This window comes from Clavibacter zhangzhiyongii (assembly GCF_014775655.1).
GTDB lineage: Bacteria > Actinomycetota > Actinomycetes > Actinomycetales > Microbacteriaceae > Clavibacter > Clavibacter zhangzhiyongii.
Genome location: NZ_CP061274.1, coordinates 1349244 through 1462538 on the forward strand (window position 1 = coordinate 1349244; position 113295 = coordinate 1462538).

At 74.3% G+C, this 113295-nt stretch carries 103 protein-coding genes, 4 tRNA genes and 1 riboswitch (2 of these 108 running past the window's edge); of the genes, 72 read left to right on the forward strand and 35 right to left on the reverse strand.

What is annotated here, in order from left to right; genetic code table 11:
* Positions 1 to 1323, forward strand: the 3' portion of a protein-coding gene (gene ffh / locus H9X71_RS06470; protein WP_191148849.1) for a signal recognition particle protein. Its footprint begins 249 nt before the window's first position; only the last 1323 of its 1572 coding nucleotides appear in the window; its start codon lies off the left edge, out of view; the stop codon is at positions 1321 to 1323.
* A 144-nt stretch (positions 1324 to 1467) separates the two neighbouring features.
* Positions 1468 to 1848: a VOC family protein gene (locus tag H9X71_RS06475; protein WP_191148850.1), complete on the forward strand. Its 381-nt coding sequence runs from the start codon at positions 1468 to 1470 to the stop codon at positions 1846 to 1848.
* A gap of 27 nt (positions 1849 to 1875) precedes the next feature.
* Here the strand turns inward: H9X71_RS06475 and H9X71_RS06480 are convergent, their stop codons facing one another.
* Positions 1876 to 3069 (reverse strand): MarP family serine protease, encoded by a 1194-nt coding sequence (locus tag H9X71_RS06480; RefSeq protein ID WP_191148851.1) that lies wholly within the window; start codon positions 3067 to 3069, stop codon positions 1876 to 1878.
* 19 nt (positions 3070 to 3088) lie between these two features.
* Entirely contained in the window at positions 3089 to 4222 is a 1134-nt protein-coding gene (locus H9X71_RS06485; RefSeq protein ID WP_191148852.1) for a glutamate--cysteine ligase, read from the reverse strand.
* Positions 4223 to 4494: 272 nt separating this feature from the next.
* Between H9X71_RS06485 and rpsP the strand changes: the two genes are divergently transcribed.
* From rpsP to trmD, 4 genes are read left to right on the forward strand one after another with little or no spacing between them, the layout of a single operon-like run.
* Positions 4495 to 4908 carry a 30S ribosomal protein S16 gene (rpsP, locus tag H9X71_RS06490; RefSeq protein WP_094115626.1) on the forward strand — a complete coding sequence of 138 codons (414 nt, stop codon included), beginning with the start codon at positions 4495 to 4497 and terminating at the stop codon, positions 4906 to 4908.
* A gap of 3 nt (positions 4909 to 4911) precedes the next feature.
* Complete coding sequence (locus H9X71_RS06495) at positions 4912 to 5148, forward strand: RNA-binding protein (protein WP_012038054.1); 237 nt, start codon at positions 4912 to 4914, stop codon at positions 5146 to 5148.
* Positions 5126 to 5782 carry a ribosome maturation factor RimM gene (rimM, locus tag H9X71_RS06500; RefSeq protein ID WP_191148853.1) on the forward strand — a complete coding sequence of 219 codons (657 nt, stop codon included), beginning with the start codon at positions 5126 to 5128 and terminating at the stop codon, positions 5780 to 5782. The genes H9X71_RS06495 and rimM overlap by 23 nt, the downstream gene beginning before the upstream one ends.
* A gap of 1 nt (position 5783) precedes the next feature.
* Positions 5784 to 6470, forward strand: a complete 687-nt coding sequence (gene trmD, locus H9X71_RS06505; protein WP_191148854.1) for a tRNA (guanosine(37)-N1)-methyltransferase TrmD — start codon at positions 5784 to 5786, stop codon at positions 6468 to 6470.
* A gap of 27 nt (positions 6471 to 6497) precedes the next feature.
* Here trmD and map read toward each other — a convergent pair whose 3' ends face one another.
* Positions 6498 to 7265 (reverse strand): type I methionyl aminopeptidase, encoded by a 768-nt coding sequence (gene map / locus H9X71_RS06510; protein WP_191148855.1) that lies wholly within the window; start codon positions 7263 to 7265, stop codon positions 6498 to 6500.
* 70 nt (positions 7266 to 7335) lie between these two features.
* Between map and H9X71_RS06515 the strand changes: the two genes are divergently transcribed.
* The 9 genes from H9X71_RS06515 (at position 7336) to H9X71_RS06555 (ending at position 14830) form a co-directional block, all read left to right on the forward strand.
* Positions 7336 to 7827 carry a hypothetical protein gene (locus H9X71_RS06515; protein ID WP_191148856.1) on the forward strand — a complete coding sequence of 164 codons (492 nt, stop codon included), beginning with the start codon at positions 7336 to 7338 and terminating at the stop codon, positions 7825 to 7827.
* A 174-nt stretch (positions 7828 to 8001) separates the two neighbouring features.
* Positions 8002 to 8346, forward strand: a complete 345-nt coding sequence (gene rplS / locus H9X71_RS06520) for a 50S ribosomal protein L19 (protein WP_063072667.1) — start codon at positions 8002 to 8004, stop codon at positions 8344 to 8346.
* 66 nt (positions 8347 to 8412) lie between these two features.
* Positions 8413 to 9165: a signal peptidase I gene (gene lepB, locus H9X71_RS06525; RefSeq protein ID WP_191148857.1), complete on the forward strand. Its 753-nt coding sequence runs from the start codon at positions 8413 to 8415 to the stop codon at positions 9163 to 9165.
* Complete coding sequence (locus tag H9X71_RS06530; protein WP_191148858.1) at positions 9165 to 9824, forward strand: ribonuclease HII; 660 nt, start codon at positions 9165 to 9167, stop codon at positions 9822 to 9824. Before lepB ends, H9X71_RS06530 begins: the two co-directional genes overlap by 1 nt.
* A gap of 114 nt (positions 9825 to 9938) precedes the next feature.
* Positions 9939 to 10262, forward strand: a complete 324-nt coding sequence (locus H9X71_RS06535; RefSeq protein WP_012298192.1) for a DUF2469 family protein — start codon at positions 9939 to 9941, stop codon at positions 10260 to 10262.
* 110 nt (positions 10263 to 10372) lie between these two features.
* Positions 10373 to 10729, forward strand: a complete 357-nt coding sequence (locus H9X71_RS06540; RefSeq protein ID WP_191148859.1) for a YraN family protein — start codon at positions 10373 to 10375, stop codon at positions 10727 to 10729.
* Positions 10729 to 12276: a YifB family Mg chelatase-like AAA ATPase gene (locus H9X71_RS06545; protein ID WP_191148860.1), complete on the forward strand. Its 1548-nt coding sequence runs from the start codon at positions 10729 to 10731 to the stop codon at positions 12274 to 12276. Before H9X71_RS06540 ends, H9X71_RS06545 begins: the two co-directional genes overlap by 1 nt.
* A 134-nt stretch (positions 12277 to 12410) precedes the next feature.
* Positions 12411 to 13727, forward strand: a complete 1317-nt coding sequence (dprA, locus tag H9X71_RS06550) for a DNA-processing protein DprA (protein ID WP_244961857.1) — start codon at positions 12411 to 12413, stop codon at positions 13725 to 13727.
* Positions 13728 to 13843: 116 nt separating this feature from the next.
* Complete coding sequence (locus H9X71_RS06555) at positions 13844 to 14830, forward strand: tyrosine recombinase XerC (protein ID WP_280527984.1); 987 nt, start codon at positions 13844 to 13846, stop codon at positions 14828 to 14830.
* Between the two features lie 57 nt (positions 14831 to 14887).
* On the opposite strand, the gene H9X71_RS06560 is transcribed toward H9X71_RS06555, so the two are convergent.
* Positions 14888 to 15421 (reverse strand): murein hydrolase activator EnvC family protein, encoded by a 534-nt coding sequence (locus H9X71_RS06560; RefSeq protein ID WP_191148862.1) that lies wholly within the window; start codon positions 15419 to 15421, stop codon positions 14888 to 14890.
* A gap of 229 nt (positions 15422 to 15650) precedes the next feature.
* Here H9X71_RS06560 and H9X71_RS06565 point away from each other — a divergent pair, with 229 nt between their 5' ends.
* The 11 genes from H9X71_RS06565 to H9X71_RS06615 all read left to right on the forward strand — a co-directional run bounded on the left by H9X71_RS06565 (position 15651) and on the right by H9X71_RS06615 (position 26074).
* Positions 15651 to 17126, forward strand: coding sequence for a sugar porter family MFS transporter (locus H9X71_RS06565; RefSeq protein ID WP_191148863.1), 1476 nt, complete (start codon positions 15651 to 15653; stop codon positions 17124 to 17126).
* 226 nt (positions 17127 to 17352) lie between these two features.
* Positions 17353 to 18300, forward strand: coding sequence for a 30S ribosomal protein S2 (rpsB, locus tag H9X71_RS06570; protein ID WP_191148864.1), 948 nt, complete (start codon positions 17353 to 17355; stop codon positions 18298 to 18300).
* 110 nt (positions 18301 to 18410) lie between these two features.
* The gene (gene tsf / locus H9X71_RS06575; protein WP_191148865.1) at positions 18411 to 19238 is read left to right on the forward strand and encodes a translation elongation factor Ts; all 828 of its coding nucleotides are present in this window, start codon (positions 18411 to 18413) and stop codon (positions 19236 to 19238) included.
* Positions 19239 to 19394: 156 nt separating this feature from the next.
* Positions 19395 to 20111: a UMP kinase gene (pyrH, locus tag H9X71_RS06580; RefSeq protein ID WP_191148866.1), complete on the forward strand. Its 717-nt coding sequence runs from the start codon at positions 19395 to 19397 to the stop codon at positions 20109 to 20111.
* Positions 20112 to 20257: 146 nt separating this feature from the next.
* Positions 20258 to 20776: a ribosome recycling factor gene (gene frr / locus H9X71_RS06585; RefSeq protein WP_052129175.1), complete on the forward strand. Its 519-nt coding sequence runs from the start codon at positions 20258 to 20260 to the stop codon at positions 20774 to 20776.
* Complete coding sequence (locus tag H9X71_RS06590; RefSeq protein WP_191148867.1) at positions 20777 to 21817, forward strand: phosphatidate cytidylyltransferase; 1041 nt, start codon at positions 20777 to 20779, stop codon at positions 21815 to 21817. It abuts the gene before it with no gap.
* 10 nt (positions 21818 to 21827) lie between these two features.
* Positions 21828 to 22373 (forward strand): DivIVA domain-containing protein, encoded by a 546-nt coding sequence (locus H9X71_RS06595; RefSeq protein WP_191148868.1) that lies wholly within the window; start codon positions 21828 to 21830, stop codon positions 22371 to 22373.
* A 207-nt stretch (positions 22374 to 22580) separates the two neighbouring features.
* Entirely contained in the window at positions 22581 to 23216 is a 636-nt protein-coding gene (locus H9X71_RS14920; RefSeq protein WP_280527985.1) for an aggregation-promoting factor C-terminal-like domain-containing protein, read from the forward strand.
* Between the two features lie 64 nt (positions 23217 to 23280).
* The gene (locus tag H9X71_RS06605; RefSeq protein WP_191148870.1) at positions 23281 to 25011 is read left to right on the forward strand and encodes a cation:proton antiporter; all 1731 of its coding nucleotides are present in this window, start codon (positions 23281 to 23283) and stop codon (positions 25009 to 25011) included.
* Positions 25012 to 25046: 35 nt separating this feature from the next.
* On the forward strand, positions 25047 to 25343 hold the full coding sequence (locus tag H9X71_RS06610; RefSeq protein ID WP_191148871.1) for a hypothetical protein: 297 nt from the start codon (positions 25047 to 25049) through the stop codon (positions 25341 to 25343).
* The gene (locus H9X71_RS06615) at positions 25340 to 26074 is read left to right on the forward strand and encodes an alpha/beta hydrolase (RefSeq protein ID WP_191148872.1); all 735 of its coding nucleotides are present in this window, start codon (positions 25340 to 25342) and stop codon (positions 26072 to 26074) included. Before H9X71_RS06610 ends, H9X71_RS06615 begins: the two co-directional genes overlap by 4 nt.
* Positions 26075 to 26125: 51 nt before the next feature.
* Here H9X71_RS06615 and H9X71_RS06620 read toward each other — a convergent pair whose 3' ends face one another.
* Together H9X71_RS06620 and H9X71_RS06625 are read right to left on the reverse strand one after the other, a co-directional pair.
* Positions 26126 to 27184, reverse strand: a complete 1059-nt coding sequence (locus tag H9X71_RS06620; protein WP_191148873.1) for an AI-2E family transporter — start codon at positions 27182 to 27184, stop codon at positions 26126 to 26128.
* Between the two features lie 27 nt (positions 27185 to 27211).
* The gene (locus H9X71_RS06625) at positions 27212 to 28987 is read right to left on the reverse strand and encodes a coiled-coil domain-containing protein (protein WP_191148874.1); all 1776 of its coding nucleotides are present in this window, start codon (positions 28985 to 28987) and stop codon (positions 27212 to 27214) included.
* Between the two features lie 294 nt (positions 28988 to 29281).
* On the opposite strand from H9X71_RS06625, the gene H9X71_RS06630 reads away from it, so the two are divergent.
* A complete protein-coding gene (locus tag H9X71_RS06630; RefSeq protein ID WP_191148875.1) occupies positions 29282 to 31135 on the forward strand; it encodes a DUF8094 domain-containing protein in 1854 nt (617 codons plus the stop codon).
* On the forward strand, positions 31132 to 32115 hold the full coding sequence (locus tag H9X71_RS06635) for a tetratricopeptide repeat protein (protein WP_191148876.1): 984 nt from the start codon (positions 31132 to 31134) through the stop codon (positions 32113 to 32115). Before H9X71_RS06630 ends, H9X71_RS06635 begins: the two co-directional genes overlap by 4 nt.
* Before the next feature lie 73 nt (positions 32116 to 32188).
* Here the strand turns inward: H9X71_RS06635 and glgB are convergent, their stop codons facing one another.
* On the reverse strand, positions 32189 to 34801 hold the full coding sequence (gene glgB / locus H9X71_RS06640; protein ID WP_191148877.1) for a 1,4-alpha-glucan branching protein GlgB: 2613 nt from the start codon (positions 34799 to 34801) through the stop codon (positions 32189 to 32191).
* On the reverse strand, positions 34798 to 37011 hold the full coding sequence (locus H9X71_RS06645; protein WP_425321412.1) for an alpha-1,4-glucan--maltose-1-phosphate maltosyltransferase: 2214 nt from the start codon (positions 37009 to 37011) through the stop codon (positions 34798 to 34800). Before H9X71_RS06645 ends, glgB begins: the two co-directional genes overlap by 4 nt.
* Positions 37012 to 37410: 399 nt before the next feature.
* Here H9X71_RS06645 and glgP point away from each other — a divergent pair, with 399 nt between their 5' ends.
* Positions 37411 to 39966 carry an alpha-glucan family phosphorylase gene (gene glgP, locus H9X71_RS06650; RefSeq protein WP_191148878.1) on the forward strand — a complete coding sequence of 852 codons (2556 nt, stop codon included), beginning with the start codon at positions 37411 to 37413 and terminating at the stop codon, positions 39964 to 39966.
* 48 nt (positions 39967 to 40014) lie between these two features.
* Here the strand turns inward: glgP and H9X71_RS06655 are convergent, their stop codons facing one another.
* Positions 40015 to 41358 (reverse strand): SGNH/GDSL hydrolase family protein, encoded by a 1344-nt coding sequence (locus H9X71_RS06655; protein WP_244961859.1) that lies wholly within the window; start codon positions 41356 to 41358, stop codon positions 40015 to 40017.
* 119 nt (positions 41359 to 41477) lie between these two features.
* Positions 41478 to 43535 (reverse strand): glycogen debranching protein, encoded by a 2058-nt coding sequence (locus H9X71_RS06660; protein ID WP_244961861.1) that lies wholly within the window; start codon positions 43533 to 43535, stop codon positions 41478 to 41480.
* A gap of 19 nt (positions 43536 to 43554) precedes the next feature.
* On the opposite strand from H9X71_RS06660, the gene H9X71_RS06665 reads away from it, so the two are divergent.
* The 4 genes from H9X71_RS06665 (at position 43555) to H9X71_RS06680 (ending at position 49915) form a co-directional block, all read left to right on the forward strand.
* Positions 43555 to 44760 (forward strand): cysteine desulfurase family protein, encoded by a 1206-nt coding sequence (locus H9X71_RS06665; RefSeq protein WP_191148880.1) that lies wholly within the window; start codon positions 43555 to 43557, stop codon positions 44758 to 44760.
* Positions 44757 to 45917 (forward strand): tRNA 2-thiouridine(34) synthase MnmA, encoded by a 1161-nt coding sequence (mnmA, locus tag H9X71_RS06670; protein ID WP_191148881.1) that lies wholly within the window; start codon positions 44757 to 44759, stop codon positions 45915 to 45917. The genes H9X71_RS06665 and mnmA overlap by 4 nt, the downstream gene beginning before the upstream one ends.
* Before the next feature lie 7 nt (positions 45918 to 45924).
* A complete protein-coding gene (ligA, locus tag H9X71_RS06675) occupies positions 45925 to 48429 on the forward strand; it encodes an NAD-dependent DNA ligase LigA (RefSeq protein ID WP_191148882.1) in 2505 nt (834 codons plus the stop codon).
* A 136-nt stretch (positions 48430 to 48565) separates the two neighbouring features.
* A complete protein-coding gene (locus H9X71_RS06680; protein WP_244961866.1) occupies positions 48566 to 49915 on the forward strand; it encodes an alpha/beta hydrolase in 1350 nt (449 codons plus the stop codon).
* Positions 49916 to 49930: 15 nt separating this feature from the next.
* On the opposite strand, the gene H9X71_RS06685 is transcribed toward H9X71_RS06680, so the two are convergent.
* Complete coding sequence (locus tag H9X71_RS06685; protein WP_244961868.1) at positions 49931 to 50377, reverse strand: META domain-containing protein; 447 nt, start codon at positions 50375 to 50377, stop codon at positions 49931 to 49933.
* A 56-nt stretch (positions 50378 to 50433) separates the two neighbouring features.
* Between H9X71_RS06685 and gatC the strand changes: the two genes are divergently transcribed.
* The 4 genes from gatC to H9X71_RS06705 are packed head-to-tail and all read left to right on the forward strand — an operon-like array spanning position 50434 to position 55493.
* Positions 50434 to 50802, forward strand: a complete 369-nt coding sequence (gene gatC, locus H9X71_RS06690) for an Asp-tRNA(Asn)/Glu-tRNA(Gln) amidotransferase subunit GatC (protein ID WP_191148885.1) — start codon at positions 50434 to 50436, stop codon at positions 50800 to 50802.
* Positions 50803 to 50809: 7 nt separating this feature from the next.
* A complete protein-coding gene (gatA, locus tag H9X71_RS06695) occupies positions 50810 to 52357 on the forward strand; it encodes an Asp-tRNA(Asn)/Glu-tRNA(Gln) amidotransferase subunit GatA (protein ID WP_191148886.1) in 1548 nt (515 codons plus the stop codon).
* Complete coding sequence (gene gatB, locus H9X71_RS06700) at positions 52357 to 53859, forward strand: Asp-tRNA(Asn)/Glu-tRNA(Gln) amidotransferase subunit GatB (protein WP_191148887.1); 1503 nt, start codon at positions 52357 to 52359, stop codon at positions 53857 to 53859. The genes gatA and gatB overlap by 1 nt, the downstream gene beginning before the upstream one ends.
* Positions 53856 to 55493, forward strand: a complete 1638-nt coding sequence (locus H9X71_RS06705) for an ABC-F family ATP-binding cassette domain-containing protein (RefSeq protein ID WP_191148888.1) — start codon at positions 53856 to 53858, stop codon at positions 55491 to 55493. The genes gatB and H9X71_RS06705 overlap by 4 nt, the downstream gene beginning before the upstream one ends.
* A gap of 21 nt (positions 55494 to 55514) precedes the next feature.
* Here the strand turns inward: H9X71_RS06705 and H9X71_RS06710 are convergent, their stop codons facing one another.
* Positions 55515 to 57176: a hypothetical protein gene (locus H9X71_RS06710; RefSeq protein ID WP_191148889.1), complete on the reverse strand. Its 1662-nt coding sequence runs from the start codon at positions 57174 to 57176 to the stop codon at positions 55515 to 55517.
* 127 nt (positions 57177 to 57303) lie between these two features.
* Here H9X71_RS06710 and H9X71_RS06715 point away from each other — a divergent pair, with 127 nt between their 5' ends.
* Both H9X71_RS06715 and H9X71_RS06720 read left to right on the forward strand, forming a co-directional pair.
* Complete coding sequence (locus H9X71_RS06715) at positions 57304 to 58002, forward strand: DedA family protein (protein WP_191149113.1); 699 nt, start codon at positions 57304 to 57306, stop codon at positions 58000 to 58002.
* A 163-nt stretch (positions 58003 to 58165) separates the two neighbouring features.
* On the forward strand, positions 58166 to 58831 hold the full coding sequence (locus H9X71_RS06720; protein WP_191148890.1) for a hypothetical protein: 666 nt from the start codon (positions 58166 to 58168) through the stop codon (positions 58829 to 58831).
* Positions 58832 to 58894: 63 nt separating this feature from the next.
* Here the strand turns inward: H9X71_RS06720 and H9X71_RS06725 are convergent, their stop codons facing one another.
* From H9X71_RS06725 to H9X71_RS06750, 6 genes are all read right to left on the reverse strand, one after another.
* Positions 58895 to 60583 carry a long-chain-fatty-acid--CoA ligase gene (locus H9X71_RS06725; RefSeq protein ID WP_191148891.1) on the reverse strand — a complete coding sequence of 563 codons (1689 nt, stop codon included), beginning with the start codon at positions 60581 to 60583 and terminating at the stop codon, positions 58895 to 58897.
* A gap of 68 nt (positions 60584 to 60651) precedes the next feature.
* Positions 60652 to 61095, reverse strand: a complete 444-nt coding sequence (locus H9X71_RS06730) for an SRPBCC family protein (protein ID WP_191148892.1) — start codon at positions 61093 to 61095, stop codon at positions 60652 to 60654.
* Positions 61096 to 61166: 71 nt separating this feature from the next.
* Positions 61167 to 62615, reverse strand: a complete 1449-nt coding sequence (locus H9X71_RS06735) for a phytoene desaturase family protein (protein ID WP_191148893.1) — start codon at positions 62613 to 62615, stop codon at positions 61167 to 61169.
* Positions 62616 to 62624: 9 nt separating this feature from the next.
* Complete coding sequence (locus tag H9X71_RS06740) at positions 62625 to 63623, reverse strand: SDR family oxidoreductase (protein ID WP_191148894.1); 999 nt, start codon at positions 63621 to 63623, stop codon at positions 62625 to 62627.
* A 98-nt stretch (positions 63624 to 63721) separates the two neighbouring features.
* On the reverse strand, positions 63722 to 65410 hold the full coding sequence (locus H9X71_RS06745) for a long-chain-fatty-acid--CoA ligase (protein ID WP_191148895.1): 1689 nt from the start codon (positions 65408 to 65410) through the stop codon (positions 63722 to 63724).
* A gap of 64 nt (positions 65411 to 65474) precedes the next feature.
* Positions 65475 to 66404: an oxidoreductase gene (locus tag H9X71_RS06750; protein ID WP_191148896.1), complete on the reverse strand. Its 930-nt coding sequence runs from the start codon at positions 66402 to 66404 to the stop codon at positions 65475 to 65477.
* Positions 66405 to 66544: 140 nt separating this feature from the next.
* Here H9X71_RS06750 and H9X71_RS06755 point away from each other — a divergent pair, with 140 nt between their 5' ends.
* Together H9X71_RS06755 and H9X71_RS06760 are read left to right on the forward strand one after the other, a co-directional pair.
* Entirely contained in the window at positions 66545 to 66907 is a 363-nt protein-coding gene (locus tag H9X71_RS06755) for a hypothetical protein (RefSeq protein WP_191148897.1), read from the forward strand.
* The gene (locus H9X71_RS06760) at positions 66904 to 68112 is read left to right on the forward strand and encodes a M20/M25/M40 family metallo-hydrolase (protein ID WP_213003963.1); all 1209 of its coding nucleotides are present in this window, start codon (positions 66904 to 66906) and stop codon (positions 68110 to 68112) included. Before H9X71_RS06755 ends, H9X71_RS06760 begins: the two co-directional genes overlap by 4 nt.
* Positions 68113 to 68141: 29 nt before the next feature.
* On the opposite strand, the gene H9X71_RS06765 is transcribed toward H9X71_RS06760, so the two are convergent.
* Positions 68142 to 68648: a metallophosphoesterase family protein gene (locus tag H9X71_RS06765; protein ID WP_191148898.1), complete on the reverse strand. Its 507-nt coding sequence runs from the start codon at positions 68646 to 68648 to the stop codon at positions 68142 to 68144.
* Positions 68649 to 68800: 152 nt separating this feature from the next.
* Between H9X71_RS06765 and H9X71_RS06770 the strand changes: the two genes are divergently transcribed.
* The 6 genes from H9X71_RS06770 to H9X71_RS06795 all read left to right on the forward strand — a co-directional run bounded on the left by H9X71_RS06770 (position 68801) and on the right by H9X71_RS06795 (position 73711).
* A complete protein-coding gene (locus H9X71_RS06770; protein ID WP_191148899.1) occupies positions 68801 to 69415 on the forward strand; it encodes a sulfite oxidase-like oxidoreductase in 615 nt (204 codons plus the stop codon).
* Positions 69416 to 69429: 14 nt separating this feature from the next.
* Entirely contained in the window at positions 69430 to 70140 is a 711-nt protein-coding gene (locus tag H9X71_RS06775; RefSeq protein ID WP_244961873.1) for an FAD-binding oxidoreductase, read from the forward strand.
* A 103-nt stretch (positions 70141 to 70243) separates the two neighbouring features.
* Positions 70244 to 70777, forward strand: a complete 534-nt coding sequence (locus H9X71_RS06780; protein WP_191148901.1) for a DUF1697 domain-containing protein — start codon at positions 70244 to 70246, stop codon at positions 70775 to 70777.
* 113 nt (positions 70778 to 70890) lie between these two features.
* Positions 70891 to 71874 carry an oxygenase MpaB family protein gene (locus tag H9X71_RS06785; protein WP_191148902.1) on the forward strand — a complete coding sequence of 328 codons (984 nt, stop codon included), beginning with the start codon at positions 70891 to 70893 and terminating at the stop codon, positions 71872 to 71874.
* Positions 71875 to 71949: 75 nt separating this feature from the next.
* A complete protein-coding gene (locus H9X71_RS06790; RefSeq protein ID WP_191148903.1) occupies positions 71950 to 73242 on the forward strand; it encodes a DNA polymerase IV in 1293 nt (430 codons plus the stop codon).
* A gap of 10 nt (positions 73243 to 73252) precedes the next feature.
* Entirely contained in the window at positions 73253 to 73711 is a 459-nt protein-coding gene (locus H9X71_RS06795; protein WP_191148904.1) for a hypothetical protein, read from the forward strand.
* A gap of 37 nt (positions 73712 to 73748) precedes the next feature.
* Here the strand turns inward: H9X71_RS06795 and H9X71_RS06800 are convergent, their stop codons facing one another.
* The 4 genes from H9X71_RS06800 to glgX all read right to left on the reverse strand — a co-directional run bounded on the left by H9X71_RS06800 (position 73749) and on the right by glgX (position 81581).
* Positions 73749 to 75062, reverse strand: coding sequence for a UDP-glucose dehydrogenase family protein (locus tag H9X71_RS06800; protein WP_191148905.1), 1314 nt, complete (start codon positions 75060 to 75062; stop codon positions 73749 to 73751).
* Between the two features lie 167 nt (positions 75063 to 75229).
* Entirely contained in the window at positions 75230 to 77032 is a 1803-nt protein-coding gene (gene treZ, locus H9X71_RS06805) for a malto-oligosyltrehalose trehalohydrolase (protein ID WP_191148906.1), read from the reverse strand.
* Positions 77033 to 77034: 2 nt separating this feature from the next.
* A complete protein-coding gene (gene treY / locus H9X71_RS06810; RefSeq protein ID WP_191148907.1) occupies positions 77035 to 79380 on the reverse strand; it encodes a malto-oligosyltrehalose synthase in 2346 nt (781 codons plus the stop codon).
* Positions 79377 to 81581 (reverse strand): glycogen debranching protein GlgX, encoded by a 2205-nt coding sequence (gene glgX, locus H9X71_RS06815; protein ID WP_191148908.1) that lies wholly within the window; start codon positions 81579 to 81581, stop codon positions 79377 to 79379. The genes treY and glgX overlap by 4 nt, the downstream gene beginning before the upstream one ends.
* A gap of 200 nt (positions 81582 to 81781) precedes the next feature.
* Here glgX and H9X71_RS06820 point away from each other — a divergent pair, with 200 nt between their 5' ends.
* The 6 genes from H9X71_RS06820 to H9X71_RS06845 all read left to right on the forward strand — a co-directional run bounded on the left by H9X71_RS06820 (position 81782) and on the right by H9X71_RS06845 (position 86179).
* On the forward strand, positions 81782 to 82114 hold the full coding sequence (locus tag H9X71_RS06820; protein WP_012038119.1) for a hypothetical protein: 333 nt from the start codon (positions 81782 to 81784) through the stop codon (positions 82112 to 82114).
* 108 nt (positions 82115 to 82222) lie between these two features.
* A riboswitch (TPP riboswitch) is annotated at positions 82223 to 82333 on the forward strand.
* Positions 82334 to 82367: 34 nt separating this feature from the next.
* On the forward strand, positions 82368 to 83018 hold the full coding sequence (locus H9X71_RS06825; protein ID WP_191148909.1) for an ECF transporter S component: 651 nt from the start codon (positions 82368 to 82370) through the stop codon (positions 83016 to 83018).
* A 2-nt stretch (positions 83019 to 83020) separates the two neighbouring features.
* Complete coding sequence (locus H9X71_RS06830) at positions 83021 to 84568, forward strand: ABC transporter ATP-binding protein (RefSeq protein ID WP_191148910.1); 1548 nt, start codon at positions 83021 to 83023, stop codon at positions 84566 to 84568.
* Positions 84565 to 85359 carry an energy-coupling factor transporter transmembrane component T family protein gene (locus tag H9X71_RS06835; RefSeq protein WP_191148911.1) on the forward strand — a complete coding sequence of 265 codons (795 nt, stop codon included), beginning with the start codon at positions 84565 to 84567 and terminating at the stop codon, positions 85357 to 85359. Before H9X71_RS06830 ends, H9X71_RS06835 begins: the two co-directional genes overlap by 4 nt.
* Entirely contained in the window at positions 85349 to 85897 is a 549-nt protein-coding gene (locus H9X71_RS06840; RefSeq protein WP_191148912.1) for a nucleoside/nucleotide kinase family protein, read from the forward strand. The genes H9X71_RS06835 and H9X71_RS06840 overlap by 11 nt, the downstream gene beginning before the upstream one ends.
* A gap of 9 nt (positions 85898 to 85906) precedes the next feature.
* Positions 85907 to 86179 (forward strand): hypothetical protein, encoded by a 273-nt coding sequence (locus tag H9X71_RS06845; protein WP_191148913.1) that lies wholly within the window; start codon positions 85907 to 85909, stop codon positions 86177 to 86179.
* A gap of 138 nt (positions 86180 to 86317) precedes the next feature.
* Here H9X71_RS06845 and H9X71_RS06850 read toward each other — a convergent pair whose 3' ends face one another.
* The 3 genes from H9X71_RS06850 to orn form a co-directional block, all read right to left on the reverse strand.
* Positions 86318 to 86668: a metallopeptidase family protein gene (locus H9X71_RS06850; protein ID WP_191148914.1), complete on the reverse strand. Its 351-nt coding sequence runs from the start codon at positions 86666 to 86668 to the stop codon at positions 86318 to 86320.
* Between the two features lie 103 nt (positions 86669 to 86771).
* A tRNA-His gene (locus H9X71_RS06855) sits at positions 86772 to 86847 on the reverse strand.
* 44 nt (positions 86848 to 86891) lie between these two features.
* Positions 86892 to 87512 (reverse strand): oligoribonuclease, encoded by a 621-nt coding sequence (gene orn / locus H9X71_RS06860; RefSeq protein ID WP_094130539.1) that lies wholly within the window; start codon positions 87510 to 87512, stop codon positions 86892 to 86894.
* Positions 87513 to 87568: 56 nt separating this feature from the next.
* Between orn and H9X71_RS06865 the strand changes: the two genes are divergently transcribed.
* The 4 genes from H9X71_RS06865 (at position 87569) to nadE (ending at position 89107) form a co-directional block, all read left to right on the forward strand.
* Positions 87569 to 87784, forward strand: coding sequence for an SCO4848 family membrane protein (locus tag H9X71_RS06865; RefSeq protein WP_191148915.1), 216 nt, complete (start codon positions 87569 to 87571; stop codon positions 87782 to 87784).
* A gap of 59 nt (positions 87785 to 87843) precedes the next feature.
* Positions 87844 to 88158, forward strand: a complete 315-nt coding sequence (locus tag H9X71_RS06870) for a thioredoxin family protein (protein ID WP_191148916.1) — start codon at positions 87844 to 87846, stop codon at positions 88156 to 88158.
* Positions 88159 to 88172: 14 nt separating this feature from the next.
* Positions 88173 to 88245 (forward strand) — tRNA-Arg (locus H9X71_RS06875).
* Positions 88246 to 88285: 40 nt separating this feature from the next.
* A complete protein-coding gene (gene nadE / locus H9X71_RS06880) occupies positions 88286 to 89107 on the forward strand; it encodes an ammonia-dependent NAD(+) synthetase (RefSeq protein ID WP_191148917.1) in 822 nt (273 codons plus the stop codon).
* Positions 89108 to 89179: 72 nt separating this feature from the next.
* Here nadE and H9X71_RS06885 read toward each other — a convergent pair whose 3' ends face one another.
* Both H9X71_RS06885 and H9X71_RS06890 read right to left on the reverse strand, forming a co-directional pair.
* Positions 89180 to 89887: a hypothetical protein gene (locus H9X71_RS06885; RefSeq protein WP_191148918.1), complete on the reverse strand. Its 708-nt coding sequence runs from the start codon at positions 89885 to 89887 to the stop codon at positions 89180 to 89182.
* A gap of 82 nt (positions 89888 to 89969) precedes the next feature.
* The gene (locus tag H9X71_RS06890; protein ID WP_191148919.1) at positions 89970 to 90206 is read right to left on the reverse strand and encodes a hypothetical protein; all 237 of its coding nucleotides are present in this window, start codon (positions 90204 to 90206) and stop codon (positions 89970 to 89972) included.
* A 170-nt stretch (positions 90207 to 90376) separates the two neighbouring features.
* Between H9X71_RS06890 and msrA the strand changes: the two genes are divergently transcribed.
* From msrA to H9X71_RS06925, 7 genes are all read left to right on the forward strand, one after another.
* A complete protein-coding gene (msrA, locus tag H9X71_RS06895; protein ID WP_191148920.1) occupies positions 90377 to 90904 on the forward strand; it encodes a peptide-methionine (S)-S-oxide reductase MsrA in 528 nt (175 codons plus the stop codon).
* Between the two features lie 106 nt (positions 90905 to 91010).
* The gene (locus tag H9X71_RS06900; protein WP_244961875.1) at positions 91011 to 91235 is read left to right on the forward strand and encodes a hypothetical protein; all 225 of its coding nucleotides are present in this window, start codon (positions 91011 to 91013) and stop codon (positions 91233 to 91235) included.
* 131 nt (positions 91236 to 91366) lie between these two features.
* Complete coding sequence (locus H9X71_RS06905; RefSeq protein ID WP_191148922.1) at positions 91367 to 91747, forward strand: hypothetical protein; 381 nt, start codon at positions 91367 to 91369, stop codon at positions 91745 to 91747.
* Positions 91744 to 92301 carry a MarR family winged helix-turn-helix transcriptional regulator gene (locus tag H9X71_RS06910; RefSeq protein ID WP_191148923.1) on the forward strand — a complete coding sequence of 186 codons (558 nt, stop codon included), beginning with the start codon at positions 91744 to 91746 and terminating at the stop codon, positions 92299 to 92301. The genes H9X71_RS06905 and H9X71_RS06910 overlap by 4 nt, the downstream gene beginning before the upstream one ends.
* Positions 92298 to 92771 (forward strand): DUF6993 domain-containing protein, encoded by a 474-nt coding sequence (locus H9X71_RS06915; RefSeq protein ID WP_191148924.1) that lies wholly within the window; start codon positions 92298 to 92300, stop codon positions 92769 to 92771. The genes H9X71_RS06910 and H9X71_RS06915 overlap by 4 nt, the downstream gene beginning before the upstream one ends.
* A gap of 63 nt (positions 92772 to 92834) precedes the next feature.
* On the forward strand, positions 92835 to 94517 hold the full coding sequence (gene ettA / locus H9X71_RS06920; protein ID WP_191148925.1) for an energy-dependent translational throttle protein EttA: 1683 nt from the start codon (positions 92835 to 92837) through the stop codon (positions 94515 to 94517).
* 4 nt (positions 94518 to 94521) lie between these two features.
* A complete protein-coding gene (locus tag H9X71_RS06925; protein WP_191148926.1) occupies positions 94522 to 95001 on the forward strand; it encodes an acyl-CoA thioesterase in 480 nt (159 codons plus the stop codon).
* A 21-nt stretch (positions 95002 to 95022) separates the two neighbouring features.
* Here the strand turns inward: H9X71_RS06925 and H9X71_RS06930 are convergent, their stop codons facing one another.
* Positions 95023 to 95928: an acyl-CoA thioesterase gene (locus H9X71_RS06930; protein WP_191148927.1), complete on the reverse strand. Its 906-nt coding sequence runs from the start codon at positions 95926 to 95928 to the stop codon at positions 95023 to 95025.
* 82 nt (positions 95929 to 96010) lie between these two features.
* Here H9X71_RS06930 and H9X71_RS06935 point away from each other — a divergent pair, with 82 nt between their 5' ends.
* A complete protein-coding gene (locus H9X71_RS06935; RefSeq protein WP_191148928.1) occupies positions 96011 to 96706 on the forward strand; it encodes a DUF8185 domain-containing protein in 696 nt (231 codons plus the stop codon).
* 49 nt (positions 96707 to 96755) lie between these two features.
* On the opposite strand, the gene H9X71_RS06940 is transcribed toward H9X71_RS06935, so the two are convergent.
* From H9X71_RS06940 to pepN, 3 genes are all read right to left on the reverse strand, one after another.
* Positions 96756 to 97151: a globin gene (locus tag H9X71_RS06940; RefSeq protein ID WP_191148929.1), complete on the reverse strand. Its 396-nt coding sequence runs from the start codon at positions 97149 to 97151 to the stop codon at positions 96756 to 96758.
* Entirely contained in the window at positions 97151 to 98458 is a 1308-nt protein-coding gene (locus tag H9X71_RS06945; RefSeq protein WP_191148930.1) for a mechanosensitive ion channel family protein, read from the reverse strand. The genes H9X71_RS06940 and H9X71_RS06945 overlap by 1 nt, the downstream gene beginning before the upstream one ends.
* Before the next feature lie 217 nt (positions 98459 to 98675).
* On the reverse strand, positions 98676 to 101219 hold the full coding sequence (gene pepN, locus H9X71_RS06950) for an aminopeptidase N (protein ID WP_191148931.1): 2544 nt from the start codon (positions 101217 to 101219) through the stop codon (positions 98676 to 98678).
* 153 nt (positions 101220 to 101372) lie between these two features.
* Between pepN and H9X71_RS06955 the strand changes: the two genes are divergently transcribed.
* From H9X71_RS06955 to H9X71_RS06965, 3 genes are all read left to right on the forward strand, one after another.
* Positions 101373 to 101999 carry a mycothiol-dependent nitroreductase Rv2466c family protein gene (locus tag H9X71_RS06955; RefSeq protein ID WP_191148932.1) on the forward strand — a complete coding sequence of 209 codons (627 nt, stop codon included), beginning with the start codon at positions 101373 to 101375 and terminating at the stop codon, positions 101997 to 101999.
* A 115-nt stretch (positions 102000 to 102114) separates the two neighbouring features.
* Positions 102115 to 102603 (forward strand): ribose-5-phosphate isomerase, encoded by a 489-nt coding sequence (locus H9X71_RS06960; RefSeq protein ID WP_191148933.1) that lies wholly within the window; start codon positions 102115 to 102117, stop codon positions 102601 to 102603.
* A gap of 6 nt (positions 102604 to 102609) precedes the next feature.
* Positions 102610 to 103599: an Fpg/Nei family DNA glycosylase gene (locus H9X71_RS06965; protein WP_191148934.1), complete on the forward strand. Its 990-nt coding sequence runs from the start codon at positions 102610 to 102612 to the stop codon at positions 103597 to 103599.
* 134 nt (positions 103600 to 103733) lie between these two features.
* Here H9X71_RS06965 and H9X71_RS06970 read toward each other — a convergent pair whose 3' ends face one another.
* The 3 genes from H9X71_RS06970 to H9X71_RS06980 all read right to left on the reverse strand — a co-directional run bounded on the left by H9X71_RS06970 (position 103734) and on the right by H9X71_RS06980 (position 110047).
* The gene (locus tag H9X71_RS06970; RefSeq protein WP_191148935.1) at positions 103734 to 104219 is read right to left on the reverse strand and encodes a Dps family protein; all 486 of its coding nucleotides are present in this window, start codon (positions 104217 to 104219) and stop codon (positions 103734 to 103736) included.
* 131 nt (positions 104220 to 104350) lie between these two features.
* Positions 104351 to 109825, reverse strand: a complete 5475-nt coding sequence (locus H9X71_RS06975; RefSeq protein ID WP_191148936.1) for an SCO7613 C-terminal domain-containing membrane protein — start codon at positions 109823 to 109825, stop codon at positions 104351 to 104353.
* Positions 109826 to 109973: 148 nt separating this feature from the next.
* Positions 109974 to 110047 (reverse strand) — tRNA-Gly (locus H9X71_RS06980).
* 192 nt (positions 110048 to 110239) lie between these two features.
* Between H9X71_RS06980 and H9X71_RS06985 the strand changes: the two genes are divergently transcribed.
* The 4 genes from H9X71_RS06985 to H9X71_RS07000 all read left to right on the forward strand — a co-directional run.
* Positions 110240 to 110315 (forward strand) — tRNA-Pro (locus H9X71_RS06985).
* A 65-nt stretch (positions 110316 to 110380) separates the two neighbouring features.
* Complete coding sequence (gene tig, locus H9X71_RS06990; protein WP_191148937.1) at positions 110381 to 111835, forward strand: trigger factor; 1455 nt, start codon at positions 110381 to 110383, stop codon at positions 111833 to 111835.
* 244 nt (positions 111836 to 112079) lie between these two features.
* Positions 112080 to 112667 (forward strand): ATP-dependent Clp protease proteolytic subunit, encoded by a 588-nt coding sequence (locus H9X71_RS06995; protein ID WP_012038150.1) that lies wholly within the window; start codon positions 112080 to 112082, stop codon positions 112665 to 112667.
* Positions 112668 to 112703: 36 nt separating this feature from the next.
* A protein-coding gene (locus H9X71_RS07000; RefSeq protein WP_191148938.1) for an ATP-dependent Clp protease proteolytic subunit crosses the window boundary here: on the forward strand, positions 112704 to 113295 show its 5' portion. The gene runs 89 nt beyond the window's last position; 592 of the gene's 681 nt are visible here — the first part of the coding sequence; the start codon lies at positions 112704 to 112706; the stop codon falls past the right edge of the window.

Sequence of the window (113295 nt, forward strand, 5' to 3'; positions counted from 1 at the left end):
CTCGTCGCGATCCTCGGCGGCGAGCAGCGCCGCATCCAGTTCGCCAAGCGCCCGCCGACCGTCATCATGCTCGCCGGCCTCCAGGGCGCGGGCAAGACGACCCTCGCGGGCAAGCTCGGCAAGTGGCTCGCCAAGGACGGCCACACGCCCATGCTCGTCGCGGCCGACCTCCAGCGCCCCAACGCCGTGCAGCAGCTGCAGGTCGTCGGCGAGCAGGCGGGCGTCCCCGTGTTCGCGCCCGAGCCCGGCAACGGCCGCGGCAACCCGGTGCGCGTCGCCAAGGACGCGATGAAGCACGCGACCGACAAGCAGTACAGCGTCGTCATCATCGACACCGCGGGACGCCTCGGCGTCGATCAGGAGCTGATGAAGCAGGCCGCGGACATCCGCAAGGCCACCGACCCCGACGAGGTCCTCTTCGTCATCGACGCCATGATCGGCCAGGACGCGGTCGCGACCGCCAAGGCCTTCCAGGACGGCGTCGACTTCACGGGCGTCGTGCTCTCCAAGCTCGACGGCGACGCGCGGGGAGGAGCGGCCCTCTCGGTCGCCTCCGTCACCGGTCGCCCCATCATGTTCGCCTCCACGGGCGAGGGCCTCGACGACTTCGAGCCCTTCCACCCCGACCGCATGGCGAGCCGCATCCTCGACCTCGGCGACATCCTCACCCTCATCGAGCAGGCCCAGCAGGCCTTCGACGAGGAGGAGGCGATGGAGGTCGCGCAGAAGCTCGCGAGCGACAGCTTCACGCTCGACGACTTCCTCAAGCAGATGCAGCAGCTGCGCGGCAAGGGCTCCCTCAAGAAGATGATGGGCATGCTCCCCGGCATGGGCGCCATGAAGGAGCAGCTCGAGAACTTCGACGAGAAGGAGATCGTCCGCACCGAGGCGATCATCCAGTCGATGACCAAGGCCGAGCGCCAGAACCCGAAGCTCCTCAACGGCTCGCGCCGCCTCCGCATCGCGCGCGGATCGGGCATGACCGTCACCGACGTCAACGGCCTCGTCCAGCGCTTCGAGCAGGCGTCGAAGATGATGCGCACGGTCGCCCGCGGCGGCATGCCGCAGATCCCCGGCATGGGCCCGATGCCCGGCGCCCACTCGAGCCGCAAGCCCGTGCAGCAGAAGAAGAAGGGCTCGAAGTCGGGCAACCCGGCCAAGCGCGCCCAGGAGAACGCGGCCCTCGCGTCCGGCCAGCGCATCGGCGGCCCCGCGGCTCCCGCGGGCTCCGGCTTCGGCCTCGCCGGCACGGCCGCGGGCGGTGCGAACGGCGCCCCGAGCGAGGAGGAGCTCGCCTCGCTGCAGAAGTTCCTCGGGCGCTGACCGGTCCGGCCCGCACGTGCCGCGACGGCGTCCTCCCCCTCGGGAGGGCGCCGTCGTCGCATCCCTCGACGTGCGCGCCGCGGCGTGCCAGCGTGGGGGCAGCATCGCGGCGCCCGTCGCGGTCCCGCGCGTCAGGAGCTCCCCGTGTTCGCACCCGTCACCGCCTTCAGCGGATTCAGCGTGGACGACGTCCCCGCCGCCCTCGCCTTCTACCGCGGCACGCTCGGCCTCGAGGTCGAGGAGGTGCCGGAGATGGGCATGCTCCGGCTCGTGCTGCCCGGATCCGGCGCGCGCGTCCTCGTCTACCCGAAGCCGGACCACGTGCCGGCGGCCCACACCGTGCTCAACTTCGCGGTGGACGACGTGGAGGCCGCGGTCGTCGAGCTGGGCAGCCGGGGCGTCGCGATGGCGGTCTTCGAGGGGATGCCCGCGGACGCGCGCGGCATCATGCGCGGGCACGGACCGGACATCGCGTGGTTCCGTGACCCCGCGGGCAACGTGCTCTCGGTCCTCGCCGCGGACTGAGCCGCCGAGCGGCACCGCGCCCGCCGGTCAGACTGCGCAGCGCCCCGAGTCGACGGGCGCGCTCGCCCCGGCCTGCTGCAGGACGGGGGCGATCTCGTCGAGCGTCATGGCGTATCCCGTCTGGGAGTCGACGGTCGAGGTGGCGAACACGAGGCCGACCACGCGCCCCTGCGGGTCGAACAGCGCGCCGCCCGAGTCGCCGGGCCGCACGGTGCCGCGCACGGAGTAGACCTCGCGCGTGACGGGCTGCTCGTGCTGGATGTCGGTGCCGAGCGCCTCGACCACCTCGCGGATCCGCGCGCCCGTCGCCTGGTAGGGCCCGCCGCCCGGGTACCCGGCGACGACGGCCTGGTCGGCCGCGGCCAGCTCGTCGCCGAGCGGGAGCGGCGCGGCCGTGAGCCCCGGGACGGCCAGGATCGCGACGTCACGGGCGGGGTCGAACACGACGAGGTCCGCGCGGAGCAGCTCGCCCGTGCCGCCCTGCTGCACGTAGACCTCGTCGGATCCCGTCACGACGTGCGCGTTGGTGACGACGCGGTCGCCCTGCACGACCCAGCCGCTGCCGGACGACGACGTGCCGCACGCGGGCGCGGACGAGAGCACCTTGACGACGCTGGCCGCGGACCGCCGCACGGCCTCGGGCACGTCGGCGTCCGGCGCGGCCGTGTCGGCGATCGCCTCCTCGCCGTTGGCGAAGACGCGCGGGTAGCCCACGTCGTGCAGGGCGTCGTCGAGCGCCGAGAGCGCGGTGCCGCTGGAGATCGGGCTGACCCGGTCGAGCGTCTCGAGGATGCGGGACGAGGACGCGAGCTGCACCGCCGGGATCACGCCGCTGGAGCCGAGGAAGCCGCCGATGAACCAGACCGAGACGGCCCACGCCGCGAGGCCGGCCACGGCGCCGACGCCGCGGTCGAGGCCGCGCGCCGCGCCGCGCGGCCGCAGCAGCCGCGTGAGGACGCTCGCGACCTGCGCGAACACGCCACTCACGAGCGAGGTCGTGACGAGCATGAGCACGGCCGCCGCGACGGTCCGCATGATCCCGGTGGCCACGCCGAAGCTGTCGAGCAGCGCCAGGAAGGCCGGTGTGATCCAGAGGGCGAGCAGCACCCCGAGGACGATGCCGGCGAGCCCGGCCACCGTGACGATGGCCCCGCGGCGCCATCCGGCGAGGGCTGCGACGACGGCGACGACGAGGATGACGATGTCGACGGCGGGGTTCACCTCCTCATCCTGCCCCGCGTCACCGGCCCAATCCTGAGCGCAGCTCCTCCACGAGGTGCGTGACGACCGGCGCGAGCGCCCCGTCGTTCTCCTCCGCGACCCGCAGCTGCCGCTGGTAGCTCGCGCCGCCGTCGACGATGTCGAGGATCCCCCGCAGCTCGGCCTCGCAGCCGAGCGCGTCGGCCGTGGGGGAGAGGCGCTCGACGAGCGCGCGCGTGTCGTCGCCCACGAGCGCCTCGTCGCCGGCGGCGTCCCGGATGATGATCGCGTCCATGCCGTAGCGGGCCGCGCGCCACTTGTTCTCCCGCACGAACCACGGCTGCATCCGCGGCAGCTCCTCGCCGCGGTCGAGCGCGGCCGACATGTCGTGCACGAGGCACTGCACGAGGGCGGCCAGCGACGCGATCTCGCGGAGGGTCGAGACGCCGTCGAACACGCGCGTCTCGAGCGTGCCCCACTTCGGCGCCGGCCGGATGTCCCAGCGCAGCTCGCTGTGGTGGTCGATGACGCCGACGTGCGTCATGTCGCCGACGAGCCGCTCGTAGTCGGCCCACGTCGTGAGGTCGGGCGGCAGCCCCGCGGTCGGCAGCTGCTGGAACATGAGCGCGCGGTTCGACGCGTACCCCGTCTCCTGCCCGGACCAGTACGGGCTCGACGCGCTGAGCGCCTGGAAGCGGGGGAGGTGCACGAGGAGCCCGTTGAGGATCGGGAGCGCCTTGGCGTCGTCGTCGATGCCCACGTGCACGTGCACGCCCCAGATCATCATCTGCCGACCCCACCACCTGGTGCGGTCGAGCAGCGTCGCGTACCGCTCGTTGTCGGGCGTCACGTCCTGGTCGGGCCAGGAGCTGAAGGGGTGCGTGCCGGCGCACATCAGGTCGATCCCGAGGGGATCCGCCACGTCGACCACCCGCTCGATCAGGCCGGCGAGGTCGTCGACGGCGTGGCCCACGCGCGCGTGCGGCGCGCTCACCACCTCGACCGTGTTCGTGAGGAACTCCCCGGTCACGTGCGGGTGCGCGTCGTCGTGCGGGAACGAGCGGAGGATCTCGGGGGCCGCGCCCGCGAGCTCCCCGGTGCCGCGGTCGACGCACGCGAGCTCCCACTCGATCCCGACGCGGGAGGGCGGCTGCCGGGCGAAGTCGATCTGCATGCGGGTCCTGCCGTCCACGGGGTCTCGGGGCGCATGCGCCGGGTGTCGTCCGATCATGCCACGCAGGCCGTCGCGCGGGCCGGGTGCGACGCCGTGCGGCGCGCCGGGGCGAGGGGTCCCGGCGCCGCCCGGCGTCTGCCATAATGATCTGTCGAGTCCGCGATCGTCCGACCCTCTAATCAGGCGCCGCGAGACCCCATCGAACCTATGCCGAGTGTGCCCCCACGCTCACGGCCGTCAGTTCACCCCACACAAAGAAATTCAGGAGAATTGTGGCTGTCAAGATCCGTCTGAAGCGCCTGGGCAAGATCCGCGCGCCGTACTACCGCATCGTCGTCGCCGACTCGCGCACCAAGCGCGACGGCCGCGTAATCGAGGAGATCGGCAAGTACCACCCCACCGAGGAGCCCTCGTTCATCGAGGTCCAGTCGGACCGGGCGCAGTACTGGCTCTCCGTGGGCGCCCAGCCCACCGAGCAGGTCGAGGCCCTCCTCAAGCTCACGGGCGACTGGGGTCGCTTCAAGGGCGACAAGGACGCCGTCTCCACCGTCCGCACCCGCGAGGCGAAGCCCGCCTACGTCGCGGACGAGAAGAAGAAGCCGGTCCTGAAGCCCAAGACCGAGAAGGCCGCCCCCGCGCCCGAGGCCGCCGAGGCCCCGGCCGAGGCGACCGAGGAGCAGGCCTAGCCCATGCTCGCTCCCGCGCTCGCGCACCTGGTCAAGGGCATCGTCGAGCACCCGGATGATGTCTCCGTGACGAGCAAGGGATCCCCCCGCGGCGAGGTCCTCGAGGTGCGCGTGCACCCCGAGGACCTCGGTCGGGTCATCGGCCGCGCGGGTCGCACCGCGAAGGCCCTCCGGACGCTCGTCTCGGCTCTCGCCGACGGCCAGCGTGTCCGCGTCGATGTGGTGGACACCGATTCCTGAGGACGAGGCCAGGGACCCCGCGGCCTTCCGCGTGGGCCGGCTGACCAAGGCGCACGGGCTCAAGGGAGCCGTCAAGCTCGAGCTGTTCACGGACGACCCCGACCGGCGGTTCGTCCCCGGCGCCGAGTTCTCGCTGCAGGTCCCCGAGTCGTCCCCCTGGCACGGCCGCACCCTCACGCTCACCGAGCTCCGCTGGTACAACAGCCACCCCGTCGGCTTCTTCGAGGGGGTCGCCGACCGCACGGCCGCCGAGTCGCTCGCGAAGGCCATCCTCTGGATGACGCCGCCGGCCGACGAGCCCGCCGAGCCCGACGCCTGGTACGACCACCAGCTGGTGGGACTGAAGGTCCTCCGCGACGGCGTCGAGGTCGGCACCGTCGCGCTCGTCGACCACTTCCCGGCGCAGGACCTGCTGCACGTCGACACCCCGAGCGGCACGGTGCTCGTGCCCTTCGTGCAGGCCATCGTCCCGTCGGTCGACGTGGAGGCGGGCACCCTCGTGGTCACGCCGCCGTACGGCCTCTTCGAGGAGATCCCGGACGACCGGCCCGAGACCCACCAGCGTCCCGAGGCTCCCGAGGCACCTGCCTCCGCCGACGACGGTCCCGCCCCCGAGGGCGACGACGCCCGCTGACATGCGGATCGACATCGTCTCGATCTTCCCCGAGTTCTTCGGGGTGCTCGACATCTCACTCCTCGGCCGTGCGCGCCAGTCCGGGCTCATCGACCTCCGCGTGCACGACCTGCGGTCCTACGCGCACGACCGGCACCGCACCGTGGACGACACGCCCTACGGCGGCGGCGCCGGCATGGTGATGAAGCCCGAGCCGTGGGGCGAGGCCATGGACGAGGTGCTGGCCGACGACACGGATCCGGTCGTCATCTTCCCGTCGCCCGCCGGCGACGTCTTCACGCAGGCCATGGCGCAGGAGCTCTCCGCGGAGCCCCACCTCGCGTTCGGCTGCGGCCGCTACGAGGGCATCGACCAGCGCGTCGTCGACCACACGGCCGCTCGCGCGCGGGTCCGGCTCGTCAGCCTCGGCGACTACGTGCTGAACGGCGGCGAGGTCGCCGTGATGGCCTTGATCGAGGCCATCGGGCGGCTGGTGCCCGGCGTCGTCGGCAACCCCGCGAGCCTGGTGGAGGAGAGCCACTCCGACGGGCTCCTCGAGCACCCCAGCTACACGAAGCCCCCGGAGTGGCGCGGCCTCGCCGTGCCCGACGTGCTGCGGAGCGGCAACCACGGCGCCATCGCCGCATGGCGGCGCGAGCAGCAGCTCGAGCGCACGCGGCGCGTCCGTCCCGACCTGTTCCCCGACTAGGGGCGCGGAGCCGGGTGGCGTCCGGGGTCAGGAGCGCGCGGTGAGGATCAGCGGTCCGGACTCCGTGATGGCGACGGTGTGCTCCATGTGCGCCCCGCGCGAGCCGTCGGCGCTGCGCAGCGTCCAGCCGTCCTTGTCGGTGTAGATCTCGTCGGTGCTCTGCAGGAACCACGGCTCGATCGCGATGACGAGGCCCGGTCGCAGCGGCACGCCGCGGTTCGGGCGGCCCTGGTTCGCGATGTGGGGGTCGCCGTGCATGGTGCGGCCGACGCCGTGGCCGCCGAAGTCCGTGTTGACCGAGTAGCCGGCCTCCGTGGCGACGGCGCCGATGGCGGCCGAGATGTCACCCGTGCGCCCGCCGGGCTGCGCCGCGCGGATGCCCGCCTCGAGCGCCGCGGTCGTGACCTCGATGAGGCGCACGTCCTCCGCGCGGGGCGTGCCGACGATGACGCTCACCGCCGAGTCGCTGACCCAGCCGTCGACGGACGCCGCGAAGTCGAGGCTCAGGAGGTCGCCGTCCTGCAGTCGGTAGTCGTGGGGGAGGCCGTGCAGCACGCCGTCGTTCACGGAGGTGCAGAGGACCTTGCCGAACGGCATCGCGCCGAAGGAGGGGTGGTAGTCGATGTAGCAGGACTCGGCGCCGCGCTCGCGGATCAGCCGGTGGGCCGTGCGGTCGAGCTCCAGCAGGTTGACGCCGACGTCGGCCTGCGCGGCCAGGGTGGTCAGCACGTGGGCCACGAACTCCCCGGCGGGTCGCATCTGGTCCATCTCGGCGGGCGTTCGCAGTTCCATCACCCGATGGATCCTACGCGAGGGGCGTCCGGCCGCCTCGGCGCCGCCCAGGATCCGCTCGTAGCATGGGCCCATGCAGCAGTCCCCGGCCCTCGGCCTCCGCCGCGCGCTCTACCGCTGGCACTTCGCCGCGGTCGTCGTGCTCCCCGCCTGGCTCCTCGTGGGATGGGCCGCCTTCGGCTCCGGGGGGTGGGAGCTCCTCCTCGTGATGCTCGCCGCGGGCGCGCTCGGTCTCGCGCTGCTCGTCGCGCTGGGCGTCGTCGTCGCCCGCCGGTCCGTCCGCACCACCCGCGCCGTGTCGCCGACCGACGCGGTCGTCCTGGGCGTCCTGACCCTCGCGGTCGTCGGCGCGGGCACCTACTCGGTCGTCAGCACCTGGTGCGCGGTCGTGGCGGCCCTCGCGGCCGTGGCTCTCGTCGCGCTGGCCGTGCGCCAGCTCCTCGCGGAGACCCGGCAGCGCATGCAGGAGGTCATCTCCGTCATCGAGCGCGACGCCCAGCCGCGTCCGCCCGAGTGGAAGGCCGCGGAGGGCCCGGACGCCGGGCGCACCATCCGCCTGGAGTGATCCGCGGGGCACGTGCCCGCCCGTGCTTTGCGCTCGACGCGCCCGAGGTGACAGAATGGGCGATCGTGCCTGCCGCCGACCCTGCCACGGGGGAGTCGGCCACCATCGCGGGCCGTTCCCCTTCCAGAAATTGATGCGCAGTCGACCCGTGGCGGTTGCAGAGAGCGGTACACCATGCACATCCTCGATTCCGTCGACCAGGCGTCGCTGCGGTCGGACATCCCCGACTTCCGCGCCGGCGACACCGTCAAGGTCCACGTCAACATCGTCGAGGGCAGCCGCTCGCGCATCCAGGTGTTCCAGGGCATCGTCATCGGCCGTCAGGGCGAGGGCGTCCGCGAGACGTTCTGCGTCCGCAAGGTCAGCTTCCAGGTCGGCGTCGAGCGCACCTTCCCGGTCCACTCCCCGGTCATCGACCACATCGAGGTCGTGACGCGCGGCGACGTGCGCCGCGCCAAGCTCTACTTCCTGCGCGACCTGCGCGGCAAGAAGGCGAAGATCAAGGAGAAGCGCTCCTAGCGCATCCCCACCTGTCATCCCACCGAGCTCCCGGCATCTACACTTGCCGGGAGCTCAGGCGGTTAAATGACAGACAGCACGGCGCCCGCGGACACCAGGTCCTCGGGCAGGCACAGCGGCAGCGGGTCGCGCGGATGGAAGACGTTCCTCCGGGACGTCCTCGTCATCTTCGTGGTGGCCCTCCTCGTATCGGTCCTGATCAAGGCGTTCCTGATCCGGTCGTTCTTCATCCCCTCCGCCTCCATGGAGGACACGCTGCAGATCGACGACCGCATCGTGGTGAACCAGCTGACGCCGCGGTTCGTGCCCCTGCAGCACGGGGACGTCGTCGTGTTCCGCGATCCGGGCGGCTGGCTCACGCCGTCACCCGAGGTCGCGAAGCCGCCGATCCCGGCGGCGGTCGACTGGGCGCTCACCACCGTCGGCCTGTCCGCGTCGGACAGCAACGACCACCTCATCAAACGCCTCATCGGGCTGCCGGGCGACCACGTCGTCTGCTGCAACTCCCTCGGCCAGATGAGCGTCAACGACGTGCCGCTCGACGAGCCGTACATCAAGCTCGTGCCCGGAGACGCGCGCGCGTCGGACGTCGACTTCGACGTCACGGTGCCCGCGGACTCGCTCTGGGTCATGGGCGACAACCGCGGCAACTCCGCCGACTCCCGCTACAACCAGGACGGCCCCACCAGGGGCTTCGTGCCGATCGACCACGTCGTCGGCCGCGCCTTCGTGATCACCTGGCCCATCGACCGCTGGTCGATCCTCAGCGACCACCCCGAGACGTTCGGCGACGTGCCGGACGCGGTCCCCGCCGGCTGATGCCGGTCGCCGATCCGACCCTCGACCTCGAGCGCGAGCTGCTGAGCGCCGGCGCGGCCTTCGTCATCGGCTGCGACGAGGTCGGCCGGGGGGCGCTGGCCGGGCCCGTGGCCGTCGGGATGGCGGCGCTCGGAGTCGGCCACGTCGAGTTCCCCGCGGGCCTCCGCGACTCGAAGATGCTCAGCGAGAAGCGACGGGAGGCCCTGCATCCGGCCGTCGCGGGCTGGGTCCCGCACTCGGCCGTCGGCATGGCCTCGGCCGAGGAGGTGGACTCCCTCGGGATCACGGCGTGCCTCGGCCTCGCAGGGCGGCGCGCGCTCGTCGAACTGCACCACCGGGGGGTGCCGCTCCTCGAGAGCGTCGTCCTGCTCGACGGGTCCCACGACTGGCTGACCCCCGCCCTGGCGCATCCCGTCCCCATCCGCACGCGCGTCAAGGCCGACCGCGACTGCGCCTCCGTGGCCGCGGCGTCCGTGCTCGCGAAGGTGCACCGCGATCGCCTCATGGCGGCATGGCACGACGAGTCGCCCGAGTACGGCTGGGCCGGCAACAAGGGCTACGGCAGCCCGGCGCACCTGGAGGCGATCCGCGCGCGCGGCGCCTCGGCGATCCACCGGCGGACGTGGCTCACGGGCGTCCTGGCGGCGCCGGGCGCCTGAGGACCTGCCCCTGCCGTCGTCGCGGCGTCCAGCTCGCGTCGTCCCGGGGACGCGCGCCCGGCGGCCGCCCGGCCGGACGGCGGCGGCCTCGAGGGCGGATAGGATCGACGGACCATGGATGACGACGAGTTCGAGGACTACGACCGCGAGGTGGAGCTCGCGCTCTACCGCGAGTACCGGGACATCGTGTCCCAGTTCAAGTACGTGGTCGAGACCGAGCGGCGCTTCTACCTCGCCAACGAGGTCGAGCTGGTGCGGCGCGACACGGAGCACGACTTCTACTTCGAGCTGAGCATGACCGACGTGTGGGTGTGGGACGTCTACCGCTCCGACCGCTTCGTGAAGTCCGTGCGCGTGCTCACCTTCAAGGACGTGAACGTCGAGGAGCTGTCGGCCAAGGAGTTCGAGCTCCCCAAGGAGCTCGCGATCGACGAGTAGGGCCCCCGCGGGAGTCCTCCCCAGGCGGCTGCGTCCGGTTCAGCGCACCAGCTGGTCGTCGGCGCGAGCCGCTGGCTCGGGTCGCACGCATCCTCCTCGTGGAGGTGCGCATGACACGCGGACAGGATCTGGGACGACGCGGCGAGGAGCTCGCCGCACGGCATCTGATGGCACGGGGCTACGCCCTCGTCGAGCGCAACTGGCGGTGCCGCGAAGGCGAGATCGACCTCGTCATGCGCGAGGCGGGCACGACCGTGCTCGTCGAGGTGAAGACGCGGGCGGGCCTCGGCTACGGACATCCGCTCGAGGCGGTGACGAGGGCCAAGGCGGCCCGGTTGCGCGTGCTCGCCGGGCTGTGGTGCCAGGAGCACCCGGACCACCGAGGACCCGTGCGCATCGACGTCGTGGGCGTCGTCTGGCCGCGCGACGCGCAGCCGACCGTCGACGTGATCCGGAGCGCGTGCTGATGGCCGTCGGACGCACGCTCGCCGTCGCCCTCTCCGGCCTCGACGGGTCCCTGGTCGACGTCGAGGCCGACATCACGAGCCAGCTCCCCGGCTTCGTGCTCATCGGCCTCCCCGATGCCGCCCTCAGCCAGGCGCGGGAGCGCGTGCGAGCCGCCACCGGCAACGCGGGCTGCGAGTTCCCGGTCCGGCGGGTCACCGTCAACCTGTCGCCCGCCGTCCTGCCCAAGCACGGCTCGGGGTTCGACCTCGCCATCGCGCTGGCCGTGCTCGCGGCGGGCGGCTCGGTGTCGGCCGAGTCCGTCGCCGGCACGGTGCACCTCGGCGAGCTCGGCCTCGACGGGCGGCTGCGGCCGACCCACGGGATCCTGCCCTCCGTCCTCGCCGCGCGTCGAGCCGGGGTCCGGCGCGTGATGGTGCCGCGCTGCCACGCCGACGAGGCGTCGCTCGTGCCGGACATGCGCGTGATCGCGGTGTCGGGGCTCCGGGAGGCGGCCATCCACCACGGAGCCGAGCTCGAGCCGGAGCCCGACGAGCACGAGGGCGCGCGGGCACCGGGAGGGGATCCGGCGCCGGCCACGTCGTCGGCGGATCCCGAGCCGTGCCTCGGAGACGTGGTCGGCAACGAGGAGGCCGTCGAGGCGCTCGTCGTGGCCGCCGCCGGCGGGCACCACATGTTCCTGCTGGGGCCGCCGGGAGCGGGCAAGACCATGCTCGCGCAACGGCTCCCCGGCCTCCTGCCCGACCTCGACGAGGAGTCGGCGCTGGAGGTCGGCTGCATCCGGTCGCTGTGCGGAGAGCGGCTGGGGCCCGACCTGCCGGTCCGGCCGCCGCTCGAGGCGCCGCATCACACGGCCAGCGCGGCGGGCATCGTCGGGGGCGGCAGCGGCCGCATCCGCCCCGGCGCCGCCGTGCGGGCGAGCGGTGGCGTGCTCTTCCTCGACGAGGCCCCGGAGTTCGCCGGAGCCGTGCTCGACTGCCTGCGGCAGCCGCTCGAGTCCGGCGTCGTCAGCATCCATCGCGCCAACGGAGTCGCGCACTTCCCCGGGAAGTTCCAGCTCATCATGGCGGCCAACCCATGCCCGTGCGGCGCCTTCGGGGTGCCCGGTCCGGACTGCAGCTGCCCGCCCCAGGCTCGTCGCCGCTACCTGGCGCGCTTGTCGGGTCCGCTGATGGACCGGATGGACATCCGCCTCAGCGTCCGCCGCGTCACGACGGCGGTGCATCGGGGTGCGGAGGACACGCCCCGCGCGACCACCGCGATGGCCCGGGCACGGGTCGCCGCCGCACGCGCTGCCGCCGCCGACCGGTGGGCCGCGACGCCGTGGCGGACCAACGCTCACGTCTCCGGCGCGTGGCTCCGGCGGGAGGCCCGGGTCGCCCGCGGTGCCACGGCCGCGCTCGATCGCGCGCTCGACCGGGGGCTGCTCACCATGCGCGGCTACGACCGGGTCCTGCGGATCGGATGGACGCTCGCCGACCTGGAGGGCGCGCCGAGCCCCGACGCCGACCACCTCGGGCGCGCGCTGCTCCTGCGGGGCGCCGCGTGATCGCGTCGGCGCCGGCGGGCGCCGGGATCGGTCCGGGGGATGAGACGGATGCACCGCCGCCGAGCTCGCGCGGGAGGCACGCGCACCCGGGGGAGCGGGCCCTTGCGGCTCCCGACTCCGCGCGCGCCCGTTCGGTGTCCCGCCTCGGGCTCCCCGCGGAGGAGCTGCGCGAGATCGTGGCCGCGCTCCATCCCTCCTCCGGCGCGGGGCGCGAGCCCGAGCGCCCGCGGGAGGTCGACCTCGACGCCGACGTCGACGAGCTGCTGGCGCGGTGCACCTGGTCGGGCATCGCGGAGCCGGGCGATCGCGTCGCCGGAGCCGTCCTCGACGTCCTCGGAGCGTGCGCGGCCCTCACCGCGGTGGTCGACGACCGCGCCGCGGATGCCGTGGTCGGGGCGATGGTCGACGCCGGCCTGGACCTCGGGTCGGACGGACGCGACGCCCTCGTCCGCGAGGTCGCTGCGGCGCTGGAGCGGTGGCGTCCGCGCGTCATCCGTGCGGAGGCGGCGGCGCGACTCCGCGCAGCGCGCGCGGTGGGCGCGCGGGTGCTCGTGCCCGGGGATCCGCTCTGGCCGTCGGGTGTCGACGACCTGGGCCCGCACGCACCGCTCGTCCTCTGGTGGACGGGAGCCGAGGGCGCCCTCCCGGCTCTCGCCCGGTCGGTGGCCGTCGTCGGAGCCCGGGCCGCGACCGGCTACGGGGAGCACGTGACGGCCGAGCTCGCGGCGGGACTCGTCGAGCGCGACGTCGCCGTGGTCTCCGGAGGTGCCTACGGCGTCGACGGGGCGGCCCATCGGTCGGCGGTGGGATCCGCGGGGCGCACGGTCGCCTTCCTCGCCGGCGGCGTGGATCGGCTCTACCCGTCGGGTCACACGGAGCTGTTCCGTCGCATGCGGGTCGACGGCGCCGTCCTCTCCGAGCTGCCGTGCGGCGCATCTCCCACCCGATGGAGGTTCCTGCTCCGGAACAGGCTCATCGCGGCGGTCAGCACGGCCACGGTGGTCGTGGAGGCCGGCGCACGCAGCGGATCGCTCAACACGGCGAACCACGCCATCGCGCTCGAGCGCCCCCTCGGGGCGGTCCCCGGTCCCGTCACGAGTCCCTCGTCGTCCGGCTGTCATCGTCTCCTGCGGGAGTCGGGGGCCGCGTGCATCACCTCGGCCGACGACGTCATGGAGCTGGTGCCGGGGCGGGCCGGCATCGCGCCGGCCACGGCCCCGGAGCCGTCGTCGAGGGCCGCCGACCCGTCCGGCGGTCGGACCGCGGGCGATCCCCGGGTCACCCGGGTGCTCGACGCCCTGGCCGTGCGACGCGGGCGGGACACCGCGGACGTGGCCGCGCGCGCCGGGCTCGGGGTCGCCGAGGCCTCCTCCGTGCTCGGGCTGCTGGAGCTCGAAGGTGCCGTCGCCCGGCCGGACGGGGGCTGGGTGCGCCGTCCGTCGAGCCGGTGACCGCGGGCGGCCGGGGTCGGACGGGTCCGCTCGTCGCCCCGGCGTGGGCACGCGGCGCACGAGGCCGCGCCATCGGGTCTGCGACAGGCGGTGCGCCGGGGCCGTAGCCTGCCGGGATGGACATGGCAGCGACGTCCCCGGACCCGGCGGCGGCCCGCCTCCGGCCCGGGGGCACCGAGGGCGCGCGGACCCGCGCCCCCGGGCTGGAGTCGGACATCGCCGACTTCGCCGCGTCGATGGGACTCGAGCGGGGGAGCGCGGCGCACACCCTGCGCGCCTACTCGTCCGACCTGCGGGACCTCGCGGCTCACGCCGCACGTCGGGGGATCACCACCTCCACCGGGCTGGACCTCGAGGTGCTGCGGGACTGGATGTGGCGCGGATCGCAGGCGCGGCTCGCGCCCGCCACGCTCGCGCGACGATCCGCCGCCGCCCGGGGCTTCGGCGCGTGGCTGGCCCGCACGGGCCGTGTGGACGCGGATCCGGCCGCCCGCCTCAAGGCCCCGCGCGCCGGCGCGCACCTGCCCCGGGTCCTCGCGCGCGAGCAGATGTCGACGCTCCTCAGCGGCCTGGCGGCACGCGCCGCGGAGGACGACCCCTCCGCGCTCCGCGACCTCGCCGTCGTGGAGCTGCTCTACGCGTCCGCCCTGCGGGTCTCCGAGCTCACGGGGTTGGACGTCGGCGACGTGGACGCGTCCCGGCTGACCGTGCGCGTCATCGGCAAGGGCGACCGCGAGCGGGTCGTCCCCTTCGGCGTCCCCGCCGCGGAGGCGCTGGAGGCGTACGCGTCCCGCGGTCGTCCGCGCCTGGTGTCGCCGAGGACCGGCACGGCGCTCCTCCTCGGCGCGCGGGGCGGACGGATGGGGTCGCGCCAGGTGTACGGCCTCGTCGCGAGGCTCCTCGCGGACATCCCCGGCTCCGGGCCGCAGGGCCCGCACGCGCTCCGGCACACGGCCGCCACGCACCTGCTCGACGGCGGCGCGGACCTCCGGACGGTGCAGGAGATGCTCGGCCACGCGAGCCTCGGCACGACGCAGATCTACACCCACGTCTCCGTCGACCGACTGCGGCGCAGCTACGAGGGCGCGCACCCCCGGGCCTGACGCCAGCCGCCGGGGACCGCGTGCCCGACGGGAGCGCATCCGCCGCGAGAGCGGCCGTCACGGATCGAGGGGCAGCAGCACAGCGTGCCGCAGGGCCGCGAGCAGCGGGGCCGGATCCACGTACTCACCGTGCAGCCGCGCCCCGAGGTGGACGCCGCCGGACGGCTCGTGCCGCGGCTCCGCGGCGACGGTCCCGATGACCTGCCCGGCGCGGACGACGTCACCCGCGGAGACCGAGGGCACGACCGGCTCGACGGACGACACGAACCCGCCCGCATGCTGCAGGCTCACCACCGGACGATCGACCACCACCCCTGCGAAGGAGACGGTGCCGTCCGCGACCGCGCGCACGTCGGCGCCCGGATCCGCCGCGACGTCGATGCCGCGATGGCCGGGACCGTAGGCGGTCGTCGGCGCCTCGAAGTGCCGGGTGACGACGTGGGGCGGGTCGACGGGCCAGGACCAGCGGGGCGTCGCGGTGACGACGCCCCGCCCGGGGACCGGCCGCACGACCTCCGCGGCCGGGCCCTCCGCGACCCGGCCCTCCGAGACCCGGCCCGCCTGGACCTGACCCGCCGCGACCGGTCCCACCGCAGCGGGGGAGCGCGGGATCCCGATCGCGCCGATCGCGCCCGTCGCGCCCGGCCCGCACCCCGCGGCGAGCCCGACCGCCACCACCGCGGCGCACCCCCGCCGCGTCCACCGACCGCCCGCCATCCTCGCCTCCCCCTCCCGGAGCGGCACACGCGTGCCCTCCCGTTTGGCGCATGATGCACCCGCGGGGAAGGGCAGCCGGACCGTCGACCGGAGCCGCGCGGAAGTGGCAGAGTGGACCGTTGTGAACGAGACGACGACCCCCCGGGATGACAAGAAGCTCCAGCGACGCGCGATCGGGTTGGCGGTCTCGGCCGCGGTGGGGGGCTTCCTCTTCGGGTTCGACTCCTCCGTCATCAACGGCGCCGTCTCCGCCATCCAGGGCCGCTTCGAGCTGAGCGAGACGCTCATCGGCTTTGCCGTCGCCTCCGCCCTCCTCGGCTGTGCGCTCGGCGCCTACCTGGCCGGCCGCATCGCCGACCGCTTCGGCCGTCGATGGACGATGATCGCCGGCGCCTTCTTCTTCTTCATCAGCGCCTTCGGATCCGGCTTCGCGTTCAGCGTCTGGGACCTCACCATCTGGCGCGTGGTCGGCGGCCTCGGCATCGGCATCGCCTCCGTCGTGGCACCGGCGTACATCGCGGAGATCTCGCCCAAGCTGCTCCGCGGCCGGCTGGCGTCGCTGCAGCAGCTCGCCATCACGCTCGGCATCTTCACCGCCCTGCTCTCGGACGCCGTCTTCGCCGGTGCCGCCGGCGGCGCGTCCGAGGGCTTCTGGTTCGGCCTCGAGGCGTGGCGCTGGATGCTCCTCGTCTGCGCGATCCCCGCGGTCGTCTACGGCTTCCTCGCGTACCGCCTGCCCGAGTCGCCCCGCTTCCTCGTCGAGAAGGGCCGCAAGGACGAGGCGCAGGAGATCCTCGCGAGCGTCTGGAAGCAGGAGGACATCGACCGCGCCAGCCGCGACCTCGAGCGCCAGATCGAGGAGGATCGCGTCGCCAAGCGCACCGGCACCCTCCGCGGGAACAAGCTGGGCCTCCAGGGGATCGTCTGGATCGGCATCATCCTGTCGGTGTTCCAGCAGTTCGTCGGCATCAACGTGATCTTCTACTACTCCACGACCCTCTGGCAGGCGGTCGGCTTCGACGAGTCGCAGTCGCTCACCACCTCGGTCATCACGGCCGTCACGAACGTGGCCGTCACCTTCATCGCCATCGCGCTCGTCGACCGCATCGGCCGCCGCCCGATCCTCCTGTCCGGCTCGCTCGCCATGGCCGTGTCCCTCGCGGTGATGGCCGTCTGCTTCAGCCAGTCGTCCACCGTCGACGGCGAGGTCGCCCTCCCGCAGCCGTTCGGCGTCATCGCGATCATCGCGGCCAACGTCTTCGTCATCGGCTTCGGCGCCTCGTGGGGCCCGCTCGTGTGGGTGCTGCTCGGCGAGATCTTCCCGAACCGGATCCGCGCCAAGGCCCTCGGCGTCGCCGCCATGGCGCAGTGGATCGCGAACTTCGCCATCACGGTCTCGTTCCCCGCGCTGTCCGCCTTCTCGCTGCCCTTCACCTACGGCATGTACGCGGCCTTCGCCGCGCTGTCCTTCGTCTTCGTGCTCACGAAGATCCCGGAGACGAACGGCATGTCGCTCGAGGAGGCCGAGACGCTCTTCGTCGACAAGCCCAAGAAGCGCAAGGACGGCGCGCGCGCCTGATCCGGCGGGCCGCCCGCCGGGTGGTACCATCGACCAGCACCCGATCCAGGTCGGGTGACTACGCGTGCCCATCAGGCCTCCGCATCCACTCGGTCTCCTTCCCGCGACGAACCATGTCGCACGAGGAGCGGATGCGCGCCGGGCACCAGGATCAGCGGTCGTCCCGACCGCCGAGCGAACCGACGAGGCGCGCCGCGTGAGCGCGCGCCGGAACAGGAGTACGGCCATGGCCGTCGTCACCATCCGCCAGCTGCTCGACTGCGGCGTCCACTTCGGTCACCCGAAGACGCGCTGGAACCCGAAGATGAAGCGCTTCATCTTCACCGAGCGCTCCGGCATCTACATCATCGACCTCCAGCAGTCGCTGGCCCTCATCGACAAGGCCTACGACTTCGTCAAGGAGACCGTCGCCCACGGCGGCACCATCCTCTTCGTCGGCACGAAGAAGCAGGCGCAGGAGTCCATCGCCGAGCAGGCGCAGCGCGTCGGCCAGCCCTACGTGAACCAGCGCTGGCTGGGCGGTCTGCTGACCAACTTCCAGACCGTGCACAAGCGCCTCAACCGGCTCAAGGAGCTCGACCTCGTCGACTTCGACGACACGACGCGCGGCTTCACCAAGAAGGAGCTCCTCATCCAGCGTCGCGAGCGCGACAAGCTGGAGAAGAGCCTCGGCGGCATCCGGAACCTCACCAAGACGCCGTCGGCGATGTGGGTCGTGGACACCAAGAAGGAGCACCTGGCGATCGACGAGGCGCGCAAGCTCGGCATCCCCGTCATCGGCATCCTCGACACCAACTGCGACCCGGACGAGGTCCAGTACCCGATCCCGGGCAACGACGACGCGATCCGCTCCGTCGCGCTGCTGACGCGCATCATCGCCGACGCCGCCGCCGAGGGCCTCATCCAGCGCCACCAGAAGCCCGACGCCGAGGGCTCCGCGCCCGCCGAGCCGCTGGCCGACTGGGAGCGCGAGCTCCTCGAGCAGGGCGACGCCGCGAAGGCCGCGCTGCCCGTCGAGGAGAACGACGTCGACGCCGAGGTCTCCGCCAAGAACGAGGCGAAGTCCGAGGACGAGGTCCCCGCCCCCGTGCACGCCCCCGAGTCCGACGACGCCACCGAGGCGAAGATCGAGGCCGAGGCGACCGAGGCCGAGAAGGCTCCCGCCTCCGAGTAGTCCGAGCACACGCACCATCCCGACGGGCGGGCGCGGGGAACCGCGTCCGCCCGTCGGGCACTCACCTCCGGGAGACCCCGGATCATCACCTACAGAAGGAGTCCACGAGCATGGCGAACTTCACCGCCGCTGACGTCAAGGAGCTGCGCGACCGCCTCGGCGCCGGCATGATGGACAGCAAGAACGCGCTGGTCGAGGCCGACGGCGACATCGAGAAGGCCATCGAGATCCTGCGTCTCAAGGGCCAGAAGGGCAACGCCAAGCGCGGCGACCGCTCCACGGCCGAGGGCCTCGTCGCCGCGTCCGAGAAGGACGGCGCTGCCACCCTCATCGAGCTCGCGTGCGAGACCGACTTCGTCGCCAAGAACGACAAGTTCATCGCGCTGTCCGAGTCCGTCCTCGCCGCGGTCGTCGCGGCCGGCGCGTCCACCGTCGAGGAGGCCCTCCAGGCCCCCGCCGGCGAGCAGACCGTCGACCAGCTGATCAGCGACCAGGCCGCCATCCTCGGCGAGAAGATCGCCCTCCGCCGCGTCGCGCGCCTCACCGGCGAGCACCAGGAGATCTACCTCCACCGCACGTCGAAGGACCTCCCGCCCCAGGTCGGCGTCGTCGTCGACTACTCGGGCTCGGACGCCGAGACGGCCCGCAGCATCGCGCAGCACATCGCGTTCGCCAACCCGGAGTACCTCGCCCGCGAGGACGTCCCGGCGGACAAGGTCGAGGCCGAGCGCGCCATCGTCAGCGAGATCTCGCGCAACGAGGGCAAGCCCGAGGCCGCCCTGCCGAAGATCATCGAGGGTCGCCTCACGGGCTTCTTCAAGCAGGTCGCGCTCCTCGAGCAGGACTACGCGAAGGACAACAAGCAGTCCGTGAAGAAGGTCGTCGAGGCCGCCGGCCTCACGGTCACGGGCTTCGCCCGCTTCAAGGTCGGCGCCTAGCACCACCACGGGGAGCCCGGGTCATCGCGACCCGGGCTCCCTTCTCCATGTCCGGGCCCGGACGGCGTCGCGATCCGCCGCCGTCCCCGCCGGGCGTCACAGTAGATTGGACCGGGGCCGGATCCGGCGACCGGAACGAGGGACGGGAACAGCACCATGACCGATCAGACCACCACCCGCCGCGTCCTCCTCAAGCTCTCGGGGGAGTCGTTCGGCGGCGGCCAGATGGGCGTGGACCCGGACGTCGTCAGCGCGCTGGCACGTGAGATCGCCGAGGCCGCCAAGACCGTCGAGGTCGCCATCGTCGTCGGCGGCGGCAACTTCTTCCGCGGCGCCCAGCTCTCGCAGCGCGGCATGGACCGCGGCCGTGCCGACTACATGGGGATGCTCGGCACCGTCATGAACGCCCTCGCCCTGCAGGACTTCCTCGAGCAGGCGGGCGCCGCCACGCGCGTCCAGTCGGCCATCTCGATGACGCAGGTCGCCGAGCCGTACATCCCGCGCCGCGCCGAGCGCCACCTCGAGAAGGGCCGCATCGTCATCTTCGGCGCCGGGGCCGGACTGCCGTACTTCTCGACCGACACGGTCGCCGCGCAGCGCGCGCTCGAGATCCAGGCCACCGAGGTCCTCGTCGCCAAGAACGGCGTCGACGGCGTCTACACGGGCGATCCCCGCACGGACCCGAGCGCCACGCTGCTCTCGACGGTCACGTACCAGGACGCGCTGCAGCGCGGGCTCAAGGTCGTCGACTCGACCGCCTTCAGCCTCTGCATGGACAACGACATGCGCATGGTCGTCTTCGGCATGGAGCCCGGGGGCAACGTCACCCGCGCCATCCGGGGCGAGCGCATCGGCACCATCGTCTCCAACTGACGACCGGCGACCGGCCCGCCCCACCATGCGGGGCGGGCCGCTCGCCGCCCCATCCGCGTTAAGATCGACCGGGCGCCCACCGCGCCCGCGCTACCGAAGGAGATCCCGTGACCGTCGCCGAAGTCCTCGCAGATGCCCGAGACCGGATGGGCAAGGCCGTCGAGTCGGTGAAGGAGGACTTCGGCACCGTGCGCACGGGCCGAGCCAACCCCGCTCTGTTCCAGAAGGTCATGGTCGAGTACTACGGCAGCCCCACGCCGCTCGGCCAGCTCGCGAGCATGAACAACCCCGAGGCGCGCACCCTCATCGTCACGCCCTACGACAAGACGGCCCTCAAGGAGATCGAGAAGGCCCTCGTCAACGTCCCGAACCTCAGCGCCACGGTCGGCAACGACGGCGAGATGGTCCGCCTCACGCTCCCGGAGCTCACGGAGGACCGCCGCAAGGAGTTCGTGAAGATCGTCCGCGGCAAGGCGGAGGAGGGCCGCGTCAGCGTCCGCAACGTCCGCCGTCGCTCCAAGGACGAGCTCGACGCCCTGAAGGGCGAGGTCGGCGACGACGAGGTCGCGCGCGGCGAGAAGGAGCTCGAGGCGCTCACCAAGACCCACACCGACCAGGTCGACGACGCGCTGAAGCGCAAAGAGACCGAACTCCTCGAGGTCTAGGTGGCCCGCCCCGAGGATCCCGCCGAGCGGGCGCCCGTCGTCCCGCCCGCCGCGGGCCCCGACGGCGCCCCTCGCATACGCCGCCATCGCGGCCGCGTGACGCGCGCCGACTTCGAGGCCCAGGTGCAGGCGACCCGCGCCGACCTCACCGCGCAGGTCCGCGCGACCCGGGCGTCCCTCGAGGCGACGAACGACCGCATCAACGCGCGCACGGGCCGCAACCTGCTCTTCGCGGTCTCGGTCGGCCTGCTGCTCGGCGGCGTCGTGCTCGTGAGCCTCGTCGTGGTGAAGGAGCTCTTCCTGCTCATCGCCGCGGCGCTCATCGCGTTCACGGCGTACGAGCTGGCCACGGCGCTCCGCCAGGCCGGCCGGCGGGTGCCGCGCGTCGGCTCCGTCATCGCGTGCGTCGTGCTCCTGCCCGTCACCTACTTCGGCCGGCCCGACGGGCAGTGGCTGGGGCTGCTCGGGGCGATGGCGTTCGTCGCGCTCTGGCGGGTCGTCGAGCAGGCGGTGCCCGCGCGGCGCACGTCGCGGCGCGCGCTCGTCGGCGACGTCGGCTCCAGCCTGTTCCTGCTCGCGTACGTCGGCCTCCTCGGCTCGTTCGCCGTGCTGCTCACCGCGGGCGACGACGGGGAGTGGTGGACGCTGGCGTTCCTGATCCTCGTGATCTGCTGCGACACGGGCGCGTACGTCGCCGGGCTCAACTTCGGCAAGCACCCCATGGCGCCCACCATCAGCCCGAAGAAGACGTGGGAGGGGTTCGCCGGCGCGGTCGTCGCGGCGGTGGTGGCCGGCATCCTGCTCTCGGTCTTCATGATCCGGCAGGAGTGGTGGTTCGGCATCGTGCTCGGCCTCGTCATCGTGGTGACCGCGACGCTGGGCGACCTCGCCGAGTCGCTGATGAAGCGCGACCTCGGGGTGAAGGACATCAGCTCCTGGCTGCCCGGCCACGGCGGGTTCCTCGACCGGCTCGACTCGGTCCTCCCGTCGGCGGCGGTGGCCTATGCGCTGTTCCTGATCGTCACGGGCGGCACCTCGTAGGATGTCCCGGATGACCACCACCTTCCCGACCGCGGGCCGCCGCGAGCGCGGCTACGACCCCGAACAGGTAGACGCCTTCCTCCGCGACGCACGGCGCTGCTACGACGACGAGGCCGACCGGTCGCTCACCTCCGAGACCATCCGGCGGGTGTCCTTCGACATGCGCCGCGGCGGCTACTCGGCGGCCGCGGTCGACCGGGTGCTCGAGCGCCTCGAGGACGCCTTCGCCGTCCGGGAGCGCGACCGCACCGTGGCGCGGGTCGGGGCCGAGGCCTGGAACGCGGAGGCGCGGCGCGCGGCCCAGGAGATCCTCGACCGCGTCAGCCGTCCGGCGGGGGAGCGCTTCGACCGCGCAGGCCTCCTGACGACCGGGTACGACCGGCGCGAGGTCGATCGGTTCGCCGACCGCATCGCGAAGTACTTCCGCGGTACGAAGCCCATGAGCGTCGACGACGTGCGCACGACGGCGTTCCATCCCCGCCGCGGCGGGTACCGGGAGGCGCAGGTCGACCTGCTGCTCGACGCGGTCGTCGACGTCATGAACGCCGTCCGCTGATCCGGTCCTCCGCGTCCGCGCGGACCTCCCGCACAGCGACGCCCGCCTGGCAGGACGCCCCCGATCCGGCGCGGGAGTCGCGCTCCGGGTAACGGTTGGGTAAAGTCGTCCGGAGTTATGGGTAGACACGCGCACGATCTCGCTCCTCGCCAGCCGCTCACCGCCGCTCCGAGGCCCGTTCCCCGTCGGCGCTCCGCGTTCTCGCGCGTGGCCGCGCCCACCATCGCGTTCGGCGCCGCCGCGGCGTTCATGCTGGTCAACGTCGTCGATCCCACCTCGGGCGCCGTCGCGAACCCCCAGTACCAGGAGTACCAGGCCACGGTCGCGCAGCTCGCGCGCGCCGACGCCCAGTCGCTCACGGTCGCGTCGGCCGACACGGTCGTGGAGATCGAGCCCGGATTCCAGTCCGTCGCGCCGCCGCCGCCCCCGCCGCCGCCGCCCGTCGAGACCCCCGCCCCGTCCACGGGCTCCGGCTCCGGCTCCGGTTCGGCGGGCAAGCCCTCCGGTGCGACCGGAGGCGGTGGGCCCGTCGCCATCCCGGATCCCGGCAGCGCCAAGGGCATCGCCCGCAGCATCCTCGCCTCGCAGGGCATGGGCGACGACCAGTACGCGTGCCTCGACTACCTCTGGACCAAGGAGTCCGGCTGGCGCGTCAACGCGTACAACCCGAGCGGCGCCTACGGCATCCCGCAGGCCCTGCCCGGGAGCAAGATGGCCTCCGCCGGCGCCGACTGGCAGACCAACCCGGCCACGCAGATCACGTGGGGCCTCGGGTACATCGACTCGCGCTACGGCTCGCCGTGCGGCGCGAAGGCGCACAGCGTCCTCAAGAACTGGTACTGAGCCCGCGCCGGCCGCGGGTCGCCGGCGCGCCGTCGCCGTGCCCGCGCCGGGCTAGCCTCGGGGGATGGACTACGCGGCTCTCGGCGTCGCTGGGATCGCGACCCTCGTCGCCGTCACGGTGCTGTCCCGGCGCATCCGCGTCGCGACACCGCTCATGCTGGTGCTCGTCGGCGTCGCGGTCTCGTTCCTGCCCGGGGTCCCTCCCGTCGAGGTGCCGCCCGAGCTGATCCTGGCCGGCGTGCTGCCGCCGCTGCTCTACGGAGCGGCCGTGACGGTCCCGCTGGTGGATCTGCGGCGGAACCTGCGCTCCATCGTGAGCCTGTCCGTCAGTCTCGTCCTGGTGTCGGCGTTCGGCATCGGCCTGCTGATGTACGCGCTGTTCCCCGGCCTCTCCTTCGCGGGCGCGCTCGCGCTGGGGGCGGTGGTGAGCCCGCCGGACGCCGTGGCCGCCACGAGCATCGCGCGGAGGCTCGGCCTGCCGCCGCGGCTCGTCACCGTGCTCGAGGGCGAGGGCCTCGTGAACGACGCGACGGCGCTCGTGCTGCTGCGGACGTCCATCGCCGCGGTGGGCGCGACCGTCGACGTGTGGCAGGCAGCCGGCGGCTTCGTGCTGTCCGCGGTCGTCGCCCTGGTGATCGGGATCGCGGTCGGCTTCCTGACGACCGAGGTCCGACGCCGCCTCGACGACCCCGTGCTCGACACCGCGATCTCGTTCGCCGTGCCGTTCGTCGCGTTCATCCCCGCCGAGGAGCTGGGCGCCTCGGGCGTGCTCGCCGTCGTGGCGGCCGGGATCTGGTCCGGCCACCGCAGCGCGTCGACGCTGTCGGCGCGGTCGCGGATCAACGAGCGGCTCAACTGGCGCACGGTGCTGTTCCTGCTGGAGAACGGCGTCTTCCTCGTGATGGGGCTCGAGCTGCGCGACATCGTCGACGAGGTGCACGAGGCGGACCTCGGGGTCGGCACGGCGGTGGGGTACGGGGTCCTCACGCTCGTCGCCCTGACGCTCATCCGCTTCGGCTTCCTCGTGCCGCTGCTGCTCGGCCTCCGCCGCCACGAGCAGCACGCCGCCGAGCGCACCCGGCGGGTGCGGCGCGGGCTCGAGCGGCTCCGCCGGGCGCGCGGGGACGACCGGCCGTCCCGGCGCGAGCGGGCGGCGGCCCGCCTGCTCCGCCGCCGCAGCGCGGACCTGCACGCGCTCCGTTCGCAGGGCCTCGGCTGGCGCGGCGGCCTCGTCCTCGGCTGGGCGGGCATGCGCGGCGTGGTGACGCTCGCGGCGGCGCAGTCGCTGCCGTCGGGGACGCCCTACCGCGTGCAGCTCGTGCTCATCGCCTTCACCGTCGCGATCGTCTCGCTGCTCGTGAACGGCGGGACGCTCCCGGCCGTCATCCGGCTGAGCGGGATCCGCGGGAGCGACGCCGTCGAGGACCAGCGGCAGCTCGCGACGCTGGTGTCGGACCTGGCCGACGCGGGCGTCCGCGCGCTCGACGAGGGCGTCCGGCGGCTGCCCGCCGGCACCGTGGTCGACGACGAGGTGGTCGCCCGCGTGCGCCGCGACACGGAGCTCCGCGCCGAGCGGGTGAGCGACCGCGCCGAGGCCATGGCCGCGGACGACGACGCGCCCCTCACGCCGCGCGACACGTACCTGCAGCTGCGGCGGCACGTCCTCGACGCGGAGCGGGAGGCGCTGCTCGAGGCGCGCGGATCCGGCGCGCACCCCTCCCGCGTCCTCGCCCGCGCGCAGCGGATGCTCGACCAGGAGGAGGCGCGGTTGGGCCGGCAGGGCGAGACCGGCTGACCGGGGCGCGTCATCGCGCGGCCTAGGATCGGATCATGCCGCGCAGCAATCGACCCCGGGGGAAGCGGCGCCCGGGAGACGAGGACGAGGACGTCCTCACGCGCCTCCTCAGCGGCTCGCAGCACACGGAGACGCGACGGGGACGGGTCTGGAACGTGCAGCCCGTCTCAGCGGCTCGCGCCCTGAAGGTCTACCGCTGCCCCGGCTGCACGCTCGACATCGAGCCCGGCCACGCCCACGTCGTCGCCTGGCGCGCCGACGGGATGATGGGCGAGGAGAGCGACCTGGCCGCGCGCCGCCACTGGCACACCCACTGCTGGAAGGTCTCATGACGGACACCGCCCCCCGCCCCATCACGAGCTCCACCGAGCTGCCCGCCCGGCGCGAGGACGTCGAGCTGACGACCGCGGACGGCCTGCGCCTCGTGGGCGAGCTCGCGCTGCCCGCCGACCGGGATCCCGTCGCCACGCTCGTGACGCTGCACCCGCTGCCGACCGCGGGCGGCTTCATGGACTCGCACGTCCTGCGCAAGGCCGCGCTCCGTCTGCCGGCGCTGGCGGACCTCGCCGTGCTGCGGTTCAACACGCGCGGGACGACGTCGGCGCGCGGCACGAGCGAGGGCGCGTTCGACGGCGGCGACGCGGAGCGGCACGACCTCGCGGCGGCCATGGACCTCATCGCGTCGCGCGGCCTCCCCGCGCCGTGGATCGTCGGCTGGTCCTTCGGCACGGAGATCGCGCTGCGGCACGGCCGCGCGCACCCGGTCGAGGGCGCGATCCTGCTCTCGCCGCCCCTGCACCGCGCGACCGCCGAGGAGGTGGCCGCCTGGCACGGCGACCCGCGCCGCCTCGTGATCCTGGTGCCCGAGCACGACGACTTCCTGCGGCCCGCCGAGGCGCGCGAGCGGTTCGCGTCCGTGCCCGAGGCCGAGCTCATCGCCGTCGACGGGGCCAAGCACCTGTGGGTGGGGGAGTCGCAGGTCGCGCGCGTCCTCACCGAGATCGTGCGAACGGTCAACCCGTCGGCGCTGCCGCTCGCGACGGAGTGGCCGCGCGCGGTCTGACCGTCCGACGTCCCCGCGGGCCGCGGGGATCCGCGCGCCGTCGCCCCCGGGTCAGCGCTCGTTCTGCAGCGGGATCGCGACCTGCCGGATGATGAGCAGCACCGCCGCCGCGACCGGCACCGCGATGAGGGCGCCGAGCACGCCGAGGAGCGTGCCGCCCGTGAGCGCCGCGATGACCACGACGACGCCGGGCACCTTCACGGCGCGGTTCATGATGTTCGGGCTGAGCACGTACGCCTCGATCTGCATGTAGACGAGGTAGTAGACGGCCACGGCGATCCACGTGTTGATGGACTCGGGCAGCAGCACGATCTGGCCGAGCACGATGAGCGCCGAGCCCGTGATCGTGCCGACGAGCGGGAGCAGCGAGAACAGGAACGCGATGAACGCCCACACGGCGGGCAGCGCGGCGCCGACGATGCTGAGGTAGACGAAGCTGAGGACGCCGTTGCACAGCGCGAGCCCCACCTGGCCGGTGACGTAGCGCCCGACCGACTGCGTGATCTGCTCGGCGATGTCGGCGAAGCGCGCGCGGCGCGTGGCCGGGACGAGCTTGTAGAGGCCGCTCTTGAAGGAGTTGAGCGACGCCGTGAAGTACATCGTGAGGATCACGATGATGACCATGCCGAAGAGGAAGTTGCCGATGGTGAAGGCGACGTTCAGGACGTTGCCCGTGATCGTGGCGACGTTCGCGGCGTCGGAGAGGTACTGGACGAGCTGGTCGGCGCCGGTCTGCACGTCGAACACCTCGCGCGGCACGAACGACTGCAGGTTCTCGATGAACTGGTCGCCGCTCACGCTCTGGGCGTACTGCACGATCTGCGTGACGAGGGCGCTCGCCTGGTTGACCACCACGGGGATCACGGCCAGCAGCACGCCCGCCAGCGAGCCGAGCAGCACCAGGAAGATCACGAGGATGGCGACGGGCCGCGGCACGCCCTTGCGCTCGAGGAAGGTGACGAGCGGGTCGATGCCGAGCGCCAGGAAGATGGCCGTGCCCACGTAGGTGAGCACCGTGCCGAGCGAGACCAGCGCGCCGCCGATGACGAGGGCGGTGAGCACGCCCAGGCCCGCGAGGAGGCCGAGGCGGTAGGGGTTCTGGATCTTCACGTGCGGGGCCTCCGAGTGGGCGCGCGCTCAGAGCGCGGTGCGGGATTCGTCGTCGTCGGAGGAGGCGTCGTCCGCCTGGGTCAGCACGCCGCGGACGTTCTCGAGGTACGCGGCCACCGCCTCGCGCTCGATCCTAATGCGGTCGAGTCGCTCCTCGGCGTCGGCCACGGCCTCGCGGGCACGGCGCTCCGCGTCGGCGAGCGTCTCCCGCGCGCGGCGCTCGGCGTCGGCGATCGCGGCGCGCGCGTCGTGGTCGGCGTCGTCGCGGACCCGCCGCGCGGCCTCCCGGCTCTCGGTGGCCAGCGTCTCCGCCTCCGCGCGGGTGGACGCGAGGAGGGCCGTGACCTCCTGCAGGCGCGCCTCGGCCTCGCCGAGGTACGCGGCGGTGCGCTCGGAGGCCTCCCGCTGGCGCTCGGCGGCGTCCCGGGCGTCGTGGTCGCGGCGCGCGGTGATCTCCGCGTCGAGGTCGAGGTGGCCCTGCTCGATCTCGCGGCTGAGGAGCAGGCGGGCCTCCTCGGCCTCGGCGGCCAGCTCGCGGCGCACCTCGGCGGCCTCGCGCTCAAGGCGCAGGCGCTCGGCCTCGCGGCGGTCGGCCTCGAGGGCCTCGGCCTCGGCGATCTCCCGCTCGAGCGCCGCGCGCGCCGTGACGGCCTCCAGCTCCAGCTGGGCGCGGGTCGCCTGGGTCTCGCGCGCTAGGGTCCCGGTGCCCTGCGCGATGTCGCGGGTCAGGTCGGTGCGGGCCTCCTCGACGTCGCGGGCGAGGTCGCCCCTGGCGGTCTGCACCTCCAGGTCGAGCGCCTCGCGGGTCTCCGCGATCTCCCGCTCGAGGGCGGCCCGCGTCTCCTCGACGTCGCGGTCGAACGCGGTGCGCTCCGCGTGGATCCGCCGGTCGAAGTCGTCGCGGGACGCCTGCAGCTCGCGCGCCCAGTCGGTGCGCGCCTGCTCGATCTCGCGGTCGAGGTCGGAGCGCGTCTGCTCGTCGAGCTGCGCGAGGGCGATGCGCTGCGTCTCCTCCTGGAGCCGCAGCCGGTCCTCCGCCTCCCGCGCGTCGCGGTCGAGGTCGGCGCGCTCCTCGGCGACGGACTCGTCGTGCCGGGCGCGGGCGTCGGCGAGCTCGCGCTCCAGCGCACCGCGGGAGAGGGCGGTCTCGCGGGCCAGGTCGGCGGCGTCGCGCCGGGCCTCGTCGGTCTCGCGGTCGACGCGGGCCCGGAGCTCGGCGACCTCGCGGGCGACCTCGGCGCGGAGGGCGTCGGTCTCGCGCTCGGCGGTGGCGCGGAGGTCGGCGACCTCGGTGCGCGTGCGCAGGAGCAGGGCCGCGGCCTCGCGCTCGGCGTCGCTGCGGAGCCCCTCGGCGCGGTCGTCGGCGCGCTCGCCCAGGTCGTCGGCCTCGCGGCGGGCGGCGTCGAGGATCTGCTCGGCGCGCGCCCGGGCCGAGTCGACCAGGTGGCGTGCGGTCGCCTCCGCCTCGTCGCGCTGGGCGTCCGTCTCCTCCTGCGTGGCGCGGCGGAGGCGGGCGGCGTCCGCGTCGGCCTGGGCGACGAGGCGCGTGGACTGCTCCTCGGCGACGCGGAGCGTGGCCTCGAGGCGCGTGCCCAGCCCGGCGAACGTGGGGCTGCCCACCTCCTCCAGCTCGTCGCGGAGCTCCTGCTCGCTGCGGCGGAGGCGCTCGGCCTCGGCGCGGCTCTCGGCGCCCTGCTGGTTGGCCCGGATGAGCTCCCGGCGCAGGTCGGCGACGGCCCGGTCGACCTCGTCGCGGTTGTAGCCGCGCATGGCGGGGCTGAACGGCGTGTCGTCGTGGGGCACGGGGACTCCTTCGCGGGCGGCTCGTCGACGCCGGGCGGGGCGCGGCAGGAGGCGATCCTACCGAGAAGGGCCCGGCCGGATCCGCCCGCCTCCCGGGTCCGTCGCCGGGCCGGACGGGGCCGCGAGGAGGCGCTCCCAGGGTCGTCCGGTATCCTTCGATGTCGTCGTCCGCCGCCGGTCCGTCCGCGTGCCGGCGGAGCGTCGCGCGAGCACCCGTGCTCGTCAGCCGCCGCGGTCGGGATCCGACCGCCGCTCATCCAGCTGCCGCCCGCGACGACACGAGAGGAGACACCCGTGCGATTCGTCCTGGCGATCGCGACCTTCGTGGTCGCGGCCCTCATGATCGGGCTGGGGATCGCCCAGCACACGTTCCTGGCGGGACCCGACCGCATCACCGCCCAGACGTCCTCCGCCGGGGGAGCGTCCTACGCCGTGATCGACGGGAGGACGCTCAACGCGCACCCGGGCCTGCAGGACACGGTCGTCCGCGGCGACGGCGAGCTCTTCGCGGCCTACGCCCCCTCGACGGACGTCGACGCCTGGGTCGGCAGCAGCTCCTACACGCGCATCGGCGTCGACGAGACCGGCGCGCTCACCACCGAGGTCGTCGAGCCCGAGGCCACCACGCCGACGCCCGCGCCGAGCGCGACCCCCGGCGCCGAGGGGGACTCGGGCACCCCGGCGACCGTCACGTCCTCCGTCACGGATCCGCGCGGATCCGACCTCTGGCTCTCCGAGGAGACCGCCCAGGGCGAGCTGTCGCTCAGCACGCGCCTGCCCGACGACGTCAGCGTGATCCTCGCCACCGACGGCACCGCGCCGGCGCCCGCCGAGGTGACCCTGTCCTGGCCCTCCGAGGGCGAGTCGCCCTGGGTCCTCCCGCTCGTCATCGGCGGCATCGTCCTGCTGGTGGTCGGCCTCGTGCTCTACCTCCTCGCGCTCCGCCACCTGCGCCGCAGCCGCGGCCCGCGCCGCAACCTCCCGCCGCGCGGCGGACCCCGCATCCCGCGCATCGGCCCGGCCGCGCGCCGCGCCGCCCTCACCGCCGGCACCGGCGCCGCGCCGGCCCCGCGCGCCCGCGGTCGTCGCAGCCTCGTCGCGCTGCCCGTCCTCGTGGTGACCGGCCTCGCGCTGAGCGGCTGCACCGCCCAGGGCGCCCCGGCCGACCTCACGGCCGGCGCCGCCGACGTCACGGCGACGCCGACGCCCTCCTCCTCCCTCGACGCCGCCCGCGAGGCGGAGGACGCGGATCCGCCCGTGGTCACCGAGGACCAGGCCGCGCGAATCCTGTCGCGCGTCTCCGAGGTCGCGACCGCGGCCGACCAGTCGCTCGACGCCGGGACCCTCGCGCCCCGCTTCGACGGACCGGCGCTGCAGGAGCGCACCTCCGACTACCAGGTGCGGAAGGCGAAGCCCGACATCGCGCCCGTCCCCGCCATCCCCGCGGGCGACCTCCAGCTCACCCTCCCGCAGGCGACGCAGACCTGGCCGCGCACCATCGCCGCGGTCGTGAAGGACCCGGACGCGGACGACGCGCCGACCCTCTCGCTGACGCTCGTGCAGGCGAGCCCGCGCGAGAACTACCGCGTGCTGTACGCCATGCCGGTCTCCACCACGGCCGCCCTGCCGGACGTCGCGCCCGCCGCGATCGGCGCCGCGCGCCTGGCCCCGGACGTGAAGCTCCTGGCCCTCCAGCCGGACCAGCTCTCCGCGGCCTACGCCGACGTCCTCAACGCCGGCGACTCCAGCCAGTACGCGGGCCTGTTCGACGCCGCGGACGACGGCGTGCGCGCGCAGGACGCGAAGCGGAAGGTCGACTTCCCGGCCTCCATCGGCGAGACCGGCACCGTCGAGTTCCAGGCGACCGCCGGCACCGCGCCGACCGTGGCGATGTCCACGGTCGAGTCCGGCGCGCTGGTGAGCGTCACCGTGCAGCTCGGCATCGTCGCGAAGCCCACCGCCGAGGGCGCCAAGGTCAACGCCAACCCCGAGGTGCAGGCCATCACGGGGCTCACGGACTCGGCGAAGGGCTTCGACACCGTCCGCACCGCGCAGATGCTCATGTACGTGCCCCCCGTGAACTCGGGCGAGAAGATCCGCCTCTACGCCTCCAGCACCCACATCACCTCGGCCAAGGAGCTCCCATGACGAACGTGCCCCCCTCCGCCGCCAGCCTCCGCGGCGCCGTCGACCTGTCCTCGCTCGTGAACCGCGCGCAGGCGCCCGCCGCCCCCGCGGGCGGCGCGGCCGATGCCCCCGGAGCGGCCCCGGCCGGCGCTCCCGGCGCCCCGCAGACCGTCGACGTCCCGGGCCTCGTGCTCGCGGCCGACGACGCGACCTTCACGCAGTTCCTCGACATCTCCGGCATCGTGCCGGTGCTCGTCGAGCTCGTCTCCACGGGCCTCGCCTCCAGCCGCGAGCTGTCGCCCGTGCTCGAGCGCGTCGTCACCGAGCAGGGCGGACGCGTGCTGCTCGTGCGCATCGACGTCGACCAGAGCCCCCAGCTGGGCCAGGCCTTCCAGGCGCAGACCGTGCCGACGGTCGCCGCGCTCATCGGCGGCCGCCCCGTGGGCCTCTTCGCGGGCGTGATCCCCGAGGACCAGGTGCGCGACGTCGTCCAGCAGGTGCTGGAGCTCGCGCAGCAGAACGGCGTGACCGGCCGGGCCGTGGCGCCCGAGGGATCTGCCGCGCCCGCTGCCCCGGTCGAGGAGCCGCTGCCGCCCCACCACGCCGAGGCCTACGCCCACATCGAGCAGGGCGACTACGCGGCGGCCGCCGCCGAGTACCGCACCGCCATCGCGCAGAACCCGCGGGATGCCCTCGCGGTCGCCGGCCTCGCGCAGGTCAGCCTGCTGCACCGGCTCGACGGGACGGCCGCGGACGACATCCGCCGCGCCGCCGCCTCGGCCCCGGACGACGTGGACGCGCAGCTCCTCGTCGCCGACCTCGACCTGTCCGGCGGGCACGTCGAGGACGCGTTCACGCGCCTGCTGGAGCTGTTCCCGTCGGCCGACGCCGAGGGCCGTGAGGCCATCCGCCAGCGCCTCCTCGAGCACTTCGAGGTCGTCGGGCTCGAGGACCCGCGGGTCGCCGTCGCCCGGCGTCGGCTGACGCGCCTGCTCTACTGACGTCCGCCCGCACCGACGACGGCGCCGCACCCCCTCGGGGATGCGGCGCCGTCGTCGTGTCGGGCGGTGCGGATCAGACCGTGGGCACCCGCGGGGTGCCGTCGTCGGATCCGGGCGCGTCGTCGGTCGCCGACAGGCCCTCGACGGGCGGCTGCGCGTCGGGCGACTGCGGCAGCACGGGCGCGTCGGCGGCGTCGCCGGCGGCGAACGGGGTGCCGTCGACGCGCGACTCGTCGGCGTCGGGCGCCGCGTGCGCGGGCGCCTCGACGGGCGTGAGATCCGCCGGGTCCTGCCGGAGGCGGAGCCAGAGGCCCGCGAGCGGCGGCAGCGTCAGCTCCGCGGAGGCGGGGCGGCCGTGCCAGCCCTCGTCGCCCGCGTGCACGGCGCCGAGGTTGCCCACGCCGGATCCGCCGAACTGCTCGGCGTCCGTGTTGAGGATCTCCTCCCACACGCCCGCCTGCGGCAGCCCCAGCCGGTAGCCCGAGATGGGCGCGCCGGAGAAGTTGTGCACGACGGCGACCTGGTTGCCCTCGCGGTCGCGGCGCAGGAACGCGAGCACGTTGCGCCCGGCGTCTCCCGCGTCGATCCACTCGAAGCCCGCCGGGTCGTTGTCGAGCGCCCACAGGGCGGGCGTCTCGACGTAGGTGCGGTTGAGCGACCCGACGAGGTCGAAGAGGGCGCGGTGCACGGGCTGGTCGAGGATCCACCAGTCGAGCCCGCGCTCCTCGCTCCACTCGGACGGCTGCCCGAACTCCTGGCCCATGAAGAGCAGCTGCTTGCCCGGGTGCGACCACATGAACGACAGGTAGGCGCGGACGTTGGCGAGCTTCTGCCAGTGGTCGCCCGGCATCTTGCCGACGAGCGAGCCCTTCCCGTGCACGACCTCGTCGTGGCTGATGGGGAGGAGGAAGTTCTCCGTGTACGCGTAGACCATCGAGAACGTGATCTGGCCGTGGTGGTGGGCGCGGTACATGGGGTCGACGGCCGAGTAGTCGAGCGTGTCGTGCATCCAGCCCATGTTCCACTTGAGGCCGAAGCCGAGGCCGCCCTCGCTCGTGGGGCGCGTGACGCCGGGGAAGCTCGTGGACTCCTCCGCGATCATCACGATGCCGGGGTGGGTGCGGTACGCGGTGGCGTTGACCTCCTGCAGGAAGCTGATCGCCTCGAGGTTCTCGCGGCCGCCATGCACGTTCGGCAGCCACTGGCCCTCCTCGCGGGAGTAGTCGAGGTAGAGCATCGAGGCCACGGCGTCGACCCGGAGGCCGTCGATGTGGAACTCCTCGAACCAGTACAGGGCGTTCGCGACGAGGAAGTTGCGGACCTGCGAGTGGCCGAAGTCGAAGACCAGGGTGCCCCAGTCCTGCTGCTCGCCGCGGCGCGGGTCGGTGTGCTCGTAGAGCGGCTGGCCGTCGAACTGCGCGAGCGCGAACACGTCCTTGGGGAAGTGCGCGGGGACCCAGTCGACGATGACGCCGATGCCGGCCCGGTGCAGGGTGTCGATGAGGTGCTTGAGGTCGTCCGGGCTGCCGAAGCGCGAGGTGGGCGCGTAGTAGCCGGACACCTGGTAGCCCCACGAGCCGCCGAACGGGTGCTCGGCGAGCGGCAGGAACTCTACGTGCGTGTACGCCAGCTCCTGCAGGTAGGCGACGAGCTCGCCGGCGACCTCGCGGTAGCCGAGGCCGGGCCGCCAGGATCCGAGGTGCATCTCGTAGACGCTCATGGGGGAGTCGTGCGGGTCGCGGGCCGCGCGCTGCTCGAGCCACGCGCCGTCGTCCCACGTGTAATCGCTCGTCTCGACGCGCGACGCGGTGGCGGGCGGGACCTCGGTCATGCGGGCCATGGGGTCCGCCTTCTCGATCCAGCGGCCGTCCTGCGTGAGGATCTCGAACTTGTACGAGACGCCGGGCTCGACGCCCGGGACGAAGAGCTCCCAGACCCCGTTCGCGTCGAGGCGGCGCATCGCGTGCTGCACGCCGTCCCAGTCGTTGAAGCCGCCGATGACGCGGACGGCGCGGGCGTGCGGCGCCCACACGGCGAAGGAGACGCCGACGTAGGTGCGCGCGACGCCCCAGTGCTCGCGGTGCTGGGCGCCGAGGACGTCCCAGAGGCGCTCGTGGCGGCCCTCGCCGAAGAGGTAGAGGTCGAGGTCGCCGACCGTGGGGAGGAAGCGGTAGGGGTCCTCGGCGGTCCAGGTGCCGCCGTCGCCGTAGCGCGCCTCCACCTGGTAGTCCTGCAGGCCGAGCACGTGCGCGCCCTGCCAGACGCCGTGGCCGACGTGCGCGAGCTCGACGCGGGCGCCGGTGGCGAGGACCACGGAGACGCCCTCCGCGAGCGGGCGGAGCGCCCGCACGACGACGAGGTCGTCGGACACGCCGTCGATCGCGACCGGGTGCTGGCCGAGGACCGAGTGCGGCCCGGAGTGGACGCCCTCGGCGACGGCGCGCAGGGCGTGGTCGGCGACCTCGGGGAGGCGGATCGGGTCGGATGCGCTCGCGGGGGAGCCCTCGTCGGCGTCGGTATCGGTGCCGGTGCTGGTGCCGTCGGCCGGGGGCACGACGACGTCGGCGCCCGCCTCGGGGTGCGCGTCCGCCGCGGGCGGCACGACCACGTCGGCGCCGTCGCGGGGGTCGGCGGCGCTCTCGTCGCGGGGGTCCTGCTGGGGGGTGGAGTCGGTCATGTCCGTCATCCCTTCGATGCGGTCGGGTGGACCCGGAACACGTGCACGGGGTGCGTGAACGCGTCGAGCCGGACGAAGTTGGAGGTGGACCAGGTGTAGACGTCGCCCGTGAGGAGGTCCTCCACCTCGAACACGGCGTCCTCGGCGAGGCCGAAGCGGGTCGGGTCGAGGTAGACCTGGGTCTCGCGCGCCGAGTGCGGGTCGACGTTCGCGACCACGAGGATCGCGTCTGCCTCGCCCGTGCCGGTGTGCTCGGCCGCGAGGTGCTTGGAGTACACGAGGATCGAGTCGTCGTCGCTCCAGTGCACGTCGAGGTTCCGCAGCTGGCGGAGCGCGGGATGCTGGCGGCGGATCTCGTTGAGGCGCGTGATCTCCGGCGCGATGGATCCGCCGAGCTCCTCCTGACGGGCCCAGTCGCGCGGCTTGTACTCGTACTTCTCGTTGTCGATGTTCTCCTCGGCGCCGGGGCGCGCGACGTTCTCGATCAGCTCGTAGCCCGAGTAGATGCCCCACGACGGCGACGCGGTCGCGGCGATGGCGGCCCGGATCCGGTAGGCGGCGCGCCCGCCGAACTGCAGGTACGGCGTGAGGATGTCGTGCGTGTTGGCGAAGAAGTTCGGGCGCAGGTAGTCGCTCGTCTCGTGGCTGACCTCGGTGAGGTACTCCTCGAGCTCCTTCTTCGTGTTCCGCCACGTGAAGTACGTGTACGACTGCTGGAAGCCGATCTTGGCGAGCGTGCGCATCATCGCCGGGCGCGTGAACGCCTCGCTGAGGAAGATCGCGTCGGGCTCGTCGCGCATCACCTGGTGGATGAGGCGCTCCCAGAACACGAGCGGCTTGGTGTGCGGGTTGTCGACGCGGAAGATCTTGACGCCGAGGCCGAGCCACACCCGCATGACACGGAGCATCTCCTGGTAGGAGCCCTCCGGGTCGTTGTCGAAGTTCAGCGGGTAGATGTCCTGGTACTTCTTCGGCGGGTTCTCCGCGAAGGCGATGGAGCCGTCGGGGAGCGTCGTGAAGAGCTCCGGGTGCGTCGTGACCCACGGGTGGTCGGGCGAGGCCTGCAGCGCGATGTCGATCGCGAGCTCCATGCCGTGGTCGGCGACCGCGCGGACGAACTCGCGGAAGTCGTCCACCGTGCCGAGCTCGGGGTGGATGGAGTCGTGCCCGCCGTCCTCGGAGCCGATGCCGTAGGGCGATCCCGGGTCGTGGGGCCCCGCGGTGAGCGTGTTGTTCGGGCCCTTGCGGTTGGTGCGGCCGATGGGGTGCACCGGCGGGATGTAGACCACGTCGAAGCCCATGTCGCGGATCGCGGGGAGGCGGCGGGCGGCGGTGGCGAACGTGCCGCTCGTCCAGGAGCCGTCCTCGTGCTCCACGGCGCCCTCGGAGCGGGGGAAGAACTCGTACCAGGAGCCGACGGCCGCGCGCTCGCGTTCGACGACGATCGTGCGCTCGGGCGACGGGGTGACCAGGCTGCGGACCGGCAGGCGGTCGACGGCGGCGAGCACCTCGGGGGAGGTGGCGGCCGCGAGGCGCTCCTCGGCGGTGCGGGCGGTGTCGGCGAGCCCCGCGAGGGCGTCGCGGAGCACGTGCCGGTCGTCCGCGCCCCGGGTGTCGTCGGCGGCGGCGCGCTCGAGGACCTCGGCGCCGAGGGCGAGCATCACGTCGACGTCGAGGCCCGCGGGGACCTTGATCTCGGCGTTGTGCAGCCAGGTGCCGAAGTCGTCGGACCACGCGCTGACGCGCCAGGTCCAGACGCCCTGCGTCTCGAGCTGGACCGTGGCGCTCCAGCGGTCGAGGCCGGGCTTCGTCAGGTCGAGCGCCATGCGGTGCGACGTGACGGCGCCCGACGGGTCGGTCAGCTCGACGTCGGCGCCGATGAGGTCGTGGCCCTCGCGGAAGATCGTCGCGCCGAAGGGCACGACGTCGTGGACGAAGCTCTTGGCGGGCCAGAGGTCGTCCTCGATCTGCGGGGTGAGCGACAGGATCGGGATGCGGCCGATGACGGGGACGTAGGCGTCCTCGTCCGGGGCGGTGGCGTCGGGCGAGGACGGCGCGGCGTGCGCGGGCTCCGCGTGCGCGGGCTCCGCGTGCTCCAGGGCGGCGGGGGCGTCGTCGGGCGGGACGGGCGCGGCATGGCGGGGAGCCGAGGTCGGCTCGGCCGCGACGGGCTCGGGCGCGGGCGAGGAGACGGGCGGCTCGGGGGCCGCCGGCGTCACGGGCTCGGGCGCTGCGGCCGGCTCGGGTGCCTGCTCCGCGGGGGCCTGCTGCGCGGGCGCCTCGGGGATCAGCGGGCGCCGCGGCTCGGGCGGCTTCTGGGCGTCCTGGAGCTTCTGGGCCTTGGCGAGCTTGCGGGCTGCACGGCCGCGCACCGGGCGGGGGAGGTCATCGGGTCCGTCCTGGGGTGTGGTCACTGTTCGACCGTAGCCCGTGCGCCCGCCGGCTGTCGTTCGGCGCGGCCGCGGCGGACGCCGTCCGGATGCCCGACGCCGCCGCGTCACCGCCCGTCCGGCCCGCGTCCACGCGCGCGGCCGACCCTGGTGCGGTCCACCCCGCGCCCCTAGGCTCGGGGCCGAGCGCGCGGGTGCCTCCGCCGCCGACCGGTCCGAGGGAGTCCCGTGAAGGCCATCCGCCGTTTCACCGTCCGTGCCGTCCTCCCGGAGGAGCTGTCCGCGCTGGACGAGCTCGCCGGGAACCTGCGGTGGTCCTGGTACGAGCCGACGCGGCGCCTCTTCGCGCACGTCAGCCCGGAGCTGTGGGAGGGGACGGGCCACGACCCGGTCGCCCTGCTCGGCGCGGTCGACCAGGAGCGCCTGCGGGAGCTCGCCGCCGACCCCGGCTTCGTCGCCTGGGCCGAGGAGCAGCGCGCGGACCTCCGCGCCTACTGCCGGGAGCCGCGCTGGTACCAGTCGCTGGAGGGCGACGTGCCCGAGGCGATCGGCTACTTCTCGCCGGAGTTCGGCATCGCGGCCGCGCTGCCGCAGTACTCCGGCGGCCTCGGGATCCTGGCGGGCGACCACCTGAAGAGCGCCTCCGACCTCGGCGTCCCGCTCGTGGGCGTCGGGCTCTTCTACCGCTCCGGCTACTTCCGCCAGGGGATCTCCTCCGACGGCTGGCAGCAGGAGACGTACCCCGTCTTCGACCCGGACGGCCTGCCGCTCCAGGTGCTGCGCGACGCCGCGGGCCAGCCCCTGCAGGTCACGCTCGCGCTCCCCGCGGACCGCACGCTGCACGCCCGCGTGTGGCAGGCCCGCGTCGGCCGGATCCCGCTCCTCCTCCTCGACACCGACGTGCCGGAGAACGACGACGACCTGCGCGGCGTCACCGACCGGCTCTACGGCGGCGGCGGCGAGCACCGGCTGCACCAGGAGCTGCTGCTCGGCATCGGCGGCGTGCGCGCCATCGCGGCGCACTCCGAGCTCACCGGATCGCCCGTGCCGCGCGTGTTCCACACCAACGAGGGCCACGCGGGCTTCCTCGGGCTCGAGCGCGTCTCGACGCTCATGGCCGAGGGGCTCGACGTGGAGGAGGCGCTGCAGGTGGTGCGCGCGGGCACCGTCTTCACGACGCACACGCCCGTGCCGGCCGGCATCGACCGGTTCGACCTCGCGCTCGTGCGCGCGCACGTCACCGACCGGCTGCTGCCGGGCGTCCCGGTGGAGCGCGTGCTGGAGCTCGGCGCCGAGGGCCACGACGGCGGATCCCCGGACGTGTTCAACATGGCGCTCATGGGCCTCCGCCTCGCCCAGCGCGCCAACGGCGTCTCGCAGCTGCACGGCGAGGTCAGCCGGGGCATGTTCGCCGGGCTGTGGCCGGGGTTCGACACCGAGGAGGTGCCGATCACGAGCGTGACGAACGGCGTGCACGCGCCGACGTGGACGGATCCGATGCTCGCCGACCTCGCCGCCGAGCGCCTGGGCACGACGGACACCACGGCGGCCGACTGGTCGTCGCCCGCCGTCGGCGACGGCGACCTCTGGGACGTGCGCGGCCGGATGCGCCGCCAGCTCGTGCAGGACGCCCGACGCCGCGTCGCCCGCGCCTGGCGCGAGCAGAACCCGGGCGGCGTCGAGCCGGGCTGGCTCGAGGACGTGCTCGACCCGGAGGTCCTCACCATCGGCTTCGCGCGGCGCGTGCCCACCTACAAGCGGCTGACGCTCATGCTGCACGACCGCGAGCGCCTCCGCCGCATCCTCACCGACCCGGACCGGCCCGTGCAGATCGTCGTGGCCGGCAAGTCGCACCCCGCCGACGACGAGGGCAAGCGCCTCATCCAGGAGCTGGTGCGCTTCGCGGCGGAGCCGGAGATCCGCGGGCGGCTCGTCTTCCTGCCCGACTACGACATCGGCATGGCGCAGCTGCTCTACCCGGGCACCGACGTGTGGCTCAACAACCCGCTGCGGCCGCTCGAGGCGTGCGGCACGTCCGGCATGAAGGCGGCGCTCAACGGCGCGCTCAACCTGTCGATCCTCGACGGCTGGTGGGACGAGTACTTCGACGGCGTCAACGGCTGGGCGATCCCGTCGGCCGACCGGGCGCACGACGGCGCCGAGCGCGACGCGATGGAGGCGACCGCCCTCTACGACCTCATCGAGAACCGCATCGCGCCGCGCTTCTACGAGCGCGACGCGGACGGCGTGCCCCCGGGCTGGGTGCACGACATCCGGCACACGCTCGCCACGCTCTCGCCCGAGCTCAGCGCCGACCGCATGGTGCGGCAGTACGTGGAGCGGCTGTACGTGCCCGCGGGGCGGGCGCAGCGGATCGTCGCGGCCGACGACCACGCCCGCGCCCGCGAGCTGGCGGCCTGGCGCACGCGCGTGTCCCGGGCCTGGCCGTCGGTGCAGGTCGCGCACGTCGAGTCGGAGGGGGTCGGCCACCAGGCGCAGGTCGGTGACGAGCTGCGCGTGCGCGCGTGGGTGGCCCTCGGCGGGCTCGACGCGGAGGACGTGACGGTCGAGGTCGTCCACGGGCGCACGGGCGAGGGCGACGTGCTTGTGGACGTCGTGCGGCACGCGCTCGCGCCCCTCGGCGCATCCGGCGGGCAGCAGGAGTTCGCCGGCACCGTCCGGCTCGCGAGCGCGGGGCCGTTCGGCTACACCGTGCGCGTGGTGCCGCGGCACGAGCTGCTGGCCTCGAGCGCGGAGCCGGGGCTGGTCGCGGTCGCGGTCTGACGCGGGGCGGGGCGCGCCCGGGAGGACCGGGCGCGCCGCCCGCGCGGATCAGGCCGGGGTCGCGGAGAGCTTCGCGGCGAGCACCTCGGCGAAGCGGGCGTAGCCCCGGTCGTTCGGGTGGTTGTCCGGGCCCATCCAGCCGTACGGGTCGGACGCGCCCTCGCCGACCATGCGCGGGATGTATGCGCCGATCTCGAAGACGTCGGCGAGGGGATCCGCGGAGGCCGCGTCCCGCAGGGCGCCGATGTAGTCGGCCCACGTCGTGCCGCGGATGGGCAGCGTGGTGCGCTCGTACGGCGGCGTGAAGAGGATGGGCGCCTCGCTCGTCGTGCGGATCAGCTCGATGAGCACGGCGGCGTCCGACCGCACCTGCTCGGGCGTCCGGACGACCACGTCGTTGATGAGGTGCTCGGGCATCCAGAGGTCGAGCTCGAAGCGCGGGGCGGAGCGGATCCACGTGCTCACGCCGTCCGGTCGCGCCCGCTCCGACAGCTGCCAGAGCTGCGAGCCGCTGTTGCCGCCCTCGATGACGTGGATGCCGCGGTCCTCGTCGCCGTCGAACAGCCACGCGCCCTCGAGCTCGGGCGCGCCGCCCGCCCACGCGACCGCGATCTCGTGCTCGGCGGAGTCCATGACGGGGCTCGTCCACGTGAGCGAGCCGCCGGCCTCCGCGCGGACGGTCTCGGGCTCGCCGTCGTCGACCCGCACCGTGATGGCCGCGTCGAGGCCGGGCGCCCACCAGCAGATCCGCGCCGACGTCATGCGCGCCGCGTAGGAGCCGGGGCCGGACGCCTCGGTGAGCGGCACCACGCGGCGGCCCCAGCCGTGGCGCGCGCCCGACGCCGGCGTCCCGGTGAACGAGAAGCCCTGGTCGGCGGGCACCGTGATCTGGTGCCGGGACGCGATGTAGTCGAGGCCGCCGCGCGCGCCGGACGGGTACGCGCCGCGCAGCCGGTCGCGGAGCTGCGCCGGGTACGCGTGCTGCAGGGTGCTCGCGCCCTGGCCCTCGGCGATGCTGTCGCCCAGCACGCCGATGGCGAGCCGCCGCTCGCGCACCTGCTCGCGGAGCGCGTAGAAGCCCGCGAGGGCGTCGTCGGGCGCGTAGGTCATGGGTTCGACGGGCGGGCCGCCGGACTCCGTCACGCCGGGTGCGGGCGGATCCGACGGCGCGGGGGAGGGGCCGCCGGATGCGCTCGCCGTGGGGTCGGCCGGGCGCGGCGCGGTCGTGCAGCCGGCGATCGCGGCCACCGCGGTCAGCGCCGCGAGGCCGCCGCCCGCGACGAGCGTCCGGCGGGTGAGGGTGCGGCGGCGGGCGGGATCCGCGGCCCGGGGGCCGCCATCGGACCCCGCGTGCGGGTCGCGGGCGGGCGGGGCGGGGTGGTCGTCGGTCACGGGCGGCGTCCTCGTCCTCGGGCGCGGCGGGCGCGGCGGATCGTGCGGGCTCCTCCAGGAGAGCACACGACCGCCGGGCGACGCGAACCCGCCGCGACCCCCGTCCGGGCCGGATCCGCTCAGACGGCGCGGAGGATCAGGAGCGCGGGCCCGGGCACCTCCACGCGCGTCCCGGGCGCGTCGTCCACGGTGACGGCCTCGGGCCGCTCCCAGCCGCTCGACCACAGGAGGCGCCACGCGACGACGCCGTCGTGCTCCGGCAGCGTCACCGTCGCGGTCGTCTCGAGCCCGTGCACGACGACGAGCACGCAGCTCGGGTCCTCGGTCTCGGGGGTGGACGTGGCGATCCACTGCAGCGTGCGGGTGTCGGCCGACTCCCACGCGGCGTCCGTCATGGGCGCGCCGTCCGCGTCGCGCCAGGCGAGGACCGACGCGCTCGGCACGCGCGCGTCCGGCTCCGCGTACCGGACGGGTCGGAGCGCCGGGTTCTCGCGCCGGATGCGGAGGAGGTGCCGCGTCGTCGCCTCCAGGTCGAGGCGCCACGCGTCGTCGTCCCAGCGCATCCACGTCGCCGCGTTGTCGAGGCAGTAGCCGTTGTTGTTGCCGCGCTGGGTGCGGCCGCGCTCGTCGCCCATGGTGAGCATGGGGATCCCTGCGGACACCAGCAGCGTGCCGAGCAGGGCCCGGGCGCTCCGGCGGCGGGCGGCGAGCACGGCGGCGTCGCGCGTCGGCCCCTCCACCCCGTGGTTCCACGACCGGTTCGCGTCCGTGCCGTCGCGGTTCGACTCGCCGTTGCCGCTGTTGTGCTTGCGGTCGTACGACGTGAGGTCGGCGAGCGTGAAGCCGTCGTGCGCCGTGACGAACGAGACGGAGGCCAGGGGTCCGCGGTCGGCGGCGAAGGTGCCGGAGGATCCCGCGAGGCAGGAGGCGAGGGCGCCCACCCCGTTCGGCGCGCGGCCCGAACGACGGGCCTCCGCCACGTCGGTGAGCCAGAAGTCGCGCACGACATCGCGGTAGCCGTCGTTCCACTCGCTCCAGCCGGATCCGAACCCGCCCGTGCGCCAGCCGCCCATGCCGACGTCCCACGGCTCGGCGATCGTGAGGAGCCCCTGGAGCGCCTCGTCCTCGACGATGGCGCGCAGCAGCGGGTGCGCGGGGTCGAAGTCGACGTGCTCGTCGCGGCCGAGGGTGACGGCGAGGTCGAAGCGGAAGCCGTCGACGCCCATCGCGTCGGACCAGTGCTCGAGCGAGTCGAGCACGAGGCGCTGCGCGTCGGGCCGGGACAGGTCGACCGTGTTGCCGCACCCCGTCACGTCGATGGGCGTGCCGTCCGGCGTGTGCCGGTAGTAGCGGGAGCCGTCGATGCCGCGGAGGCTCGTGACCGGCCCGTCGGCGCCCTCCTCGGCCGTGTGGTTGTAGACGACGTCGAGCACGACCTGGATCCCGGCCGCGTGCAGCGCGTCGACCATGCCGCGGAACTCGCGCGCCACCGCGTCGGCGCCCGCCTCCCGCGCGGCGCGCGTCGCGTACGGCGCGTGCGGCGCGAGGTAGGCGAGCGTGTTGTAGCCCCAGTGGTTGATCCGCCCCTGCGCGCGCAGCCGCTCCTCGCTCGCGGAGGCGTGCACCGGCAGCAGCTCGACCGTCGTGATCCCGAGGTCGACCAGGCGCTCCACGGTCGACGCGTGCCCGAGCCCCGCGTAGGTGCCGCGCAGCTCCTCGGGCAGCCGCTCGTCGAGCTTGGTGAAGCCGCGCACGTGGAGCTCGTAGAGCACCTGGCGGTCGCGCGGCACGACCGGGCGCGCGGCGCGGCGGGCGGCGCGCTCGGCCTCGGGCACCTCGCTCGTGACGACCGAGCGCCAGGCGGCCGGGCCGACCTGCACGAGGCCGCGGGCGTAGGGGTCGAGCAGGTGGCGCGTCGGGTCGAAGGAGTCGCCGGGCGCCGGGTCCCCGTCCACGCGCACCGAGTACGCGGTGCCCGGGACGAGCAGCTCGCTCGACCCCGTCCAGACGCCGCCGTCGCCGCGCTCCATGGCGACCACCTGCGCCACGCGGCGGGGGTCGTCGGCGGCGGAGACGGTGAGCTCCACGGCGGAGGCACCGTGGCTCACGACGCGCAGCGTGGCGCCCCGGTCGGAGAGCGTCAGCCCCAGGGTCTCGGGCGGTCCGGGGCGCGGCATGCGACCTAGGGTAGGGGGCATGACGGTCTACCTGGACCACGCGGCCACGACCCCGATGCGGCCGGAGGCGATCGCGGCGCTCGCCGGGGCGATCACGCTGGTCGGGAACCCGTCCTCCATCCACTCGCACGGGCAGGAGGCCCGGCGCGTGCTCGAGGAGGCGCGCGAGGCCATCGCCCGGGCGCTCGACGCGGATCCGGTCGAGGTGGTCCTCACCTCCGGCGGCACCGAGTCGGTGAACCTCGGCATCAAGGGGCTGCACGCGGCGCGGGCGGCGGAGGACCCCCGGCGCACGCGGATCCTCGTGCCCGACGGCGAGCACCACGCCACGGTCGACACGGTCGAGTGGCTCGAGCGGAGCGGCGCCGTCGTCGAGCGGCTGCCGATCGACGCGCTCGGGCGCATCCGAGTCGACGCGGTCGCCGCCGCGCTCGCCGCGGACCCCGGATCCGCCTCCCTGCTCACCTTCCTGGCCGCGAGCAACGAGGTCGGCACCATCCAGCCCGTCGAGGAGCTCGCGGCGCTCGCCGCGGCCCACGGGGTGCCCGTGCACGTCGACGCGGTCGCGGCCCTCGGGCACGTGCCCGTCCCGTTCCGGCGCTGGCGCGACGCGGGCGTCTCCGCCGTCAGCGTCTCGGCGCACAAGGTCGGCGGTCCCGTCGGCAGCGGCGCGCTCGTGCTGGCGCGGACGGCGACGGTGGATCCGCTCATCCACGGCGGCGGCCAGCAGCGGCAGGTGCGCTCGGGCACGCAGGACGCCGCGTCCGCCGTCGCCTTCGCCGCGGCCGTGACCCTCGCGGTCGCCGAGCTCGACGCCGAACGGATCCGGCTGGCGGCCCTCCGCGACCGCCTCGTGGCGACGGTGCTCCGCGACGTGCCGGGCGCCGTCCTCCGCGGCGACCCGGATCCCGCCGGCCGCCTCCCCGGCAACGCGCACCTCACCTTCGCGGGCTGCCAGGGCGACTCGCTGCTGCTCCTGCTCGACATGGCGGGCGTCTCGGTGAGCACCGGATCCGCGTGCCAGGCCGGCGTCCCCGAGGTCTCGCACGTGCTCCTCGGCATGGGCGTGCCCGATGGGGAGGCCCGCGGCGCGCTCCGCTTCACGCTCGGCCGCACGACGACCGACGCGGACGTCGACGCGCTGCTCGCGGCGCTGCCGGACGCCGTCGCCCGCGCCTCCCGGGCGGGGCTTGCGGGACGGGCGGCGCGTAGGCTCGCAGGGTGAAGATCCTCGCAGCGATGAGTGGCGGAGTCGACTCCGCCGTGGCCGCCGCCCGCGCCGTCGAGGCCGGGCACGACGTGACGGGCGTGCACCTCGCGCTCAGCCGCATGCCGGGCACGCTCCGCACCGGATCCCGCGGCTGCTGCACCATCGAGGACTCGATGGACGCGCGCCGCGCCGCCGACCTCCTCGGCATCCCGTTCTACGTGTGGGACTTCTCCGAGCGCTTCGCCGCCGACGTGGTCGACGACTTCGTCGCCGAGTACCAGGCGGGGCGCACCCCCAACCCGTGCATGCGCTGCAACGAGCGGATCAAGTTCGCCGCGCTCCTCGAGAAGGCCCTCGACCTCGGCTTCGACGCGGTCTGCACGGGCCATTACGCCGACGTCCTCACGGGACCCGACGGCCAGCCCGAGCTGCACCGCGCGGCCGCGTGGGCCAAGGACCAGTCGTACGTGCTCGGCGTGCTCACGGCCGAGCAGATCGCGCACTCGTACTTCCCGCTCGGCTCGACGCCCTCGAAGGCCGAGGTGCGTGCGGAGGCCGCGGCCCGGGGGATCCAGGTGGCGCAGAAGCCCGACAGCCACGACATCTGCTTCATCCCCGATGGGGACACGCGCGGCTGGCTCGCCGACCGCGTGGGCGCGGCGCCGGGCGAGATCCTCGACGGGGCGGGCGCCGTCATCGGCACGCACCAGGGCGCCGCGGCCTTCACGGTCGGCCAGCGCAAGGGCCTCGCGATCGGCACGCCCGCCGCCGACGGCCGGCCGCGTTTCGTGCTCGAGATCCGGCCGAAGGACAACACGGTCGTGGTCGGGCCGCAGGAGGCGCTCGCGATCCGCGAGATCGCCGGATCCTCCTTCACCTGGGCCGGCACCCCGCCCACGCGGCCGGACCAGCCGTTCGACTGCGACGTGCAGATCCGCGCCCACGCCGACCCCGTGCCCGCGCGGGCGGCGGTGTCGGAGGTCGACGGCATCATGGAGCTCGTGATCACCCCGCGAGAGCACCTCATCGGCGTCGCCCCCGGGCAGACCGCCGTCGTCTACGCCGGCACGCGCGTGCTCGGGCAGGTCACCATCGACCGCACCGTGAGCGCCGTCGCCGACGCGCGGCCGCCGATGCGCGCCGAGCTCGTCGGCGCGGCCGCGGGGAAGTGACGCGCGCATGAGCGACACCGCCACCGCCTCGCCCGCCGACGACGCCGTCCCCGACACCACGCCCCCCGAGGTCGCGGCCGCGTCCGCGCGCGTCGACGAGCTGCGCGCCGAGATCGAGCGCCACCGCGACGAGTACTACGAGGGCAACGCGAGCACCGTCAGCGACGCCGAGTACGACGCGCTCGTCCACGAGCTCGAGGCGCTCGAGGAGGCACACCCCGAGCTCCGCAGCCAGGACAGCCCCACGCAGCGGGTCGGCGGCCGCGCCGAGACCACGCTCTTCGCGCCCGTCACGCACGCCGAGCGCATGCTCAGCCTCGACAACGTCTTCAGCGAGGAGGAGCTCGCCGAGTGGGCGGCCAAGGTCGAGCGCGACGCCGGCAGCGGCCGGGTCCGCTACCTCAGCGAGCTCAAGATCGACGGGCTGGCCATCAACCTGCGCTACGAGCACGGCGTGCTCGTCACGGCGGCGACGCGCGGCGACGGCGTCGTCGGCGAGGACGTCACGCGCAACGTGCTCACGATGGGCACCGTCCCCGAGCGCCTGGAGGGCAGCGGGCACCCGCCGCTCGTCGAGGTGCGCGGCGAGATCTTCTTCCCCGTCGCGGAGTTCGACGAGCTCAACGCCCGGCAGCTGGAGGTGGGCGAGCGCGTCTTCGCGAACCCCCGCAACGCGGCAGCCGGATCCCTGCGCCAGAAGGAGGACGGCAAGAGCCCCGCGCGCCTCGAGCTCATGCACGCGCGCATCCGCCGCCTCCGCATGCTCGTGCACGGAATCGGCGCGTGGCCCGTGCGAGAGCTCGAGCGCGACGCGCACGTGTCCGCGCAGTCCGAGGTCTACGAGCTGCTCGCCGGCTGGGGCCTGCCCATCTCCACGCACTTCCGCGTGTTCGACGAGGTCGCCGACGTCGTGGAGTTCGTGCGGCGGCACGGCGCCCACCGCGCGGAGGTCGAGCACCAGATCGACGGCATCGTCGTCAAGGTCGACGACCTCGGGCTCCACGAGGAGCTCGGCGCCACCAGCCGGGCCCCGCGCTGGGCCACCGCCTACAAGTACCCGCCCGAGGAGGTCAACACCACGCTCCTCGACATCGTCGTGAGCGTCGGCCGCACCGGCCGGGCCACGCCGTTCGCCGTCATGGAGAAGGTCGAGGTCGCCGGATCCGAGGTGCGCCAGGCCACGCTGCACAACCAGCAGGTCGTCAAGGCCAAGGGCGTGCTCATCGGCGACACCGTCGTGCTGCGGAAGGCCGGCGACGTCATCCCCGAGGTGCTCGGCCCGGTCGTCGAGCTCCGCGACGGCACCGAGCGCGAGTTCGTCATGCCCACGCTCTGCCCGGAGTGCTCCACGCCGCTGAAGCCGGCCAAGGAGGGCGACATCGACCTCCGCTGCCCCAACGCGCGCAGCTGCCCCGCGCAGGTGCGCGGGCGCGTCGAGCACGTCGCCTCCCGCGGCGCGCTCGACATCGAGGGCCTCGGCGAGGTCGCCGCCGCCGCGCTCACCCAGCCGCTCGAGCCCGAGGACCCGCCGCTCGAGACCGAGGCGGGCCTGTTCGAGCTCACCATGGCCGACCTCGTGCCCATCACCGTGGTCGTCCGCGACGCCGAGACCGGCATGGTCAAGGTCGACGAGAGGACGGGCGAGGCCAAGCGCGTCACGCCGTTCCGCCGCAAGCGCGTCGCGAAGCGCGACGGCGCGTTCGATCCCGCCGAGCCCTGGGGCGACGCGGACAGCGTGCCCTCGAAGTCGGCCGAGGTGCTGCTCGAGAACCTGGAGAAGGCGAAGACCCAGGACCTCTGGCGGATCCTCGTGGCCCTCAGCATCCGGCACGTGGGCCCCGTGGCGGCCCGCGCGCTGGCCGGCTGGTTCGGCTCGCTCGACGCCATCCGCGCCGCCAGCCGCGAGGAGCTCGCGGCCGTCGACGGCGTGGGCGGCATCATCGCCGACGCGCTCCTCGACTGGTTCGAGGTCGACTGGCACCGTGAGATCGTCGACCGCTGGGAGCGGGCCGGCGTCGTCACCGCGGTGCCCGGCCACCCGGGGCCGGGAGCCGCGGCAGCCGCGGGCGGCGTGCTCGCGGGCCTCACGGTCGTGGCCACGGGGTCGCTCGAGGGCTACACCCGCGAGGGCGCGCTCGAGGCGATCATGGCGGCCGGCGGCAAGGCCGGATCCAGCGTCAGCAAGAAGACGCACTACGTCGCGGCCGGTCCCGGCGCCGGCTCGAAGCTCGGCAAGGCCGAGGCGCTCGGCGTGCGCATCATCGACGCCGCCGAGTTCCGGCTCCTCGTCGAGCAGGGCCCGGACGCCATCGCGCTCCCGGAGCCCGAGCCGTCCGCGGACGCGCCCGCTGCCGAGGCGGGCGACGCCGAGCCGAAGCCGAAGCGCACGCGGAAGCGGAAGGCCCCGGCGTACGCGGACGCGGAGGCTCCGGCGTCGGATCCCGCGTCCGACGCACCCGACGCAGCCGACGCCCCCGCCGCCCCAGACGAGGGCGGAGCGGGCACCGCCTGACCCGCCCTCGCCCCGGGCTCCGTCCGCCGATAGCATGGACGAGCGCGCCGCCGCGGGACCCGCCATCCTCCGGCGCCGGCCCTCCCGCGCCGGCTCTCTGGGGGGCTCTCGAACCGTGTCGACTCGCGTCCGTGCGTTGCTGACCGTCTCGGCCATCGTCTGCGGGCTGGTCGGGGTCATCGTGGTCCCCGCCGAGCCGGCCCACGCCGCGCCCGGGTCCGCCGTGCTCGCTGGGCCCGGCGCCGCGGATCCCGCCGCAGGCGCGCGCCTGCCGGGCGTCGGCCGGGCGCTCGCGCAGCTCCGCGACCCGCACGTGAGCGACGCCGCGCTCCGCGGCACGTCGCCCGTCGCGCTCCTCGCGGCGCTCCCGTCCCTCGACCCGCCGGCGCTCCGTGCGCTCGCCCACGCCGTCCCGGGCACCATCCGCGAGCTCATCCGACGCCCGCCGTCCGTCACCGCGGTCGACGCGTGGTGGGACGACCTCGCGCCCGACGAGCGTGACGACCTGGCCGCGGGCATCCCCGAGCTGGTCGGCAACCTCGAGGGCGTGCCGGTGGTCGAGCGGGACGCCGCCAACCGCCTCCTCCTCGCCCAGCGCGAGCGCGAGCTGCACGAGGCCGCCGCGGCCACCCCCGGCCGCGGGGCGCAGCAGGTCGTCGGCCGCGATCTGCGGATGCTCGCCGAGGTCCGCGCGGCGCTGCGGCCCGCGCCCGGCGGCGTGCCGCGCTCCCTGCTCACGCTCGACGTGAGCTGGCCGGGCCGCGCCGGCGTCGTCGTGGGCGACCTCGACACCGCGTCCTTCGTCGACCTCGTCGTCCCCGGCATGTACTACTCGGTGGCCGACCGCCTCGTCGACTGGACCGACGTCGCGTCCCGCCTGCAGGAGCACCAGACCACGCTGCTCGGATCCCGTGCCGCGGCCGCGGGGGGCGTCGCGTCCGTCGCCTGGATCGGCTACCGCACGCCCGACCTCACGGGCGTCGGCACGCTCGACCTCGCGCGCGAGGGCGCCGAGTACCTCGAGGACGCGATCCAGGGCATCCAGGGCGTCCGGCGCGACGACCCGCCGCACGTCACCGTCATCGCGCACTCGTACGGCACCACGGCGGCGATGCTCGCGCTCTCCGGCGGTCGCGCGTCGGTCGACGCCCTCGCCCTCGTCGGGTCGCCGGGCGGCGCCGTGCGGGAGGCGTCCGAGCTGGCGGTGCCCGCGGGGCGCGTCTTCGTGGGGCAGGCGCCGTGGGATCCGGTCGTCGGCTCGTCGTTCTTCGGCCTCGACCCCGGCAGCCCGTCCTTCGGCGCCCGGCGCTTCGACGTGGAGGGCAGCCCGGGTTCCGCGGGCGTCTCCGCCGACGGCGCCCTCGCCGGCGTCGTGGGGCACAACAGCTACTTCGACCGGGGGACGGAGTCGTTCCGCAACCTGGCGCTCATCGGCATCGACCGGCCGGCGGGGCTCGACGTCCGGGCGGACGGGCGAGGCCGCTAGCGCGACGCGCGGGCGTCAGCCCCGGCTGCGCTCGGCGTACTCCAGCCGCACGTCGTCCGGACCGGTGGCGACGAGGTGCCCGTCGTCGACCCGCATCGCCGACACCGCGACGAGGTCGCGGAGGTAGCGCGCCTCCACGTCGTCGTCGTCGCACGCGAGAGCGCCCGTCGTCACGCCGGCGAGCATCCCCGGGCCCTCCTCGCCGATGCGCCCCGAGTAGTCGTTGCACGGACCGCGGCCGCTGATCTCCCCGCCGCCCACGCGCATGGTCACGAGCGCGTCGCCCACCGCCAGCGCGCCGGCGGAGTCCGACGCGGCGACGAGGTGCCAGTTGCCGCGCACGTCGCTGACGGGCGCGCAGCCGGCGAGGGGGAGGAGGGCCAGCGCGGCGACGGCCGCGACCGGGAGGCCCAGGCGGCGACCGGATCGGCGTCGGGCGGGGATCCGGGCTGCGGTGGGCATGGGGGTCACGCTAATAGAATCTCCCGGTACCCCCGCACACAGTCCTTTGGAGACGCATGTCCGACACCCGGCCCGAGCCCGCCGACGCGACCAGCGGGGACGAGACGCCCCAGGCGCCGACCCCCACGGAGCAGATCAGCCGGGAGCAGGTGCAGCACCTCGCCGGCCTCGCGCGCATCCGCCTGAGCGACGAGGAGGTCGACACCCTCACGGCCGAGCTCGGCCTCATCGTCGAGTCGGTCGCGAAGGTCACCGCGGTCGCGACGCCCGACGTCCCCGCCACGAGCCACCCGATCCCGCTGGTCAACGTCTACCGGCCCGACGTGCCCGGCGAGACCCTGACCACCGCGCAGGCCCTGGCCGGCGCGCCCGAGCACGACGGCAGCCGCTTCAAGGTGTCGGCGATCCTCGGCGAAGAGCAGTAGGAGCACCATGACCGACGACCTCACGCGCCTCAGCGCCTCCGCCCTCGCCGACCGCCTCGCCTCCGGCGACGTGTCGAGCGTCGACGCCGTGCGCGCGCACCTCGACCGCATCGACCACGTCGACGGCGACGTCCACGCGTTCCTCCACGTCTCCGGGGAAGCCGCCCTCGGGCGCGCCGCCGAGATCGACGCGCAGCGCGCCGAGGGGGCCGCGCTCGGTCCGCTCGCCGGCGTGCCCATCGCCATCAAGGACGTGCTCTGCACCATCGACATGCCCTCCACCGCGGGCTCGCGCATGCTCGAGGGCTGGACCCCGCCCTACGACGCCACCGTCGTGCAGCGCCTCCGCGCCGCGGGCCTCGTGCCCCTCGGCAAGACCAACATGGACGAGTTCGCGATGGGCTCCTCCACCGAGCACTCCGCGTTCGGCGCCACGCACAACCCGTGGGACCTCGACCGCATCCCCGGCGGCTCGGGCGGCGGATCCGCGGCCGCGGTCGCCGCGTTCGAGGCGCCCGTCGCGCTCGGCTCCGACACCGGCGGATCCATCCGCCAGCCCGCGGCCGTCACCGGCTCGGTGGGCGTCAAGCCCACCTACGGCGGCGTCAGCCGCTACGGCGCCATCGCGCTCGCCTCGAGCCTCGACCAGGTCGGCCCCGTGTCCCGCACGGTGCTCGACTCGGCGCTCGTGCACGACGTCATCGGCGGCCACGACCCGCGCGACTCCACGTCGCTCACCGACGCGTGGCCGTCGTTCGCCGACGCCGCCCGGGCCGGGCAGCGCGAGGGGGCCCTGAAGGGCCTCCGCGTCGGCGTCGTGAAGCAGCTCGACGGCGAGGGCTTCCAGGCCGGCGTCACGCAGCGCTTCCGCGAGGCGCTCGCGCTCCTCGAGCAGGCGGGCGCGGAGATCGTCGAGGTGTCCGCCCAGAACTTCGAGCACGCCATCGCCGCCTACTACCTGATCCTCCCGGCCGAGGCGTCGAGCAACCTCGCGAAGTTCGACTCGGTGCGCTTCGGCCTCCGGGTGAACCCGCCGGGCGGCGGCACGGTCGAGGACGTCATGGCCGCGACCCGCGAGGCCGGCTTCGGCCCCGAGGTCAAGCGCCGCATCATCCTCGGCACCTACGCCCTGAGCGCGGGCTACTACGACGCGTACTACGGCAGCGCGCAGAAGGTCCGCACGCTCATCCAGCGCGACTTCGACGCCGCGTTCCAGCAGGTCGACGTGCTCGTGACGCCCTCCGCGCCCACGACGGCGTTCAAGCTCGGCGAGAAGCTCGACGACCCGCTGGCCATGTACCTCAACGACCTCACGACGATCCCCGCGAACCTCGCGGGCGTCCCCGGCATCGGCCTCCCCATCGGGCTCGCGCCCGAGGACGGGCTGCCTGTCGGGATCCAGTTCATGGCGCCCGCCCGCGAGGACGCGCGCCTCTACACGGTCGGCGCCGCCCTCGAGCAGATCCTCGAGCGGCAGTGGGGCGGGCCCCTGCTCGCCCAGGCACCCGAGCTCGCGCGCGCCGCGCGCCGCACCACGGACGGAGACACGCACTGATGGCCAAGGCCGAGCTGATGGACTACGACAAGGCCATCGAGATGTTCGAGCCCGTGCTCGGGTTCGAGGTGCACGTGGAGCTGAACACGCGCACGAAGATGTTCTCCGACGCCCCGAACTTCTTCGGCGGCGAGCCCAACACCAACATCACGCCGGTGGACCTCGGGCTCCCGGGGTCGCTGCCCGTGGTGAACGAGCAGGCCGTCAGGCACTCGATCAGCCTGGGCCTCGCGCTCGGCTGCTCGATCGCGCCGAGCTCCCGCTTCGCCCGGAAGAACTACTTCTACCCGGACCTCGCGAAGAACTACCAGATCAGCCAGTTCGACGAGCCCATCGCATTCCGCGGCTCGGTCGAGGTCGAGATGCCCGACGGCCGCATCGTCACGGTGCCGATCGAGCGCGCGCACATGGAGGAGGACGCCGGGAAGCTCACGCACGTGGGCGGCGCGACGGGCCGGATCCAGGGCGCGGACCACTCGCTGGTCGACTACAACCGCGCCGGCGTGCCGCTCGTCGAGATCGTCACGGACATCATCTACGGGGCCGAGGCGGAGGCGCCCGAGCTCGCGAAGGCGTACGTGTCGACCATCCGCGACATCGTCGTGGCGCTCGGCATCTCCGACGCGAAGATGGAGCGCGGCAACCTCCGCTGCGACGCGAACATCTCGCTGAGCCCGCGCGGATCCGGCAAGCTCGGCACCCGCACGGAGACGAAGAACGTCAACTCGCTCCGCAGCGTCGAGCGCGCCATCCGCTACGAGATCCAGCGTCAGGCGGCCATCCTCGCCTCCGGCGGCACGATCACGCAGGAGACGCGGCACTGGCACGAGGACACCGGACGCACCTCCGCCGGCCGCCCGAAGAGCGACGCCGACGACTACCGCTACTTCCCCGAGCCCGACCTGCTGCCCGTGCAGCCGAGCGCCGAGCTGATCGAGGAGCTGCGGGCCGCGCTGCCCGAGTCGCCCGCGATCCGCCGCCGCCGGCTCAAGGCCGAGTGGGGCTTCACCGACCTCGAGTTCCAGGACGTCGTGAACTCCGGGCTCCTCACCGAGCTCGTCGGCACGGTCGAGGCCGGCGCCGCCCCCCAGGCGGCGCGCAAGTGGTGGACGGGCGAGATCGCCCGCATCGCCAACGCGCGCGGCGTGGACGCGACGACGCTGATCAGCCCGGAGCAGGTCGCGTCCGTCATCGAGCTGGTCGAGGCCGGCACGCTGACGAACCGGCTGGCGCGCGACGTGCTCGAGGGCGTCATCGACGGAGAGGGCACGGCGCAGGAGGTCGTGGACGCGCGCGGCCTCGCGGTCGTGTCCGACGACGGCCCGCTCATCCAGGCCATCGACGAGGCGCTCCAGGCGCAGCCCGACGTGCTCGCGAAGATCCGCGACGGCAAGGTGCAGGCCGCCGGCGCCGTCATCGGCGCCGTGATGAAGGCCATGCGCGGCCAGGCGGACGCGGCCCGCGTCCGCGAGCTCGTGCTGGAGCGCGCGCAGGCCTCGTGACCGCCACCCTCGTCGCCCGCGGCCTCGCCGGAGGCCACGGGCACCGCACGCTGTTCTCCGGGCTCGACCTCACGGTCGCGCCCGGGGACGTCGTGGGCCTCGTCGGCGCGAACGGCGCCGGCAAGAGCACGCTCCTCCGGCTCCTCGCGGGCGTGGACGCGCCGCAGGACGGCCGCGTGCTGCTCTCGCCCGCCGACGCGTTCATCGGCTGGCTGCCGCAGGAGCACGAGCGGATCCCGGGGGAGACCGTCGCCGGCTACGTCGCCCGCCGCACCGGGTGCGCCGAGGCCTCCGCGGAGCTCGACCGCACGGCCGTCGCCCTCGGCGAGGGCCTCCCCGGCGCCGACGACGCGTACGGCACGGCCCTCGACCGCTGGATGGCGAGCGGCGCGGCCGACCTCGACGAGCGCCTCCCCGTCACGCTCGCGGAGCTGGGCCTCGACCTCGACCCGTCGCTGCCCACCGCCGGCCTCTCCGGCGGCCAGGCGGCGCGCGTCGCCCTCGCGGCGCTCCTCCTCAGCCGCTTCGACGTGGTGCTCCTCGACGAGCCCACCAACGACCTCGACCTCGACGGCCTCGCGCGCCTCGAGTCCTTCGTGCGCGGCCTCCGCGGCGGCGTCGTGCTCGTCTCGCACGACCGCGAGTTCCTCGCCCGCTGCGTCACCACCGTCGTCGAGCTCGACCTCGCGCAGGACAGCGTGCGCGTGTACGAGGGCGGCTACGACGCGTTCCTCGAGGAGCGCCAGGTCGCCCGCCGCCACGCGCGCGAGGCGTACGAGCAGTTCGCCGACACGAAGGCCGACCTCGTCGCCCGTGCCCGCACGCAGCGCGAGTGGTCGTCGCAGGGCGTCCGGAACGCGATGCGCAAGGCACCCGACAACGACAAGATCCGCCGCAAGGCCTCGGCCGAGTCGAGCGAGAAGCAGGGCCAGAAGGTCCGGCAGATGGAGAGCCGCATCGCCCGGCTGGAGGAGGTCGAGGAGCCGCGCAAGGAGTGGGAGCTCGCCTTCACGATCGGCCAGGCGCCGCGCTCGAGCGCCGTGGTGGCGACGCTCCGGGACGCGACCGTCACGCGCGGCGCCTTCACGCTCGGACCCGTGTCGCTGCAGGTCGACGGCGGCGACCGCATCGGGATCACCGGCCCCAACGGCGCGGGCAAGTCCACGCTGCTCGGCCTGATCCTCGGCCGCATCGCCCCCGACGCCGGCGACGCGTCGCCCGGCCGCAGCGTCCAGGTCGGCGAGATCGACCAGGCGCGCGCGTCGCTGCGGGGCGACCTGCCGCTCGCGGAGTCGTTCGCCGCGCAGGTGCCGGACATGTCGCCCGCGGAGGTCCGCACGCTGCTCGCGAAGTTCGGCCTCCGCGCCGACCACGTCACGCGCCCGGTCGACGGCCTGTCGCCGGGGGAGCGGACGCGCGCGGGCCTCGCGCTGCTGCAGGCGCGCGGCGTCAACCTGCTCGTGCTCGACGAGCCGACCAACCACCTCGACCTGCCCGCCATCGAGCAGCTCGAGCAGGCGCTCGAGTCCTACGACGGCACGCTGCTGCTCGTCACGCACGACCGGCGGATGCTCGACGCCGTGCGCCTCGACCGCCACTGGCACGTCGACGCGGGCCGCGTCACCGAGTCCTGACCGGCCCGCCCGGCCCCGGCCCTACTGGTAGGTGACGAGGTCGGGCACGGGGGAGACGTCGCGCATCGTCTGCTCGGGCGTCAGCATGGGCGTGTCCTCGTCGATGAAGTTCTTCCAGCCCCACGCGAGGCCGGCCGGCGCGTCGGCGTGCAGCGCCCGCCAGGTGGCCTGCTTGTCGGGCTGGCCGCCCTGCCCGTCGGCGTGCACGAGCATCGCGAGCTCGGGGTGGGACGTGTCGAGGGCGGAGCGGTCCTGGATCATGCTGAGGCGGAACTGGTGCAGCACGAGCATCTTCTGCGGGAGGCCGCGGTCGCGCACGAGGCCCGCGAGCCAGTCGGTCGTCGCGTCGACCTCGGCGGCGGAGACGCTGCCGATCTGCTTCAGCGGGACCTGGTCCGCGCCGAGCCGCCACTCGGGGTCGAGCGCGAGGCCCACGCCCGGCTGCGCGAGCACGGACTCGTAGCGCCTGGCCTGGGTGAGGAAGTCGGTGCGGCCGGGCTGCAGGTCGAGGACGACGTAGACGCCGGCGTCGCGGGCCGCGTCGATCCACGGCTGGAGGGTCTCGACGGGGACCTCGGAGGAGTAGTCGCCGTCGGGCCCGGCCGAGCCCGCCGCGACGGTCGCGATGAGCTCGAACATGGGGATCACGGGCTCGTCGGAGAACGGCTGGTACGCGGCGGCCTGCGCCTTCGCCCGCGCCACCGCGTCCGCCGGGCCCTGCTCGCCCAGCACGCCGAGCGCGCCGGTGCCCGCCGCGCCGTACAGCGCGACGTAGCGCTTGCCGGGGAGGACGAGCTGGCCGCCGCCCGGGAGCTGGTCGCCGGTGGCAGCCGTGCGGATCCGCCCCTCGAGCGTCGCGTCGTCGGCGTACGCGGCGCCGACGGCGAGGGTGGAGGCGGCCTGAGCGTCGTGCAGCGCGGCGACCGCGTCGGGGGAAGCGCGCGGATCGGGCGTCGCCTCCGGCAGGACGGTGACGCCGACGCCGGCCGCGCGCGCCGTCGCGACCGCGGCGAGGGAGGAGGGGGCGTCGGTCGCGAGGGCGTGCGCGTCGGCGAGGGCGGCCGCCGGCGCGGTGGGCGGGAGGGCCGCGCCCTCGGATCCGGCCGGCGTGGCGGGCGTCGCGCCCGCGGCCGGGGCCGGGGAGGCGAGCGCGGCCACGCGCGCGACGGCGGCGGCCGGATCCGCGGACGCGTCGGTGCCGGCGTCGGCGACCTCGGCGCCCGTCGCCCGGGCCACGTCGTCCGCGCGCTCGGCGCGCACCACGGTCGTCGAGTCGGGGAGGGCCGCCGTCGCGTCCTCCGCGAGGTCGCCCACGGCCAGCACGCCCGTGGAGCCGAGCCGCGCGATCTCCGGCGCGGCCCCGGATCCCGCGACGATGAGCGGCGCGCCCAGCGCGACGGCGGCGTCGGCGGCGAGCTCCTGCGCGGCGGGGTCGCCCGCGGGCGCCAGCACGCTGACCGGAGCCGACCGGAACAGGCTCCCGCTCATGGCCACGGATGCGCTGGAGTCGTCGGCGTCGCCCACGACCGTGAGGGCCGCGTCGGGTGCCGCGGTGACGGGACGGGCGACCTCGGGCGGATCCTGCCGGGCGGTGCACGCGCCGAGCCCGGCCACCAGGGCGGCCGCGGCGAGGAGGGAGACGGAGGCGCGGAGGGACCGGGAGCGGAGGATCGGTGACGGCACCCGACCACGGTACGCGACCCATCCCGGGGGCGCGCGGACCCGCGGTTCCCGCGCGAGCCGTCCACGCGGACCCCCGCGGACGGGTCGCGCGGGAGCGTCCCGGTACCGTGGAGGGGTGACCGCCCTGATGCCGCCGACCCTCCTGCCGACGACGACCACCGCGCCCCGCCCGGCCGCGACGGGCGAGGACCCGCTCCAGGGCCTCGACGGGCTGGTGGGCACCGCCGCCCGGGTCATCGAGGCGCTCGGCGAGGCGGGCGTCGGCGCGATGACCTTCGTCGAGACGGTCTTCCCGCCCATCCCCAGCGAGGTGGTCCTGCCGCTCGCGGGCTTCGTCGCCGCCACCGGTCGGATGAACCTCGTGCTCGTCATCGTGGCCAGCATCCTCGGCGCGTACCTCGGCGCCCTCCTCCTCTACTGGCTCGGCAGGAAGGCGGGCGAGGAGCGCACCATCCGCGTGCTCTCCAAGCTGCCGCTCGTGGAGCGCCACGACTTCGAGGTCGCCGCCGCGTGGTTCCACCGCCACGGCCGCTCGGCCGTGTTCTTCGGTCGGCTCGTGCCCGGCGTCCGCAGCCTCATCTCCCTGCCCGCGGGCGCGGCCGGCATGCACCTCGGCACCTTCAGCTTCTACACGATCGCCGGCAGCGCCCTTTGGAACGGCGCCCTCATCGGCCTCGGCGCCGCCCTCGGCAGCCAGTACGAGCTCATCGACCGGTACGCGCAGTACCTCGACTACGCGGTCTACGCGGTCCTCGGGATCCTGCTGCTCCTGCTCGTCGTCCGCGCCCTCCGGCGCCGCCGCCGGGACCGCCGCTCCGCGCGCTGACCCGCCGCGGCCCGACCGCCGTGGCCCGTCCGCCGCGGCCCGTCCGCCGCCGGGGCGACGGACACCCGCCTCCCACGCCGCTCCCGGGCGCGGCGCCTACGGTGGAGGCGGCTGATGCGATCGACGATCCCCGCCGATCCGGCCGTCTGCGAGAGGCACCACCATGGGATTCCTGGACAGGCTCCTGGGCCGCGACGAGCAGCCCGCCGACCGACGCGACCGCTCCGGTGACGCTCGCCCCGCGCGCAGCGAGGACGAGATCGCCGTCGAGCGCTACCGCTACCTGCTCCGCACCGCGCCGCCCGAGAAGATCGAGGAGGTGCACGTCGAGGCCTTCGGGAAGCTCACCCCCGAGCAGCGCGAGATCCTCTTCCGCCAGCTGAGCTCCGACGCGGCCGAGGGCGACGCGCCGCTCGACGACCGGCCCGAGTCGCTCGCACGGTCCGCCACGCGCACCGAGATGCGCGCGCCCGGCACGCTCGAGCGGACCCTCGGCCCGCGCGGCGGCCTCGCGGGCGGCAGCGGCGGCATGGGCATGGGCGGCATGATCGCCGGATCCATGCTCGGCACCATCGCGGGCGTCGTGGTCGGCTCGGCCATCGCGCAGGCGCTCATCCCCGACGCGGTCGGCCAGGACCAGGCGGGCGCGGACGGCGGCGCGGACGCGGGTGCCGACGGCGCCGGCGATGCGGGCGGCGCGGACGCGGGCGGCGCGGACGCCGGCGCGGGCGACGCGGGCTCCGGCGACTTCGGCGGCGGCGACTTCGGCGGCGGGGCCGACTTCGGCGGGGGCGACTTCGGCGGCGGCGGCGACTTCGGCGGCTTCTAGCGCGGCGGGCGTCGGGCGGTCGCGCACCGCGGCCGCCCGACGCCGCTCACGGGACGGAGACGGTCAGTCGCCCGCGAGGATCCCCTCGCGCACCTTCCGGCGCAGCACCTTGCCGAGCAGCGACGTCGGCAGCTCGTCGAGCACGACGATCCGCCGCGGCACCTTGTACGCCGTGAGGTGGCCGCGCAGCTCGGCGCGCGCGGCCTGCTCGTCGAGGCTCGCGCCCTCCTCGAGCACGACGGCGGCCACGACCTCCTCGTCGCCGCCGTCGCGCGGGATCCCGACCACGGCCGCGTCCCGCACCCCGTCCAGCTCCCGCACCGCGTCCTCGACCTCGCTCGGCGAGACGTTGAAGCCGCCCGTGATGATGAGCTCCTTGATCCGGTCGGCGATGCGCACGAAGCCGTCCGCGTCGACGGTCACGATGTCGCCCGTGCGGAACCAGCCGCCGGGCAGCAGCACCGCGGCCGTCTCGTCGGGCCGCCCGTGGTACCCGCGGAACACCTGCGGCCCGCGCACCAGCAGCTCGCCGGGCTCGCCGGCCGGGCGGTCGACGGACGGGTCCTCGGGATCCACCACCCGCACCTCGGTGTTCGGCAGCGGCAGGCCCACGGTGCCGGCGCGACGCGTGTCGCCGACGGGGTTGGCCATGAGCACGGGCGAGCACTCCGACAGGCCGTAGCCCTCCACGAGCCACCCGCCCGTCTGCTCCTCCCACGGCACCACCACCGTCTCCGGCAGCGCCATGGCCCCCGAGATCGAGATGGAGATGCCCGCGAGCGAGACGCCCTGGGCCTCCGCCGCCTCGCGCAGCCGGGCGTAGATGGGCGGCACGGCCGGCAGGAACGTGGGCGGGTGGCGGCGGATCGCCTGCAGCACGAGGTCCGGCTCGAAGCGCGGGAAGAGCACCAGGCGGGAGCCCATGCTCATCGCGAAGGTGAGGCAGAGGGTCAGCCCGTAGGCGTGGAACATGGGCAGCACGGCGTAGACGACGCTCGTGCCGCGGGGGACCGTCGGCACCCAGGCGCGCGACTGGGCCGCGTTGGCGCTCAGGTTGAGGTGCGTGAGCTCGGCGCCCTTCGGGGTGCCCGTCGTGCCGCTCGTGTACTGAATCACCGCGAGGTCGTCGGCGCCGGGCCGCGGGTGGTCGGCGGGCAGGGGCGCGGACGCCGTGATCCGCTCCCACGGGATCGTGCCGCTCACCTTCGCCGCGATGGCGGCCCGGGCGGCGCGCGCCTTCGGGACGGGCAGGCGGAGGAGGAGCCGCGTCCGCAGCGGCATGGCGCGCGTCACATCGACCGACACGATCCGCTCGGGCCGCGCGGCGTCCGGCAGCCCCTGGATGGTGGCCACCGACCGGTCCCACGCGATGACCGTGCGCGCGCCGTGGTCCTCGAACTGGTGCTGCAGCTCGCGCGGCGTGTACAGCGGGTTGTGCTCGACGACCACGGCGCCGAGGCGCAGCACCGCGTAGAACGCGACGACGTGCTGCGGGCAGTTCGGCAGCACGATGGCGACGGGGTCGCCGGCGCGCACGCCCGCGTCGGCGAGGCCCTGCGCGGCCCGGGCGATCTGCTCGCCGAGCTCGCGGTAGCTGGTCTCCGCGCCGAGGAAGTCGAGCGCGGTGCCGCCCGGGAAGCGGAGCACGGACTGGTCGACGATGTCGACGAGCGATCCCTGCGGCAGGTCGATCTCGTGCGGGACGTCGGGCGCGTAGCTGGCCAGCCAGGGCCGGTCGGTGGGGGTGGTCACCCCTCCCACCCTAGGCCGCGGGCGCGCGCCAGCCGGTGACGGGCAGGCGACGACCGGGGGGACGCGGGTCAGCGCCGGCCCGCGCGCCCCTCGGCGAGGTGGGCGAGCCGGCGGAGCGTCTCGACGTTCCGCGCGTGCAGGAGCAGGTCCATGATCGGCCCTGGCACGAGGCGGCCGGGGCCGCGGACGGCCTCCTCGGTCATCCGCACCTCGCAGCCGTCGGCGATCGTACGCACCTCGAGCGTGACGCGGGCCTCGCCGAGCGGCCAGCCCTTGGGCTGCATGACCATGCGGCGCGGCGGGTCCCACTCGAGCATCGTGGTGGCGTCATCGATGAGCACGGGCCAGGAGCCGAAGGAGTGGTGCAGCTTCGCGCCGACGGCGGGCCAGGCGTCGTCGACCGCGCGCATCCGCGACGCGCCGACGACCCAGGCGGGGAACAGCCAGCCGTCGGCGATCACCTCCGCGACGTCGGTGGGCGAGCACTCCATGCGGCGGCGGGTGACGGACATGCTCCCAGTCTGCCGTCCGCGTCCAGGCTCCGGTAATCGGCACGGGGGCTCGACGCCCGGGCGCCGTCCTGCTACAGCGAGAGGTCGGGCCCCCGCTCGATCCCGAACTCGTGCCGCAGCGCGCTCCGGGCGGCCTGGTAGCCGGCCATGCCGTGCACGCCCGGGCCGGGGGTGGCCGAGCTCGACGCGAGGTAGACGCCGGCGGCCGGGGTGCGCCAGGGATCCGGCGAGAGCACCGGCCGCGCGATGAGCTGCCACGCGCTCGCGGCGCCCGCGGCGATGTCGCCGCCGATGTAGTTGGGGTCGTGCTCCTCCATGCCGACGGCGTCGATGCTGGAGGAGGCGAGGATCAGGTCGCGGAAGCCGGGGGCGAACCGCTCGATCTGCCGCGTGATCGCCTCGGTCTGGTCGACCGTGGAGCCCGCGGGCACGTGCGTGTACGCCCACAGCACGTGCTTCCCCTCGGGCGCCCGGCCGGGATCGTCGACGGACGGCTGCGCGACGAGCACGTACGGGTCGTCGCTGTGCCGGCCCGCGGCCACGTCGCGCTCCGCCCGCTGGATCTCGGCCCGGGTCCCGCCGACGTGCAGCGTGCCCGCGCGGCGGAGCTCGGGGTCGGTCCACGGCACGGGGCCGGAGAGCGCGAAGTCGACCTTCGAGGCGGCGTTCCCGTAGCGGAAGCGGCGGATGGCGCGGAGGTAGCGCTCGGGGAGGCGGTCGCCGGCGATGCGGGCGAGGGCGCGCGCGCTCGTGTCGAGGAGCACGGCCCGGGCGGACGGCAGCTCGTCGAGCGAGGTGACCTCGGATCCGGTCACGACCTCGCCGCCGTGCGCCCGGAGGTCGTCGACGAGCGCGTCGACGATGGACTGGCTGCCGCCGATGGGCACCGGCCAGCCGCGCGCGTGGGCGTAGGCGCCCAGCGACAGCGCGGCCGCCGCGGTCGAGACGCTCGGCATCGTCTGGATCGCGTGCGCCGCGACGCCCGTGAACATGGCGGGTGCGACGTCACCGCGGAAGCGCGCGTGCCAGAGCGGCGAGCCCTGCTCGAGCGCGCGGAGGCCGAGGCGGATCGCGGTGGGCGGGTGGCGCGGCACCTGCAGGAGCGGGCCGTTCGTGAACTGGGCGACGCGGTCCGCCGTCTCGGCCAGCGGACCCATCAGCTGCCGCCACGCGCGACCGTCGACGCCGAGCGCGTCGACCGTGCGCTCGATGTCCCGGTACGCGATGCCGGACCGGCCGCCGTCGAGCGGGTGCGCGTAGGAGATGTCCGGCACCACGAGGTCGATGCGCCGGTCGAGCTGGAAGGCGCGGAAGAAGCCGGACGCGAGCGCCATCGGGTGCACGGCGGAGCAGATGTCGTGGTGGAAGCCGGGCAGCGTGAGCTCCGCCGTGCGGCTCCCGCCGCCGATGGTGTCCGCGCGCTCGTGCACCTGGACCCGGAGGCCCGCGCGGGCCATCGTCACGGCCGCGGCCAGCCCGTTGGGTCCGGATCCGACCACGATCGCGTCGATGTCAGCCATGCGTCGAGGCTATCGGCGCCGGAGCGCGACGGTGCCGGCGACGAGGCCCGAGACGAGCGCGCCCGCCCCGATGGCCACGGCCTTCGCCCGGTTGCGGACGATCCAGATCTGCGGGCTCATGGTGCGGGCCTGGTCGCTGAAGATGCCGCGGGCGCCGTGGTCGCCCGCGGTGGGCGTGTACAGGTTGGTCGGCAGCATGGGCTGGGTCTTCTCGGCGGCCTGCTGGCCCGAGTAGCCCACCTTCGCGAGGTAGCCGTCGAGCCAGTTGGCGACGAAGCGGTTGCCCAGCACGGTCTTCACCGTCGGCTCGCCCACCCAGTTGCGCCGCTTGGGCTTCTCGGCGACGGCGGCGATGGCCTGCGCGCCCACCTCGGGCTCGAAGATCGGCGGCACGGGCTGCGGGTGGTGCGGCAGCTGCGACTTGACCCAGTTGAACTGGATGGTGTTGAGGGCGGGCATGTCGACCGTGGAGATGGCGACCGCGCTCCCGTTGTGGATCAGCTCGGTCGTCACGGACTCGGTGAAGCCCTGCACGGCGTGCTTGGCGGCGCAGTAGGCGGCCTGCAGCGGGATCCCGCGGTGCGCGAGGGCCGAGCCGACCTGGATGACGTGGCCGCTGTCGCGCGGGACCATGCGGCTGAGGGCGGCGCGCGTGCCGTTGACGAAGCCGAAGTAGTTGACCGCGGTGGCCCGCTCGAAGTCGGCGGGGTCGGTGGTCAGGAACTCGCCGAAGACGCCGACCATGGCGTCGTTGACCCAGAGGTCGATGGGGCCGAGCTCATCCTCGACGCGGTCGGCGGCGGCCTCGACGGCCAGGCGGTCGGCGACGTCGGTGGAGATGCCGAGGCCGCGGCGACCGCGCGCCTCGATGTCGGCGACGGCGCCCGCGAGCCCGTCCTCGCCGCGCGCCAGGACGGCGACGTCCCAGCCGCGGTCCGCGAGCTCCCGGACGGTGGCCCGTCCCAGTCCTGCGGATCCTCCGGTGACGACGGCGATGCCTCGAGTCATTGCGCTCCTTCTATGGTTGGTGCACGAAACGTGCCCCTCCACCGTAGGACCGACGCGCCCTCCCAGGCGGACCCGGGGCGCCACCTGCCAGGCGGCGGTCAGCCTTCGCGCTGCAGGTCCTCGCGGACCTGGCGGCGCAGCACCTTGCCGATCAGCGACGTCGGCAGCGCCTCCACCGCGATCACGCGGCGCGGGACCTTGTACGCCGTCAGGTGCGCGCGGCAGTGGGAGCGGATCGCGGCCTCGTCGAGCGTCGCGCCGGGCTCCAGCACGACCGCGGCCGTGACGTCCTCGCCGCCGTCGGCCGAGGGCAGCCCGACGACCGCGACGGACTGGACGCCGGGGGCGCCGCGCACGACGTCCTCCACCTCGCTCGGCGAGACGTTGAAGCCGCCCGTGATGATGAGCTCCTTCATCCGGTCGACGATGGTGGTGAAGCCGTCGGCGTCGACGCGCACGATGTCGCCCGTGCGGAACCAGCCGCCGTCGAGCAGCGCGGCGCGCGTCTCGTCGGGCCGGCGCCAGTAGCCCTGGAACACCTGGGGTCCGCGGATGAGCAGCTCGCCCTCCTCGCCCGGGGCGCGGTCGACCGTCGGGTCCTCGGGATCCACGACGCGCACCTCGGTGCTCGGGAACGGGACGCCCACGGTGCCGGGCCGGCGTGACGGGCCGATGGGGTTGCCGAGCGAGACGGGCGACGTCTCGGTGAGGCCGTAGCCCTCCACGAGGTAGCCGCCGGTGAGGCCCTCCCACAGCTCGACGGTGGACACGGGAAGGTTCATCGCCCCGGAGATGGCGAACCGCACGCCCGTGAGGTCGACGCCTTTGGCCTTCGCGCCGCGGGCCAGCCGCTCGTAGATGGGCGGGACGGCGGGCAGGAACGTCGGCGGGTGCTTCCGCGCGGCGGCGAGCACGAGGTCCACGTCGAACTTCGGGAAGAGCACGAGGCGCGCGCCGATCGACATGGCGAAGGTGAGGCACAGCGTGAGGCCGTACGCGTGGAACATCGGCAGGACGCCGTAGACGGTCTCGCCGCCGTCGGCGAGGCCCGGGACCCAGGCGCGGCCCTGCATGGCGTTGGCGTGCAGGTTGCGGTGGGTGAGGATCGCGCCCTTGGGGGACGCGGTGGTGCCGCTCGTGTACTGCAGGATCGCGATGTCGTCGAGCTCGGGGCGCGGGCGCGAGGAGGCGATGCGGCGGTGGTCCACGAGCTCCTCCCACGTCACGGTGCCCTGCACGGGCGCGGTGATCGCGGCGCGGGCACGGCGCGCGGCGGGCACGGGCAGGCGCAGCTTGAGGCGGGTCGCGAGCGGCATGGCCCGGGTGAGGTCGACCGACACGATCGTGTCCACGGGCACGTCGCGGGGCATGTCCTGGATGGTGCCGACGACCGTGTCCCACGCGATGACGACGCGCGCCCCGTGGTCCTCGAACTGGTGGCGGAGCTCCCGGGGCGTGTAGAGCGGGTTGTGCTCGACGACGATCGCGCCGAGCCGCAGGATCGCGTAGAAGGCGATGATGTGCTGCGGGCAGTTCGGCAGCACGAGCGCGACGCGGTCGCCCTTGCGCACGCCGAGCCGGCGGAGGCCCTCGGCGGCGCGCTGGATCCGGTCGCCCATGTCCCGGTAGGTCGTCTCCCGCCCGAAGAACTCGAGCGCGACGGCCTTCGCGTGGCGCTGGATCGAGCGCTCGACCATGTCGACCAGGGACCCGATCACCGGCGGGATGTCCGCCGACACCCCGTCCGCGTAGCTGCGTACCCAGGGGCGGTCGGCGTCGATGCTCATGTCCCCACCATAGGGAATGCGCCCGGGGAGGACCCGGGCGCATCGGCCGTGCTTCCCTCGTCGGCTAGGCGGGGTAGACGACGCCGGTGAGCTGCTCGGAGGCGTCCCAGAGGCGGCGGGCGAGCTCCGGGTCCTTCGACCGCGGGCTCGACGCGGCGAGGTGCGGCATGCCGCTCATCCCGCCGAGGCCGGCCGGGCCGTAGTAGTCGCCCGGGTGCACGCCGAGACCGGTGGCGGCCTGGATCTGGGGGAGGGCGCCCACGCGCACGTCCTGGCCCATGGCGGCCGGCCCGACCTTCGCGGCGAGGTCGCTCAGGACGCCCTGCGGACCGGATCCGGGTCCGTTCTTCGCGAGGTTCGTGGAGGTGACGCCGGGGTGCGCCGCCACCGCCGTGAGGCCCCAGCCGCGCTCGTCGGAGAGCGCCTGGAGGCGGCGCATGAACAGCAGGTTCGCGAGCTTGGCCTGGCCGTACGCGGCCCACGGGCTGTAGCGCTCCTCCGACTGGAGGTCGCCGAACGCGATGCGGCCCATCCAGTGGGCGAGGCTCGAGACGACGACGACGCGCGGGGCCTCGGCGGCCCGCAGCGCGGGGAGCAGGAGCCCCGTGAGCGCGAAGTGCCCGAGGTGGTTGGTGCCGAGCTGGATCTCGAAGCCGTCGCGCGTCTCGCGCCGGTCCGGCGGGGCCATGACGCCGGCGTTGTCGACCAGGATGTCGATCGGCCCGCGCTCGATCTCGGCGTCGGCGAACGCGCGCACCGAGGCGAGGTCGGCGAGGTCGAGGGACCCGACCTCGACGTGCACGCCCGGGTGGCGGTCGCGGATGGTGCCGGCCGCGTCCTCGCCGCGCTCGGGGTCGCGGGACGTGAGGACGACGGACGCGCCGGCCGCGGCGAGGCGACGCGCGGTCTCGAGGCCGAGCCCGCTGTTGCCGCCGGTGACGACGGCGCGCTTCCCGTCGAGCGGGTTGATGATGATGTCGGTGGGACGGGGCACGCGGACTCCTCTTGCAGGTGGGATCCCCACGCTAGCCGCCGTGGCCGGGCGTCGCCCGAGCGCCGGCGCTCGATGCCCGACGCCCGGGTCGGCCGGTGCGTCACGGGCCGGGCGGCTCCGGCCGATGGGACGATGGGCGCATGTGGATGAGACGCGGCCGGGACGGATCCGAGGACGAGCGGACGGGGGAGCCGTCGCACGCGATCGGCGTGGGCGCGGTGGTCGTGATCCTCGACGCCGCAGCCGCCACGGGCGACCCGTCGCTCGCGGGGGAGCCGGTCGGCCTCGTGGTCGCCTCTGCCTCGGACGGGCTCCGCAGCGTCAGCCCGGTGCCGACCGCGCGTGGACGCGCGTGGGTCGTCGAGCTCGGCGCCGAGGAGGGCGACGACGCCCCCGGCCGCCGGGTGGTCGTGCCGCAGGCGGCGCTGCGCCTCGCCGAGGACGACGGCCGGGGCGCGGATCTGCCGGCCCTGCCCGCCGACGACCTGCCGCCGCGCGCGTGACCGCGTCCGCCGCGGACCACGGCGCCGCCGCGCTGGACGCCGCCGTCGACCCGGTCGACCTCGCCGTTGACCTCATCCGCATCGACTCCACCAACCCCGACCTCGTGCCGGGCGCCGCGGGCGAGCCCGCCGTGGCCGCGCACGTCGCCGCCTGGCTCCGCGCCCGCGGCTTCGAGGTGCGCGTGGTCGAGGACGTGCCCGGCCGCCCCACCGTGCTCGCGACCGCGCGCGGCGTCGGCGGCGGACGCACGATCCTCCTCGACGGCCATCTCGACACGGTCCCGCCGGGCGACCCGGAGCGCGGCGGCCTCGCGCCCCGCATCGAGGGCGGCCGGCTCCTCGGCCGCGGCGCGTTCGACATGAAGGCCGGGCTCGCCGCCATGATGGTCGCCGCCGACCGGGCCCGCCGGATCGGCACGCGCGGCGACGTCGTGCTCGCGCTCGTCGCCGACGAGGAGTTCGCCAGCATCGGCACCGAGGAGGCGCTGCGCGCGCTCGCCGCCGACGGCACGGTGGTCGACGGCGCCGTGATCTCCGAGCCCAGCCAGTCCGAGGCCATCGTGGCTCACCGCGGCTTCGGCTGGTACGAGATCCGCCTCCGGGGGCGCGCGGCGCACGGATCCATGCCCGAGCAGGGCGTCGACGCGATCGCGCACGCGGGCCTCGTCCTGCGCGAGCTCGACGCGCTGGCGGCGCGCCTCGCCGACGGGCCCCGGCACCCGCTGCTCGGCACGGGCGCGGTGCGCGTGTCCCGGATCCACGGCGGCACCGACGCCGCGACGGTCGCCGACGCCTGCGTCCTCACGGTCGAGCGCCGCTTCCTGCCGGGCGAGTCGACCGCCGACGTGGAGGCGGGCCTCCGCGCCGCGCTCGCGTCGGTCGTCGCCCGGACGCCCGACATGGACGCCGAGCTCGTGCCGCTCGTCGCCCGCGCGGCGTTCGAGGCCGACGTCGACGGGCCGCTGGCGCGCGCCGTGCTCGACAGCGGCGCGCGCGTGACGGGCGCCCCGGTGCCGCACCGCGGCGAGCCGTTCTGGACGGACGCCGGGCTCGTGCAGGAGGCCGGGATCCCGTGCCTCCTGCTGGGCGTGACCGGCGGCGGCGCGCACGCGGCCGAGGAGTGGGCCGAGGTCGCCTCGATCCGCTCCCTCGCAGACGTGCTGGAGGGCGCGATCCTCGACTTCTGCGGCCGGGCGGACGGCTAGCGCGGCCCGCCTGCCTGCCGGCCCGCCCGTCAGTCGCGCGTCGGCGACCGGTGCAGCTCCACGTCGAGCAGGCCGGCGTCGGCGGTCGCCGTCATCCAGGTGAAGTCGGGCTGGCGCCGTCGATCGGTGGGGGAGCCGGGATTGAGGAGCCGGAGGCCCCGCGGCGTCACGGTGTCCCAGGGGATGTGGCTGTGGCCGAAGACGAGCACGTCCGTCTCCGGGAAGGCCGCGTCCATCCGCCGCTCGCGGCCCGTGGAGGCGCCCGTCTCGTGCGTCACCGCGAACCGGATGCCCTCGATCACGGCGCGCGCCGTCTCCGGCAGCCGCGCCCGCAGCCCCGCGGGGTCGTTGTTGCCCCAGCAGGCGAGGAGCCGGGCGGAGCGCGCCTCGAGCGCGTCGAGCGCGGGCTCGTCCACCCAGTCGCCGGCGTGGACCACGACGTCGGCGCGGTCGATGGCACGCCACAGCGCCTGCGGCAGGTCCCGGGCGCGCTTCGGGAGATGGGTGTCGCTGAGGAGGACGAGCGATGCGGTCACCCGCTCCACGGTACGCGGAGCCGGGACCGCGACCGCGACGCCGTCCGCTCCCGTCCATCCGGGCGCCGAGCGCGCCCCACCCCGCGGCCGGTTGATCCGCGCGGCATGATGGACGGGACCCGATCCCCGACCCGCTCCTTCGAGGAGGCGCCATGACCGGCATCACCCGCGGCTTCGTCGGCCGCCCCCGGAAGGGCCCGGCCGACCGCCTCCCGCCCGGCCAGTACGACACGCAGGGCGGCTGGCCCGTCCTCACCGCGGAGGCGGTGCCGAACCTGCCGGAGTCGCGCTGGTCCATCGCCGTCGACGGCCTCGTCGCGCGGCCGACCACGTGGGACTGGGACGCGGCCCACGCGCTCCCGCGCTCGGAGTACGCGGGCGACATCCACTGCGTCACCACCTGGACCCGCCTCGACACGCGCTTCGCGGGCGTCAGCGTCGACACCCTGCTCGACGCGGCCGGCCCCCTGCCCGCGGCGCGCTTCGTCCTCGCGACCTCGCACTCCGGCTACACGACGAACCTCCCGCTCGAGGACCTCCGCGGCGGCCGGGCCTGGATCGCCTTCGAGGCCGACGGCCGTCCGCTGACCGCCGACCACGGGGGACCCGCCCGGCTCCTCGTGCCGCACCTCTACTTCTGGAAGAGCGCGAAGTGGATCGCCCGCCTCACGCTCCTCGACCGCGACCAGCAGGGCTTCTGGGAGCGCAACGGCTACCACGACCGCGGCGACCCGTGGCGCGAGCAGCGCTACCAGGGCGACCGCTGAGCGCGGCGGCGCCCGTGCCCGCGGTCCCCGCCTCGGTCGGCGGCGAGTGGCGGACGGCGACCATCACGGCGCTCGAGCACCCGACGCCCACGACGGTCCTGCTGCGCTTCGACGTGCCCGACCGGATCCCGCACCTGCCCGGCCAGCACTGCGTCGTGCGGCTGCGCGCGGAGGACGGGTACACGGCGCAGCGCTCGTACTCGATCCTCTCGGCGCCGCACGAGCCCTGCGTCGAGCTGCTGATGGAGCGCTACGAGGACGGCGAGGTCAGCGGCTTCTTCGCGGACGTCGCGGCGGTGGGCGACGAGATCGAGATGCGCCTGCCCATCGGCGGCTTCTTCGTCTGGGACGGCGCGACGCCCGCGGTGGGCCTCGGGGGCGGGACGGGCGCGGTGCCGCTCGTGTCCATGGTCCGCTACGCGCGGCACCTCGGCGTGCCCGACCTCGTGCGGGTGGGGGTCGCCGCGCGCACGGCGGCGGACGTCCCCTGCCTCGCCGAGCTGGAGGCCGCGGGCGCCCTCGTCGCGACCACGCGGGAGCGCCGCGGCGCACGCGGCTTCGGGCGGTTCCGGCCCGAGGAGGTCGCGGAGCTCGCGGCAGGCGCGGGCGTGGCGTTCGTGTGCGGGTCCACCGCGTTCGCGGGCGGCGCCACGCGCCTCCTCCTCGACGCCGGCGTGGGCCGCGACGCGATCCGCATCGAGCAGTTCGGGCCCTCGGGCGACTGATGCCGCGCACGGGTCGTCCGCCCACCGTCCGCGGGTACCGTCCGGGGCGGCTCGCCGGCACACTGGTCGGGACGGCGACGGCGCCGCGGGGAGCGGGTGCGAGGTGGAGCGGTCGGTCGTGCTGCTGCGGGGGATCAACGTCGGGCGCGCCAAGCAGGTCCCCATGGCGGAGCTGACCGCAGTGCTCGAGGGCCTCGGCTACCGGCGGGTGCGCACGCACCTGCGCAGCGGGAACGCGGTCGTCGACCACGAGCGGCCGAGCGGCCGGGGCGCGGCGGTGGCGATCGAGGACGCCGTCCGGCTCGCGACGGGCGTCACCGCCGACGTCCACCTCGTCGCGGGCGACGACTTCCGCCGCATCGCCGACGGGATCCCGTTCGGCGCCGTCGCGGACGACCCGTCCCGGCTCCTCGTCTCCTTCCTGGACCGGCCGGCGCACCCGCTCCCGGACGCGCCGCCCGCGGCGTCCATCGCGCCGGACCTCGTGGTCGTCGGCCGCGACGCCGTGTACTCGTGGCATCCGGACGGCGTCTCGGCCTCCCGCGTGCCGCCGGCGTTCTGGCGCGGCCTCGGCACCTCGGTCACGGCCCGCAACGCCCGCACCGTGGCCGCGCTCGTCGGCCTCCTCGACGCCTGAGGCCCGGCGTCCCCCGCACGGGGGTGGCGCACAGGCGGCCGTCACGCCCCCGTTCGCGATCGACGGGCGCGGGGCCCTCCTCCCGGCGCGGACGGGGGGTTAGGTTCGAAGACGTGAGCAGATTCGCGGACCGCTGGAAGTCCCACATCCTGGAGACCTTCTCCGCGGACGCCGAGGGCAAGCCGCAGTGGATCCAGGACCTGGAGCAGGGCGAGGACGCGGGCTGGTTCGGCCCCGGCTCCGCGGTGTGGGCGGTCCACGGCGGCATGCCGTCGCTCGTCGCCGGGATCCGCGCGCTCCTCATGCAGACGCTGCACCCGGGCGCCATGGCCGGCGTCCACGACTGGTCCCGCTACCGCGAGGATCCGCTCGGCCGCCTCGCGGGCACCGTGCGCTGGGTGGTCACCACCTCGTTCGGCGACCGGGAGACCGCGGTCGACGTGAGCCGCCGGGTCCGCGGCTACCACCGCAAGGTGCAGGGCACTTTCGTCGACGGCCGCGGCGTCGAGCGGCCCTACAGCGCCAACGACCCCGACCTGCTGAGCTGGGTGCACATCGTCTTCACGGACGCGTTCCTCAGCACGCACCTGCAGTGGGGCCCGCCCATCCCCGGGGGGCCCGACCGCTACGTCGCCGAGTGGGCGAAGGCCGGCGAGCTGATGGGCGTCGAGGCGCCGCCGCGCTCGTACGCCGAGCTGCACGCGCAGATCGACGCGTTCCACGACCAGGGCCTCCTCCGCGCCGACGAGCGCACCCGCGAGACGATCTCCTTCCTCCGCGAGCCGCCGCTGCGCCCGTCGATGCTGCCGGCGTACCGCGTGCTCTTCGCGGGCGCCGTCGCGTCGCTGGAGCCGCGCTACCGCGAGCTCCTCGGGCTCGACAAGGCGTCCTTCGGCCCGTTCCCGCTGCCGGCCCTCGCCTCGACCCGCGTGATGCTCGGCGTCGCCGGGCGCGTGATGGGGGAGCAGTCGACGAGCCACGAGGCGGCGCTCAAGCGCATCGCCCGGCTCGAGGGCGGGAACGGCGAGCCGCCGTCGCCGGAGCCGCGCCGTCCGCGTGACGACGCCGACGGGCAGCGCGCGCGGCCCGCGGCCTGAGCGGGCCGCTCGTCGCCCGCACCCGGCCCGGCGCGGCCCGGCGATGTCGGCGGCGCGGGCTAGCATGGGAGTGAGATGAGCAGGCAGGACGGATCGACCCGGCGCACGTCCGACGCGAGCGCGGACGACTCCGAGGCGACGATCCTCCACATCGACATGGACGCGTTCTTCGCGGCCGTCGAGCTGCTCGAGCGCCCGGAGCTGCGCGGCACGCCCGTCATCGTCGGCGGGTCGTCCGGCCGAGGCGTCGTCACGAGCGCCACCTACGAGGCGCGGCGCTTCGGCGTCCGCTCGGCCATGCCCATGGCCCAGGCCCTCCGCCTCTGCCCGCAGGCCACCGTCATCGGCGGGCACATGGAGAAGTACGCGCACTGGTCGAAGGTCGTCATGGGCATCTTCCGCGACGTCACGCCGCTCGTGGAGCCGCTCAGCATCGACGAGGCCTTCCTCGACGTGGCGGGCGCGCGCGGCCTCTTCGGCTCACCCGCGGAGATCGGCGCGATGATCCGCCGCCGCGTCCACGCCGAGACCGGCCTCACCTGCTCGGTCGGCGCGGCCTCCACCAAGTTCGTCGCCAAGCTCGCCAGCACGCGCTGCAAGCCGGACGGCCTCCTCGTCATCCCGGCCGCCGAGACCCTGCCGTTCCTGCACGCGCTGCCGGTCGGCGCGCTCTGGGGCGTCGGGAGGACCACCGAGGAGTCCCTCCTCCGCCGCGGGCTGCGCACGGTCGCGGACATCGCGGACACGCCCCTGCCCGCGCTGCAGTCGATGCTCGGCGAGTCCGCGGGCGCGCGCCTGCACGACCTCTCGTGGGGGCGCGACCCGCGACGGGTGAGCACCCACCGCGAGGAGAAGAGCATGGGGCACGAGAACACGTTCCACGACGACGTGACCGACCCGGAGATCGTGCGGCGCGAGCTCCTCGGCCAGGCCACGCGCGTCGCCGAGCGGCTCCGGCGCGCGGGCCTCACGGCGCGCACGGTCTCGCTCAAGCTCCGCTACTCCGACTTCCGCACCATCACGCGCTCGAGAACGCTCTCCGAGCCCACCGACGTCGCGCGCCGCATATACGACGAGATCCGCGACGTGTACGAGCAGGTCGCGCGCCCCGGCGACCGGGTCCGCCTCGTGGGCGTGCGCGCCGAGCAGCTCGACGACGCCGACAACCGCGCCGTGGCCCTGTGGGACGCCGACGAGGGCTGGCGCGAGGCCGAGCGCACAGTCGACCAGGCGGCGGAGCGCTTCGGCCGCGGGGCCATCGGTCCGGCGTCGCTGCTGCGGAAGCCGGGGGCGAAGCGGGCCACCGTGTCGGATCCGCGCTCCGAGGCCGCCACGCGGGGTACTGTCCGGGGGCATCCCCCCGACTGACGAGGACCCCATGACCGATCCCGCCGCGCCCGCACCCGACGACCAGCCCGCAGCTCCGGCGGCTCCGGCTCCCGCTCCGGCGACCCCGGCACCGCCCGTGCAGCCGCACCCCGCCGCATACGCCCCGGCTGCCGCGCCCTACGGCCTCGCGCCCGCCCCGGTGCCGCCCGCCCCGGCCGCGGTCGCCTGGGGTCAGCCCGTCTACGCCGCCGCTCCGCCGAAGGGCATGAGCCTCACGTCGATGATCCTGGGGCTCGTCTCGGTCCTCTTCTTCTGGACGTTCCTCTGCCCGCTCATCGGGCTGGTCTTCGGCATCGTCGGCATCCGCCGGGAGCCGGCCGGTCGCGGCTTCGCCATCACCGGCCTCGTCCTCAACGGACTGCTGCTGCTCATCCCCGTCGCCGTCGTCCTCTCGATCGTCGTCGCGGGCGGCGCGATCTTCGGCCTCGCCGCCACCACGCCGCGCTGACGGTCGTCGCCGGCGCCGCGCTCCTCGACCGGCGCGGCTACGGCCGGCCCATGCCCCGGTAGCGCCACCCGGCGGCGCGCCAGGCGACGGGATCGAGGCAGTTGCGGCCGTCGACGATCACGGGCGTGGCCACGACGGCCTTCAGCTCGGCCGGGTCGATGGCGCGGTACTGCTTCCACTCCGTGAGCACCATGACGGCGTCCGCGTCGCGCGCCGCCTCCTGCCAGGTGTCGACGTACGTGAGCTCCGGGAACCGGCGGCGCGAGTTCTCGTTGGCGTAGGGATCCGTCGCCAGCACGCGCGCGCCCTGCAGCTGGAGCTGCGCGGAGATGCTGAGGGCGGGGGAGTCGCGCACGTCGTCGGACTCGGGCTTGAACGCGAGGCCCAGCACGGCGATGTTGCGGCCGAGCAGGGATCCGCCGCACACCTCGCGCGCCACGTCCACCGCGCGCACGCGGCGGCGCATGTTGATGGAGTCGACCTCGCGCAGGAACGTGAGCGCCTGGTCGGCGCCCAGCTCGCCGGCCCGCGCCATGAACGCGCGGATGTCCTTGGGCAGGCAGCCGCCGCCGAAGCCGATGCCGGCGTTGAGGAAGCGCCGCCCGATGCGGTCGTCGTAGCCGATGGCGTCCGCGAGCTGCGTGACGTCGGCGCCCGTCGCCTCGCACACCTCGGCCATGGCGTTGATGAAGGAGATCTTGGTCGCGAGGAACGCGTTCGCCGACACCTTCACGAGCTCGGCGGTCTCGTAGTCGGTGGTGACCCGGGCGGTGCCCGTGGCGAGGGCCGTGGCGTAGACCTCGTCGAGCGCCGCGCGGGCGGCCTCGCCGGCGTCGCCCGCGGGCAGGCCGTAGACGAAGCGGTCGGGCGTCAGCGTGTCGACGATGGCGAAGCCCTCGCGGAGGAACTCGGGGTTCCACATGAGGATCGCGCCGGGCACCCGCGCGTGGACGCGGTCGGCGAGACGGCGCGCGGTGCCGACGGGCACGGTGGACTTGCCCGCGACGACGTCGCCGTCGGCGAGGTGGGGGATGAGCGCGTCGATCGCGGCGTCGACGTACGTGAGGTCGGCGGCGTTCTCGCCGCGGCGCTGCGGCGTCCCCACGGCGACGAAGTGGACGCGGGCCCCGGCGGCCTCGGCGATGTCCGTCGTGAAGCGGAGGCGGCCCGTGGCGAGCTGCTCGGTGAGCAGCTCCGGCAGGCCGGGCTCGAAGAACGGCGCCACGCCGGACTGCAGGGCCGCGATCTTGGCGGCGTCGACGTCGACGGCGACGACCTCGTGGCCGAGCCGGCTCATGCTCGCCGCGTGGACGGCGCCGAGGTAACCGCAGCCGATGACAGAAATGCGCACGAGTGTCCGTTCCCTGGAGTTGTAGCCCTTGGCTGCACATGCGGGAACATCGTCGGCGTGCCCCCCAGCCCCGGCCAGATCGAACCTAGCACGCACGATCGACGACGAAGGGCGGGGCCCGGCGGACGCTCGCGCGCCGTGCCGGACCCCGCCCCGGGTGCCGCGGATCAGGCCAGCAGGGCCTCCGCGGAGTCGGCCACCGGGCCGAGGATCGCGGCGGTGCGCGCCGGCAGGACGACCTCGTCGTCCCCGAGCGCCACGCCGGACGCGGTCGCCAGCAGCAGCGCGGGACGCTCGCCCACGACGGGCACGCGCCGCTCCTCGTCGGACAGGTTGACGACGATCGACAGCTCGCCGCGGTCCATGACGAGCAGGCGCGCCTCCTCGTGGACCTCGACCTCGACCTCGGCGAACCGGGGGTCGGTGAGGTCGGGGTGGGCGCGACGCAGGCGGATCAGCTCGGAGTAGAGCGCGAACAGCCGCGCGTGCTGCGAGTCGCCGCCCGCGGTGCCGTACAGCTCCGACCAGTCGAGCTTCGAGTCCTGGAACGTCGAGAGGTCCTGGGGGTTCGGCACGACGGATTCGTCCCAGCCCATCTTCGCGAACTCCTCGATGCGGCCCTTCGCCGTCGCCTCGCCGAGGTCGTGCTCCGGGTGCGAGGTGAAGAACTGCCACGGCGTGGTCGCGCCCCACTCCTCGCCCATGAAGAGCATCGGGGTGAAGGGCGACGTGAGCGTGAGCACCGCGGCCAGCGCGAGGCCGCCCTCGTCGAGCGTCGCGGTGAGGCGGTCGCCCGTCGCGCGGTTGCCGATCTGGTCGTGGTTCTGGTTCGCGACCACGAGGCGGTGGGCGGGGATCCGCTCGAGGTCGAGCGGACGCCCGTGCACGCGGCCGCGGAACGACGACCAGGTGCCGTCGTGGAAGAAGCCGCGCGTGATGACCTTGGCGAGCGCCCCGAGCGACGCGAAGTCCTCGTAGTAGCCCGTCGTCTCGCCCGTGAGCGCGACGTGGACCGCGTGGTGGAAGTCGTCGCTCCACTGCGCGTCGAGCCCGTAGCCGTGCGCCTCGCGCGACGTGATGAGCTCCGGGTCGTTGAGGTCGGACTCCGCGATGAGCGTGAGCGGGCGGCCGACGTGCGCGGAGAGGACGTCCACCTGCACCGCCAGCTCCTCGAGGAGGTGCGTCGCGGTGTGGTCGACGAGCGCGTGCACGGCGTCGAGGCGCAGCGCGTCGACGTGGTAGTCGCCGAGCCACATGAGCGCGTTGTCGATGATGTACTCGCGCACGGGACCGGAGTCCTCGCCGTCGAGGTTGAGGCTGGATCCCCACGTGTTCGCCGACGCCTCGTGGAGGTACGGGCCGAACTCGGGCAGGTAGTTGCCGGAGGGGCCGAGGTGGTTGTAGACGACGTCCTGCACGACGCCGAGGCCGCGCGCGTGGCACGCGTCGACGAAGCGCTGGTACGCCTCCGGTCCGCCGTAGGTCTCCTGCACGGCGTACCAGAGGACGCCGTCGTAGCCCCAGTTGTGCGTCCCGTTGAAGCCGTTGACCGGCAGGACCTCCACGAGGTCGACGCCGAGCGCGACCAGGTGGTCGAGCCGGTCGATGGCGGAGTCGAGCGTGCCCTCGGGCGTGAAGGTGCCGATGTGCATCTCGTAGATGACGGCGCCGGCGAGCTGGCGGCCCGTCCAGGCCTGGTCGGTCCACGCGAAGGACGACGGGTCGTAGGTGCGCGAGCGGCCGTGGACGCCCTCGGGCTGGCGACGCGAACGCGGGTCCGGCAGCGGGGTGTCGGAGTCGTCCACGAGGTAGCCGTAGTCGAGGTCGCCCGAGGGGAGGGCCTCGGCGCGCTCGGCGTCGAGGGTCCACCAGCCGTCGCCCGTGGGGGAGAGCGGCAGGCGCTCGTCGCCCACGGACAGGGCGAGGGTGCGGGCCTTCGGGGCCCAGATGTCGAAGCGGTCGTCGGTCATTCTCAGCTCCCGGGGGTGATGTCGGCGGCGGTGGAGGCGGGCGCGAGGATCGCGACCGGGTAGTCGGCGAGGAGGGCCGCGACGGACACGCGTCCGCCGTCGACGCGGCGTCCGCTGACGTGGTCGACGAGCTCGCCCTCGGGCAGCGTCAGGGACGTGCTGCCCCACCCGCCGCCGGTCTCGAGGCCGACGGGGAGGCGGGTCGCGACCGTGATCGCACCGCCCCGGTCGAAGGCGATCACGTGCGACGCGGCGTCGCCGGTCGCGCGCACGGGCTCGTAGCCGGTGAACAGCTCCGGGTGGTCGCGGCGGAGGCGGAGCGCCCGCGCGGTGACCAGGAGCTTCGCGGCGCCGGTCTCGTCGATCGCGGGCTCGGCGCCCGTGAGCACGGCGTCGAGGGCCGCGCGGCGCATGCCGAAGTCGACCTCGCGGCGGTTGTCGGGATCCACGAGGCTCGTCTCCCACAGCTCGCTGCCCTGGTAGACGTCGGGCATGCCGGGGGCGGTGAGCTGGATGGCCTTCGCCGCCAGCGCGTTCGACCAGCCCGGGCCGGAGAGCCGGTCGTACAGCCCGCCGACGATCGTGCGCGCGCGCGGGTCGTCGAACGCCGCGTCGACGAGCGCGTGCATGCGCTCCTCGAAGGCCTCGTCGGGGGCGGTCCACGTGGTGGAGTCGCCGGCCTCGCGGGACGCCTTCTCGGCGTACGCGTGCAGGCGCTCGCGCGAGGCGGGCCAGGTGCCGACGAGCGTCTGCCAGAGCAGGTTCTCGAACGGGCCGTCGCCGGTGGGCGCGACCTCGCGCAGCTGGCCGAGCGCGTCGCGCCAGGCCTCGGGCGTCTCGGAGAGCACGTCGATGCGGGCGCGCACGTCCTCGCCGCGCTTCGTGTCGTGCGTCGAGAGCGTCGTCATCGCGTGCGGCGCGATGCGCTGGCGCTCCTGCTGGCGCGCGTGGAAGTCGTCGACATCGATCGCGAAGATCGACGGGTCGGCGCCGACCTCGTTGAGCGAGACGAGGCGCGAGTAGCGGTAGAACGCCGTGTCCTCGACGCCCTTGGCCATCACCATGCCGCTCGTCTGCTGGAAGCGCTGGGCGACGAGCGTCGTCGGGTCGGACAGCTGCGGCATGAGCGCGTCGACGGTCGCGACGAGGTCGGGCCGGCTGCGGCGGGCGGCGTCGGCGGCCTGCTCGAGGTGCTCGATCCCGCCGGGCAGGTAGCTGCGGTAGACGGGGAAGGTGGCGAGCAGCTCGGCGATGGCGTCGGCGGCGTCCGCGGGCGCGTCCTCCACGAGGCGCTCGAGGCGGAGGACCTCGCTGCGGAGGATCCCGTCGGCGATGCCGCGCTTCGTGCCGCGGATCATGTCGGCCCAGCTGGTGAGCTCGCCCTGCGGCAGGCCGCGGAGCGACGCGTCGAGGTGGTCGAGCTCGACCTGGCCGTCGGGGTCGACGAGCACGCGGTCGATCTCGGCGAGCGCGTCGTACCCGGTGGTGCCTGCGGTGGCCCAGTCGGTGGGCAGCGTCTCGCCGGGCTCGAGGATCTTCTCCACGAGCACGTACGCGCCACCCGTGATCCGCGCGAGGTCGTCGAGGTAGCCCTTGGGGTCGAGCAGCCCGTCCGGGTGGTCGACGCGCAGGCCGTCCGCGAGGCCCTCGCGGAACCAGCGCGAGATCTCCTGGTGCGACTCCTCGAAGACGCGCGGCAGCTCGACGCGGATGCCCGCGAGCGTGTTGACCGCGAAGAACCGGCGGTAGTTGAGCTCGGCGTCGGCGCGGCGCCAGTTGACGAGCTCGTAGGACTGGCGCTCGTGCACCGCGCGGGCGTCCGCGTCGTCCTCGGCCGTGCCGGGCGCGACGGGGAACCGCTGGTCGTAGTAGCGGAGCTCGACCGTGCCGTCGTCGCCGCGGACGAGCTGCAGCTCGTCGAGCTCCGACTCGCCGTCGCCGAGCACCGGGATCCGCACCTTGCCGCGGCCGAAGTCCCAGTCGATGTCGAAGGCGTCCGCGTAGCGGCTCGCGGTGCCGTGCGTGAGGAGGTCCCACCACCACAGGCTCTCGACGGGCGTGGCGACGCCCACGTGGTTCGGGACGATGTCGACGAGCACGCCCATGCCCAGCTCGTGCGCCCGGTCGGCGACGGCCTTCAGGCCCGCGGCCCCGCCGCGCGTCGGGTCGACCTGCGAGTGGTCGACGACGTCGTAGCCGTGGTCGGATCCGGGCTCGGCCGTGAGGATCGGGCTGAGGTACACCCAGTCCGCGCCGAGGTCCTTCACGTAGGGCAGCTGCTCGGCGACGGCGGCGAGGTCGAACGACTCCCGCACCTGGAACCGGTAGGTGGAGATGGGGGTTCTCAACTGATGTCGCTCCTTGGATCTGCGGCGGGCCGGTCGGCCTGCGAGTGGGTGAGGACGGCGAGGCTCGCCGCGACCGAGTGGTCGGGCTCCACCTCGGGCTCGGTGTAGGCGCGCAGCACCACGAGCGCCTTGGCCGCCACATCCACGACGCTACTCGCGCGGAGGGCCGTCGAGTCGGCTCCGACGCCCGCGGTGTCGATCACGGTCTCCCACGCGTCCGCGTACTCGTCCGACGGCAGCGTGAAGGACACCGGCTCGTCGTGCGCGTTGAAGTAGAGGAGGAAGTGGGTGTCGTAGATGTCCTCGCCGCGGCGGTCGCGCCCGCGGATCCCGTTGCCGTTGAGGAACATGCCGATCGCCCGGAGGCCGGACTCCCAGTCGTCGTCGACCATCGGCGTCGCGTCGGCGTCGAGCCAGACGATGTCGGGCAGCGGCTCGCCCTCGCCGCGGCGCACGGGCCGGCCGTCGAAGAAGCGGCCGCGCCGGAAGGTCGGGTGCTCCTTGCGCAGGCGCACCACGCTGGCGGTGAACTCCGCGAGCGGCTGGTCGGCCTGGTCCCAGTGCACCCAGCTGATCTCGTTGTCCTGCGCGTAGGTGTTGTTGTTGCCCTGCTGGGTGCGGCCGAGCTCGTCGCCGTGCAGGATCATCGGCACGCCCTGCGACAGGATCATCGTCGCGAGCATGTTGCGCTGCTGGCGCCCGCGCAGGGTGGCGATCCGCGGGTCGTCGGTCGGCCCCTCCACGCCCATGTTCCAGGAGCGGTTGTGGCTCTCGCCGTCGTTGTTGTCCTCGCCGTTGGCCTCGTTGTGCTTCTCGTTGTACGAGACCAGGTCGGCGATGGTGAAGCCGTCGTGCGCGGTGATGAAGTTGATCGACGCGACCGGGCGGCGGCCGGAGTGCTCGTAGAGGTCGGCCGAGCCCGTGATCCGCGCCGCGAACTCCCCGAGGGACGACGCCTCGCCGCGCCAGAAGTCGCGCACGGTGTCGCGGTACTTGCCGTTCCACTCGGTCCACTGGGGCGGGAAGTTGCCCACCTGGTACCCGCCGGGGCCGACGTCCCACGGCTCCGCGATGAGCTTGACCTGCGACACCACCGGGTCCTGCTGCACGAGCTCGAAGAAGGTCGCGAGCTTGTCGACGTCGTAGAACTCGCGCGCGAGCGCCGACGCGAGGTCGAAGCGGAAGCCGTCGACGTGCATCTCGGTCACCCAGTAGCGCAGCGAGTCCATGATCAGCTGCAGCGAGTGCGGGTGGCGGACGTTGAGCGAGTTGCCCGTGCCCGTGTAGTCCATGTAGTAGGTCGGGTCGTCTTCCATGAGCCGGTAGTAGGCCTGGTTGTCGATGCCCTTGAACGACAGGGTCGGCCCGAGGTGGTTGCCCTCGGCCGTGTGGTTGTAGACCACGTCGAGGATCACCTCGATGCCGGCCGCGTGCAGCGCCCGCACCATCGACTTGAACTCCTGCACCTGCTGGCCGAGCTCGCCCGTGGACGAGTACGCGTTGTGCGGCGCGAAGAACCCGATCGTGTTGTAGCCCCAGTAGTTCCGGAGGCCCTTCTCCAGCAGCGTGTTGTCCTGCACGAACTGGTGCACGGGCATCAGCTCGATGGCGGTCACGCCGAGGTGCTGCAGGTGGTCGATGACCGCGGGGTGCGCGATGCCGGCGTAGGTGCCGCGCAGCTCCTCGGGGATCCGCGGGTGCAGCTGCGTGAGGCCCTTGACGTGCGCCTCGTAGACCACGGTCTCGCTGTACGGCGTGCGGGGGAGGCGGTCGCCGTCCCAGTCGAAGAAGGGGTTGACCACGACGCCGAGCATCATGTGCGGGCCCGAGTCCTCGTCGTTGCGGCTGGACGGGTCGCCGAAGTCGTAGGCGAACAGCGACGGGTGCCAGTCGAACTCGCCGCAGGTGGCCTTGGCGTAGGGATCCAGCAGGAGCTTCGCGGGGTTCGACCGGTGGCCGTTCTCCGGCTCGTACGGCCCGGTCACCCGGTAGCCGTAGCGCTGACCCGGCTGCACGTGCGGGAGGTAGCAGTGCCAGACGTGGGCGTCGACCTCGGTGACGTCGACGCGGGTCTCGGTGCCGTCCTCCTCGATGAGGCACAGCTGCACCGACTCGGCGGCCTCGCTGAAGAGGGCGAAGTTCGTGCCGCTCCCGTCGAAGGTCGCTCCGAGCGGATAGGGGTTTCCGGGCCAGGTGTGCAAGTGGTCCTCCAGTTGGGTCGACTCGTCCTTCGACGGCGCACGCGTGCGCGGGTCCGTCGGGGGCGGGGCAGGCGGTGGATCCGCGTGGGCCGCAGCGGCGGGGAGGCCGGATGCGACGCAGCGACGCACCAGGGGCGAGGGTACCGTGAGGACCCGGATCGACCCGCATCCCGGCGGGCTCACGGGGTACGGTGGGACGCATGACCAACCTCGTCGCACAGCTCGCAGAGAACGTGAAGAACGCCGGAGTGGGGACGGTCTACGGCGACCCCCTCGACATCGACGGCTCGACCATCGTGCCCGTGGCATTCGCCTGGTACGGCTTCGGCGGGGGCAGCGACCTCCCCGACTCCGACGGCAACGTCGCGGGGGGCGGCGGGGGCGGCGGCGCCACCTGGCCCATCGGCGCGTACATCGCCACCGACGGCGAGGTGCGCTTCCAGCCGAACGTGATCGCGCTGCTCGCCGTGGCCACGCCCGTCATCTGGATCTCGGGCAAGGTCCTCGTCAAGCTCATCAAGACGCTCAAGTAGCGAGCCGCGCCCACCGGCGCGCACGACCACCGCGGAGCGCGGGTGCCGACGGGCACCCGCGCTCCCGTGCGTCCGGGCGCGTCGCGTGCTCCCGGCCCGCGCTAGGATCGCGGTGAACACGGGAGTCCGGTGAGCCGGGCTGAGAGGAAGACCCCCAGTCTTCGACCGTCGAACCTGATCTGGATCATGCCAGCGCAGGGAGGTTTCCTTTCTCCACCCGTGCCCTCTTCCACCTCACCGAAGGGCACGTCCGATGACCGCATCACCCTCGTCCACCGCCTCCGCTCCGTCCGACGTCGCCGCGCGCGCGCCCCGCTCGGGGCTCCGCGCCCGCTGGCGCGTCATCGACATCGTCGTGGCCAGCGTCCTCGGCGTCGCGTCCGGCCTCGTCTTCGTCCTCTGGAACACGGCGTCCGTCCCCGTGGCCGGCCTCTTCCAGCCGCTGCTGCCGGGGCTCCAGGCCCTCGCCGGCGGCGGCTGGCTGTTCGCGGGAGTCCTCACGGGCATCGTGATCCGCAAGCCCGGCGCCGCGCTCTACGGCGAGCTCCTCGCCGCGTTCGTCTCCATGCTCGTCGGCAACGTCTGGGGCGTGGGCACCCTCCTCTCCGGCCTCACGCAAGGCCTCGGCGCCGAGCTCGTGCTGCTGGTCTTCCTCTACGCGAACTGGCGCGCCTACGTCGCCGTGCTCGCGGGCATGGGCGCGGGCCTCGCGATGGCGATCACCGACCTCATCACCTACTACCCGGGATCCGCGCCGCTGTTCGTCGCCGTCTACACGGGCGCCGCGCTCGTCTCGGGCGCCCTGATCGCCGGCCTCCTCTCCTGGCTGGTCGCGCGGGCGCTCGCCCGCACCGGCGCGCTGTCGCGCTTCGCCTCGGGCCGCGACACCGCGGCCCGCGTCTGACCGTGCGGCGGCCGGGCCGGCGCCCGTCCGGCGTCCGCGCCCCGCTCGCCGGGCCCGGCTCCACCGCGGAGGCCGGCGGCGGCGCGTCCGTCCGGGCCTCCGGCTGGGGCTGGCGGCACGCGGGCCGGAGCGCCTGGGCCGTCCGCGACGTCGACCTCGTGATCGAGCCGGGGGAGCGCGTGCTGCTCCTCGGCGCGTCGGGCGCCGGGAAGACCACGCTCCTGCATGCCCTGGCCGGCGTCCTCGGCGGCGACGACGAGGGCGAGGCCCGCGGCTCGCTGACGATCGACGGGCACGATCCCGCCGCCCTCCGCGGCCGCGCGGGGCTCGTGCTCCAGGACCCCGACGCGCAGGTGATCCTCTCCCGCGTCGGCGACGACGTCGCATTCGGCTGCGAGAACCTCGGCGTCCCGCGCGAGGAGATCTGGGTCCGCGTGCGGCACGCCCTCGACGCCGTCGGCCTCGACGTCGCCCTCGACCGCTCCACGACGGCGCTGTCGGGCGGCCAGAAGCAGCGGCTCGCCCTCGCGGGGGTCCTCGCCATGCGGCCCGGGCTCCTGCTGCTCGACGAGCCCACCGCCAACCTCGATCCCGAGGGCGTCGGCGAGGTCCGTCGCGCCGTGGAGGCGGTCGTCGCCTCGACGGGCGCGACGCTGGTCGTCATCGAGCACCGCGTCGCCGTCTGGCAGGACCTGGTCGACCGGGTCGTCGTGCTCGGGGCCGACGGCGGGATCCTCGCCGACGGGGTGCCCGACGACGTCCTCCGCGACCAGGGCGCGTCCCTCGCCGCGGCCGGCGTCTGGGTGCCGGGACGCGAGCCGCGGGCGCCCGTGCGGGCACCCGCCGGCGGCGCCGCGCTCGTCCGCGCGGACGACCTCGCGATCGGCCGCGGACGCGGGCCGGCGGTCGCCGACGGGCTGGCCGTCGCGCTCGCCTCCGGCCGCGTCGCCGCGCTCACGGGCCCGAACGGCGGCGGCAAGAGCACGCTCGCCCTCACGCTCGGCGGCCTGCTGCCGGCCCGGTCCGGCCGCGTCGTCGCGGAGCCCGGGCTCGCCGACGGGCTGTCCGCGGATCCGGCCGCATGGCGGTCCCGGGAGCTGGCGGCGCGCATCGGCACGGTCTTCCAGGATCCCGAGCACCAGTTCCTCGCCGCCACGGTCCGCGCCGAGCTCGAGGTCGGGCCGCGCGCCGTCGGCACCGGGGAGGCCGGGACCGCGCGCCGCGTCGACGAGCTCCTCGTCCGCCTGCGCCTCGACGGCCTCGCCCGCGCCAACCCCTTCACCCTCTCCGGCGGCGAGAAGCGGCGCCTGTCCGTCGCCACGGCCCTCGCCACCGCGCCGCGGCTGCTCGTCCTCGACGAGCCGACGTTCGGCCAGGACGCGCGCACGTGGGCTGAGCTCGTCGCGCTCCTCGCCGACCTCGTCGACCGCGAGGGCGTGGGCGTGCTCGTCGTCACGCACGACGCCGACCTGGTGCGTGCCCTCGCCGACGACGTGCTGCGCCTGGACCCCGCGCCCGACGCCCCGGCCCGGCTGCGGGTCGTCCGATGAGCGCGGTCCTCCCCGAGACGCGGCCCGCGGCGCGCGCCACGGGGCTCGCCGCGGTCAACCCCGTCGCCCGGCTCGCCGCGGCCCTCGTCCTGACCCTCGCGCTCGTGCTCAGCCTCGACGTCGTGTCCGCGGGCGTCGCGCTCCTGCTCGAGCTGCTGCTCCTGCCGGCCGCGGGGATCCGGCCGCGCGCGCTCCTCCTGCGCGGCGTCCCCGTCTGGATCGCCGCTCCCGGCGCGGGCCTCACGATCCTGCTCTACGGGCGCACCTCGGGCGACGTGTACGCGCAGTTCCTGCTCGTGGTCGTGAGCGAGGGATCCGTGCTGCTCGCCGTCGCCACCATGCTCCGGGTGCTCGCCATCGGGGTCGCGTCGCTCGTGCTGTTCTCCGCGGTGGACCCGACCGACCTCGCCGACGGCCTCGCGCAGGTGTGGCGCCTCCCGTCCCGCTTCGTGCTCGGCGCGCTCGCGGGCGTGCGGCTCGTCGGCCTCCTCCTCGACGACTGGCGCTCCCTCGAGCTCGCGCGCCGGGCGCGCGGCGTCGCCGACCGCGGCCGCGTCCGCCGCTTCGCGGGCCAGGCGTTCGCCCTGCTCGTGCTCTCCATCCGCCGCGGCAGCAAGCTGGCGACGGCGATGGAGGCGCGCGGGTTCGGCGGCCCGGGGGCCCGCACGTGGGCCCGGCCGAGCGTCATCGGCCGCCGCGAGCACCTGGTCGTCGCGATCGCGGTCCTCGTCGCCGTGGCGGCGGTCGGCGCGGCCGTCGCGGCCGGGACGTGGGACTTCGTTGCGGCCTGACGCGGGGGAGCGGCGCCCGGCGCTGGTCCTCGTCGACGGCCCGAGCGGCTCGGGCAAGTCGACCCTCGCGGACGCGCTCGTCCGCGACGGCGATCCCGCGGCGCTCCTGCCGCCCGGCGCGCAGCTCCTGCGCCTCGACGACGTCTACCCCGGCTGGGACGGCTTGGAGGAGGCGTCCCGTCACCTCGAGCGGCACGTGCTGCCGGGGATGCGCGCGGGCGGCCGGCCTCGCTGGCGCCGCTGGGACTGGGTCGCCGACGCGGCCGCCGAGTGGCACGACCTCGATCCCGCGCGTCCGCTCGTGGTGGAGGGCTGCGGCTCCCTCACGCGCGCGTCCGCCCGCCTCGCCACGCATCGCATCTGGGTCGAGGCGGACGACGCCGTCCGCCGTGCCCGCGCCATCGCGCGCGACGGGCAGTCCTTCGCCGTGGAGTGGGAGCGCTGGGACGCGCAGTGGCGGGGGCACGTCGCCCGGGAGGATCCGCGCGGCCTGGCCGACCGCGTCGTCCGCACGGACGCCGTCGCGGCGGCCGGGTAGCCTGGGCCCATGACCGATTCCGCACCCACCGACGTCCGCTACCTCGCCGTCTACGCCGACGGCCCCCTCGAGGGCACCACCGAGACCCGCGTGCTCGTCGACGGCCAGCACGACGAGACCATCAGCACCATGTCGGCCGTGGAGGGCAAGGAGTCCCTGTTCCAGTACCGCGCGGGCGAGGTGTCCGAGGTCGCGGGCGAGCAGCGCGTCACCTACACGTTCGTGCCCGACGGCAGCGACGACGTGCTCGGCGAGGGCGACGACGAGTCCCTCGAGCTCTGATCCGCATGACGCCCGGCGCCTGAGCGCCGACCCGACGACCCCGGCCCGCGATGCGGCAGCCGGGGTCGTCCTGCGTCCGGGAGGCGGCCTCGGTCGGGCGGCGCGAGCACGCGCCCATGCGGACGGTGGTCCGGCGGGTCAGGCCCAGCCGAGCTCGTGCAGCCGGTCGTCGTCGATGCCGTGGAAGTGCGCGATCTCGTGCACGAGCGTCACGTGCACCAGGTCGCGCAGGTCGTCCATGTCGTCGGCCTCGTGGAGGTGCGGCTCGCGGTAGACGACGATCCGGTCGGGCATCTCCCCGAACCCGTACTGGCCGCGCTCGGTCATCGCGACGCCGTCGTAGAGGCCGAGCAGGTCGAGCGATCCGTCCTCGGGTCGGTCCTCCACCACGAAGACGACGTTGTCGAGGCCGTCGACCATCTCGTCCGGCAGCTCATCGAGCTCGTCGACGACCAGGCGCTCGAAGTCGTCGGGATCGCAGTGCAGCACGGACCCACCCTCGCACACGCGCCTCGACGTCACGGTCGCCAGGGGCAGCCGCGCCCGGGACGACGGAAGGGCCGGGACCCTCTCGGATCCCGGCCCTTCCCGGTGGGGTGGACGACGGGGCTCGAACCCGCGACTTCCGGCTCCACAAGCCAGCGCTCTGCCAACTGAGCTACGCCCACCATGTGGCCGGTCCCGCTCTCGCGGACGGCCATGAATGAGGATACTACAGCCGCGGGGCCCACGCGGACGTCACGTCCGCGGAGATGGCCTGCACGTCCTCCGTCGCCGGTCCGGGCGCGGGGACGAAGGCGGCGCGGCGGTAGTACTCGAGCTCGCGGATCGACTCGAGGATGTCGGCGAGGGCGCGGTGGCCGCCGTTCTTCGCGGGGGAGTTGAAGTAGATCCGCGGGAACCACTCCTTGGCGAGCACCTTGATGGAGGACACGTCGACGCTCCGGTAGTGCAGGTGCGCGTCCACCCGCGGCATGTACTTCGCGAGGAACGCGCGGTCGGTGCCGATGGTGTTGCCCGCGATGGGGGCCTTGCCGCCGTTAGGCACGTGCTGCAGCAGGTACTCGAGCACCGCGAACTCGGCGTCGGCGAGGCTCACGCCCGCGGGGATCTCGTCGAGGAGGCCGGAGGAGCGGTGCATGTCGGTGACGAACTCGCCCATGTTGGCGAGGGCGGCGGGGTCCGGGTTGATGACGATCGTGAAGCCCGGGTCGACGGGGACGAGATCGAAGTCGGTGACGACCACCGCGACCTCCACCAGCTCGTCGATCGCGAGGTCCAGCCCCGTCATCTCGCAGTCGATCCACACCAGCCGGTCCGCGTTGTTGCCCATCCCCCGATCCTATCGGCGGGCCCGGTCCGCCCCGGTTCGCCGCCTACCATGGGGGAGTGATCACCCTCCTCGCCGTCCTCCTGGTCGTCAACGGCGTCTGGAACGTCGTCGTCTGGCCGCAGTTCCTGAAGCGCGTCGCGAAGGACCCCCGCGCCCGCGCCGCCGACGGATCCCGCACCCCGTTCTTCACGGTGCACCTCGTGCTGGTGTCGGTCTCGCTGCTCCTCGCGCTCGTCTCGATCATCGCCGCCGTCGCGGCGTTCGTCTCCTGACCTCCGACGGAGCCGCCTCGGGAGCGCCGGCCGCGGGGGAGGGCGGCGTCCGCGTCGTCATGTACTCCTCCCTCTTCTGCGTCCCGTGCCAGGCGACTCGGAAGGTCCTCGCCGAGGTCCAGCGGCTGCTGCCGTGGCTCCCGGTCGAGGAGCTCGACGTCGCGGCGCACCCCGACCGCGCCGAGGAGGCGGGCATCCGCTCCACGCCCACGATCCTCGTGCTCGCCGGCGACCACCTGGTCCTCCGCGCCACGGGCGTCCCGACCGCGCCGCAGGTGCTGCAGGCCGTGGCCCGCGCGATGGACGCGTCACGTGACGCGGACGCGGACGCGGGTGCCGGGTCGGCCGCTCCGGGCCCCGTCGACCCCGCGTAGTACCCTCGTCTCGACCCCCTGTAGCTCAATGGATAGAGCATCGGCCTTCTAATCCGACGGTTGCGCGTTCGAGTCGCGCCGGGGGGACCGGCTGTCGGATGCGCGGGATCGGCCGTAGATTCGACGCATGCGCGACATCCAGTCAGAGATCATCGCCGCCCTCGAGGTGCGTCCGACCATCGACCCCGCCGACGAGGTGCGGAGGCGCGTCGACTTCCTCAAGGCCTACCTCCGGTCCACCGGCGCCGAGGGCTTCGTGCTCGGCATCAGCGGCGGGCAGGACTCGTCGCTCGCCGGCCGCCTGGCGCAGCTCGCGGTCGAGGAGCTCGCCGCGGAGGGTCTCCTCGCCGAGTTCGTGGCCGTGCGCCTGCCGTACGGGGTGCAGGCCGACGAGGAGGACGCGCAGCTCGCGCTGCGCTTCATCCAGCCGAAGTCGAGCGTCGTCTTCGACATCAGGCGCGCGGTCGACAGCTTCGAGGCGGAGTACGCCGACGCCGCCGGCCACCGGATGCTCGACTTCACCAAGGGCAACGTCAAGGCGCGTTCGCGCATGGTCGCCCAGTACGCGCTCGCCGGGCAGGCGCGTCTGCTCGTCATCGGCACGGACCACGCCGCCGAGGCGGTCACCGGCTTCTTCACGAAGTACGGCGACGGCGGGGCCGACGTCCTGCCGCTCACCGGACTCACCAAGCGCCAGGGGCGGGCGCTGCTCGAGCACCTGGACGCCCCGGAGCGCCTCTACCTCAAGGCGCCCACCGCCGACCTCCTCGACGAGACGCCCGGCCAGACCGACGAGGCGAACCTCGGCCTCACCTACGCCGACATCGACGACTTCCTCGAGGGCGGCGACGTCGACGACGAGGTGGCCGAGGCCATCGAGGCGCGCTACGCGAGCACGGAGCACAAACGGCGCGTGCCCGCCTCGATGTTCGACGACTGGTGGAAGTGATCACCGCCTGACCCACGTGACGACGCCCCGCACCTCGTGGAGGTGCGGGGCGTCGTCACGCGCGGGAGCGGATCAGCGGCGCTCCTCCTCGGCGGAGCGCGAGTTGGCGGCGGCCGAGTACGGCACGGGCGGGCTGTACTGCTCGTCCGGGGACTCGACGCGGCGCTCGGCGGCCGGCTGGTCGTCGGATCCGGGACGCCACGGCACCGGCACGGGCGCGACGGCCGTCGTCTCCGCGGGCCGCGCGTCGGACCGCGCGGGCGCCGTGGGCTCGGCGGGTGCGTCGTCCTCGAACTGCCAGCGGGCGATGTCGCCCTGGAAGATCTTGCGGGCGCGCCCCGGGTGGTGCTGCCACTCGACGATGCGGTCGCGGAACTCCGCGAGCTGCGTGTCGAACTGGAAGCCGAAGCTGCCGCTGCCGCGCTTGAACTCGGTGATCTCGTGGGCGGCCCAGGTCGCGGCCGTGGCGGCTCCCTTCACGGGCAGCAGCCGGATGCGGATGTCGGCCTCGCCCGCGGCGCGGTCGGCGAGCACGCGCTCCTGCGGGGTGAGGCCGTCCCACACGGAGGCCTGGCGCGCGGCGTCGACGAGCACGGCGATCGCCGCTGCCTTCACCTCGCGGTCGTGCCGCGTGAGGATCCGCTGCGTGGCACCGCGTGCGATGAGCGCGGCGAGGACGCCGGCCACCACGATGGCGACGAAGGGGACGACGACGCCGGAGAGGAGCTTGGTGCCCCGCTCGGACGCGAGGGCATCGAGGAGATCATTCCACCACTGCATGCGGTGACCGTACCCCGGGGTCGTCGCGCGATCCGGGAGGCGGCGCGGGCGCGTCGCCGCGGCCGCTCAGGACGGGCGCCGCTCAGAAGCGGAGGCAGTCGACCGCGTCCTGCAGGGACCAGAAGTCGCCGAGCGGCACGAAGCCCTGCGCGTCCCGGCGGAGCCGCTTGGCGCGGAAGCGCTCGCCCTCGGGCTCGCGCATGCGCTCGACGTAGCCGAGCACGGCGCCGTCCGGCCGGGTGACCCGCAGGAGCCCGTCGTGCAGCTCGCGCACCTGCACGGCGGAGCGCGACAGGGGGGTGTAGGTGATGCTGGGCATGGTGTCCTCCGTCCGCGTGCCGCCGGCCCGGCGGTGTCTCGATGTCCCCGAAGCTACGGGGGACCACCGACATCCGACCGGCGTGGAATGGGCGGCGGGGCATGACGGTTCCCTCCCATGTCGACCGCCGCGGACCTCGCGCGCATCGACGGGAAGTAGGTTCATCTCTCATGCAGACATTCATCCTCGCCGGCGGCTGCTTCTGGTGCCTCGATGCGGTCTACCGCACCCTCGACGGCGTCCACGACGTCATCTCCGGATACATCGGCGGGCACACCGCCCACCCCTCCTACGACGCCGTGTGCACGGGCGCGACCGGGCACGCCGAGGCGGTGAAGGTGGTCTTCGACGAGGAGGTCATCCCCGCCGACGTGATCCTCGACGTGTTCTTCACGCTGCACGACCCGCGCCAGCTCAACCGCCAGGGCGCCGACGTCGGCACGCAGTACCGCTCGGCCATGTTCCCCGCGGACGCCGAGCAGGAGCAGCTCTTCCGCGACGCCATCGCGCGCGCCGGCGAGCTGTGGGACGGCACGGCCGTCACGACCATCGAGCCCGTCGGCACGTGGTACGACGCGGAGGACTACCACCAGGACTTCTTCGCGAAGAACCCCGGCCAGGGCTACTGCAACGCGGTCGCCGTGCCCAAGGTCAACAAGGTGCGGAAGTCGTTCGCGCAGTACGTGCGCGCCGCCTGATCCACCCCTCCTCGACGCCCCGCGGCCTGTACGGCCGCGGGGCGTCGGCGTACCATCGGCACGTCCGGGCGACGGAGCCCGGGGAGGAGAGACGACGACGATGTCGATGACCACCAGCACGAGCACGAGCGGCATCCCGCGCACGGCGGGCAAGACCTGGGTCGCCTTCGGCGCGACGGGCGCCCTGGCCTCGATCCACTCCCACGAGGACGGCTACGAGGTGCGGTCGCTGCACCGCGGCGTCGTCGCCGGCACGTACCCGACCCTCGAGATCGCGAAGGCCGCCCTGCGCGCGGGCCAGGGCGGCGACGTGGAGTTCACCGAGCACTGACCGGCGACCGCGGTCCCTCCCCAGGGCGCGGATCGGCCGTCGACGGCCCGGCGCGGCGCGGCCTCCTCCTCCCGCCTCGGCTCCACGCGCATGATGCGCGGGCGGCCGTCGGGCCACGGGGAGGGGTTCCGGTGCGAAGGGCGCGCGAGGGCGAGGACGAGCCGGTCGGGATCACGACGGCGGTCACGCTGCACGGGCACGTGCTGCGTCCGCCGCGTCGCATCCGCACCGCCGAGGGGTGGGAGGTCGCGACCGTCGTGGTCGGCGCGCCCGGGCACGACGCGCGCGATGTCGGCGAGGGGATCGTCGCCGTGTGCATGGGCCCCGGTGCCGTCGCCGCGGCCTCGTCCCTGACGACGGGCGCCGAGGTCGTCGTGCAGGGCCGGCTGGCGGCGCGGCGCGGAGGCCTCCCGGCGGATGACGCGGTGGAGCTCGTCGCCGACGCGCTGCTCGTCCGCCGCGTCGCCTCGGCGGGCAGCGGGCTCCCGCCGGAGCCTAGGATCGCACCATGAGCGGATCCCCCCGGTGGCTCGAGCCGGATCAGCAGCGCGCCTGGCGGACGGTCATCGTCGCGCTGAACCACGTGAGCGAGCGGATCGAGCGCGAGCTCCTGCGCGACGCGGGGATGCCCCACGCGTACTACATGATCCTCGTCCGCCTGTCGGAGGCGGAGTCCGGCGCGCTCCCCATGAGCGTGCTCGCGCGCGCCCTCCAGGCGTCGGCGAGCCGCACCTCGCACGCCGTCACCCGGCTCGAGCAGCTGGGGTGGGTGCGCCGCACCAGGTCCCCCCGCGACGGGAGGAGCCTGCTCGCCGAGCTCACCGACGAGGGCCGCGCGACCCTGGAGGCGGCGGCCCCCGGACATGCGGAGGAGGTCCTCCGCACGGTGTTCGACCCGCTCACCGACGAGCAGACCTCCCAGCTCGAGGCCATCGCCCGGGATATCCTCGCCGACATGAGCCCCTCCTCCCTCGACCACGGCCGGGGGAGCGCCGACGGCGACGACCTGGCCATCCCCTCCGCCCCCGAGCCCGCCCCGGGCCGCGCGGACGGCTCCGCCGCGTGATCCGCGCCACCCGCGCCCTCGCGGCGCCCGCCCTCCTCGGCGCGCTCCTCCTGTCCGCGTGCACGCAGGCGCCCGCGCCCACCGAGCCGACGCCCTCCGCGGTGGCCCCCAGCCCCGACGCGGAGCCCACGCCCTCGGCCGCGCCCACCGTCGATCCCGCCGGCACGGCCGAGGCGAACCTGCCCGCGTTCGAGGCGACGGCCGCGGCGGTGGTCGCCGGCGACCCGAACGCCCAGGGCCGCGCCCTCGTCGACGCCCTCGTCGCGGCCGGCTACCCCAAGGACCGCATGGAGGTCACGGCCGACCGCACGCCCCTCGGCAACTCGGTCGACTCGATCCTCGTGTCGGTGCACCTGACGGACGCGTGCCTCATCGGGCAGCGCGCGCAGGACGGCTTCACCGCCCACGTGGAGCCGGCCCTCGCGTCGGGCCGCTGCCTCGTCGGGCAGACCCGCACCATCGACTGGTGACTCGGGCCCCGCGCCTGCGCCCGGCGGCATCCGGGCACCGGCGGCACTGAATAGACTCGGGCCATGGCTGAATACATCTACTCGATGGTCCGCGCCCGGAAGGCGGTCGGCGACAAGCTGATCCTCGACGACGTCACCATGTCGTTCATCCCCGGCGCCAAGATCGGCGTCGTCGGACCGAACGGCGCGGGGAAGTCCACGATCCTCAAGATCATGGCGGGCCTCGACACGCCCAGCAACGGCGAGGCTAAGCTCTCGCCCGGCTACTCGGTCGGCATCCTCATGCAGGAGCCCGAGCTCGACGAGTCGAAGACCGTCCTCGAGAACGTCCAGGAGGGCGTCGGCCCGATCAAGGCGCAGATCGACCGCTTCAACGAGATCTCGGCGGCCATGGCCGAGCCCGACGCCGACTTCGACACGCTGCTCGCCGAGATGGGCACGCTGCAGGAGGCCATCGACGCCGCCGACGCGTGGGACCTCGACTCGCAGCTCGAGCAGGCGATGGACGCGCTCCGCACCCCGCCGGGAGACGCCTCGGTCGCCAACCTCTCCGGCGGCGAGAAGCGCCGCGTCGCGCTCTGCAAGCTGCTGCTCCAGAAGCCCGACCTGCTGCTCCTCGACGAGCCCACCAACCACCTCGACGCCGAGAGCGTGCTCTGGCTCGAGCAGCACCTCTCCAAGTACCCGGGCGCCGTCCTCGCCGTGACCCACGACCGGTACTTCCTCGACCACGTGGCCGAGTGGATCGCCGAGGTCGACCGCGGGCGCCTCTACCCGTACGAGGGCAACTACTCGACCTACCTCGAGAAGAAGCAGGAGCGCCTCAGCGTCCAGGGCAAGAAGGACGCGAAGCTCTCCAAGCGCCTCGCGGAGGAGCTCGACTGGGTCCGGAGCAACGCCAAGGGCCGTCAGGCCAAGTCGAAGGCGCGCCTCGCGCGCTACGAGGAGATGGTGACCGAGGCGGAGCGCACGAGGAAGCTGGACTTCGAGGAGATCCAGATCCCCGTCGGCCCGCGCCTCGGCTCGCAGGTCATCGATGCGTCGAAGCTGCACAAGCAGTTCGGCGAGCGCGTCCTCATCGACGACCTCTCGTTCACGCTGCCCCGCAACGGCATCGTCGGCGTCATCGGCCCGAACGGCGTCGGCAAGACCACGCTGTTCAAGACCATCGTCGGGTTCGAGCCGCTCGACAGCGGGGACCTGCGGATCGGCGACACGGTCGACATCTCCTACGTCGACCAGAGCCGCGGCGGCATCGACCCCGAGAAGTCTTTGTTCGAGGTCGTCTCCGACGGGCAGGACTACATCCAGGTCGGGAAGCAGGAGGTGCCCGCGCGCGCCTACGTCTCCACCTTCGGGTTCAAGGGACCGGACCAGCAGAAGAAGGCCGGCATCCTCTCCGGTGGAGAGCGCAACCGCCTCAACCTCGCGCTGACGCTCAAGCAGGGCGGCAACCTGCTGCTCCTCGACGAGCCCACCAACGACCTGGACGTCGAGACGCTCGGCAGCCTGGAGAACGCGCTCCTCGAGTTCCCCGGTTGCGCCGTGGTCATCACCCACGACCGGTGGTTCCTCGACCGGATCGCGACCCACATCCTGTCGTACGAGGGCACGGAGGAGGACCCGGCCAACTGGTACTGGTTCGAGGGGAACTTCCAGGCGTACGAGGAGAACAAGGTCGAGCGACTCGGCCCGGACGCGGCGAAGCCGCACCGCTCCGCGTACCGCAAGCTCACGCGCGACTGATCCGATGACCCGGGTCCACGTCCCCGTCCACCTCCGGTGGGCCGACCTCGACGCCTACGACCACGTCAACAACGTGGAGGTGCTGCGTCTCCTCGAGGAGGCGCGCGTCCGCGCGTTCTGGCGCTGGGACGCCGACGGCGACGGCGTGGATCCGGGCATGGCGCTCATCGACGCCTCCGCGGGCGCGGCCACGATGACGATGATCGCGCGGCAGGAGGTCGAGTACCTCCGGCCGATCTCGTACGGGCGTCGGCCGCTCGACGTGCAGGTGTGGCTCGGGCGCCTCGGCGGATCGAGCCTCGAGGCCTGCTATGAGCTCCGCTCACCCGCGGGCGTCGAGCCGTCGGAGCTGTACGCGCGCGCGTCGACGACCATCGTGCTGGTGGACTCCGCGAGGGGCCGCCCGCGTCGGATCACCGACGACGAGCGCGCCGCGTGGGCGGACTACGTCGAGGAGCCCGTGGCGTTCAGCCGCCGCGGCTGAGCGAGCGGTCCGGGTCGCGGGTCAGCCCTGCGCCTCCGACGGCACCCGCACCATGCCCTCCTGGGCGACGCTCGCCAGCAGCACGCCGTCGCGCGAGTAGATGCGCCCCAGGGACAGGCCGCGACCGCCCTGCGCGCTCGTCGACTCCTGCACGTAGAGCATCCACTCGTCGGCGCGGCCGGGGCGGTGGAACCACATCGCGTGGTCGAGGCTCGCGGTCTTGATGCCGGGCGTCGCCCACGAGAGCCCGTGGCGACGGTAGATGGACTCGAGGATCGAGTAGTCGCTCGCGTAGGCCATCGAGGCCAGGTGCACCGCGGGGTCGTCGGGGAGGCGGCCGATGGCGCGGATCCAGACGGCCTGGTGGGCGACGCGCTCCTCGGCGGCGCCGAAGTAGACGGGCTGCTCCACGTGCCGCATGTCGAACGGGCGGTCGTTGGCCCAGTGCTTCGCGACGGGGTGGTCGATGCGGGACAGGACGTCGCGCGCGCTCGGCAGGCTCTCGGGCTCCGGGATCCCCTCGGGCATGGGCGCCTGGTGCTCGAGGCCCTCGTCGGCGTCCTGGAAGGACGCGATCATCGAGAGGATCGGCCGGCCGTCCTGGTAGGCCTGCGTACGGCGCGTGGAGAACGAGCGGCCGTCGTGGATGCGGTCGACCGAGAAGGTGATCGGCTTGGTGACGTCGCCGGGGCGCAGGAAGTAGCCGTGCATGCTGTGCGGTCGGCGATCCGGTCCGGTGGTGCGCATGGCGGCCACGAGCGACTGCGCGAGGACCTGGCCGCCGAAGACGCGGCCCATGGGCATCCACTGCGAGGGGCCGGTGGAGATGTCCTCGCTCGTGCGGGCGCCGGTGTCGGTGAGGTCGAGGGCCGTGAGGAGGCCGGCGAGCGGGCCGTCGGCCGGGGTGTCGGATGCGTGGTCGGTCATGGGTCCTCCGCCTGGCGGGCCGACCTCGGGCGGTCGGGCGCCCGGCGGAACGCGTGGGCGCATCCAGTAGCTTAGACAGGCCATGACGCCCTCCTTCGCCCTCCGGGACGCGCTCGCCCTCGGCGATCTGCAGACCTTCCTCGGCCGCTCCGCCCGCGTCGACGACGGGGCCGTGCGCCTCATCGGATCCGGGGGAGTGCTCGCCGTCTACACCTCCGTGCTGCAGCCGGCCGGCCTCCTCGACCGCGCGCCCACCGTCCTCGGGCTCCGCACCTTCGCGGCGGAGACGCAGGCGCCGGTGGACAGCGTGGTGCCGATCCGCGCGCTGCTCGACCGGCTGGCGCGCCTCGAGGGACCCGCGACCGGATCCCCGGGCGAGCCCGTCGGCGTGCTGGTGCCGCCGGACACGGCCACCGCGCCCTGGGCGGGCATCTCCCCGCCGCGCGCCGGCTGGGAGCGCGTCGCCGACGTGCCCGCCGCTGCCCTGCGCCGGGCCGCGCGCGCCGGCATCGACGAGGTGGCGGCCGCGGTGCCGACGGGGATCGGCGAGCAGATCGTCTCCCGCGTGCGCGGCGAGGTGTGGGGGCGCGCGGTGGAGGGCGCACCCGACGTCCTCGCCGGCGGGGCCTTCGCCGCCTACAGCCTCGGGTTCCTCGGGCCGGATCCGGCGCCGGACGCGGCCGAGGACGACCGGGAGGCACCCGCCGCGGTGTTCCGGGCCGGTACGTGGACGCGCCTCACCACCCCGCGCGGGCACGTGCTCGTCCGGCGCCTGTAGCAGGGGGCCGCATCGCCGACGGATCCGCGTCGGGCACGGACCACGCGCATCAGGACTCGTCGAAGGTGTTCACCATCGCGTGCGCGGCCCGCTCGAGGTAGTCCCAGAGCTGCGCCTCGTGCATCGGCGACAGGTCGAGCGCGTCGACGGCCACGCGCATGTGCGCGAGCCAGCGGTCGCGGGCGTCGGGGTTGACGCGGAACGGCATGTGCCGCATCCGCAGGCGCGGGTGGCCGCGCTCGTCGCTGTACGTCGTGGGCCCGCCCCAGTACTGCTCGAGGAAGCCCGTGAGGCGCTGGATCGCGCCCTCGAGGTCCTCCTCCGGGTACATCGCCACGAGCACCGGGTCCTCGGCGACGCCGCGGTAGAACTCGCGGACCAGCTTCTCGAAGGTGGGTCGTCCGCCGACGTCGTCGTAGAACGAGTTGGCGAGCAGGTCGGGCATCAGGACCCCTCGGGCGGCGTCGTGGGCTTCCGCGGTGCGCGCGGCTGCCGCGATGCGCGTGGCGGCGTCGTGGGAGCGTCGTCCGGCGACCCGGCCTCCGCGTCCGTCGCGTCGGGCACGGTCCAGGTGGCCGTGACCTCGTCCTCGTCCGCGGCGCGGGCGTCGGCGGGGTCCTGCGCGGGGATCATCTGGGTCGCGCGGGGGTCGGGCCGCGAGCCCGCCGCTCCGCGGACGACCGGGGCGGTCGTGCCTGCGGTCGTGCCGTCGCTCGTGCCGGCGGACTTGTCGTCGGGGTGGCGGTGGACGAGCTTGCGCCCGGTGCGCTTGCGCGGGGCGGGGGAGCCGGACGGCTGCACGGGCGTGGACGCGGTGCGAGGCGGGTGCGCACCGCCGACGCTGGCCGCGCTGTCGAACCCGGTGAGCACGACGGCGGACAGCGAGGGCAGGGTGACGCCCATCTGGTCGAGGGCCGCCTTGAGCCGACCGCGGAGCTCGCGGGACACGTCGTCCCGGGCGTTGCTGCGGGTCTTCACGACGACGCGGATGACGACGGCCGACTCGGCGATCGACTCGATGCCCCACAGCTCCGGCTTCTCGACGATGCGCGAGCGCCACTTCGGCGTGCTCGCGAGCTCGGTCGCGGTGGCGAGCATGCGCTCCTGCACCGCCTGCACGTCGGTGTCGTAGGGGACCGCGAGGTCGATGACGACGCGGGCCCAACCCTGCGACATGTTGCCGACGCGGAGGATCTCGCCGTTGCGGACGAACCAGAGCGTGCCGTTCACGTCACGGAGGGTCGTGATGCGGATGCCGACGGTCTCGACGACGCCCGTCGCCGGCCCCACGTCGACGACGTCGCCGACGCCGAGCTGGTCCTCCACGACCATGAACAGGCCGTTGAGGATGTCCTTGACGATGTTCTGGGCGCCGAAGCCGAGGCCCGCGCCGAGGGCGGCGGTGAGCAGGGCGAGGGAGCTGAGGATGTCCGGGTTGATCGCGGTGATCGCGAGCGAGAGGGCGATCACGACGATGACGACGGTGGTGATGTTGCTGAGGACGCTGCCGAGCGTCCGCGTCCGCTGCACCACGCGAACGGCGGTGAGCGGGGACGCCTGGATCGACTGCGTGTCGTCGACGTTCTGGCGCTTCTTGACGCCGGAGACGATCTGGTCGACGGTGTTGCGGATCACCACGAGCAGGATCCACCGGGCGATGAACGCGCCGACGACGATCGAGACGACCTGGATCAGCACGCCCCAGGTGGAGAAGAACGAGCCGTCGCCGCAGCACACCATGCTCAGGTCCATCGCGACGCGCTTCCGAGGGGGAGGAGGGGAGGGGTGGTCATCCGGACGAGTGTAGCGGCGGGCTCCCGAGCCGATCCTGGATCCGCGCGCGGGCCCGCGAGGGCCCGTCGGGAGGCCAGGGCCGGCGCTCGCCCGGGCGCTCGCCCGGGCTCCCGCGGAGACGCCGACGGGGACGGCCGCGTGCGCGACCGTCCCCGTCGGGATCCTGCGGGTGCTGCTACTCGGCGTCCTTCGCCTGCGCCCGCAGCGCCCGCTCCACGCCCGACAGCAGCTCGCTGACGAGGCGGCGCAGCGCCGGCGGCTCCGGGTTCGCGTCGAGCCAGGCCACGGTCGCGTCGCGGAGCTCGGCGTCCGCCAGCGGCGACGGGTAGAAGCCGCCGATGAGCGCCGCCGCGATGGCGTAGCTCCGGGACTCCCACACGCCCTGCAGCGCGTCGAAGTAGGCGCCGACGTAGGGACGCAGCAGCTCGGTGTCCGCGGCCCGGCGGAAGCCGAGGCCCGTGGTGCGGACGATCGTGTTCGGCGCGGTGTCGGCCTCCCACACCGACGCCCACGCCGCGCGCTTGCCCTCCGCGGTCGGCAGCGCGGCGCGCGCCTGCGCGGCGGACTGCGCGCCCGTCGCCGTGCGGTCCGCCTCGAGGGCCGCGTCGATCTCCGGCGTGCCGGCGCGACCGCCCGCGACGAGCGCGGTCAGCAGCTCCCAGCGGAGGTCCGCGTCGATCTCGACGCCCTCGAGCGTCTCCGTGCCGTCGAGCAGCGCCTGCACGTGGTCGAGCTGCGCGGGCTCGGACGCGACCTGCGCGAAGGTGCGGAGGAACTGGAACTGGTTGTCGGATCCGGGCGCCGCCTGCGCCGTGAGCGCCCACAGCTCGGCCGCGACCGTCGCGAGCAGCTCGTCGCGGTGGTCGGGCGCCGAGTACGACGACGCGGCCACCGTGAGCTGCGCGAGCGCATAGCGGAGGGCCGTCGACTCGTCCTCGGTGGCGACGTTGTCGAGCACCAGGCGCGCGTAGTCGCGGGCGCGGATCTCGCCGTCGCGCGTCGCGTCCCATACGGAGGCGAACACGAGCGAGCGGGCGAGCGAGTCCTCGAACGCGGCCAGGTGGCGCATCGCGACCTCGAGCGACGCGGCGTCGAGGCGGACCTTCGCGTAGGTGAGGTCGTCGTCGTTGAGCAGCACGAGCGCCGGGCGCTGGCGGCCGACGAGCTCGGCGACCTCGGTGCGGTCGCCGTCCACGTCGAGCTCGAAGCGCTCCGTGCGCACCAGGTGCGCGTCGCGGAGCTCGTAGAAGCCGATCGCGAGGCGGTGCGGGCGGAGCGTCGGGTAGTCCGCCGCCGCCTCCTGCAGCACGGCGAACGACGTGATGACGCCGTCCTCGTCGGTCTCGATCTCCGGGCGGAGGGTGTTGACGCCGGAGGTCTTCAGCCACAGGTCGGTCCAGCGCTCGAGGTCGCGGCCGCTCGTGCCCTCGAGCTCGGAGGTGAAGTCGCGGAGCGTGGAGTTGCCGAACGCGTGGCGCTGGAAGTACGCCGCGACCCCCGCGAGGAACTCGTCCTGGCCGACGTAGGCGACGAGCTGACGGAGCACCGAGGCGCCCTTGGCGTACGTGATCCCGTCGAAGTTGACCTGCACGTCCTCCAGGTCGTTGATGGTCGCGTAGACGGGGTGCGTGCTCGGCAGTTGGTCCTGGTTGTAGGCCCACGACTTCTCGCCGGCGTTGAAGGTGGTCCAGGCGCCCGTCCACTCGGTGCCCTCGGCCGTGGCCAGGGTCGAGATGTAGGTGGCGAAGGACTCGTTGAGCCACAGGTCGTCCCACCACTTCATGGTGACGAGGTCGCCGAACCACATGTGCGCCAGCTCGTGCAGGATCGTCGTGACCCGGCGCTCCTTCACCGCGTCGGTGACCTTGGAGCGGAAGACGTAGCTCTCCACGAACGTGACGGCGCCCGCGTTCTCCATCGCGCCGGCGTTGAACTCCGGGACGAAGAGCTGGTCGTACTTCGGGAACGGGTACGGGTACGCGAAGCGCTCCTCGTAGAACGCGAAGCCCTCGCGGGTCTTCTCGAAGACGTAGTCGGCGTCGAGGTGCTCCATGAGCGACTTCCGCGCGAAGACGCCGAGGGGGATGGTGCGGCCGTCGCTCGAGGTGAGCTCGCTGCGGACGACGCCGTAGGGGCCCGCGATGAGAGCGGTGATGTAGCTGGACATGCGGAGCGTCGGCTCGAAGGTCCAGGTGGAGGCGCCGTCCGCGGCGGCCGTGGGGGCGGGCGTCGGGGAGTTCGACACGACCTCCCAGTGCGCGGGCGCCGTGACCGTGAAGCGGAAGACGGCCTTGAGGTCGGGCTGCTCGAACACCGCGAACATGCGGCGCGAGTCCGGCACCTCGAACTGCGAGTACAGGTAGACCTCGTCGTCGACGGGATCCACGAAGCGGTGCAGGCCCTCGCCCGTGTTCGTGTACATCGCGTCGGCCACGACCGTCAGCTCGTTCTCCTGCGCGAGGTCGTCGAGGCGGATGCGCACGCCGTCTCTGACGTCGGCGGGGTCGAGCTCGCGGCCGTTGAGGGTCACCGCGTGCACGGTGCGGGTGATCGCGTCGATGAAGGTGGACGCGCCCGCCGTGGCCGTGAAGCGCACGGTCGTGGTGGATCCGAACACCTCGGCTCCGCGGGTGAGGTCGAGCGTCACGTCGTACTCGGACACGTCGAGGAGCGCGGCGCGCTCCTCGGCCTCGACGCGGGTGAGGTTCTCTCCTGGCATGGTGCTCCTGCTCGTCCGTGAGGTGGGTGGGCCGTGCGTGCGGACGCGCCTCGCGGGAGGTGGCACCGGGCGGTCGGGGACCGGGGGTGCCGGGGCGGAGCGGCGCCGCTTTCGGAGCCGATCCTATTCCGTCGGCTGACCTAGGCTGGCGGCATGTCCGACGTACAGAGCAGCCCCCGCACGACCGCCGTCGAGTTCTGGTTCGACCCCTCCTGCCCCTGGGCGTGGATGACCTCCCGCTGGGTCGACGAGGTCGCCCGCCACCGGGACCTCGACATCACCTGGCACGTCATGAGCCTCGCCGTCCTCAACGAGGACAAGGCGGACGACCCGGGCTTCGCCGCCTTCCTCCCGCGCGCGCTCCGCTTCACGCGCCTCGTCGCCGCCGTCGAGGCCGAGCACGGCGCCCCGCACGTCAAGCCGCTGTACGACGCGCTCGGCACCCGGATCCACCTCCGCGACCAGAAGGACGCTGACGTCGTCATCCCCGAGGTCCTCGCCGAGCTCGGCCTCCCCGCGGAGCTCGCCGAGACCAGCCGCACTGACCGGTACGACGAGCCGATGCGCGCCAGCCACTTCGACGGCATCGAGCGCGTCGGTCAGGACGTCGGCACGCCCGTCATCTCCGTCGACGGGGTCGCGTTCTTCGGGCCCGTCATCTCGCCCGCGCCGAAGGGCGAGGAGGCCGTGCGGCTCTGGGATGGCGTCGTGGCGGTGGCCGCCTACCCCGGCTTCTTCGAGATCAAGCGCTCGCGCACCGTGGGCCCGATCTTCGACTGATCCATCACCCGTCGCGGACGCGGCGGCCGGCGGCCCTCGGGCGTCGGCCGCCTCGCGCGCGACACGCCCGCGCCGCGGGCACGACGCCGCGACGCGCGGCAGGAGGAGTGCACCGATGCGCATCCACATCGCGACCGACCACGCGGGCCTCGACTTCTCGAGGTACCTCACCGACCATCTGACCGACGCCGGGCACGACGTCGTGGACCACGGGCCGACCGCGTACGACGCGCTCGACGACTACCCGTCGTTCTGCATCCGCGCGGCCCGCGCCGTCGTCGCCGACCAGCGGGAGGGCGCCACGTCGCTCGGCGTGGTCTTCGGCGGGTCGGGCAACGGCGAGCAGATCGCGGCCAACAAGGTCGAGGGCGTGCGCGCGGCGCTCGTCTGGAACCTGTCGACCGCGGTCCTCGCGCGGCAGCACAACGACGCCAACGTGATCTCCATCGGCGCCCGCCAGCACACCGTCGAGGAGGCCACGGCCTTCATCGACGCGTTCATCGCCGAGCCGTTCTCCGGCGAGGAGCGGCACGCGCGCCGCATCGCGCAGCTCGCCGAGTACGAGACGACGGGGGCCATCGTGGGTCACCCCGTCACCGACTAGGCCGCCGTGCCCGAGGGGCATTCGATCCACCGGATCGCGAAGCAGTTCGAGGCGCACTTCGTCGGCGACGTCGTGCGGGCGTCATCGCCCCAGGGTCGGTTCGCGGAGGGCGCCGCCGTGCTCGACGGCCGGCGCCTGATCGCCGCGAAGGCCGTGGGCAAGCAGATGTTCCTCGAGTTCGACGACGACGTCTGGCTCCGCGTGCACCTCGGGCTCTACGGGGCGTGGGACTTCGCGGGCGACGTGACGACGCTCAACCGGATGGGCCAGAACGGCATGCGCGGGGACGTCCCCGTCGACGAGCGCGTCGACGACGCTCCGGTCGACTCCGACGCGGAGGACTCGCTCGCCAGCATCGGCGCTCCCCGCCGGGCGCGACTGCGCATGGCGGAGCAGGAGAAGGTGCACGATCCGTTCTCCGCCGAGGCGTGGCCGCCCGAGCCGGTGGGCCAGGTGCGCGTGCGGCTGCTCACCGAGCGCGCCGTGGCGGATCTCCGGGGCCCGACCGCGTGCGTCGTCGCGAGCCCCGATGAGGTGCAGCAGGCCATCGACAAGCTCGGTCCGGATCCCCTCGTGGACGGCGGGAAGCGCTCGGAGGACCGCTTCACGGCGACCGTGCGGAGGAAGCCCACGGCCATCGGCCTGCTGCTCATGGACCAGGCCGTCGTGAGCGGCATCGGCAACGTGTACCGCGCCGAGCTGCTGTTCCGCGCGCGCCAGAACCCGCACACGCCGGGACGCGACGTGCCCGAGGACGTCGTGCGCGGCCTCTGGAAGGACTGGTCGAAGCTGCTCCGCAAGGGCGTCGAGGTCGGGCAGATGATGACCATGGACGGGCTGCGCGGCAGGAAGCTCGAGGCCGCGCTCCGCAACCGCGCGGACCGGCACTGGGTGTACCACCGCGAGGGCCTGCCGTGCCGCGTGTGCGGGACGAACGTCGTGATGGAGGAGGCCGCGGGGCGGAAGCTCTACTGGTGCCCGTACTGCCAGGCGTGATGCTCCGGCGGGCCCGAGGGGCGGTGCCGGGCCGGCGGTGCGCCGGCTGCGACTCGGCGCCGGGATGACGGAGGGGCCCGGATCCGATCGGATCCGGGCCCCTCGACCGTCGGCGGCGTGTGCTGCGGGCGGCGCTACTCGCTGATGTGGGCGAAGAGGAACCAGCGGTCCTTCTCGAGCCCACGGGCGATCTCGATGGCGACGTCCTGGCTGTTGACGTCGATCTCGCCGAGCTCCTGCACCGCGCGGTTGACGAGCTCCATCGTCGCGTCGATCTGCGCGATGACCTCGGCGATCGTGGCGCTCGACTGGCGGAAGCCGGGCGTGAGCGGCGCGGTGGTCGTGGCGGCGGCGACCGTCTCGATGCGGGCGTCGATCGGCAGGCCGAGGGCGACGACGCGTTCGGCGGCCGTGTCGGCCCAGCCCTGCGCGTGGGAGACGAGCACGTCGAAGAACTCGTGCACGCCGATGAAGTTGGCGCCGCGGACGTGCCAGTGCGCCTGCTTGCCGTTGACGGCGAGGGCCTGGAGGTTGACGACGACGGGGCTGAGGAACTGCGCGACGCCGGCGGCGACGTCGGCCGAGGCGGAGCTGGTGGGGACGTGGACGGTGTCGGTCATGGGTTCTCTCCTCGAGGGGCGGGACGGGTCTGCGGGCTGCGGACGATGCCGTCAATCTCGCGCATCCTGCCGCCGCCCGCAAGCAAGCTGAGGCATGGCTTACCGGGTGCCGGCCCGGGCGCGGCTGCGGATCAGCGGAGCGCCGAGACGCGAGCCGCCACCTCCTTGACGTCGCGGATCCGCCGCTCGTAGCGGGCCGCGACGGCGATGAGGACGACGCCGCCGACGCCGGCCCACGCCCACCAGGGGACGGTGGCCGACGCCTCGCGGATCCACGGCCAGAGCTGGGCGAGGGCGTGCACGACGAGGACGCCCCCGCCGATGAGGAAGGGCGCGCGGAGCCTCAGGCGCGCTCCGGCGAGCAGCGTGGCGAGCGCCAGGATCCCGAGGCCCACGATGCGCCACGCCGGGCTCGGCCCGAGGTCGGCGAGGAGCGGCGGGACGAGGAGGACGAGGAGCCCGGGGGTGAGGTGCCGCATGCTGCCGGCGGACGGGTCGTGCACGAGGCGTCGGGCGCCCACGACGAGGAGCGCCGCCGCGATCGGCACCGTGACGGTCTCCACGGGATCCGCCGCCCCCGAGGTGACGAGCACCGCGGCGACCAGCGCGCCGACGACGAGCGCCGCGAGGGCGAGGACCCGGTCGTGGAGCGGGGGACGGGTGGCGGGGATGCCCGTGGCCGGCGCGGCTGGTCCCCCGGCGGTCGTTCTCGTGGCGGCCGGTGCGGACGGCGAGCAGGCGACGTGGAGCGCGGCGACGAGGGCGACGAGGAGGGCCGAGCGCACGCCGACGCCGTCCATCCGCTCCGCGTGCGCACGGAGGATCGCGGCGCTCCCCACCGCTCCCGCCCCGACGGCCGCGATGAGCACGGCGACGCGGGGTGCCCGGTCGAGCACGTCGAGCGCGGAGGCGTCCATGCGACGAGCCGGGTCCCGCGGCGCGTCGGCGTCGGCGTCGGCGCCGTCGCGGGAGCGGCCGGCCGCACGCGCCGGGACGAGGGCGACGGCGAGCACGAGGACGAGGGCCGCGGCGAGCGTCCAGGACTCCGTCCGTCCGAACGTGGCGGGCCCGTAGCCGTCCAGCTGGGCGACGGTCCTCCCGAGGCCGACGAGGGGGACGGCGAGACCGGACGCCGCCGCGGTCGCGTGGAGCAGGGGGCGCGACGGGGATCCAGCGTCGAGGTCGCGCAGGGCGGCGGCCGTCAGGAGCAGCACGACCGCCGCCACGCCGCCGACCACCAGCGCCCGCACGGGGATCCCCGTCCACGAGGCGACGGCCGTGGGCAGGGCCGCGAGGAGCAGGGCGCCGAGGAGGACGGGCGCGGCGCCGGATGCCCGCTCCGCGCCCGAGGACGGGGCGGATCGTCGCCGACCGGGGAACCCGCGGTGGAGGAGGGCGGCCACCGCGAGCATGACCCCGGCCGGCGGCAGGACGTAGGGCTCCACGGCGTCGACGGAGGCGCGCCCGAGCGCGACCCACAGGGCGGCGGACCCGAGGGCCAGGGCGACCCAGCCCATGAGGCGCCGCCTGCGGGACCCCGGCCCCGAGGAGGCGACGAGCACGGCCACGCTCGAGAGGAGGAGGGCGACGGGGAGCCCGGCGCCGTCGGTGGCCGCGCCGAGCGCGGCCGTTCCGACGACGAGCACGCACGCGGCCACGTCCGCGGCGTGCCGGACGAGGCCGTCCAGGGCGCCGGGATCGGGCATCGGGACGGAGGCCGGACCCGGGACGGATGCCGGCCGCGGGTTCCGGAGGCGGTCGGCGGCGCCGACCACGCTGACCAGCACGGCGACGATCGCGGGGACGGCCAGCGCGGCCGGTTCGGACGGCGCGTGCCCGCCGCGCCAGGCGAGGAGCGCCACGACCACGGCACCGAGCAGGGCGACGGCCGCGGACGCCGCGAGCACGCGCCGGTGCACGGAGCGGAGCACGAGGAGCGCCGCGGCGCCCGCGACGAGCGCCACGCTGGCGACGAGCGGGCGGACGACGCCCTCGCCGGAGCCCACCGACGCGAGCATCACGACGGCCACGAGCGCGGTGGTGGCCGACCAGGCGGATCCCGCGATCCGAGGGTCCGCGGGATCGCGCGCGCCGCGGAGGACGAGTGCGCCGACCGCCGCGAGGACCGCCGCCGTGACCACCAGCTGGAGGTCGACGGCCGGCTCGCGGGCGGGCTCCGCGGAGAGCCGCAGCGCCCGCACGGCGCCGACGACCAGGAGCCCGATGCCGCCGCCGATCACGACGGCGCGCAGCAGCGGGCGGACGCCGGACGGCGCGCGGCGCAGCACGGCGGCGGCTGCCAGGGCGAGGGCCGCGCAGATCCCGGTGAGGACGGCGGGCCGGAGCACGTCGTCCGGCCGACCCGCGGGGGCGAGCGGCAGGACCGCGGTGAGGATCCCCGCGAGCGTCAGCGCGGCGACGCCGCGCCGGACGGGAGGCCCGGCCGCGTCCCCGACGCCGCCGTCGGCGCGGAGCGCGGCGCGGTGCATCAGCGCGGCGACGAGGAGCAGGACGCCGGCGACGGGCAGCCAGTACGCCTCCGGCGTGGTGGTGCCGCTCGCGAACAGCCGCGACCACAGCGCCGCGATGCCCGTGCCGAGCGCCGTCCACCCCCACGCGCGGCGGGCGCTGCGGGACACGAGCAGCCCGTCGTGCGCGACGGACAGGACCAGCGCCGTGGCGGCGACGACGAGCAGCGGGATCCACAGGAGCTCGCGACCCGCGCGCGTGGGATCGACGGAGACGGCGACGATCAGCGCGCCGCCGACCACGACGGCGGCGCCGACGTCGAGGGCGACGCGCAGCGCGCGCGACGCGTGCCGGTAGCCGAGGAGGGCGGCCGCGGCGACGACGAGGGCGACCGCGGCGGGGACGACGCCGTGCGGCGTGGATCCGCGGTCGACGAGGGCGGCGGGGGTCAGGACGGCGAGCAGCAGCGTCGGCGCCACGAGTCCGCCCGTGGTCAGTCGCCAGCGACGCAGGGCCGTGGTCCCGGCGGCCCGTGGGGCGGCGGTCTCGTCGTCGGCGCGGGGCGCGCGGGCGGGGAGGGCGACGCGCCGGACGCCGCCGACCGTCCACGCCACGAGGCCGACGACGAGGACCGCCTGCGCGGCCGTCGACCAGGCCGGCGACGCGGTCAGCGCGCCCCCGGCGTAATCCGCTCCGACGACCGCGACGGGCAGGGCCGTCAGGCACGCGGGCAGGAGCGCGGTCGCGAGCAGTGCACGCCGTCGCACGCCCGGTCGCCCCCGGAGGATGCCGGCGACGAGGAGGATCAGCGCGGAGCCCAGGAGGAGGAGCGTGACCGGGTCCGCGCCCGCGCCGAGCGAGGCCCTCAGGGGCGGGGATCCGATGACGCCGGCGTGCGCGAGCGACGGCGCGAGCGCGGCCGCGGCGACGAGGCCCACGAGCGCGGCCCCGGCCGTGGTGAGCCGCGCGGCGTCCTCCGTGCGCGCTGTCCGGGACCCGACGACGAGGAGCAGGACCACGAGGGGGGTGACCGCCCACCACGTGCCCGTGCTCGCCCAGGACGTCGTCCAGGCGAGGCAGCCGGCCGCGATGGATAGCGCCAGGAGAGGGGCGTCGGGGGCGGCGGGACGACCGGCGGGCAGGCCGGGTGCCGTGCCCGCGGGGGATCCCGACGGCGCGCCGACGGGGGAGGACGGCGACACCCGCGACGAGAGCCGCCAGGCGAGCGCGCCCGCGGAGACGACGAGGTACGCGCCGGCCACGACGACGACCGGCCCGAGGGCGGGGACCGCCACGACGACGGTGGCCGCTCCTGTCCACGCGAGGAGGAGGCGGCGGACCCCGAGGCGTCGGCCCGCGAGAGAGGCCACGGCGGTGAGGATCCACACCGCGACGAGTCCGAGCACGGCCGCGCGGACATCCGCGGTGAGGTCGGGGAGGTCGCTGGCCCGGCCGAGGACCGCGACCAGGTCGTCGAGCGGCCTCTGCTCCCAGGCGGACATGCCGACGACCAGCGCGGCCGTGACGCCGCCGAGGCCGGCGACCGCGGCGGGCAGCCCGGCGATGCACGCGACGACGAGGGCGGCGACCGCGGCGATCCGGGCTGTCGTGGCGAGGACGGGGTGCCGCAGCCGTCGGGCCGCCACGTCGAGCGCGGCTGCCACGAGCGCCGCGGCCACGAGCTGCGCGCAGAGCGTGAGGAGCGCCGGTCCGCCCATGAGCGCCGTCACCGGGAGGGCGGCCGCCGCGCCCGCGCCGGCGACCACCGCGGCGAGGACGCGCAGCGCATCCGTCCGCGGCCCGGGCGACGCCGCGTCCGCGTCCTGCGGCGCGGCGCCCGGGATGCTGCTGTCGGCCCCGGCGGCGAGCTGCGGCGCGTCTCCGGCCGCGTCGACGTCCGCGCCGGCCACCGGCCCGCCCGAGACGGCGCCCGCGTCGCCGAGGGCGCGGGGCGAGCGGGACGCGGGCCGGGCGAGGGCCCATGCGTGCGCGCCGCTGGCGACGGCCGCGATCAGGAGGGGGAGCGCGGGCACGGCGTCGGTGTCGACCGCGCTGGCGGCTCCGGCGACGACGGCCGCGGTCGCGGCGACGACGCCCACGACCCGGAGGATCCCGCGCTCGAGGAGGTCGGGCAGGGCGGGGGCGCCGGATCTCGGAGCCGCGTGCACGAGGGCGACGGCGGAGGCCGCCGCGAGGGCGAGCGCCGCACGGGTCCCGGCGTCCGTGGAGGGGACGGCGCCGACCAGCAGGCCGGCCGCGACGGGGAGTCCCGCCCAGCCGGCGATGCCCGCCGCGCGGATCCGCAGCAGGCGCCGGAGGCCGAGGAGCGCCGCGGAGACGACGAGCGTGCCGACGCCGAAGTGGACGAACGGGTCGTTCGACGCCGCGCCCGCGAGGTCGTAGGACCGCACCGCCCAGACGTCGAGGTGCAGCAGCACGATGCCCACGAGGCCCACGGCCTCGGCCGTGCCGGGCAGTCGACGCCGGGCGAGGACGCCCGCAGCCGTGAGGGCGGCGAGGGTGACGGCCGCGGTGATGGCCGCCCGCACGACGAGCCCGTAGGTGACGAAGGCGTAGACGACGTAGAAGACGGCGGCGACCGAGAGCAGGACCACGCCGACGGCGAGCAGCACGGCCGGGACGCTGATGCGGCGCCGCGGTGCCGCGGGCGCGGCATCCGGGCGCACGGCCGGCGGGATCCCGACCGGCTCCTCCGTCGGGTGGGCGGCGGCGTCAGACGCACGGGACCCCGCCGGCTCGCGCCGCGCGACGGACGCCGCCGGGGCGCTGGCGGCAACCGACGGCGGCTCCACGGCCGGCGGCGGAGCGGCGGCGGCATCGGGCACCGGACGCAGCATCGGTGCGGGCTCGCGCTCGGGACCCGCGGCCGCTCGGCTCCATCGCCGCATGGCGTCGACCAGCCGCTCCCGCTCCGCGACCGCGTCGACGACGCGGTGCGACGCCTCGAGCACGGCCGCCGCCTCGGGCGCCCGGACGTCGACGCCGCAGCGCCCGCAGACGAGCGCGCCGAGCGGCGCGAAGCACGCCGGGCACAGGTCCGTGCGCAGGAGGTCGTCGGTGCGTGCGGGCCAGGGCCGGGCGCCGATCCGCGATCCCCGTGCGTCGTCCTCGACCATGCCGCCCCCCGAGCTCGCTCCTTGCGGAAGCTCCCAGGCTATCCACGGAGGAGGAAGCTACCCGGGCCGACGGGCGGGACGCGCGCGGTCTCCCCGAACGGGGGAGGAGGAGGGCGGGACGGGCTGGGGAGGAGCCGCGTGGCCGCGATGGAGGGGATGACGGGAATCGAACCCGCGTGATCAGTTTGGAAGACTGAGGCTCTACCATTGAGCTACATCCCCGCGACGCCGGCACCATCGCCCCCGATGGGACGTGCGCCGGATGCGCGGGATCCAGCGTAGCGCAGCCTCCCGCCGCCGGTGACCAGCGCCCGGCACGAGTCGGATAGGCTGTGCCACGGTCGGATCGGCTTCCGCGCGCCTGCACGTCATGGGGGCTCGGCGCCCGCCTCGACCGAGGGAATGCGTGGCAGCCGGGGCGTAGCGTAGTGGCTAGCGCGTCCGCTTTGGGAGCGGAAGACCGCAGGTTCGAGTCCTGTCGCCCCGACCACATCCCCGACGACGAAATGCCGTCTCAGCCGAGGCGCGTACCGCGATTACAGGAGAACTCCACACGTGAAGACCACGGTCGAAAAGCTGAGCCCCACGCGCGTCAAGCTCGCGATCTCTGCCACCCCCGAAGACCTGAAGCCGCACATCGACCACGCATACGGCCACATCGCCGAGCAGGTCAACATCCCCGGCTTCCGCAAGGGCAAGGTGCCGCCCGCCATCATCGACCAGCGCGTCGGCCGCGAGGCCGTGCTGGAGCACGCCGTCAACGACGGCATGGACGGCTTCTACCAGGCCGCCGTCAAGGAGACGGACATCCGCCCCCTCGGCCGCCCCGAGGCGGACGTCAAGGAGTGGCCCGGCAAGGACCTCACCGGCGAGCTGCTCCTCGAGATCGAGGTCGACGTGCGCCCCGAGTTCGACATGCCCGCCTACGAGGGCCTCGAGCTCACGGTGGACTCCGTCGAGGTCACCGACGACGAGGTCGGCACCGAGCTCGACAGCCTCCGCAGCCGCTTCGGCACGCTGATCACGGTCGACCGCCCCGCGAAGACGGGCGACTTCGTCCAGATCGACCTCACCGCCACCATCGCCGGCAACGCCGTCGACACCGCGAGCGGCATCTCCTACGAGCTCGGCTCGGGCGACCTCATCGACGGCATCGACGAGGCCCTCGAGTCCCTCACCGCCGGCGAGAGCACCACCTTCGAGTCGAAGCTGCTCGGCGGCGACAACGAGGGCGAGACCGCGGAGATCGCCGTCACCGTCCAGTCCGTCAAGGAGCGCGAGCTGCCCGAGGCCGACGACGACTTCGCCCAGATCGCCAGCGAGTTCGACACCATCGACGAGCTGCGCGCGGACCTCAAGGTCCAGGTCGGCAAGTCCAAGGTCTTCGGCCAGGTCACGCAGGCCCGCGACCAGATCGTCGACAAGCTGCTCGAGTCCGTCGAGATCCCCGTCCCCGAGAAGCTCGTCGAGGACGAGGTGCACCGCCACCTCGAGAACGAGAACCGCCTCGAGGACGACGTGCACCGCGCCGAGGTCAAGGAGTCCAGCGAGAAGGCGTTCCGCCAGCAGCTGCTCCTCGACGTCATCGCCGAGAAGGAGGAGCTGAAGGTCAGCCAGGACGAGCTGACCCAGTACCTCATCCAGGGCGCGCAGCAGTACAACATGGAGCCGAACGAGTTCGTCCAGGTGCTGCAGCAGAACAACCAGATCCCCGCCATGGTCGGCGAGGTCGCGCGCAACAAGGCCCTCGCGGTCGTGCTCGACAAGGCCCGTGTCGTGGATGCCGACGGCGAGGTCGTCGACGTCACCGAGTTCACGCAGCCCGTCGTGCGCGACGCGGACGCCGTCACCGAGGAGCCCGCGGACGCGGACGCCGAGGCCGTCGTCGCCGACGCCCCCGCGGAGGAGGCCGCTGAGGCCCCCGCCGCCGAGGAGGCGCCCGCCGAGAAGCCGAAGAAGAAGGCGCCCGCGAAGAAGAAGGCCGCCGAGAAGGCCGCCGACTCCGAGTAGTCGCATCCGCCGATCCGCCGCGGCGGGTCGACACCACGAGGGCCCGGGGAGCATCAGCTCCCCGGGCCCTCGTGCGTGCGACGGCTGCGCTCTCCGCCCGCGGCGGCTGCGCTCTCCGCCCGCGGCGGCTGCGCTCTCCGCCCGCGGCGGCTGCGCTCTCCGCCCGCGGCGAACACGGGCGTAGGGGCGGATCCGCTCCGATAGATTCATGACTCGAAGCGACGAATGAATGGGAGCTCGAACAATGGCCGAACCGACACTGGTACCCGGTGTTTTTGACCGACTGCTGAAGGACCGCATCATCTGGCTCGGATCCGAGGTCCGCGACGACAACGCGAACGAGATCTGCGCGAAGATCCTGCTGCTGGCGGCGGAGGATTCCGAGAAGGACATCTTCCTGTACATCAACTCTCCCGGCGGTTCCATCACCGCGGGAATGGCCATCTACGACACCATGCAGTTCGTCCCGAACGACATCGTCACCGTCGGGATCGGCATGGCCGCGTCCATGGGCCAGCTGCTCCTCACGAGCGGCACCAAGGGCAAGCGCTACATCACGCCGAACGCGCGCGTGCTGCTGCACCAGCCCCACGGCGGCTTCGGCGGCACGTCGAGCGACATCCAGACGCAGGCCCAGCTCATCCTCTCGATGAAGCAGCGCCTCGCCGAGATCACCGCGGGCCAGACCGGCAAGACGGCCGAGCAGATCAACGAGGACGGCGACCGCGACCGCTGGTTCACCGCCCAGGAGGCCCTCGAGTACGGCTTCGTCGACCACATCCGCGAGTCGGCGACCGACGTCGTCGGCGGCGGCGGCACCGAGACCTCCTAGAGCCCGCGACAGAGAAGACAGGTAAGAGAAGAGAACATGGAACTCCCCACCTTCGGCGGCGCCCGCGGCGCCGGCTCCACCGCCACGAGCCCGTCGTCGCGGTACATCCTCCCCAGCTTCGAGGAGCGCACGGCCTACGGCTACAAGCGCCAGGACCCGTACGCGAAGCTCTTCGAGGACCGCATCATCTTCCTCGGCGTGCAGGTCGACGACGCGTCCGCGGACGACGTCATGGCCCAGCTGCTCGTGCTCGAGTCGATGGACCCCGACCGCGACATCGTGATGTACATCAACTCGCCCGGCGGCTCCTTCACAGCCATGACGGCGATCTACGACACGATGCAGTACGTGTCGCCGCAGATCCAGACCGTCTGCCTCGGTCAGGCGGCGTCCGCCGCCGCCGTGCTGCTCGCGGGCGGCGCGCCCGGGAAGCGCCTCGCGCTCCCCAACGCGCGCGTGCTCATCCACCAGCCGGCCACCGGCGAGTCGAGCGGCGGCCAGGCCTCCGACATCGAGATCCAGGCCGCGGAGATCATGCGCATGCGCTCCTGGCTCGAGGACACGCTCGCGTCGCACACCAACCGCGACCGCGAGCAGATCAACCGCGACATCGAGCGCGACAAGATCC

What these genes read in the sequence shown, in the direction of transcription:
- H9X71_RS06610 (WP_191148871.1), top strand. Translation starts at nt 25,047, where the DNA reads ATGCCGCGCAGCAATCGACCCCGGGGGAAGCGGCGCCCGGGAGACGAG.
- H9X71_RS06935 (WP_191148928.1), top strand. Translation starts at nt 96,011, where the DNA reads ATGACGCCCTCCTTCGCCCTCCGGGACGCGCTCGCCCTCGGCGATCTG.
- rimM (WP_191148853.1), top strand. Translation starts at nt 5,126, where the DNA reads ATGTGGTGGACACCGATTCCTGAGGACGAGGCCAGGGACCCCGCGGCC.
- H9X71_RS06535 (WP_012298192.1), top strand. Translation starts at nt 9,939, where the DNA reads ATGGATGACGACGAGTTCGAGGACTACGACCGCGAGGTGGAGCTCGCG.
- H9X71_RS06605 (WP_191148870.1), top strand. Translation starts at nt 23,281, where the DNA reads ATGGACTACGCGGCTCTCGGCGTCGCTGGGATCGCGACCCTCGTCGCC.
- H9X71_RS06660 (WP_244961861.1), bottom strand. Translation starts at nt 43,535, where the DNA reads ATGCCGCGCCCCGGACCGCCCGAGACCCTGGGGCTGACGCTCTCCGAC.
- H9X71_RS06930 (WP_191148927.1), bottom strand. Translation starts at nt 95,928, where the DNA reads ATGACCGACCACGCATCCGACACCCCGGCCGACGGCCCGCTCGCCGGC.
- H9X71_RS06770 (WP_191148899.1), top strand. Translation starts at nt 68,801, where the DNA reads ATGACCGGCATCACCCGCGGCTTCGTCGGCCGCCCCCGGAAGGGCCCG.
- H9X71_RS06515 (WP_191148856.1), top strand. Translation starts at nt 7,336, where the DNA reads ATGCAGCAGTCCCCGGCCCTCGGCCTCCGCCGCGCGCTCTACCGCTGG.
- H9X71_RS06820 (WP_012038119.1), top strand. Translation starts at nt 81,782, where the DNA reads ATGACCAACCTCGTCGCACAGCTCGCAGAGAACGTGAAGAACGCCGGA.
- H9X71_RS06940 (WP_191148929.1), bottom strand. Translation starts at nt 97,151, where the DNA reads ATGCCCGACCTGCTCGCCAACTCGTTCTACGACGACGTCGGCGGACGA.
- frr (WP_052129175.1), top strand. Translation starts at nt 20,258, where the DNA reads ATGGGCAAGGCCGTCGAGTCGGTGAAGGAGGACTTCGGCACCGTGCGC.
- H9X71_RS06740 (WP_191148894.1), bottom strand. Translation starts at nt 63,623, where the DNA reads ATGACTCGAGGCATCGCCGTCGTCACCGGAGGATCCGCAGGACTGGGA.
- H9X71_RS06900 (WP_244961875.1), top strand. Translation starts at nt 91,011, where the DNA reads ATGACCACCAGCACGAGCACGAGCGGCATCCCGCGCACGGCGGGCAAG.
- H9X71_RS06665 (WP_191148880.1), top strand. Translation starts at nt 43,555, where the DNA reads ATGACGGTCTACCTGGACCACGCGGCCACGACCCCGATGCGGCCGGAG.
- H9X71_RS06485 (WP_191148852.1), bottom strand. Translation starts at nt 4,222, where the DNA reads ATGCAGATCGACTTCGCCCGGCAGCCGCCCTCCCGCGTCGGGATCGAG.
- H9X71_RS06995 (WP_012038150.1), top strand. Translation starts at nt 112,080, where the DNA reads ATGGCCGAACCGACACTGGTACCCGGTGTTTTTGACCGACTGCTGAAG.
- orn (WP_094130539.1), bottom strand. Translation starts at nt 87,512, where the DNA reads ATGGGCAACAACGCGGACCGGCTGGTGTGGATCGACTGCGAGATGACG.
- tsf (WP_191148865.1), top strand. Translation starts at nt 18,411, where the DNA reads ATGGCGAACTTCACCGCCGCTGACGTCAAGGAGCTGCGCGACCGCCTC.
- msrA (WP_191148920.1), top strand. Translation starts at nt 90,377, where the DNA reads ATGCAGACATTCATCCTCGCCGGCGGCTGCTTCTGGTGCCTCGATGCG.
- H9X71_RS06595 (WP_191148868.1), top strand. Translation starts at nt 21,828, where the DNA reads ATGACCACCACCTTCCCGACCGCGGGCCGCCGCGAGCGCGGCTACGAC.
- H9X71_RS06870 (WP_191148916.1), top strand. Translation starts at nt 87,844, where the DNA reads ATGTACTCCTCCCTCTTCTGCGTCCCGTGCCAGGCGACTCGGAAGGTC.
- H9X71_RS06910 (WP_191148923.1), top strand. Translation starts at nt 91,744, where the DNA reads ATGAGCGGATCCCCCCGGTGGCTCGAGCCGGATCAGCAGCGCGCCTGG.
- H9X71_RS06730 (WP_191148892.1), bottom strand. Translation starts at nt 61,095, where the DNA reads ATGTCCGTCACCCGCCGCCGCATGGAGTGCTCGCCCACCGACGTCGCG.
- lepB (WP_191148857.1), top strand. Translation starts at nt 8,413, where the DNA reads ATGACAGACAGCACGGCGCCCGCGGACACCAGGTCCTCGGGCAGGCAC.
- gatC (WP_191148885.1), top strand. Translation starts at nt 50,434, where the DNA reads ATGTCCGACACCCGGCCCGAGCCCGCCGACGCGACCAGCGGGGACGAG.
- H9X71_RS06530 (WP_191148858.1), top strand. Translation starts at nt 9,165, where the DNA reads ATGCCGGTCGCCGATCCGACCCTCGACCTCGAGCGCGAGCTGCTGAGC.
- H9X71_RS06795 (WP_191148904.1), top strand. Translation starts at nt 73,253, where the DNA reads ATGACCGATCCCGCCGCGCCCGCACCCGACGACCAGCCCGCAGCTCCG.
- ettA (WP_191148925.1), top strand. Translation starts at nt 92,835, where the DNA reads ATGGCTGAATACATCTACTCGATGGTCCGCGCCCGGAAGGCGGTCGGC.
- gatA (WP_191148886.1), top strand. Translation starts at nt 50,810, where the DNA reads ATGACCGACGACCTCACGCGCCTCAGCGCCTCCGCCCTCGCCGACCGC.
- rpsB (WP_191148864.1), top strand. Translation starts at nt 17,353, where the DNA reads ATGGCCGTCGTCACCATCCGCCAGCTGCTCGACTGCGGCGTCCACTTC.
- glgB (WP_191148877.1), bottom strand. Translation starts at nt 34,801, where the DNA reads ATGACGGACATGACCGACTCCACCCCCCAGCAGGACCCCCGCGACGAG.
- H9X71_RS06955 (WP_191148932.1), top strand. Translation starts at nt 101,373, where the DNA reads ATGTCCGACGTACAGAGCAGCCCCCGCACGACCGCCGTCGAGTTCTGG.
- pepN (WP_191148931.1), bottom strand. Translation starts at nt 101,219, where the DNA reads ATGCCAGGAGAGAACCTCACCCGCGTCGAGGCCGAGGAGCGCGCCGCG.
- H9X71_RS06970 (WP_191148935.1), bottom strand. Translation starts at nt 104,219, where the DNA reads ATGACCGACACCGTCCACGTCCCCACCAGCTCCGCCTCGGCCGACGTC.
- H9X71_RS06960 (WP_191148933.1), top strand. Translation starts at nt 102,115, where the DNA reads ATGCGCATCCACATCGCGACCGACCACGCGGGCCTCGACTTCTCGAGG.
- H9X71_RS06975 (WP_191148936.1), bottom strand. Translation starts at nt 109,825, where the DNA reads ATGGTCGAGGACGACGCACGGGGATCGCGGATCGGCGCCCGGCCCTGG.
- nadE (WP_191148917.1), top strand. Translation starts at nt 88,286, where the DNA reads ATGCGCGACATCCAGTCAGAGATCATCGCCGCCCTCGAGGTGCGTCCG.
- H9X71_RS06890 (WP_191148919.1), bottom strand. Translation starts at nt 90,206, where the DNA reads ATGCCCAGCATCACCTACACCCCCCTGTCGCGCTCCGCCGTGCAGGTG.
- H9X71_RS06925 (WP_191148926.1), top strand. Translation starts at nt 94,522, where the DNA reads ATGACCCGGGTCCACGTCCCCGTCCACCTCCGGTGGGCCGACCTCGAC.
- H9X71_RS06540 (WP_191148859.1), top strand. Translation starts at nt 10,373, where the DNA reads ATGACACGCGGACAGGATCTGGGACGACGCGGCGAGGAGCTCGCCGCA.
- H9X71_RS06615 (WP_191148872.1), top strand. Translation starts at nt 25,340, where the DNA reads ATGACGGACACCGCCCCCCGCCCCATCACGAGCTCCACCGAGCTGCCC.
- H9X71_RS06555 (WP_280527984.1), top strand. Translation starts at nt 13,844, where the DNA reads ATGGACATGGCAGCGACGTCCCCGGACCCGGCGGCGGCCCGCCTCCGG.
- H9X71_RS06825 (WP_191148909.1), top strand. Translation starts at nt 82,368, where the DNA reads ATGACCGCATCACCCTCGTCCACCGCCTCCGCTCCGTCCGACGTCGCC.
- H9X71_RS06720 (WP_191148890.1), top strand. Translation starts at nt 58,166, where the DNA reads ATGGGATTCCTGGACAGGCTCCTGGGCCGCGACGAGCAGCCCGCCGAC.
- H9X71_RS06885 (WP_191148918.1), bottom strand. Translation starts at nt 89,887, where the DNA reads ATGCAGTGGTGGAATGATCTCCTCGATGCCCTCGCGTCCGAGCGGGGC.
- ligA (WP_191148882.1), top strand. Translation starts at nt 45,925, where the DNA reads ATGAGCGACACCGCCACCGCCTCGCCCGCCGACGACGCCGTCCCCGAC.
- pyrH (WP_191148866.1), top strand. Translation starts at nt 19,395, where the DNA reads ATGACCGATCAGACCACCACCCGCCGCGTCCTCCTCAAGCTCTCGGGG.
- H9X71_RS06545 (WP_191148860.1), top strand. Translation starts at nt 10,729, where the DNA reads ATGGCCGTCGGACGCACGCTCGCCGTCGCCCTCTCCGGCCTCGACGGG.
- treZ (WP_191148906.1), bottom strand. Translation starts at nt 77,032, where the DNA reads ATGACCGACGACCGCTTCGACATCTGGGCCCCGAAGGCCCGCACCCTC.
- trmD (WP_191148854.1), top strand. Translation starts at nt 5,784, where the DNA reads ATGCGGATCGACATCGTCTCGATCTTCCCCGAGTTCTTCGGGGTGCTC.
- H9X71_RS06735 (WP_191148893.1), bottom strand. Translation starts at nt 62,615, where the DNA reads ATGGCTGACATCGACGCGATCGTGGTCGGATCCGGACCCAACGGGCTG.
- H9X71_RS06635 (WP_191148876.1), top strand. Translation starts at nt 31,132, where the DNA reads ATGACGAACGTGCCCCCCTCCGCCGCCAGCCTCCGCGGCGCCGTCGAC.
- gatB (WP_191148887.1), top strand. Translation starts at nt 52,357, where the DNA reads ATGGCCAAGGCCGAGCTGATGGACTACGACAAGGCCATCGAGATGTTC.
- H9X71_RS06755 (WP_191148897.1), top strand. Translation starts at nt 66,545, where the DNA reads ATGTGGATGAGACGCGGCCGGGACGGATCCGAGGACGAGCGGACGGGG.
- H9X71_RS06495 (WP_012038054.1), top strand. Translation starts at nt 4,912, where the DNA reads ATGCTCGCTCCCGCGCTCGCGCACCTGGTCAAGGGCATCGTCGAGCAC.
- H9X71_RS06945 (WP_191148930.1), bottom strand. Translation starts at nt 98,458, where the DNA reads ATGGACCTGAGCATGGTGTGCTGCGGCGACGGCTCGTTCTTCTCCACC.
- H9X71_RS06685 (WP_244961868.1), bottom strand. Translation starts at nt 50,377, where the DNA reads ATGCCCACCGCAGCCCGGATCCCCGCCCGACGCCGATCCGGTCGCCGC.
- H9X71_RS06715 (WP_191149113.1), top strand. Translation starts at nt 57,304, where the DNA reads ATGCCGCCGACCCTCCTGCCGACGACGACCACCGCGCCCCGCCCGGCC.
- H9X71_RS06845 (WP_191148913.1), top strand. Translation starts at nt 85,907, where the DNA reads ATGACCGATTCCGCACCCACCGACGTCCGCTACCTCGCCGTCTACGCC.
- H9X71_RS06835 (WP_191148911.1), top strand. Translation starts at nt 84,565, where the DNA reads ATGAGCGCGGTCCTCCCCGAGACGCGGCCCGCGGCGCGCGCCACGGGG.
- H9X71_RS06745 (WP_191148895.1), bottom strand. Translation starts at nt 65,410, where the DNA reads ATGAGCATCGACGCCGACCGCCCCTGGGTACGCAGCTACGCGGACGGG.
- H9X71_RS06790 (WP_191148903.1), top strand. Translation starts at nt 71,950, where the DNA reads ATGAGCAGGCAGGACGGATCGACCCGGCGCACGTCCGACGCGAGCGCG.
- rplS (WP_063072667.1), top strand. Translation starts at nt 8,002, where the DNA reads ATGCACATCCTCGATTCCGTCGACCAGGCGTCGCTGCGGTCGGACATC.